Origin of the sequence: Agrobacterium sp. LR_9 (assembly GCF_041954855.1) — a bacterium.
GTDB lineage: Bacteria > Pseudomonadota > Alphaproteobacteria > Rhizobiales > Rhizobiaceae > Agrobacterium > Agrobacterium leguminum.
The window spans coordinates 1-115,343 of the sequence record NZ_JAVAYA010000003.1; the positions used below are offsets into that span (position 1 = coordinate 1).

The window sequence follows — 115,343 nt, forward strand, 5'->3', positions numbered from 1 at the left end:
CAGTGAGCGGACTTATAAGAGATCACCCTCAAACAAGTCAACACACCCATCGTCAAAAAACTGACATTTTTATCAAACTGTTGATTTTATTAGGTAGTTTCGTATTTCTACCGGAAACCGGAGAAAAAGGCAGCCTTCATGTCGCGACTGGCCCTGCTCCAGGAAACATGCAATAGGAACGGACGAGAGTTTCAGAAGACTTGAGGCGTCCAACGCCTCTTTATAAAGCCAAGAATTGGAGAGCCCGTGCGCATTCTCGATGAAGCCGTCATTTCCGAGCTGCCGAATTATTACCGTGGCAAGGTGCGGGAAAACTACGATCTGCCCGACGGCAACCGCATCATCATATCGACCGATCGCCTTAGCGCGTTTGATCGTGTCCTCACCTGCATACCTTATAAGGGACAGGTATTGACCCAGACAGCACGCTACTGGTTCGAACAAACGAAGGATATTTGTCCGAACCACGTCGTGAGCTATCCCGACCCAAATGTCGTCATCGGCAAGCGGCTGGACATATTGCCGGTCGAGGTGGTGGTTCGCGGTTATCTGGCCGGCACCACCGGCACGTCGATCCTGACCCTTTATAAGAAGGGTGAGCGGCAGATGTACGGCATGAGCCTGCCGGACGGGATGAAAGACAACCAGATTCTGCCCGAACCGGTGATCACACCGACGAGCAAGGCCTTCGATGGCGGCCATGACGAACCGCTGACGCCGGCCGAGATCGTGGAGAAGAAACTGCTGACGCAGGAGCAATGGGACACGCTTTCCCGTTACGCGCTGGCGCTGTTCAAGCGCGGGCAGGAAATTGCCGCAAAGCAGGGCCTCATTCTCGTCGACACCAAATATGAATTTGGAACGGATGAAAACGGCACAATCATCCTGGCCGATGAGATCCACACGCCCGATAGCAGCCGCTACTGGATGGCCGACAGCTATGAGGAAAGCTTCCGCAACGGAACACGGCCGGCAAGCTTCGACAAGGATTTCGTGAGGGCCTGGGTCGCCGAACGCTGCGACCCTTATAAGGACGACGTTCCCGAAATTCCGCAGGACCTCGTCTTGCAGACTTCGAAGGTCTATATTGATGCTTACGAGCGCATCACCGGACAGAGCTTCGTTCCCGACGATAGCGGCGAGACACCGCTTGCAAGAATACGCCGGAACCTGGAGCTGTTCTTCCCCGGAGTCTGACCGTGAGCAAAACGATCGAACAGGCGAGAAAGGCCGACAGGAAGAGTGACCGTCCTGTCAGGCGCCGGCCTCGCCGTTCCGCCGAGGAAACGCGGCGGGACATTCTCGCCAAGGCAGAAGAGCTTTTCCGCGAACGTGGTTTCAATGCGGTGGCGATTGCCGATATCGCCGCGGCGCTCGGCATGTCTCCCGCCAACGTCTTCAAGAATTTCAGCTCGAAGAACGCGCTCGTCGATGCGATCGCCTTCGAGCAGATCGGCGCATTCGAACGGGACATCCAGCCGCTGGATAAAAGCCACGCGCCGCTTTCGAGACTGCGCCATCTCGCCCGCACGCTGATGGAACAGCACCACCAGGATCTAAACGACAATCCCTACATATTCGAAATGATCCTGATGACGGCAAAGCAGGACATGAAGTGCGGCGACTATTATAAAGCCGTCATCGCCAACCTGCTCGCCGAGATTATCCGCGATGGTATCGATGCGCGAATCTACGCGCCGGCCGAGATTTCTCCTCTGGCGGAAACCGTGCTCCACGCGCTGACAAGCGTGATTCATCCCGTCCTCATTGCCCGGGAAGATATCGGCAATTTAGCAACACGTTGCGATCAACTCGTCGATTTAATCGACGCGGGATTGCGCAATCCGCTTGCTAAGTGACGATTCCCAATTTACGTCACCTTCTCGCAATTGCTTGCGAAGCGCAAAAGCCTGCGCTTCTATGCGCGTGGCGGTCCGGACAGAATGAGCGAATCGGGTCCTTCCAAGGCCTTCGCCTGTCGTGTCTGTTTCCGGACGCGCATCCGCCGAGCGACATTGCGCTTATAGTTGAATGCGATCGATACGCAGGGAAGAACAATGAGCCGACGTATTTTACCCCTATTTGCTTCTCTGTGTGTGACCGCTCTTCTGGCAGGTTGCAGCGATGGCGGCGAGAGCAGCCAGAACGCCGCCCAGAGCGCCGAGCGTCCGCCGTCCCCGGTCAGCATCATCCTGATGAAGACCAGCGAATATCCCTTGACCACGGTTCTGCCCGGTCGCGCCAGCGCGTTCCAGACAGCGGAAATCCGCCCGCGCGTCACCGGCATCATCCGCGAAATTCCCTTCAAGGAAGGCAGCGAGGTCAAGCAGGGCGATATTCTCTACCAGATCGAGGACAATACCTATCTGGCGGAAGTGGCGCAGGCCAAGGCAAACGTGGCGAAGGCGGAAGCAAGCATTCCGAGCGCCCAGGCGAACCTTGCCCGTTACGAACGCCTGGTCAACAGCGGCGCGACGCAGATCGAATATGAAAACGCCAAGGTGACGCTTCTGCAGGCGCAAGCCGATGTGGCCCAGACCAAGGCGGCGCTGGAAACGGCGGAAATCAACCTCGATCTCACCAAGGTACGCGCTCCCTTCGACGGCATCACCAGCGCAACCGCTTTCAGCATCGGCAATGTGGTGACGGCCAACCAGACGACGGCTTTGACGACGCTGCGCCGCATCGATCCGATCTATATCGATCTGATGGAATCCAGCATCAATCTTCTGCGTCTGAAAAAGGCGATCTCGTCGGGCCAGCTTGGCGGCGACACGAAGGAGACCGGCATTCACCTGACGCTGGAAGACGGCACGGAATACAAGCATGACGGCAAGATCGACATGTCGGACATGGCCGTAAGCGAAACCACGGGCACCTTCTCCATCCGCGCCCTCTTCGAAAACCCGGACGATCTTCTGCTTCCCGGCACCTATGTCCGCGCCACGCTGACCATCGGCAAGGAAAAAGGCTTCCGCATTCCGCAGCGCGCCGCGAGCCGGAACGCCAATGGCGAACTGACAGCGAAATTCGTGACGGCGGAAAACAAGGTGGAAACCCGCACCTTCCCGTCCAGCCAGCAGTCGGGCAATGCCTGGCTGGTGACGGAAAACGTCAAGGATGGCGACAAGCTCATCGTCGACGGCTTCCAGTGGATTGCCGACGGTGCGACGGTCGCACCCGTTGAAGTGACCATCGACGATCGCGGTATCGTCGTTCTGCCGCAGCAAGCTCAGCCTGCCGCCGCCCCCTCGAAATAAGCATGAGCACGAAACCCTCGGTCGAAGCTCGTAAAAGGTAAGGCAGGACTGCCATGGCCCATTTCTTCATCAGGCGCCCCGTGTTTGCATGGGTTATCGCCATCGTCATCATGCTGGGCGGCGCCCTTGCGATCTGGACGCTTTCCATTTCGCAATATCCCGATATCGCACCGACAACGGTACGCGTCAGCGCGACCTATAATGGCGCGAGCGCCGAGACAGTCGAAAAATCGGTGACGACCATCATCGAGGACGGCATGACCGGCCTTGATGACCTCACTTATATGACATCGTCGTCCTCAACCGGCAGCGCCGAAGTGACGCTGACCTTCGGCAATACCATCCTGCCGGACATCGCGCAGGTTCAGGTGCAGAACAAGCTGCAGCTTGTCCAGTCGCAACTGCCTGACACGGTGCAGCAGCAGGGTCTTCAGGTCAGCCGATCCACATCCAGTATTCTGATGGTTGGCGCGCTGATCTCGACCGACGGCAAACGCAACTCGGCCGATCTCGGTGACGTCTTCTCCTCGCGTGTCGAAGACCAGATCAAGCGCCTCGAAGGCGTGGGCAGCATCAACGTCTTCGGTTCCGAATATGCGATGCGCATCTGGCTGGATCCGTTCAAGCTCAACAAGTACCAGCTGACCACGGCCGACGTGACCAGCGCCATCGAGAGCCAGAACACCCAGGTTTCCGTGGGTTCGCTTGGCGCGGTGCCCGCAGTCAAGGGTCAGCAGCTCAACGTGACGGTGACGGCGCAGAGCCAGCTCACCACTGTTGCCGATTTCGAATCGGTCATCCTGAAAGTCGAAAAGGACGGCGCAACCGTTCGCCTGAGCGACGTGGCCCGCATTGAAATCGGCCAGGAAACCTATGGTGGCGATTCCCGTTCGAACGGCCGTCCCTCTGCCGGTTTCGCGGTCAACCTCGCCACGGGTGCCAACGCACTCGATACGGCAGCGCGCGTAAAGTCGGCGCTTTCCGCTGTCGAAGGTTCGCTGCCAGAGGGGGTTTCGATCGAATATCCCTATGACACGACACCCTTCGTGAAGCTGTCGATCGAGAAAGTGGTACACACGCTGATCGAGGCGATCATCCTCGTTTTCGTCGTGCTGCTGGTGTTCCTGCAAAACCTCAGAGCCACCTTCATTCCGATGATCGCGGTTCCCGTCGTGCTTCTCGGCACGTTCGGCGTCCTTGCGCTGACAGGATATTCCATCAACACGCTCACCATGTTCGCCATGGTTCTGGCCATCGGCCTTCTCGTTGACGACGCTATCGTCGTTGTCGAAAACGTCGAACGAATCATGTCGGAAGAGGGCTTGTCGCCGGTCGAGGCGACCGAGAAGTCGATGGGCGAGATCACCGGTGCGATCATCGGTATCGCGCTCGTGCTCACCGCCGTGTTCATTCCGATGGCTTTCTTCGGTGGATCGACGGGCATCATCTACCGCCAGTTCTCGGTCACCATCGTTTCGGCCATGCTGCTTTCGGCGGTGGTCGCCATCGTTCTGACGCCGGCGCTCTGCGCCACGATGCTGAAACCGATCGACCATCACAAGAAGCAGCGCGGACCGGGCGCGTGGTTCAACCGCGGCTTTGGCAAGACGACGGATGGTTACGTTTCCTCTATCGGTTATCTGCTGAAGCGGCCTCTCCGCGTGATGATTATTTTCGCGATCGTGATCGGCGGCTGCGCCTGGTTCTTCAGCAAGCTGCCCAGCTCGTTCCTGCCGCAGGAAGACCAGGGCGTGCTGCTGACGATCATCCAGACGCCGACCGGTTCGAACATCGAACGGACCAATGAGGTGGTAAAGCAGGTCGAAAGCTACTTCCGTGAAAAGGAGGCCGCCAATGTCGAATCGGTTTTCGGCGTTCTCGGCTTCAGCTTCAGCGGTTCTGGCCAGAACAACGCCATCGTCTTCACCAAGCTCAAGGATTTCGCCGAGAGAACGGCCCCCGACCAACACGCCGGCGCCATCGTGCAGCGTGCGATGGGCACCTTCTTCGGTTTCCGCGATGCGCAGGTGTTCCCGCTTCTGCCGCCGGCAATTCAGGGCATGGGCACATCGAGCGGTTTCTCGATGTATCTGGTGGATAGCGGCCGCAACGGCACCGAGGCACTGACCGCCACGTCCAAGGAACTGATCGCGCTGGCGACCAGCAATCCGAAGATCAGCTCGCTCAGAAGCGACAGCCAGGACAACGAAACGCAGATGAAGATCATTCTCGATCAGGAAAAGATGGGCGCCATGGGCGTCGATCTCTCCTCCGTGAACCTCATGCTGTCGACGATCTTTGCCGGCCGGGATGTCAACGACTTCACGCTGAACGGCGAGCTCAAGCCCGTTTATGTTCAAGGTGATGCGCCGTACCGCATGCAGCCGGACGATCTCAAGTTCTGGTATGCCCGCAACACCAGTGGCGAAATGGTGCCTTTCTCTTCCTTCAGCGAAGTGAAATGGATCAATGCTCCACCGTCTCTCGCCCGCTTCAACGGCACGGGCGCCATCTCGCTCGAAGGCACCGCCGGTGCGGGCGTTGCATCCGGTGACGCCATGGACGAGATGGAACGCCTGACGGCGAGCCTGCCGGGCGGTTACACGGTGGCATGGCAGGGCATTTCCTATCAGGAACGCCTTTCCGGCTCGCAGGCGCCGATGCTCTATGCGCTCTCGGTGCTGATCGTGTTCCTTTGCCTTGCCGCCCTTTATGAAAGCTGGTCGATCCCCTTCTCGGTCATCATGGCCGTGCCGGTGGGCGTCCTCGGCGCTTTGACTGCGGCGCATTTCTTCGGCCAGTCGAACGACGTCTACTTCAAGGTGGGCCTGCTGACGACCATCGGCCTTGCGGCGAAAAACGCGATTCTGATCGTCGAATTCGCCAAGGAAAGACAGGAGCACGGACTAAGCCTGATGGAAGCGACACTGGAAGCGGCGAAGCTGCGCCTGCGCCCGATCATCATGACGTCGCTGGCCTTCATCCTGGGTGTCGTGCCTCTCGCAATCGCAACCGGAGCGGGTTCCGCCGCACAAAATGCAATCGGCATCGGGGTGCTGGGTGGTATGCTTTCTGCAACACTGCTCGGAATTTTCTTCGTTCCGTCCTTTTTCGTCATCATTCGTCGCCTTTCAAGGCGTTAACAAAACAAAAATGGGCTGTGCCAACCGTTAATACGCTGCTAGAAATGTTGCCGATTTGGCAAATGCACGTTTCTACGGCATATCGACCGCGCAGCCCATTTGTCAGCAAGCCGCGCTCGGTAAGCCAACCAGAGAATTGGGAAAATTACATGCTGTCTATTCGCGCTACTCTTCCCCTGACAATGCTGCTGCTCTCAGGCTGCGTTGTCGGGCCCGACCACAAGACGCCGGAAATTCAATTGCCGGGAAAGTTTGCGGAAGCCGGAAAAACCAGTAATGGCGACATCAGCACCGTTGCGTGGTGGACAGCCTTTAACGATAGCCGCCTCAATGGTTACGTTTCCACTGGCCTCAGCCAGAACCTGACCGTGATGCAGGCGATCGAGCGCATCAATCAGGCGGAAGCCCAAGTCATCTCGGCCGGCGCGGGCGGTCTGCCGAGCCTGACGGCTAACGGCAGCCACACGACCAGCGAGACCAAGGGCAGCTATCGTGATGTTCCCGTCACCAACGTGTCCTCAGGCAGTCTCAGCGTCTCCTGGCTGCTTGACCTCTTCGGCCGCTATCGCCGCGCCACGGAAAGCGCCAATGCATCGCTCGATGCCGCTTACTCCACCGTCGATGTTCAGCGCCTGACGCTGATTTCTTCGGTCGCAGCAGCCTATATCGATGTGCGTTATTATCAGGAGCGCCTGGCGATTGCCCGTCAGAACCTGGCTTCCCGCCGCGAAACGCTGGACCTGACCAAGCTGCAGCTTGAAGCGGGCGCGGCCTCCCGTCTTGATGTCGTCCAGTCCGAAGGTCTGGTCAACTCGACGCTGTCCGACATTCCCGGCCTCGAAACCAACTTCCGCAAGGCGGCGCATCGCATCGCCACGCTTCTCGGCCTGCCGGCCTCATCTCTGATTTCCGAATTGCAGAAGGGCGCACGCCAGCCGGTTGCCCGCAGCATTCCGCGCACCGGCATCCCGGCCGATCTCATCCGCAACCGTCCGGACATTCGTGTCGCCGAACGCAATCTCGCCGCCGCAGTTGCCTCAATCGGTGTCGCGGAAGCGCAGCTCTATCCAAGCATCGAGCTCGGCGGCTCGATCACGCCAAGTTACAATTTCCTGAGCGGTGGCGGCAGGGGAACGGCCAATAGCTGGTCCTTCGGTCCGAGCCTCGTTCTGCCGATTCTCGATGGCGGCAGCATCCGCGCCAATATCGATCTGGCCAACTCCCAGGCGCGTGAGGAATATCTCGTCTGGAAGCAGACGGTGCTGACCGCTGTGGAAGAAGTCGAAAACGCTCTGGCCGCTGTCACCCGCGATCAGCGCACGGCCGATGCATTGCGCAAGACCGTGGCGTCCTATCAGGAAGCGTTGCAGCTTTCGACGGCCAGCTACCGCGACGGCGCCTCCTCGCTGCTCGACGTTCTCGATGCGCAGCGCCAGGTTTCCACCGCACAGGCAAGCCTTGCACAGGCTGTTCAGCAGACCGCGCAGGACTACGTCTCGCTGAACGTAGCGCTCGGTGGCGGTTACGCCGTTGGCCAGACCACGGCTCCGAAGAAGGCGCCCGGCCCAACCCGGACCGCGGCAAAGGCCATGTAAGATACGCCGCAAGGCAAAGAAAAGCCCGCGTCTCGACGCGGGCTTTTTTATTATTCGTGACACAAAAAAAGCACCGGTCTCCCGGTGCTTCTGTCTAACCGGCCGTCAGGCTCAGTTCTTGGCGCGCTCGACGTAGGAATTGTCTTCGGTCGCGATGACCACGCGGATACCAGCATCGATATGCGGCGGCACCATGGTGCGGATGCCGTTGGAAAGAATGGCCGGCTTGTAGGAAGAAGACGCCGTCTGGCCCTTAACGACCGGTTCGGTTTCCGTGATTTCCAGCGTGACGTGGCGCGGCAGTTCGACGGCCAGCGGATTGCCTTCATGAATGGAAAGAATGCAGGTCATGCCTTCCTGCAGATAGGCCTTCTGATCGCCCATCGTTTCGGCATCGACCACAACCTGATCATAGTTCTCCGGGTTCATGAAGTGGAAGCCTTCGCCATCTTCATAAAGGAACTGGAAGTTCAGGTCTTCAACGAAAGCGCGCTCGACCTGCTCGGTGGTGCGCCAGCGCTCGGAGACCTTCACGCCGTCAACGATGCGGCGCATGTCCACCTGCGTGACCGGCGTGCCCTTGCCGGGGTGAAAGTTCTGCGCGGTAAGAACGACGTAAAGCTTGCCGTCCACGTCGAGAACATTGCCCTTGCGGACGGATGAGGCGATAACCTTGACCATATGACTTCCTTGTAACTCGATGAAATGCGTCGTAAAGGACTGCGCGGCAGCACCGGCCCCGGCAGACGTTTTGTCTTTTTTCTGGGGCGCAACTACCTTAAATCCGCACGAATTGCCAGCCTTCTACAGCAATTCGCGGAAGAGTGCCTAGCGGTTTTCCGCCCGGAAAAGCTTTAAATGACGCGATCAGGCGTTTTGCGGGCCGTTTATCCGCAATTGGGCGCCACAGAGAAGACGGAAAAGAACAGAGAATGCGCGCGAGCAACGAGACAATGTCGCCATGGTGGACGCCGGACGTCCACGCCGACCGCCGCGCGTTTCTCATTGGGCGCAATGCGATCCAGTCGGCTTTTCGCGGCTATTTCGCCAGCGCCGATTTTCTCGAGGTCGACACGGCGACATTGCAGATTTCCCCCGGCAATGAGGCGCATCTGCATGCTTTCGTCACGCAGGGCCTGACGCCGGCCGGCGACGCCGTGCCGCTTTATCTGCACACCTCGCCTGAATTCGCCTGCAAGAAGCTGCTCGCCGCCGGTGAAAAACGCATCACCTGTTTTGCCCATGTTTACAGAAACCGGGAACGAGGCCCCCTGCACCATCCGGAATTCACCATGCTGGAATGGTACCGGGTCGGCGAAACCTATGAGAGCCTGATGAAGGACAGCGCCAATCTTCTGGCGCTGGCAGCCGAAACCACAAAGACAAAGAATTTCACCTATCGCGGCCGCAGCGTTGATCCCTTCCTCGAGCCGGAGCGGGTAAGCGTCGCCGAAGCCTTCGAGCGATATGCGGGCGTCGACCTGCTGGCCACCATCAGCCGAAACGGCGAAACCGACGCTCGCCATCTTGCGGCGAACCTCACCGAGGCCGGCATCCGCGTGGCCGATGACGATACCTGGGCGGATATGTTCAGCCGCGTCATCGTAGAGCGGGTGGAGCCGGAGCTGGGTTTCGGCAGGCCGACCATTCTCGATGAATATCCGACCTGTGAGGCAGCCCTTGCCCGCAAGTCACCCAAGGATGCGCGCGTGGCGGAGCGTTTCGAGCTATATGCCTGCGGCGTTGAACTCGCCAATGCCTTCGGCGAATTGACCGACGCCGCCGAGCAGAGGCGGCGTTTCGAAATGGAAATGGCCGAGAAGCAGCGGGTTTACGGCGAAACCTATCCACTGGACGAGGATTTTCTGGCCGCGCTGGCAATCATGCCGCCGGCAAGCGGCATAGCGCTTGGTTTCGACCGGCTGGTGATGCTGGCAACCGGCGCGCCCCGTATCGATCTCGTCATGTGGGCCCCAGTCGCGGAATATGGACGATGACAGGGCTTGAGACCATCAAGACAGCCGAAGCACTTCTCGAAGCGGGGCTTATCGAAGCCGAAGCGCTCGAGACGCTGCGCACTGTAACGCAACGTTACGCGCTCGCCATCACGCCATCGATTGCCGGGCTGATCGACAGCCGCGACCCGCAGGATCCCATCGCCCGACAATTCGTTCCTGACCCGGCCGAACTCGTTCATCTTCCTGAAGAACGGGACGATCCGATTGGCGACGACGCGCACAGCCCCGTCCACGGCATCGTCCACCGTTATCCCGACCGGGTGCTTTTAAAGGCAGTGCATGTCTGCCCCGTTTATTGCCGCTTCTGTTTCCGCCGGGAGATGGTCGGACCGCAGGGCAACGGCATGATGAGCCCGGCGGAACTTGACGCCGCATTCGGCTATATAAAGGCCAATCCCGCCATCTGGGAGGTCATCCTGACCGGTGGCGATCCGCTGGTGCTTTCCCCACGGCGCTTGTCCGACCTGATGACGCGCCTGAAAGACATACCGCATGTGAAGATCGTCCGCTTCCACACCCGCGTGCCGGTGGTCGATCCCGACCGTATCGACGCGGCGCTGATCGATGCGCTGAAGGCCAGCGGCAAAACCACCTATGTGGCCCTGCACGCGAATCATTCCCGTGAACTCAGCGAAGCCGCAAGGCAGGCCTCGGCACGCCTGATCGACGCCGGTATCGCCATGGTGAGCCAGACGGTCCTTTTGAAAGGCGTCAATGACGACCCGGCGGTTCTTGCCGAGTTGATGCGCGCCTTTGTCGAGACCCGTATCAAGCCTTATTACCTGCATCATCCCGATCTTGCGCCTGGCACCAGCCATTTCCGGCTGACGATAGAAGAGGGGCAGCGAATCGTTTCCGCTTTGCGGGGGCATGTCTCCGGCCTTTGCCAGCCGACCTATGTTCTCGACATTCCCGGCGGCCACGGCAAGGCGGCAATTGGCAGAAATGCGGCCGAAAAAACCCGCGATGGCTGTTATTCCGTTTCCGACTTCAACGGAAACGATCATGTTTATCCACCACCAGCCACCGGCGACGATTAAAAAATACATAAAAAGCCTGCTACAGCGGGCTTTTCGCGGCGGCAGCCGACGAAAACAAAAATTTCACATTTCCGCCCCTCTCCTGTCATCATAAAGAAAAATATTCTACCTATAACAATCAGCATTGATTTTAGTGCTGGTCTGGATTATCAGTGTGGAACTGGAGAACGAGTCTCCTGATTCCGGGCCAACACCAATACAGGGAGTGTGTCATGTCAAAACATATCAACATCAACGCAATCCTTGGTTTTGAGTCCTGGAACGCTGGATTTAAATCCACGTGTTCCCGCTGCTGTCGAATGTGACTTAACGGTCTCAATTTACTGAAAATCAGTTCGACAAAATGCTGTGTGAAGTAGCCACAGCGGGAGTATATCTATGCAGAAGCAAGTTATTGAATTCGCTGGCGAACCCGTCGGCATCGTCATCCCGGATAATGACCGGTTGAAGTTTATCGCGGTGAAGTTCCACGTTCACGACCTGGACGAACAGAAGTTCGACAGCGCCGACGACGTGCGGATTGCGATCCGCGATCTCGTGCGCAATCGGAATCTGGCCGCGGTCGCCTGATGCGGGAAAACTTTCGCCCGCTCACAGAACCGTCAAAACCAGAGCGCGCCAAATATCGGACCCCGAACAGCGGCCCGATGGCGCGCTTTTTTCTCGTTGACAAGCCATCTACCCGCCCAGCACCAGCCATTCAGGGTGTATCAAAAGCTCTGATGCACTAAGCTAAAAAAGCGCCTGAAAGTCAGGATTAGAGCCGAACGCCACGTACGCGGTCTTCCTGACGCACCCCACTCTTCCCTCATTCCTGTGCTCGTCACAGAAATCTAGCCAGACCAAGTCATTGGGCTGAAAGGCCTCTCCCTCCGCGCAGACGCGCGTTGACTGGATTCCTGTGACAAGCACAGGGATGAGGGCCGAGCCCGTATCGAAGGTTCGAATTGCGGGTCAGAATGCAGTAAAGGTCAGCGTCGTCAGCGAACGCACGATTCCCGGAATATTGACGATGTTCTGGTTGATGAACTTGCCGATATCTTCTTCCTGCGGCAGATAGATTTTCAGCAGCAGATCATATTCACCGCTGGTGGAATAAAGCTCGGAAACCAGTTCCGTCTTATAGATGGCGTCGGCGACATCATAGGTCTTGCCGGGCTCACATTGAAGCTGAACGAAAATGGGCTTCACGGACATCTCCCGTATTTGAACTTTCGGTACATGGCTGCTCGCGCCACGCGTCATGGCGCACTATTGGCTGAGCAGCGTCCGTCTTGCAAGACCGCTTACCGGTTTACGCCGAAAACTCCGCGGTACTGCCGTTCGCGCCAGCTGCGGCCTCGGAAACGATCCACCGCCGAAAACTTTCGAGCGGCGCATAACCGGCGCGATCCGGCATGCAGGCGAGGTAATAGGCTTCCTCGCTCTCCACTTCCCCCGCAACAGCCGCGACCAGACGACCGCTTCGCAACTCCTCCTCAATCATGAAAGAAGGAATGAGCGAGGCTCCAACCCCGGCGCTCGCCGCCTCGGCAATCGTCGTAAACTGATCGAAAAGCATGCCATGCACATTGTCGAAACCAACGTCATGGCTGCGAAACCATTGCTCCCAGGCATCCGGCCGTGTCGTCATGTGCAGCAACGGGACATGCAGCAGATCGTCCGGCCTTGAAAGTCCGTGTCGCGCCTTGAAGGCGGGGCTGCATACCGGAATGACCTTTTCATGCATCAGGAAAACCAGCTCGGTACCGGGCCAATGCGGCAATCCGAAATGGATGGCCGCATCGACTGTGTCGGTGCGGAAATCGAACAGCGATGACCGCGTCAGAAGATTGACCGAAACGCCGGGATGTCTGGCGATGAAATCGGGAAGGCGCGGCACAAGCCAGCGCGTGCCGAAGCTCGGCAGAACCCCGAGGTTGAGCGTGCCGCCATCCGGATTGGCACGCAGGTTGAGCGAGGCCGTCGATATGCGCCGCAACGCCTCGCGGATTTCCCGCGCATACCCCTCCCCCGCCCTTGTCAGCCGGATCGTCTGCCGCTCACGCAGGAACAGCGCCACGCCAAGCTGCTCTTCGAGCGCCAGGATTTGGCGGCTGACCGCACCCTGCGTCAGCCCCAGTTCCCTCGCGGCGGCGGTGACGCTGCCCGTCCGGGAAGCGGCTTCGAAAGCCGCCAGCAGCGAAAGCGAAGGCAGAAAACGGCGTGGCGGCAGGACCATATTCCCTCACGGAATGAACTCTTGACGATATGTCGATATTCAACAGGCAAGACCGCTTGTAAAGTCTTATAAACAAGGGCTTGTAACTCATACGAAGAACAAATGAACTGGCCCGGAACACGGTGGAACGATGTATAATGACCCCCGCTCGCACGGCCTCTGGGAAAAGACCGCGCCGCAGCCGCCCGTAACGCCCGCCTTGCAGGGCGCAGCAATTGCCGATGTCATCGTCGTCGGAGGTGGCTTTACCGGTCAGTCCGCCGCCCTTCATCTTGCCGAACGGGGTGTGGATGTCGTTCTTCTCGAAGCAAGGGAAATCGGCTTCGGCGGCGCAGGCCGCAATGTCGGCCTCATCAATGGCGGCATGTGGGTCATGCCGAAAGAGCTACCCGGCGTGCTGGGCGAGGTTTACGGCGAGCGCCTTCTCGATCTTCTGGGCAATGCCCCGCTTCTCGTGCGTGAACTGGTGGAAAAACACGCAATTCCCTGCGAGATCGAAAAAAACGGCACGCTCCATTGCGCCGTCGGAGAAAAAGGGCTCGCCGAAATCCGTGAGCGCTGCGAACAATGGGCGGAGAGAGGCGCACCCGTCCGCATCCTCGATGCCGAAGAGACAGCGAGACGTACCGGCAGTACGGGCTATTCCGGTGCGCTTCTGGATACACGCGCCGGCACGATACAGCCGCTTGCCTATGTTCGAGGCCTTGCCGCAGCCGCCCAGAAAGCGGGCGTGCGCCTGCATACCGAAAGCCCCGTGGTAGCGACCGAACGCAGCAACGGAAAATGGGTGGTGCAGACGCCGCAAGGGTCTGTAACCGCCAACTGGATCGTTGTAGCCACCGAAGCCTATAGCACCGGCCCATGGCAGATCGTTCGCGATGAACAGGTCTACCTGCCCTATTTCAATTTTGCGACGAGACCGCTCGGCGATAATCTGCAAAAGAGCATCCTGCCTGGCCGTGAAGGCTGCTGGGATACGAAGGAGATTCTCTCATCCTTCCGCATGGACAAAGCCGGCCGGCTGGTCTTCGGCAGCGTCGGCGCCCTGCGCGGCACCGGCGCCGCCATTCATCGCGCCTGGGCGAAGCGCTCGCTGAAGCGACTTTTCCCGCAACTCGGGGATACGGAATTCGAATGTGAATGGTACGGCCAAATAGGCATGACGGACAATGCCGTGCCCCGCTTTCACAAATTCGCTGAAAATGTCGTCGGCTTTTCAGGCTATAACGGCCGCGGCATCGCGCCGGGCACGGCCTTCGGCAAGGTCATTGCGCAGCATATTCTCGGTGAAATTGCTGAAGCCGAATTGCCGCTGCCTTTGACGGAGCCGAAAGCGCAGACTTTCCGGACGGTGAAGGAAGCCTATTACGAGGCAGGCGCACAGATCGCCCATTTCGCCGGCGAGCGTTTTTGATCGGACACAGAGTCGCTTCTAATGAACCACATCATCCTTGGGCTTGCCTCAAGGATTTAATCACATTCAATAAAATGAAGACGTTGCTGATGCGCGGGACAAGCCAGAGCATGACGAGGAGGGCTTTTCGAGCTTAGCCACCCCTCTCCGCAGACACACCGGCAGCCTCTTTTCCTCATCCCATCGATATATCCTTGAAAATATAATGATTGCCCTATAGGCCTATCGATATATTCATCGGAATATCTCGAACCGGGGGTAACAGACCATGAGACTTTTGCGTCGCAGCTTCTTCAAAACCATTGCCGCAGCCACATCCTTCTGGATGGCGGCCTCACTCGCGGCCGTTCCGGCCCATGCCGCCGAAAAAGTCACGGTGTTTGCCGCCGCAAGCATGAAAAACGCACTCGATGCTCTCAACGCCGAGTGGGCGAAGGAAAGCGGTAACGAAGCAACCGTCTCGTATGCAGCAAGCTCGGCGCTGGCCAAGCAGATCGAGCAGGGCGCACCGGCGGATATCTTCATTTCGGCCGATCTCGCATGGATGGACTATATCGCCGAAAAGAAGCTGATCAACGCTGACACCCGCTCCAATCTTCTCGGCAACCGCATTGTTCTCGTCGCTCCCGCAGACAAGGCAAAGCCGGTCGAGATCAAGCAAGGCTTCGATCTTGCCGCTCTGGTGGGCGATGGCCGACTGGCCATGGGTGCGGTCGATTCCGTGCCGGCGGGCAAATACGGCAAGGCCGCTCTGGAAAAGCTCGGGGTCTGGTCCTCGGTGGAACAAAAGGTCGCCGGCGCGGAGAGCGTGCGTGCCGCCCTGCTGCTCGTCTCGCGCGGCGAAGCACCCTATGGCATTGTCTACCAGACCGACGCCGCCGCCGATCCGGGCGTGAAGATCGTCGGCACCTTCCCGGAAGACAGCCATCCGCCGATCATCTACCCGGTCGCCATTCTTTCGGAAGCCAAGTCCCCGGCAGCAAAAGCCTATCTGGATTTCCTGAAGTCGGCCAAGGCAACGCCCTTCTTCGAAAAGCAAGGCTTTACCGTTTTGAAATAAACTGCCTTTCGTGACCCCAACCTATGGGCCGCGAGAGATAACGATTGCAGGATATGGCATTGCATTGGTGGACACTCAGCCCTGAAGAATGGACGGCGATCAGGCTCAGCCTGTGGGTGTCGTCCATCGCCATGCTTGCCAGCCTGCCTTTCGGCATTCTGGTCGCCGTGGCGCTGGCGCGCGGTCGCTTCTGGGGCAAGTCTCTCCTCAACGGCATCGTCCACCTGCCGCTCATCCTGCCGCCCGTCGTCACCGGCTTTCTGCTGCTCGTCCTGTTCGGCCGCAGGGGCGCGATCGGACAATTTCTCGATAGCTGGTTCGGCATCGTCTTTTCCTTCCGCTGGACCGGGGCCGCGCTCGCCTGCGCCGTCATGGCCTTTCCGCTGATGGTGCGTTCCATCCGCCTCTCCATAGAAGCGGTGGACCGCAAGCTGGAAGAAGCGGCGGGAACATTGGGGGCAAGCCCGTTCTGGGTGTTCCTCACCGTCACCCTGCCCTTGACCCTGCCCGGTATCATTGCCGGCATGATCCTGGCTTTCGCCAAGGCCATGGGCGAATTCGGCGCGACCATTACCTTCGTGTCCAATATTCCCGGCGAGACCCAGACTTTGTCCGCCGCCATCTATACCTTCACTCAGGTTCCGGGCGGCGATGCCAGCGCGTTGCGGCTAACAATTGTCTCCGTCGTGATTTCCATGCTCGCTTTGCTCGTCTCGGAGTTTCTGGCCCGCATCGTCGGCAAACGGGTGAGCATCGAATGATGCTTTCGGTCGCCACCCGCCATCGCCTCGGTTCTTTCGAACTCGATGCGTCATTCACCTCCGAAGGCGGCGTCACCGCGCTGTTCGGGCGCTCCGGCTCCGGCAAAACCTCGATGATCCGCATCATAGCAGGCCTGTTGCGGCCGGATGAGGGACAGGTTTTGCTTAATGGTGAAGTGCTGGCAGATAGCGGAACACGGCTGTTCCTGCCGGCTCATAAACGCCGCTTCGGTTATGTTTTTCAGGAAGCGCGGCTCTTCCCGCATCTCAGCGTGGCGCAGAACCTGCATTACGGCAGATGGTTCGCCGGGAACAAAACCGGGAGCGCAAATGAAGACCGCATCGTCGACATGCTCGGCATCGGCCATCTCCTGCAACGCCGGCCGGACAAGCTTTCCGGTGGCGAAAAACAGCGTGTCGCGATTGGCCGCGCGCTCCTCTCATCACCCAGGCTGCTGCTGATGGACGAGCCGCTCGCCTCGCTCGACGAGGAGCGAAAAGCCGAAATCATTCCCTATCTCGAACGGCTGCGCGACGAGACGAAAATCCCGATCGTCTATGTCAGCCATTCTATTCAGGAGGTCGCCCGCCTCGCCGACCGCATCGTGGTGATGAAGGACGGCAAGGTGGAGGCGCAGGGAAAAGCGGCCGACGTGCTTTCCAGACCGGCTTTCAGCGCGCATCTCGAACGACGCGAAGCGGGCAGCATTCTTTCCGGGCACATTGAAAGCTTTGATGAGCGACATGGCCTTGCCGCCGTGAGGCTAAAGACCAAGCTGCTGCATGTTCCGGCAAAAAGGGGAACGGCGGGCAGCCCGGCGCGGGTGCTCATACCGGCGCGCGATGTGATGCTGGCAACCGTAAAACCCGAAGGCTTGAGCGCGCTCAACATTCTCGCGGGCCATGTCGCGACTGTTTCTGTCAGCGAAGACGGCATGGTCACAGTTCATGTGGATTGCGGCGGCGACATCATCCAGTCGCGCATCACCGATCTGTCACGCGAAAGGCTACAACTGGAACCCGGAAAACCGGTGCACGCGATCATAAAGTCGGCGGCTCTCGATCCCTATTGAGAGCCGCATCGGGATTGCGGTTGGCCTCCAGCCAGTCGATATCCGCGCGCAAGGCCTCGTTCATCCGCTTTTCCATGCCACGATAACGCTCCAGCACCTCAGTGCCGAAAGCGGTCAACGCCGCACCGCCGCCCTGTTTACCGCCACGTTGCGATTCGATAACCGGTTGCCTGAACATATGGTTCAACGCATCCACCAGCAGCCATGCGCGGCGATAGGACATGTCCATCGCCCGCCCGGCGGCAGAGATGGAGCCCGTCTCGACGATCAGTTCCATCAATTCGATCTTGCCATGGCCGAGACGTTCTCCGGGCGGAAAGTCGATACGAAGAACTGGCTTCAGTGGCGGGTGGGCCTCACTCATTGTTCAAAGGCTCCGTCCATGAAGATCGCGATAGGCCTTTTGCGCTCCATCCACCGGCAAGGCCGTCGCCTCATAGACGCCACGCGCGACCGCGCGCGCCATCACCATGGTCGCCAGATGGCAAAGCTCGGCGAAATGAACGCCGCCCTCAAGCGGCTTTTCACCGGTCGAGGCCGCGAACATGGTGTCGCCGTCGCTTGGCAGATGGGCGGGCAGAACGGCGCGCGCCAGCCCATCATGCGCCATGATGGAAAGGCGATGCGCCTGCGCCTTGGTCAGCACGGCATCCGTCACCACCGCACCGATGGTCGTTGCCGTGAGATTGACGCCCTTGAGGCGCAGCGCGGTATGATCCGGCTCGAAACGATCGGGAAAACCGCAATCGCCGTATTCACCCTGCACTTCAAACGGCGCGGACCAGAAATGGCGGCCCGTTCCAACGGTTGCCGAGCCGAGCGCATTGACGGCAACGATGGCGGCCACCTTATAACCGCCGGAACTGACAGCACTTGCCGACCCGAGCCCGCCCTTGAAGGTGGCTGTCGTCGCACCCGTTCCGGCCCCGACCGTTCCAAGCGCGAAGGGCTCCGGACGCGCCGCCTTGAAGGCCGCATATCCCATCTCGCGATAGGGCGAATGCAGTCCCCAGTCCTTGTCGCCGCCATTCAGCAGATCCATCAGGATCGCCTGCGGCACGATGGGAACGCGGGTGGAACCCACTTGCAGGCCGCGTCCGATTTCGCGCAGCCCGGCCTGAACGCCGCCTGCCGCATCCAGCCCGAAGGCAGAACCGCCTGACAGCACGAAGGCATCCACCGTTTCCACCGTCATCGCGGGATCGAGCAGGCCCGTATCGCGCCCGCCCGGCGCACCACCCAAAACAGAACCGGAGGCGATGGCGGGCTTTTCGAAAACAATCGCCGTAACACCGGAGCCGAGGGCAAGATCGGTGACATTGCCGACCGAAACGCCGCCGATATCCGTCAGAAGATTGGTGAGTGCCGCCATGCCGTTTCCCTTTTTCTCCCGGTATCCCGCCACCATCAGGCACTGTCAACGCAAAACGTGAGGTGCCTGATGTCGACGACAAGCCACGATCAGGAAAAAACAGCCGTTCCGATCACGGGCGTCGAGGGAACGGCCATGTCCCTCGGCTCCAGCGGCCCGGAAAGATATGCCTGATGGCCGGCGTCTATGGCGCGGGCGAAAGCCTCCGCCATGCCGACTGGGTCTCCCGCGCCCGCCACCGCCGTGTTGAGCAGAACGGCATCGTAACCGAGTTCCATAACCGTGACGGCATGCGACGGGCGGCCGATACCGGCATCGACGATCAGCGGCACATCCGGGAAACGCGCCCGCATGGATTTCAGCGCCGTCAGATTGAGCGGTCCCATGGCGCTGCCGATTGGCGCGCACCAGGGCATCAGGACCTTGCAGCCTGCCTCCAGCAGCTTCTCGGCGACGACCAGATCGTCCGTCGTATAGGGAAAGACCTCAAAACCCTCGTCGCAGAGGATTTTCGCCGCTTCGACAAGTGCGAAGACATCGGGCTGCAGCGTGTCGTGATGACCGATAACCTCCAGCTTGATCCAGTCAGTGCGGAACACATCGCGGGCCATCTTTGCCGTCAGCACCGCTTCCTTGACCGTGTGGCAACCGGCGGTGTTGGGCAGGATCTGGCGATCCAGCTCACGGATAAGCTCGAAAAACTGACCGCCCTTCTTGCCAGCCGCCGTTTCCCGGCGCAGTGAAATCGTCAGAATATCCGTATTGCTCGCCCGCACGGCATCGGCAAGCACGGCAGGCGACGGATAGCGCGCCGTGCCGAGCAGGAGACGGGACGAGACCTCGCGGCCATAAAGCGTCAGCATGGTTTCAGCCTCCCTGCATCGGTGAGAGGATTTCGATACGGTCGAAAGCCTTCAGCTTATAATCGGCGCGCTCTTCCGAATGCACCAGATCGCCGTTTACCGCCGTCGCCAGCCACTCACCCTCGTATTCGAGGCTGGCGAGCAGGCCGGCCAGCGTCTCGGCGGCGAGATCAAGCTCGTCGCCATTCACCATAAGTTTCATGATCCCGTTCCTTTTGAGAGAGAGTTTGGCAGACGATTTCAGCCGCCTGCCGCGCCATCGCCGGCGACAGCAGAAAGCCGTGCCGGTGCGCGCCGTTGATGAAAATTGTCCGGCCATCCTGCGTGACCTTCGGCAGATTGTCGGGATAGGCGGGGCGCACGCCGGTGCCTGTCTCGATGATTTCCGCTTCCGCGAAAGCCGGATGCACGGCATAAGCGGCATTCAGGAACTCCATCATCGAGCGGGCGGAAATGGCGCCCGCATCTTCCGTCTCGATCATCGTCGCGCCCACCATGAAACGGCCGGGCTCGCGCGGCACGATGTAAAGCGGAATGCGCGGATGCAGCAGCCGGACGGGACGAGACAGGGAAACCTCCCGCGTGGCGAGATAGAGCATCTCTCCCCGCACACCGCGAAGTCCGGAAATCCCGCCGATTGCCGCAGAACCAGTGCAATCCACCACCCGGTCGAACGGCTCTTCATCCAGCGGGATACCCATATGGAACTGCACACCCATGGCGCAGAGCCTTCGATACAGCGATTTCAGTGCAAGACGCGGATCGAGATGCCCCTCACCCGGAAAATAAAGCCCGGATCGAAACCGCCCGGCAAGATCTGGCTCCAGCGCGGCGATTTCGCCCTCATCCACCCAGCGATAGCCAGCGGTCCGCGATGCGAAACGCGAAAGCTCCGCCTTATCGCGGGCCGGCGCAACAACCAGCGTGCCGTTACGGACGACAAGGCCGGGTGTCGCTTCATCCCACCAGTCGAGCGCCGCCTGACCGAGCGTCAGAACCGCCGCTTCAGCGCTTTCACGCTCGCACCAAGGCGCCAGCATGCCGCCCGCATACCAGGATGCGCCGCGAGAGGGTTCGGCATTGCGCTCGCAAACCTCGACGGTAACACCGGTCCGCTCCAGTTCGAAGGCCGCCGTCAAACCGGCGACCCCCGTTCCCTTGACCAGAACGCGCATGCTATTCGGCATCCGCAGGCGTCGCGAGCGGCATGTAAAGCTCACCGCCTTCCTTGAAGCGTGCGGCCATGGCCTCCAGTCCCTCCTTCTGCGCCTCGGCGCGGATATCGTGGGAAATCCGCATCGAGCAGAATTTCGGCCCGCACATGGAGCAGAAATGCGCGACCTTGTGCGCTTCCTTCGGCAAGGTCTCGTCATGGAAGGAGCGCGCCGTATCCGGGTCCAGCGACAGGTTGAACTGGTCCTCCCAGCGGAACTCGAACCGCGCGCGCGACAGCGCATCGTCCCGCACCTGTGCCGCCGGATGACCCTTGGCGAGATCGGCGGCATGGGCAGCGATCTTGTAGGTGATGACGCCGACCTTCACGTCGTTGCGATCCGGCAGGCCGAGATGTTCCTTCGGCGTGACGTAGCAGAGCATCGCGGTGCCGAACCAGCCGATCATCGCCGCACCGATGCCGGAGGTAATATGGTCGTAACCCGGCGCAATATCGGTGGTGAGCGGCCCGAGCGTATAGAACGGCGCCTCGCCGCAGGTCTTCAGCTGCTTGTCCATATTTTCCTTGATCTTGTGCATCGGCACATGGCCGGGGCCTTCGATCATCACCTGGCAATCCTTCGCCCAGGCGATCTGCGTCAACTCACCGAGCGTCTCCAGTTCCGCGAATTGTGCGGCGTCATTGGCGTCGGCAATCGAGCCGGGACGCAAGCCATCGCCCAGCGAGAAGGAGACGTCGTAAGCACGGCAAATATCGCAAATCTCGTCGAAATGCTCGTAGAGAAAACTCTCCTTATGGTGATGCAGACACCACTTGGCCATGATCGAGCCGCCGCGCGAAACGATGCCGGTGACGCGGTTGACGGTGAGCGGGATGTAATGCAGCCGCACGCCGGCATGGATGGTGAAATAATCCACACCCTGCTCCGCCTGTTCGATCAGCGTATCGCGGAACACTTCCCAGTTCAGGTCTTCGGCAATGCCGTTGACCTTCTCAAGCGCCTGATAAAGCGGCACCGTGCCGATCGGCACCGGCGAATTGCGGATGATCCATTCGCGGATATTGTGGATGTTGCGGCCGGTAGACAGGTCCATGACGGTATCCGCACCCCAGCGGATCGCCCAGACCATCTTCTCCACCTCTTCCGCCATGGAGGAGGTGACGGCGGAATTGCCGATATTGGCGTTGATCTTGACGAGAAAATTGCGGCCGATGATCATCGGCTCAAGTTCCGAATGATTGATATTGGCAGGGATGATGGCGCGGCCGGCCGCCACTTCCTGACGCACGAATTCCGCCGTGACGTAGTCCGGGATATGCGCCCCGAAGCTTTCGCCGTCGCGCACCAACTTTTCCCTGGCCGCCTCGCGCCCGAGATTTTCACGGATGGCGATGAATTCCATTTCCGGGGTGATGGTACCTGCCCGCGCATAGGCAAGCTGGGTTACGGCTTTACCGGCCGTGGCTCTGAGCGGCTGGTGGCGCACGGAAAATTCAGGCGTCAGACGTTCGCCGGTGGCAAAGCCGTTATCCTCCGGCTTGACGTGCCGGCCGTCATAGGCCTCGACGTCGCCGCGCGCCACGATCCAGTCATGACGCAGACGCGGCAGACCCTTTTCAATCAAAACGTTATGCGAAGGATCGGTGTAGGGACCGGAGGAATCGTAAACCGTCACCGGCGGTTCACCCGCCGTTGGATGAACGGCGATCTCGCGCATCGGCACGCGGATATGGGGATGTAAAATGCCGGCTTTGTGGATTTTGGTAGAGGCGGCATGCGGCCCCGTAGTAACCGACAACGGGATATTCTTGGCAGCGATATTCATCTTGAGGCTCCAAAGTTTGACAGTGGAGACCCAGTTCGAGCCGGAATGATGGAAAATACCGCAGCGCCGACAGCGCAATGCACACGCCAGCCGACCTTCGGTCTTTGCACCGTCCCTACGCCAGTATGAACTGGATCAGGTTCAACGGGTCACTGCGCAGGAAAGCAGAATCTCAGCCCCTTGACGGGACACCCCTGGTGAATGGCCACAGCAAAAAACACCGACCGGCATTTGTCAAGGCCGACGATCCATGCTTGGCAAAGGTGCGGGAATGGCGCATGCTGCCGTTAGTTGTAATTAACCTAACGGTTTAGGCGAATATTATCGTTTGCAACGTAACGATAAGCACAAACCATCCTGATGTGAAATTCATGGGAGATACGTCGGAATGAACGCGACTATTCGTGAAATACTGGCCAAATTCGGTCAGCTTCCAACCCCTGTCGATACGATTGCAGATGAAGCCGATCTTTATGCGGCAGGCCTTTCTTCCTTTGCATCCGTGCAATTGATGCTCGGCATCGAAGAAGCATTCGATATCGAATTCCCCGACAATCTGCTGAACCGCAAGTCATTTGCGAGCATCAAGGCCATTGAAGACACCGTTAAGCTCATTCTGGATGGTAAAGAGGCAGCCTGATGAACGTCACCGTAGCGCCGCAGGATGAAACGCTGTCCGCGCGCGCGGGCCGTGTCGCGGCAATTGCCGCCAAACACGCGGATGATGTGGATGTCACCGGCCGTTTCCCACAGGAAGCCGTCGACGCCTTGCGACAGGAACGCCTGCTCGGCATCCAGGTCCCCTCTTCGCTGGGCGGCGAAAGCGCGTCCTTACAGGAGATCGCCGATATCTGCGCCCGGCTCGGCCAGGCCTGTTCGGCAACCGCGATGATTTTCGCCATGCACCATATCAAGGCATCCAGCCTGGTGGAACACGGCGAGACGAGCGCATGGCATGCCGGCTTCATGAGCCGCATCGCCGGCGAACAGCTTCTGCTCGGCTCCGCCACCACCGAAGGCGGCATTGGCGGCAATCTGCGCAACTCCATCTGTGCAATCGAGGTCGAAGGCGATTTCTGCCGGCTGGAAAAGGACGCCACCGTCATTTCCTATGGCAGCAATGCCGATGCGATCCTCATCACCTCGCGCGCCCACAAGGATGCCGCGCCCGCCGATCAGGTGATGACGGTCTTTCTGAAAAACCAGTACACGCTCGAAAAGACCCATGTGTGGGATACGCTCGGCATGCGCGGCACCTGTTCGGACGGCTTCCTGTTTCGTGGCGAAGCGCCGGCGGCGCAGATATTCCCGAAACCCTTTGCGGAAATCGCCGCACAATCCATGCTTGCAAGCTCGCATCTCCTGTGGAGCGCCGTCTGGTATGGCATCGCCTCGGATGCGGTGCTGCGCGCCCAGTCATTCGTCAGAGCCGCGGCGCGCAAATCGCCCGGCACCGCTCCTCCCGGCGCGATCCGCCTTGCCGAGGTCTCCACCAAGCTGCAGGTCGTTAAATCCAACATCATCGCCGGCATAAAGGCTTACGAGGACACCAAGAGCGACCCCGAAAAACTGATGTCCATGGCCTTTGCCGTCGCCATGAACAATGTGAAGATCTGCTCTTCGGAAACCATTCTCGAGATCATCGACCATGCCATGCTGGTCTGCGGCATCATGGGTTACAAGAACGGCACGCCCTATAGCCTCGGTCGCCACCTGCGCGACGCGCATTCCGCCCGCCTGATGATTTCCAACGACCGCATTCTCGGCAATTCCGCCAATCTCCTGCTGGTTCACAAGCAGGACACCAGCCTCTTGGGATAAAACCATGGACATGCAAACATCGTTTCTCGATCGACTGTTCGAAGAAGGCCTGCTGATTGAAACCGGTGTGGACGGTCTTTATGGACGCAGCGGCCAGTTCGAGGATGTCATTGCCGCATTCGAGAGGCTGATCGACCGCACGGGCGGCGCTGACGGCGCCGAAGCGATCCGCTTTCCGCCCGGCATCAACCGCGCCTATTTTGAAAAGAGCGGTTATATGAAGAGCTTCCCACAGCTCGCCGGCACGGTCCATTCCTTCTGCGGCTGTGAGCTTGACCATGTCAGCCTGCTGAAAACCATGGACGAGGGCGGCGACTGGACCAAGGACCAGAAAGCGACAGACATCGTGCTGACGCCGGCGGCCTGCTATCCGCTTTATCCGACGATTGCCAAGCGCGGCGCACTGCCTGCCGGCGGCGGTCTCTATGACATCCAGTCCTATTGTTTCCGCCATGAACCCTCCAAGGACCCGGCCCGCCAGCAGCTTTTCCGCATGCGCGAATATGTTTGCATGGGCACCGAATCCGACGTCACCGAATTCCGCCAGACCTGGATGGATCGCGGCGTGCAGATGATGAAAGCGGTCGGGCTCGACGTCACCATCGATGTCGCCAACGATCCCTTCTTCGGCCGCGCCGGCAAAATGCTGGCCAACAATCAGCGCGACCAGAACCTGAAATTCGAGCTCTTGATCCCGGTCACATCCACGACCAGCCCGACGGCCTGCATGAGCTTCAATTATCATCAGGATGCCTTCGGCCAGAAATGGGGCCTCAACCTCGCCAATGGCGATGTCGCCCACACCGCCTGCGTCGGTTTCGGCCTTGAGCGCATCGCGCTGGCGCTGTTTGCCCATCATGGTCTCGACGTGAAGAAATGGCCTGCGAAGGTCGTGGAAACGCTCTGGGGCTGATCATTCATGCGGCAGATTTTTCCCGGTCTCGATCCCAAAAACTATGTGCAGCATCCGCTCCATTCCTCCGAGAGAATGTGGCCGGAGACCAATTGCTACATCGATTTGTGGATCGAGGTGCTGGCCTCGAAAGGTCTGCCGCCGGAAGCCATGTTCGGTTTCACGCTCACGCAGGATTTCGAAGGCGACCAGTTCACCTTCTTCAAGGTGCCGCTGGAAGACCTCGAGGCGCTTTATGGCGTTCGCGCCACCGAACTTGCGATCTTCGACAGCGTGGAAAACCACATCGAGGCGCAGCTCGCACGCGGCCGCATCTGCCTGATCGAGATGGACAGCTTCTATATGCCGGATACCCATGGAGTGGGCTACCGGAAGGAACATGGCAAGACCACCATCGCCATCAACCGGCTCGACCTCGCGAAGCGCGAACTCGACTATTTCCATAACGCCGGCTTCTTCCACCTTTCAGATGAAGATTTCGACGGCCTGTTCCAGCATCATCTGGCCGAGACCGACCCGCCTTTCCTGCCCTATACCGAATTTGCAAAATTCGCGGATAGCAGCCCCTCGCCCGCACATATTCGCAAGACGGCCGAACGGCTCCTGAAGTTTCATTTTTCCAGACGGCCCTCCGCCAACCCGGTCCGTGCTTTTGCCGGCGTTTTTCCGGCGCAGGTGGAAAAGGTCGCTGACCGACCCTTCGGCTTTTTCCACAAATATGCCTTCAACACGCTGCGCCAGCTCGGCGCCAATTTCGAACTGGCGGCAAGCCACTTCGAATGGCTGGACGCGGAGGGTTTTTCTGAAGCAAGAGACCACGCGCTCAAGATTTCCGAGGTTGCCAAGACCGTGCAGTTCCAGCTCGCCCGCGCCGTCACCCGCCGCAAATTTGATGCGCTGGCCACCGTGCTCGATCCAGCAGCGGATGCGTGGGATGGCGTTATGGAAGCGCTTTCGACTAAACTCACTGATGCCAGCGAGGCCGCGTGAGGACTTATCTTCCCGGCGAGAGCGAGGAATTGCTGAGCGAAGGCTGGACGCTGACGCTGACACCCGCCGATGCCTGCGAGACGCCGTCCGATATTCCCGCATCGCTTGAAAGCCTTCACGTCTCCGTTCCCGGCACGGTGGCGCAGGCTCTGGAAGCGGCTGGAAAATTCGACCGCCTTGCCCCGGCGCCTCTCAATGACAGGGATGCCTGGTATCGGCTGACGATGATTTCCGATACGCGCGAACGCGCCACCCTGCGCTTCGATGGTCTCTCCACCATTGCCGAAATCTTCTTCAACGGCGACCTGATCGCCGCGAGCCAGAGCATGTTCGAAAGGCTGGAAGTGCCGGTCGAACTCACGGGTGCGGACGAGCTTTGCATCTGCTTCCGGGCGCTTGCGCCGAGGCTTGAAAAAACCGGTCCCCGCGCCCGCTGGCGGCCGCAGATGATGAATACGCAGGGGGTGCGGCTGATCCGCACCACCGCACTCGGTTACATGCCCGGCTGGTGCCCGGAAATCCACGCCGCCGGCCCATGGCGACCCATCAGTCTCATCAGACGGGACGCGGTGCTTTGCACGCTCCGATCTTCGCTGGACGAGGCAGGAACGGGAACGGTCGCCATCTCGCTGGAAACCAACCGGCCCATAAAATCGGCACGGCTTGGCTGCGCGGGTTATAGTGCCGATCTTTCCGGGGATGAGAACGGCAAGTTTTCCGGCGAACTCCATATACCCGAAGTCGAAACATGGTGGCCGCACACCCATGGCAGGCCTGCGCTGCACGACACGCTTTTGGAATTGGACGGCGAACAACATAGGCTGGGGCGCACCGGCTTCCGACGGGTCGAGATCGATCATGGCGAAGACGGTGAGGGTTTCGGCCTCAAGGTGAACGGTCAGCCAGTCTTCTGCCGTGGCGCGGTCTGGACAACGGCCGATATTGTGCCCCTGCCGGGAACCGGGGCGGATTATGAGCCATGGCTTCGAAAAGCCGCGGAAGCCGGCATGAACATGATCCGCATCGGCGGCACCATGGCTTATGAGACTCCGGAATTTTTCGCGCTTTGCGACGAACTCGGCATCATGGTCTGGCAGGACGCCATGCTCGCCAATTTCGATTACCCGGCAAAGGACGAGAGCCTGCGCCAGCATATCGTCACGGAAATCTCGCAGTTCCTCGAAGCCACCGCGCTTTCTCCATCGCTCACCGTCTTCTGCGGCGGCAGTGAAATGTACCAGCAGGGCGCGATGCTCGGTCTGCCGGAACAGATATGGAAGGGAACGCTCACCGAGGAGGTTCTGCCGGAACTCCTTGCCGAGAAACGCCCGGACACAGCCTATGTCGCCAATTCCCCCTCCGGCGGCGCGTTGCCCTTTTTTCCCAATGTCGGGGTCGGCCATTATTACGGCGTGGGCGCCTATTGCCGCCCGCTGGAAGACGCCCGCCGGGCCGATCTGCGCTTCGCCGCCGAGTGCCTCGCCTTCGCCAATATTCCCGAACAGGAAACGCTGGATAGATATCTACCCGGCGTGGCCGTGCACGATCCGCGATGGAAGGCACGCGCACCGCGCGATCGCGGGGCATCCTGGGATTTCGAGGATGTTCGCGACCATTATCTAAAGCTGCTCTACGACGTCGAACCGGATGTTCTGCGTCGCGAAGACGGCGGCCTTTATCTCGACATGTCCCGGGCCGCCACGGCCGAGGTCATGGAGGCGACTTTCGCCGAATGGCGGCGCAGCGGCTCCTCCTGTCAGGGCGCTTTGGTCTGGACCCTGCAGGATCTCGTTCCCGGCGCAGGCTGGGGTGTCATCGATGCGACCGGCAGGCCCAAATCCGTCTGGCACGCGTTGAAAAGGGCGTTCCGCCCCATTCAGGTTACTTTTTCCGATGAGGGCACGAACGGGCTGGATATAAACCTCGTCAACGAGACCGGCGGCGGCCTCGAAGCCATGCTGGAACTGACCTGCCTGCGCGAAGGTGTGCAACCCGTCGTCCACGCCAAACGACCGCTCACGCTTTCGCCGCGACAGAGCCGGACCATTGCCGCAACAGATTTGTTCGGCGCCTTTTTCGATACGACCTATGCCTATCGTTTCGGCCCTCCGTCCCATGACGTAACCGTCGCCCGGCTTCGCGACGTTGCGACAGGACACGTCATCGCCGACGCATTCCATTTCCCTCTGGGCCGTAAAAAGGCGCTGCACGCCGCAAACCTTCAGGTCGCGATCAGTGAAACGAGCGGCAACTGGTTTCTTGAAATCGGCACGGACCGGCTGGCGCAGTCCGTCCATGTCGAGGTGCATGGTTATTACGCCTCGGAAAACTGGTTCCATCTCGGCCCCGGCGAAACCAGAAAAATCAGCCTCCTGCCGGAGACCCCGGCGACGGAAACCCCTCCTTCCGGAGAGGTCGTGTCACTGGGTTCCAGCCGGCGATTTTCCTTCTAGGGCATGACAGCCAAGGCATTTTTACCGCAAATGCGCGAGAGCCAGCCGCTTCACCGCGTCGATATAGATTTGTCTGGCTTCCGGCGTTGAGAGATTGTGATCGGCATCGGGAATAATGGTGAGCGACACGTTCTTATAGGCGGCCAGTCCTTTGCCATTCGCGTCGAAGTAATATTGGAAATGTTCCAGACCATCGTCATTGTCGCTGTAGAGCAGATGAACGGCGGTATCATTCGCTTTCAATTTGTCGAACGCACCATAAACGGCACGCCCTTCCTCGCTGCCCCTGCGGAACAGCCTCGCCGTTTTTGTCGAAAGCCTCTTGATCGTCGCCTTGACGATGTTCAGCCCCGCACTTGCCACATCGACATCGCCGCTGATGAGACGCTTGAATGTCGCGCCCTGACGAAAACGCTGGCTGTATTCCCCAAAGGAACGCGGGCGTTTATGCAGGGCCTCATCCACCGAGCGGCCTTTGCGCCAATGGAAGACGACCGGATTGACCGCGACCACGGCGTCGATCCGCTCATCGGCAATTGCGCCGTTGAAGGCGAGATAAGCGCCGCTACACCGGCCCGCCGCAATGAAAGGTCCCTTGCCGCGCTTGCCGAGAAAATCGAGTGCGGCAGCCACGTCGTCATTCTGCGCGGCATCGTAAAGAACCTGCTCGGGCACGTTTTTAACCGGAGGACTGTCGGCAATATTGGCCGCATCGAAGCGCAGCGATGCCACCCCCTCGCGCGCCAATGTACGGGCCATCTGCACGGAAAGCCTGCCCCAACCCGCATGCCGGTCATAGGCGGCGCCAAGCAGAAGAACCGAAGAAACCACCTCCCGGTCGTCAGGCCCGCAAAAAATACCGAAAAGCCGTCCGCCTTCTCCAAATTGCACCGGCTGCTCGACAAAACCGCGCCCACGCTGCGGGGCATTGACTGTGAAATCCTCCTGGAAGATCGCCGGACTCTCGGCACGGGTCTGGGAGAGAACCCAATCGACCAGCCGGTTGACCACATCGTCGGATATTTTCGAAAGCGTAGGGCTGGAAACGAGATCGTCGTAACCTGAAAACTCCGCCTCCTCCACCGCACCGCCCATCGCAACGAGATGCCTGGCGAAATCGGCATCGGTTACGCGGCCCGGCCGGGAAAGCGCCAGAATGCTGCGCGCCGGAGCAGCGGTCAGATTTGAAAGATTGGCCTTCCTGATCGCATCCGCAACACCGGCAGGCATGGCCATACCGGCAATCGATCCCGCCTCCGTCATCCGTTGCGCGGGCCGGAGACCGAGGCCATCGTCGATCATGGAGGACCACATCGCCAGCTCACGCAGATAGGCGCGGCCGGAAACCACAGGCGCCAGAAGCGCCATGGAACCCACTTCAGCCACATCGGCAAACGCCTGTGCAGCAATCAGGCAGCCAAGGCCCTGAGCGACAACGACCACTTCGGCGCAGCCGGAAAGACGCTTCAGACAGTTGAGCGCCGAGCGCGCGTCGGAAATCCAGTCCGCTGCACGGCCCGCATCGTCAGGGTCGAAGGCGTCACCCGCGCCCAGATAGTCGAATCGCAGGCTGGCAACACCGCAAGCGGCCAGCCGCTCGGCCAGTACCCGTTGAAACTTGCGGCTGCACAGCTCCTCCATACCCCATGGGCTGACGAAAAGAACGGCATGGCGCTGTCTGACGTCCTTGCGCGCCGGATGGAAAATTCCGGTGAGCCCATCAAAAGAGACCGGATGCGCAACCGCCCCATTCGAGGCAATGCCGGAAAGCGACAATGCATCAAGAGACGGATCGCTGCCTGTACGCTCTGAAATATCTATCGCCATCCGCCTTGCCATCATTGCGCCAGTGTCTGGCTCAACCATTACGGGATCATTGTATCGAAGCGTCTTACCGCCTGATCTACAATAAAAACAACAACATTAGAGAAGTCTAAAAATATAGTCGCATTTATATCCATTGCCGCCCGCACGTTGCAAAAATGAATGACGAGATGACGGGCAAGTCCAGGCGGGGCCGCTATTTTACTCGAAACCGCTTGAATATACTGATAAATAGCGAGTCCCATACCTATTTGCAGGAGGAGGTTGCGCCACCCGGCCACTGGATCGTCTAGACACCGCGCAAACCAACACGCCGGGCCACGCCCGACAGGTCATAGAAGTTTTATATGGAACAAAGCCTTACGCGTTATATCTGGTCGCACACGAGGCGGCAGCAGCTTTTCATTCTGCTGATCGTGGCCCTGTCAATGATCCCCTATTTCCTCGCCTTCGATCTGCCCAAGCAGATCGTCAACGGCCCAATTCAGGGGGATGGTTTCGAAGGGGCGAATGCGACGCAGCTTTTCATGCATCTCACGGTCGATATCCCCTACTGGGGCACCGTGACATTATTCCCCGGGCTCGAGCTCAACCGTATGTCGATGCTGATGGCGCTCAGCCTGACGTTCCTTGCGCTTGTCATCATCAACGGGCTCTTCAAATATTACATCAATACCTATAAGGGCCGCCTTGGCGAGCGGCTTCTGCGGCGCATCCGTTTCGAGCTCATCGACAAGATCCTGCGGTTCCCACCCTCCCATTTCAAGCGGGTCAAAGGTGCGGAAATCTCCAGCATGGTGAAGGACGAGGTGGAGCCGCTCGGCGGCTTTACCGGCGACGCCTTCGTGCAGCCGGCCCTCCTCGGCGGCCAGGCGCTCTCCGCGCTCTTCTTCATTCTGGTGCAGAATTTCTGGTTGGGCCTGATCGCGGCTTTCATGGCCGCCATTCAGGTGGGTATCATTCCCAAAATGCGCCGCCGCCTCATCGAGCTTGGCCGCCAGCGGCAGCTGAGCGCCCGCCAGCTTGCCGGACGCATCGGCGAAATGGTTGACGGTATCGGCACCATCCATGCCTATGACACGTCGAATTACGAGCGCGCGGATGCCTCGCACCGGCTCGGCGACATCTTCAAGATCCGCTACGATCTCTACCAGTGGAAGTTTCTGGTCAAGTTCATCAATAACTTCCTCGCACAGCTCACTCCCTTCTTCTTTTATGCGCTCGGCGGTTATCTCACACTGAAGGGCAGTCTCGATGTCGGGCAGCTGGTCGCCGTCATCAATGCCTATAAGGAACTGCCCGGACCGCTGAAGGAACTGATCGACTGGGATCAGGCACGTCAGGACGTGCAGGTGAAATACGAGCAGGTCTTCGAGCAGTTCGATGCCCCGAACATGATCGACGAAAAGGTTCAGAAACTGTCTCCCGGCGCAGTCGCGGCGATCAGCGCCCCGATCGTCGTCGCCAATCTGACACTGGAGGACGATAGCGGCAGCCGGCTTCTGGAACAGGCATCGCTGAAGGTCGAGCCGGGCGAGGTGATCGCCATCGTCGGCGGCTCGGGCGCCGAGGCGCTGGCGGATGCAATCGGCCGCACGCTCTGGCCAACCTCGGGCAAGATCAGCATCAACGACGTCGACATATTGGAACTGCCGGAATCGCTGACCGGGCGGCGCATTTCCTATGTGTCCTCGGACAGCTATTTCTTCCACGCCAGCCTGAAGGACAACCTGCTTTACGGCCTCAAACACGCCCCGCTCGCGGACAGGAACTATGAGGGGGCAGCGCTGGAACATCGCAAGTGGGAAATCCGCGAAGCAAAGATGGCGGGCAATCCGCTGATCGATATCAACAGCGAATGGATTGACTACGCTTCGAGCCCGGCCGGCGACGGCAGGCCGGAAAATCTCATCCAGGCCATTCTGGCTGTCCTCGACAGCGTGGAACTGTCGCAGGATATTCTGGAGTTTGCGCTGCGTTCGTCGATCGACCCTTTGACCGACCTGCATCTTGCCGCGCGCATCGTTGAGCTGCGGCATGTGCTGCGTGCGGAGCTCGAAAAGGAAAATCTGAGCGGCCTCATCGCACCCTTTGAACTGGAGAGCTATAACAGCGAGGCGACGGTCGGGGAAAACCTGTTGTTCGGCACCATGCGGGATTCTTCCCAGACGATCCGAACCGTCATCGAAAGCGACTATTTCCGCTCCCTGATGCGCGAAACCGGCCTCGTGAAAACCCTGTTCGAGATGGGTTACACGATTGCTGAAAACATCGTGGAAATCTTCGCCGACCTGCCGGGAGACCACCCCTTCTTCCAGCAGCTTACCTTCATGACGCCTGACGACATTCCGGTGTATCAGCAGATGCTGCAACGCCTTCAGAGCCGGAGTTTCGACGAGGCCAATGAAAGCGAAAAGCGCGCAATGCTGCGGCTCAGCTTCTTCTACATCGAGCCTCGCCAGCGTTTCGGCCTGCTGTCGCCGGAGATCATGAAGCGGATCGTCGAAGTCCGGCACATGTTCCATGAGAACCTGCCCGACAGCCTGAAAAACGTGATCGAAATCTACGATCCGACCAAATATATGAGCGCTACCAGCCTGCTGGACAATATCCTGTTCGGCAAGGTCAGCCATCGCTACACCGACGCCTCGCGGCGCATCACCCGCATCGTCGCCGATGTCATGCGCAAGCAGGGTGTCTATGAGCGCGTGCTGGCGGTGGGCCTGGACTTCAACCTCGGCGCGGGCGGCAAGCGGCTCGGCCCGCTCCAGCGCCAGAAGCTCAATCTGGCACGGGCGCTGATCCGCAAATCCGATTATTACGTCTTCAACCGCCCTCTTCCCGGCCTCGATCCCCGACAACAGGAGGAAATTGTCGAGCGGGTCATCACACTCCTGAAACAGAACAACAATAACCCGTCGATCATATGGGTCCTGTCGAATGCGACGCTCTCCCGCATGTTCGAGCGGGTGATCGTTGTTCATCAGGGCCTGATCACCGCCGACGGAAGTTACGAGACTCTCGCCGAGGAAAACGGTACATTCAAGGACATGGTCGCAACATAAATCCAAGAAGGTGACCGAGGTGGAACAAGAACAGGGTAAGTCAATGCTGTTTAAAGACGAAATTCAGATGCTGAAAAGGGTGCCGTTTTTTTCGGAAATGGAACCGTCAAAGCTCAAACTACTGGCATTCGCATCCGACCGGGTGTCCTATCATGCTGGCGACGTGCTGTTTCATCAGGGAGATGTTGGCGATGCGGCCTATGTCGTCTTGACCGGAAAAGTCGATGTTCTGGTCGATTCCCCTTCGGGCACGCTGAAAGTGGCCGAAATGACCGGCAATGCCATTGTCGGCGAAATCGCTATCCTCTGCGATAGCGTCAGAACCGCGACCGTTCGCGCCTCCACCAATGTGGAAGCCCTGCGCATCGGCAAGGAACAGTTCTTCAAGCTCATGTCCGATTTCCCCGACATCACGATCAAGGTCATGCGCGTTCTGGCCGAACGCCTTACCCAGACGACGGCGGAACTGAGCAAAGCGCGGGCAGGCGCCCGGACATAAACGACAATTCCTTGCTACCTTGAATGGCGATATTGGAAAAATAAATGTCGTACTATTGCAATATAAATGAAATGCTGACTGAATAAGGGGTAAAGGCGTCCGCCAGAAACGAGCGGATATAAGAATCTATAGAGACAACGGGCTTCATGGGAGGAAAGCGTGCAAGATTCCGTTGTTATTGGGGTGTGTCATGGCGTTCGATTCCGACACAGCAAGTCGGGAAAGTAATAGAAATTTTCGGGTAAAGATCTGGGGTGCGCGGGGAACGCTTCCTGTTTCAGGTGAAAACTTCCGAAAATACGGCGGAAATACCATCTGCATCGAGGTAAGATGCGGCGATCACGTTCTTTTGTTCGATGCGGGTTCGGGCTTGCATCCCGCTGGCCTCGCCCTGCGGGCGGAAGGCATTACCGACGTCAACCTGTTCTTCTCGCATTGTCATTACGACCACATTGTCGGCTTCCCCTATTTCAAGCCCTTTTATAACAGCTCCAACGATGTCGCCATCTGGTCGGGCCACCTCGCCGGCACCATGACCACCCGGGAAATGCTCAAGGACTTCATGAGCCCGCCGTGGTTTCCCGTGCCGCTGGAAATCTGCTGCGCAAAAATCGACACGCGGGACTTCATGCCGGGCGATACGCTCGATGTGCATCCCGGCCTTTCGATCAGAACCGGAATGCTCAACCATCCCGGCAACGCCATCGGATATCGGCTGGACTGGGAAGGAAAGTCCCTCGCCATCATCACCGACACCGAACATGAGCCGGGCGATATGGACGAAACCGTGCTCGACCTGATCAGGGATGTCGACCTTTTCCTCTATGACGCCATGTTCACCGATGAGGAAATGAGCCTTTATCGCGGCTATGGCCATTCATCCTGGCAACAGGCGATCCGCCTCGCCAAACACGCCGGCGCAAAAAATGTCGGCTTCATCCACCATGCCCCAAGCCGCAGCGACGAAGAACTGGACACTATCGAAAAACAGGCGAAAGCCCAGTTCAGCGGCGCCTTCGCGGCCATGGACGGCCAGATCATCGAGCTCTGACGCAATCCGGCTTCGGCGAAGTCGACCTGTCCGACCGCGTTTTCGAAACCCTGAATTCGACATCCCTTGCCATGCGGGCGTTCGAACACGCACAATTGACCGTTTCCGATCAATTGCTCCACGATATTGCCACGAGACAGTCTGCAATAAGGTGCCACCGCATACTACATGATGATTCTGCGCTGAATGACCACATGATGGGATTTGCATGATCCGTTTCTTTTCGGAGACCAATTTGAGACGCGCCCGGATTTTATCCGGCCTCATCATATTTGCTTTCGTATTTTCCCATCTTTTCAATCACTCCCTCGCACTCATCTCCATCGATACCGCCGAACGGGCGCGAAAATGGTTCAGCCTGATCTGGCTCAACCCCGTCAGCAGCCTGCTTTTTTACGGTTCGGTTCTGGTACATGTCTGTCTTGTTCTGCGCTCGCTTTATCTGCGCAGAACGCTGCGCATGCCGCTCCGCGAAGCGCTTCAGGTCATCTTCGGCCTGTCGATCCCGTTCCTGATCATCGGCCACGCCGTCAATATCCGCGTGTCGCATATGCTTTATGGCATCGATGTCGGTTATTATTCGGTCATCCGCAGGCTGTGGATCAACAACCCGATACAGGGCGCCTGGCAAAGCCTCGCCTTGATCGTGATCTGGGTCCACGGATGCATTGGCCTCTATTTCTGGCTGCGTTATCGGGACTGGTATCCGCGGATAGCCGGGCTGTTCATGACGGTGGCCGTGATGCTGCCGCTCCTGGCGCTGCTGGGCTTCAGCGATGCCGGCCGCTGGCTGGCGGAAATCGATGAAAAATACGCGCTCCCACCCGGACTTGCCGACAATACGATTCAAAAGGACGAGCTGCCACTGCAGCGGGAAATGGAAACGCAGATCCGTTTCATCACCGGCACAGCGGAGACGTTGTTCGTCGGCGCGGTAATGCTGGTTTTCGCCATGCGTGGCGTACGCAGCTTTCGGCAACGATTGACGGCGATCGAAATCCGCTATGAACATGGCGCGCAGGCACATGTACCGGCCGGGCTCAGCATTCTGGAAGCCAGCCGCCTTGCGGGAATTCCGCATTACTCCGTCTGCGGCGGCAAGGGGCGCTGCTCAACCTGTCGGGTCAAGGTTCTGAACAGCAAAGGCCCGCTACCGCCACCGGGAGACATCGAGCAAACCACATTGCGGCGCATCCATGCCGATTCCGATGTCCGGCTCGGCTGTCAGCTACGCCCCACCAGCGATATTGATATCGCGCTTCTCGTTTCGCCGCCCCAGCAAAGCGACCTGCCGGCCGATGCACAACCGGCCCGCCCCGGCCGGGAAGAAGAAATCGCTATCCTCTTTTGCGATCTGCGCAACTTCACCACGCTTTCCGAAGCGAAGCTGCCCTATGATGTCGTCTTCCTTCTGAACCGCTATTTCACCATCGTCGGCCAGGCCGTCGAACAGGCGGGAGGCCATCTCGACAAATTCATCGGCGATGGCGCCATGGCGCTTTTCGGACTTGGCGAGGACGCGGAACATGCCTGCCACAACGCCATGAAGGCGGCCGCGACCATATTGCGGGATATCGCAATCCTGAACGAGGGGCTGGAGAAACAATTCGCCGTCCGCCTGGAAGTCGTCGTCGGCATTCATTCCGGTCCGAGCATCGTCGGGGTCATGGGATATGGGGCGGCCAAAACCCTGACGGCAATCGGCGATACCGTCAACGTGGCAAGCAGGCTCGAATCCAAGGCCAAGGAATTCGGCGCAGCCATCGTTGTTTCCGAACCGGCCATCATTCAGGCGGGACAGGTGATTGCCGATCTCAGAAGCGAAGAAATCGCCATTCGCGGCCGCAACTCGCAAATGAAGGTCTTCCTGCTCTCGAAAGAAGAGAGCGAGCGCTATTTATGAGATAGCCCCGACACACCTGTGGGGCGCCCGATCTTAAATCTTGCGATAGAGAAAATAGCGGTCCGTCGGCACGCTTGCCGGCACCGGCAGCGGCTTCAACATGGGATGATCCAGAGGCAGACCGCTGACCGCGAGACCGCCTTTCGCCAGCATGCCCGCCGCAAGATCGGGCAACCATGTGAGGGTAACCGCATCCTTTTCCGGATAGCCCGTGCCGATATCGGCATGCACGAACGCCGCTTCCGTGCCGACGAAAGCCGGAGCGGTTTGCGATATTTCACCGATCACCAGATCTTCCTGTGCCGGAACGGAGGAGGCATGCGCACCCATGGCCCTGTCGAAAGCGATGATGCGGCGGTTGGGGAACAATTCCCGCAGGTGATTGAAGGTGCGCCCATTGCCAAGGCCGATTTCCATGAGCGCGCCTTCATCCGGCAGATCGAGATCGGCTGCGACATGGTTGAGGATATCGCGCTGCGCGGTCAGCCGGCGAATGAAACTATCGAGTCTGCTCATGTTATCAGGCCTTGATGATGTGTTTTGCGGCTATATCCCGACGCGCGAAAACATTGCGCGTGTCGATGATAAGCGGCGCCCATTCGCTTAGAGCGGCATAATCCACATTGTCATGATCGGTCGCAACGAGAACGGCGTCGAAAGCGCCGATCGCCTGCCTGTCCCACGGCACGGATTTCATGCCCATCAGGTGGCTATATTCCCGGGTTTTCGGGATTTCGGCCACGTGAGGATCGAAATAGGCCGCTTCGCCGCCACGCTCCTGAATAAGCTCGATGAGCTTCAGAGAGGGGCTTTCGCGAATATCCGGCACATTCTTTTTATAGGCGAGGCCGACGACCAGCACCTTCGAGCGGCTGAGCGCCTTGCCGGAATGAATATCGAGCGCCTCCGCGACCCGTCCGATGACGTGACGCGGCATGCCGGTATTGATCTCGCCGGCCAGTTCGATGAACCGCGTCGGCAATTCATATTCGCGCGATTTCCAGGTGAGGTAAAAAGGATCGATCGGTATACAATGGCCGCCAAGGCCCGGGCCGGGATAAAACGGCATGAAACCGAACGGCTTGGTCTTCGCCGCATCGATCACTTCCCAGATGTCGATACCCATCGCCTCGTAAACGACCTTGAGTTCGTTGACGAGCGCAATATTGACGGCACGGAAGACGTTTTCGGTGATTTTCACCGCCTCGGCGGTGGCATTTGTCGAGACGGGGACGATCTTTTTGACCACCGAACCGTAAAATGCCGCCATCAGCTTTCCGGCCGCCTCGCCATCGCCAGCGACAACCTTCGGAATGGTCGAAGTTTCGAAATCGCGATTGCCGGGATCTTCCCGTTCGGGTGAAAAACCGATGAAGAAATCAACGCCGGAGACAAGCCCCGTGCTTTCCAGAATGGTCTTCACCACCCCGTCAGTCGTGCCGGGATAAGTGGTCGATTCCAGAACCACGAGCTGGCCCTTGCGCAGATAGGCGGCAATATCGCGACAGGTCTTTTCAACATAGGAAAGGTCCGGCTCGCGATATTTCGTCAGGGGCGTGGGCACGCAGATTGCAATGACATCGCATTCGGCCAGCCTGGAGAAATCCGAGGTGGCGACAAAGCCGTCATCCTGTCTCACACTTGCCAGAACCTCGTCGGAAACGGCCTCGATATAGCTGCGCCCGGTCTCGATCGCAGTAATTTTACCGGGGTCGATATCGAAACCGACAACCTTGAAACCGCCCCTGGCGATCGTCATGGCAAGCGGCAGACCGACATAGCCGAGGCCTATCACCCCCGCTTTGGCGCTTTTGTTTTCAATGCTGGAAAGCAGGTTCCGGGAAATGTCTGGGGAAGTCAAAGCGTGTCACGCTCCGCGCATGTGCAAAAGATGCCTTTCAGTTGGGCAAGAATGACGGACCTGTCAAGGCTCGGCCCTTTCAAATTCCGGTTGACGCCCTAGCCACTGCCAACGCACAACCGTCGCCATGAAGATCGCCTTTTATGCGCCGCTCAAATCTCCCAACCATCCCGTTCCCTCCGGTGACCGGCTGATGGCCCGTTTGCTGATGACGGCGATCACGATGGGCGGTCACGATGTTTCCGTCGCTTCGGAACTGCGCAGCTTCCTGAAACAGCCCGATGACCCGGCAAGGGCGTTGGTCGCCGATGAGGCCGAGCGCGAAATCGAGATCGTCACACGGCGCTGGCGACGGGATGGCGTGCCGGATTTCTGGTTTTGTTACCACCCCTATTACAAGGCGCCGGACTTACTCGGACCGGAACTAAGCAAACGTTTCGACATCCCCTATGTCAGCGCTGAAGCGTCCTATTCGCCGAAACGGAATGGTATGGGATGGCAGGCGGTTCAGGATGGGTTGCTGGCCGCATTGAACGCCGCCGCCATCAATATCTGCTTCACCGCGCGGGATCGTGAAGGGCTTGTGCGGGCCTCGCCCACCCTTCGCTGGGCCATGCTGCCGCCTTTCATCGATACTGGGGCTTTTCTCAAGAACACGCCCAAGCCGTTACCCGCAAGGCTCATCACCGTCGCCATGATGCGGGCGGGTGACAAACTCGACAGCTATCGCGCCCTTTCCGAAGCGCTCGCCCTGTTGCCGCAGGATCTCGACTGGACGCTGGATATCGTCGGCGACGGACCGGAACGCACGGTCGTGCAGGCCATGTTCAGCACGTTTCCCAACCACCGTCTCGTCTGGCACGGGGAAAAAACCGCAGCCGAGATCGCAATGCTCCTTTCAAAAGCCTCTCTCTATGTCTGGCCGGGCCATGGCGAGGCCTATGGTCTTGCCTATCTCGAAGCGCAGGCTGCCGGCCTGCCCGTTGTGGCCGAGGAAGCGGCTGGCGTTCCCGAGGTGGTAAAATCCGGCATCACAGGATTACTGACACCAGAAAATGATAGAGCCGCCTATGCCGACGCGATTAAAACCCTGCTCGGTGACGACAGACAGCGCGAAGAACTGGCACGGGCGGCCCGGCAATTCGTGAGGAACGAACGGTCTCTGGAAAATGCCGCAAAAGAACTGAACCATATCCTGCTGCAAGCAAAGGCGCGAAGATCATGAGTCTGGAAAAACTCGTTGCGGCACTGGACGAATGCGGGCGGCGCGGCATATCCGCCGATCTCTGGCTCCGGGACGACGATGCGGTGGAGCCGACGCCCGCGCTCGACACGTTGCTCGATCTTTGCGGCGGCTTCTCCGCTCCGGTCACGCTCGCGGTCATCCCCGAGATGACGACCGATAAGCTCGCACGGCATCTGGATGTGTCGGACATTGCCCAGGTCGCCGTGCATGGCTGGTCCCATACGAATTATGCCGGCGAGAAGGAAAAGAAACAGGAACTCGGATCGCATCGCGACCCCGCTGTCGTTCTCGATGAATTGCAATCCGGACTGGATAAACTCCACGACCTGCATGGCGGGCGTTTGGTGCCGATGCTCGTGCCGCCGTGGAACCGCATAGATGCCGGTATCGTGAAGGCACTGGCGGGCCTCGGATATCGCGCCCTATCCGTTTTCGGCCCGGAGAAAAGCACCCTGCCGCCCTGCCTGAACACCCATGTCGATGTAATCGACTGGCACGGCAGTCGCGGTGGCCGTAACGACGACGTGCTCTTCGCGGAGACCGCCGCCCGCATCCTGACGACCGCCGAAAACGGCGGCACCACCGGCATCCTCACCCACCATCTCGTCCATGACGACAATGTCTGGCGCTTTCTGAGACGGCTTTTCGAGGTGACCGCCGAACATCCCGCCGCCCGCTGGCGTTCTTCGAAAGACCTCGTCGGCGACATCTCACCATGATTTCCAGGCGATCAGCAACCCGCTCGCCTTGGTGGAAAGTTCCCGCCTGACCGCTTCCACGGTCTCAAGAGGGGCGCGGTCGGGAAGGGACGCGGCAACGAACCCCGCCGGCGCAAGGCTGATACTTCCCGCGCGGGCGATGATGGTGAAGATCAAGGGGCCGGTCGACCACCAGGCAGGCGCGCGCGGCATGTCTTCGATAATCCCGGGAAAGGCTTCCAGCATCCTGCTGAAAACCGGATGTCCGGCAGGCGCAGCAATGAAGGAATTGGCAAGCAGCATGCTGCCCTGCCCCGTGTCCCGTGGCGTTTTTTCGTCAAACACCGTCAGCCCCACCAGAGGCAGGAATGTATCGAAACTCATATCGTCCCGCGCCGGATACCAGTCGCAATCGAGATAGATGCCACCAAACCGCTCCAGCAGCATATAACGGGCCACATCCACCGCGCCCGGATAATCGCCCTTGTCCAGCATGGTTTTGAAGACGCCGTTCGAAAACACACCTTCCCGCTCAAGATCGGCCTCCCGCCAGAGCCGATAGTCGTAACCATGGTTCGAAGCGTGGGCGGCCCATGCCTCAACCGATACCGGCGGGGCTTTTTCCCCGATCCATATCTGGTGAATGAGCCTTGGCACATCTTCACGGCTTTTGAGGCTGATCGTGCGACGTTCTTCCGTGGAAAACCGCGCATATTTCTCCAGCACCTGTGGAGGTGGAACAAGCGTATATTGATAACCGATCTTGGCGACCATATCGCCCTCGGCCTTGGCGAGGCGCAGCCGTGCCGCGTGCAGCCGGCGCGGCAGGCCGAGCACCGTTTGCTCACCCATCAGGTGGCCGTCCTTTGCTGCAACCAGCGATAAGAGAAGCGCATTCGCTTCCGCATACTGACCGCCATTTTGCAACTGCCGGGCCTTATCTAGCTGGGCATCGTAATATTTCTTGTCGGACATGGATCCTCATCCAGAAACGCTCGTTAACATATCGCCAAACAAAAGGCGTCAGGCAAGCCGTCGTGTTTCGGAAGCCGGCTTTGAATTCGCTAAACAATTCGATGTTTCAGAGGCATAGACAGACAACACACCCTGCGATAACGTGGATTTAAGCCCTCCTGAGCAAATTGTCACAAGGCAACGATAAAGAGACGGCAAGGAACCCTTTGGCATGAGCGCAGGCGCAGATTTGCTTCGTATTGAAAATCTGCGGGTCTCGTTTTCTCTCATGGGCGGCACCATAGATGCCGTCAGGGGCGCGAGCCTTCGCATTCTTCCGGGAAAAGTCACGGCTCTCGTCGGCGAGTCCGGCTCGGGAAAATCCGTCATCGGCCAGACCATCATGGGCATCCATCCCAAGACGGCACGCGTGAATGGCCGCGTGCTGTTCACCGATCCGGAAAATGCCGCGGCCGGCCCTGTCGATCTGCTGCAATTGCCGAAGGACGGCCGGGAAATCCGTTCGATACGCGGAAATCGCATCGGCCTGATCTTTCAGGAGCCGATGACGTCTTTCTCGCCGCTGCACACCATCGGCAACCAGATCGACGAGGCGCTCAGAATCCACAGCATCCTGTCACCGGCAGAGCGCGCGGAAAAAATGTATGAAACGCTCGATCTCGTAGGGTTTTCCAAACCCAAAAAGGTCGTAAACATGTATCCCTTCGAGCTGTCGGGCGGCATGCGCCAGCGCGCCATGATCGCCATGGCGTTGATCTGTCGCCCCGCACTTCTGATCGCCGACGAGCCGACGACGGCGCTCGATGTGACCATACAGGCGCAAATCCTCAAGCTGCTGCGCGATCTGCAGAGCCGCCTGAACATGAGCATGCTGCTCATCACCCACGATCTCGGCGTGGTGGCCAATATCGCCGACGAGGTCGCCGTGATCTATCAGGGCGAGATCATGGAGGCCGGTACGGTCGACGACATTTTCAAGTCGCCGAGCCACCCCTATCTCAAGGGCCTGATGGCCGCCGTGCCGCATTTCGACATGAAGCCCGGCGAAAGGCTGAAGGCGCTTCGCGAAATCAACATTGACCACGAAAGCCTCGTCGGCAAAAAAAACGCCGCGGTGAACAAGACCCCCGGCCCGCTTCTGACCGTGGACAATATCAGCAAGACGTTCACGACCCGGAAGTCAAGCTGGTTCCGCAAGGGCGACGCCAACGCCACCAAGGCGGTCAATAGCGTCAGTTTTGAAATTCGCCGCGGAGAATGCCTCGGGCTGGTGGGTGAAAGCGGCAGCGGCAAAACCACCGTCAGCAAAATCCTCATGCGCGCCGTTCGCCCGGATGAAGGCTCGGTGACCTTTCACCGGCCTGAGGGCGACATCGACGTCCTCAATGCCAGGGACGGAGACCTGAAAGAGCTGCGGTCAAAGATACAGATGGTCTTCCAGGACCCGATATCGTCGCTGTCTCCACGCATGACCGTGGGCAACATCCTGAGCGAGCCGCTGGAAATCCACGGACGTGGTGACGCCAAATACCGCGCGGAGAAAGTCCGGGGTCTCGTCAGGGCCATCGGCCTGGGCGAAAGCGCGCTGAACCGCTACCCCCATAGTTTCTCCGGCGGCCAGAGGCAACGCATCGGCATTGCCCGCGCCTTGGCACTCGGCCCCGAATTGCTGATCTGCGATGAGCCGGTCTCCGCCCTCGATGTCTCGGTGCAGGCGCAGATCCTCAATCTGCTGAAGGATTTGCAGCAGGATCTCGGGCTGACCTATCTCTTCATTTCGCATAATCTGGCGGTGGTGGACTATATGGCCGACCGCGTGGCGGTGATGTGCGAGGGCCGCATCGTGGAGCTGGCGCCGCGCGAAATCCTGATGCGCTCTCCGGTTCATCCCTATACAAAATCCCTGCTGGCGGCCGTGCCTTTCCCCGATCTCGACCGCCCGCTCGATTTCCGCACCATCGGCAAGATCAGCGCGACGGGCAAATTCGACTGGGGCAAACAGTTCCGCGACGAGGGTGATGGCGAAATGATCTCCGCCGATCTCGGCGAAGGCCATTTCGTGCTTGCAAACGGCAATGCCGATATCCGGGAGCTTCGCCCTTGATCACGCGTCGCACCACCCTTGCCCTCTTGGCCTCCGTCTTCCTGCCGGCCTATGCGCGGGCCGCTTATACCGACCCCGCCTATTTCAAGGAAAAACGGGAAAAGGGCGAATTGCCCGACGTGGCCGAACGCCTGCCGAAAAACCCGCGTGTCATCGACATGAAAGCGCTTGGCCGCGAGCCGGGAAAACATGGTGGCTCGGTGCGTATGCTCATTGGCGGCCAGCGCGACATTCGCCTGATGCCGATCAGCAGCTATGCCCGCCTTGTCGGTTATGACGAGAAATTCGAGCTTCATCCGGATATTCTCGAAAGCTATGACGTTCAGGAAGAACGCATCTTCACCTTCAAGCTGCGCGAGGGCCACAAATGGTCCGATGGCAGCGACTTTACCTCGGAGGATTTCCGTTATTTCTGGGAGGACGTTGCCCTCAACAGGGAAATCCACAAGGGCGGCCCGCCGATAGAGCTTCTGGTCAACAGCAAGCCGCCGCTTATCGAAGTCATCGACCGGCTGACGGTGCGCTACACGTGGGATGGCCCGAACCCGGATTTTCTGGCGAAGCTGGCGGCGGCCTCACCGGCGCGGCTGTTCCTGCCCGCCGCCTATATGAAACAGTTCCACGTCAAATATCAGACGGCGGAAAAACTCGCCAAGCTGATCAAGAAAAACAAGACGGATGACTGGAGCGGGCTGCATATCAAGATGTCGCGGCAGGTGCGGCCCGAAAATCCCGATCTGCCGACGCTGGATGCCTGGCGCAACACCACCGCGCCGCCGGCCGAACAATTCGTCTTCGAGCGTAACCCCTATTATCACCGGGTCGACGAAAACGGCTTGCAACTGCCATATCTCGATCGTTTCCTGCTCAACGTCACTTCGTCCGACATCATCTCGGCCAAGACGGCGTCCGGCGATAGCGATCTGCAATATTTCGGCCTCGATTTCGCCGATTACACCTTTCTCAAAGATGCCGAAAAGCGCTTTCCCCTGAAGGTGAACCTCTACAAGCGCTCTCAGGGCTCGCGCATCGCGCTGCTGCCCAACCTCAATTGTGCCGACGCAGTCTGGCGCAGCGCTTTTCAGGACGTGCGCGTACGCCGGGCGCTGTCGCTCGCGATAAACCGGCACGAAATCAACATGGTCTGCTTTTACGGGCTGGCAAAGGAAAGCGCCGACACCGTTCTGCCGGAAAGCACGCTTTACCGGCAGGAATTTGCGGACGCCTGGAGCGCTTTCGACCGTGCGGCGGCCAACAGGCTGCTCGATGAAGCCGGTCTCGACAAGCGCGACAATGCCGGCCTTCGGCTCCTGCCGGATGGTCGCCCGGCCTATATCATCGTCGAAACGACAGGCGAAAGCACGCTTGAAACCGACGTGATGGAACTGGTGACGGATCACTGGCGACATATCGGCATTGCCGTTTCCGTCCGCCCCACCCAGCGCGATGTCTTCCGCAAGCGCGCCATGGGCGGCGAGGTGCTGATGTCGGTATGGATGGGCATGGACAACGGTGTGCCGACGCCCGACATGCTGCCATCCGGCCTGGCGCCCACCGGTGACGACCAGCTGCAATGGCCGGTCTGGGGTGTGCATTATCTTTCCGGCGGCCGCGAGGGCAAGGAGCCCGATCTGCCGGAGGCGGCGCATCTGCTCGATCTCCTGAAAAAATGGCGCAGAAGCGTCACCGAACAGGAGCGCGAAGCCATCTGGCTGGAAATGCTGGGTATTTATACGCAGCAGGTGTTTTCCATCGGCATCGTCAACGGCGCGCTGCAACCCGTCGTTCATGTCAAACGCATGCGAAACGTGCCGGACAAGGCGCTTTTCGGTTACGAGCCCACATCCTATCTCGGCGTCTATATGCCGGATGCCTTCTGGTACGACGGAGACGCCTGATATGCTGCGGTATATTTTAAAGCGCATCCTCGTCATGATCCCCACGCTGATCCTGATCTCGATGCTGGTCTTCACCATCATCGAACTGCCGCCGGGCGATTATTTCGAAAGCTATGTCGCCGAACTGCGCGCCATGGGCGAGACGGCGAACCTTGCCGAAATCGAAGAGCTGCGTGTCCGCTACGGTTTCGACCAGCCAGCCCCGATCCGCTATTTCCGCTGGGCGACAGGTATGCTGGTCGGCGATTTCGGTTATTCCTTCGAATATCAGCTGCCGGTCAGCGATGTGGTGGGAGACCGCCTGTGGCTGACGGTGCTGGTGTCGTTCCTTACAATCATCGTAACATGGCTCATTGCCTTTCCGATCGGCATTTACTCGGCCACGCACAAATACAGCTGGGGCGATTACGGGCTCACCTTCCTCGGCCTGCTCGGCATCGCCATTCCCAACTTCATGCTGGCGCTGATCCTGATGTATTTCGCCAATATCTGGTTCGGCATCTCCATCGGCCACCTGATGGACCGGGAATATCTGAACCAGGCGATGAGCTGGGCGAAGTTCAAGTCGATCCTCGAACATATCTGGATTCCCGTCCTCATCATCGGAACGGCGGGCACGGCAGGCATGATCCGCCGTCTGCGCGCCAATCTGCTCGATGAATTGCAGAAACAATATGTGGTCACCGCCCGCGCCAAGGGGCTACACCCCTTCAAGGTGCTCACCAAATATCCGCTGCGCATGGCACTGAATTTCTTCATCTCGGACATTGGCTCGATCCTGCCGGCCATCATTTCCGGCGCGGAAATCACCGCCGTCGTGCTGTCGCTCGAAACCACCGGTCCCATGCTCATCAGGGCGTTGCAGAGCCAGGATATGTATCTGGCCGGTTCGTTCCTGATGTTCCTCGCATTCCTGACGGTGATCGGCGTTCTGGTGTCGGATATCGCCCTTGCCATACTCGACCCGCGAATCCGCTTCGGAGGTGGTAACGTCAAATGACTTCATCCATTCCGAAACCCGGCGAAGCGCTGCCCCATTACGTCTCGACCGCGCCCTTCGACCCGTCGCTGATCGAACCCAACACGTCAGGAATGGCGGCCTTCAGCAAGGCCTCACAGCTGCGTCTCATGTGGTGGCAGTTCCGTCAGCACAAGATCGCGGTGTGGTCCGGCGCCTTTCTGGTGGTGCTTTATCTTTCGATCCTGATCAGCGAATTCCTCGCCCCCTATAATCTCCACACCCGCAATATCGAGCATATATACGCCCCGCCGCAGGCCATTCACCTGTTCAATGACGGAAAATTTGTCGGCCCCTTCGTTTATGGCCGGGAAATGACGCTCGACATGGACAATCTGAGACGGGTCTACCGGGATGTGCCGACGGATATCCAGCCGCTGCGTTTCTTCTGCAAGGGCGATACCTATCGCTTCTGGGGCATGTTCGAGGGCAGAACCCATCTCGTCTGCCCGGCCGAGGACGGTGAATTGTTCCTGCTCGGCACGGATCGTCTCGGCCGCGACGTGCTGTCCCGCATCATCTATGGCGCGCGCATTTCGCTGACCATCGGCCTTCTCGGCGTCGCCATGAGCTTCGTTCTCGGCATTGTGATCGGTGGTCTGGCGGGTTATCGCGGCGGCACATTCGATCTGATCGTGCAGCGTATCATCGAGGTCCTGCAATCCATCCCGAGCATTCCGCTCTGGCTGGCGCTTGCGGCGATCATGCCGGTGACCTGGAGCCCCATCCTCGTCTATCTTGGCATCACCATCATTCTCGGCATGCTGGACTGGACGGGCCTTGCACGCGCCGTGCGCTCAAAACTTCTGGCGCTTCGCGAAGAAGACTATGTTTTGTCTGCACAATTAATGGGTGCCGGCACGCCGCGCATCATCGGCAGACACCTTATTCCCGGCTTCATGTCACACTTGATCGCATCCGCCACCCTGACGATCCCCGGCATGATTCTCGGCGAAACCGCACTGAGCTTCCTCGGCCTCGGTCTCAGACCACCGATCACAAGTTGGGGAATTCTGCTCACGGAGGCGCGCAGCGTCAGCGTCATTGCGCTATATCCATGGCTTCTCATCCCGACGATCCCCGTCGTTCTCGTCATTCTGGCCTTTAATTTCTTCGGCGACGGACTACGTGATGCTGCGGATCCCTTCAGATAAAATGGAACACCCTTTGATAAACTGCCCTTCCGCCATCGCCTTTTTTGTGAAAGGCAAAAAGAGGTGTGGCCCATGACCTCCCGTTTGAACGACGCGCGTATCCTCATGTACAGCCACGATTCCTTCGGGCTCGGGCATCTGCGGCGGTGTCGCACCATCGCGCATGCTCTGGTGGAAGATTATCGCGGCCTCAACGTCCTCATCATTTCAGGCGCGACGATTGCCGGCGCTTTCGATTATCGCGCCCGCGTCGATTTCGTAAAAATCCCGAGCGTCATCAAGCTGCGCAACGGCGAATATACGTCCATGGACAGGCATATCGATCTTCAGGAAACGCTGAAGATGCGCCGCTCCATCATCTACCACACCGCCGAAAGCTTCCAGCCGGATATCTTCATCGTCGACAAGGAGCCCATGGGCCTGCGCGGCGAGGTGGAGGAAACGCTCGCCTATCTCAAGGGACAGGGCACCAAGCTCGTCATCGGCCTGCGCGACGTCATGGATGCGCCGCAGCTGCTCGAAGCGGAATGGAAGCGCAACAATGTCATGACCAAGATCGGCCAGTTCTATGACCACGTCTGGATTTATGGCCCACCCGATTTCCACGATCCGCTGACGGGGCTCGACGTTCCGCACACCGTTCGCGACAAGATGGATTTCGTCGGTTTCCTGCAAAGATCGAAGACGCAGGCCGAAACCGTAGCGCATCGGCCGGAAGGCGATTACCTTCTCGTTACCACCGGCGGCGGCGGCGATGGCAGCGAATTGATCGACGACGTCATCAACGCCTATCGCCATGACAGCGAACTGACGCACAAGGCGCTGGTGGTGCTCGGCCCCTATATGCCGGCGGATCAACGCCAGCGCTTCACGAGCAGTGTTGCCGATATTCCGCATATCGAAATCATCGAATTCGACAACCGCATGGAAGACCTCGTCGCCGGCGCGCAGGCCGTCGTCTCCATGGGCGGTTACAACACCGTCTGCGAGATATTGTCCTTCGACAAACCCGCCCTCGTCGTGCCGCGTACGGTGCCGCGCGAAGAGCAGCTTATCCGCGCCAGCCGTGCCTCGGAGCTTGGCCTTTTCGACATGCTTCTGCCGGAAGATGCCGAGAACCCCGCCAAGATGGCGGCCGCTCTGAAAGCGCTGCCGAACCGCGCACCGCCTTCCGTCAATGCGCGCGGACTGAAGCTGGACGGTCTGGAAAACATATCGCGCCGGATAGCCGAATGGCTGCCGCCCGAGGGCGACAAGGCGCCGATCACGCTGACCGCGTGACCGGTTCCCCGATAAACACCGCTTCAAAAGAGACACGCGCAACGTGACCGATACAAAAAAAATCGTGGTGCTCCTCAAGGGCTATCCGCGCCTGTCCGAGACTTTCATCGCCCAGGAACTTCTGGGGCTGGAAAAGGCAGGGCTGAAACTCGAACTCATGTCGATGCGCCGGCCCACGGACAAGAAGCGCCATCCCGTTCACGATGAAATCCGCGCGCCCATCACATATCTTCCGGAATATCTGCACGAGGAACCGCTGCGGGTTTTGAAGGCGCTTTGGGCCTGCCGCAGGAAGCCGGGCTTCTCCAAGGCGCTTCGCCGGTTTTTCACCGACCTGCCGCATGATCTCAGCCGCAATCGCTTCCGCCGTTTCGGGCAGGCTGCGGTGCTCGCGCATGAATGGCCGGCGGATGCCGAATGGCTGCATGTCCATTTCATCCACACGCCCGCCTCTGTCGCCGCCTATACCCACCTCATCACCGGCACGCCCTGGACGATTTCGGCCCACGCCAAGGACATCTGGACCTCCAGCGACCGCGACCTTGCCGCCAAGCTGCAAAGCGCCCGCTGGGCCGTGACCTGCACTGCCGGCGGCTTCCAGCATCTGCAGACCCTTTCCGGGTCAAGGCAGAATGTGCATCTGAGCTATCACGGCCTCGATCTCACCCGTTTCCCGCATTTCGAAACGCCACGACCGGCAAGAGACGGTTCAGATGCCGATGATCCGGTGAGGATTTTGAGCGTCGGCCGGGCGGTCAAGAAAAAGGGCATCGATATTCTCCTGCGCGCGCTCGCCTCGCTGCCGCAGGATATCCATTGGCGCTTCACCCATATCGGCGGCGGCGATGAACTGACCTCCCTGAAGAAACTTGCAGACGAACTCGGCGTCGCCGACAGGATCGTCTGGACCGGCGCCATGGACCAGAAGCAGGTGCTGGAGAACTACCGGGAAGCGGATCTCTTCGCCCTTGCCTGCCGCATCACCAGCGATGGCGACCGCGACGGCCTGCCAAATGTGCTGGTCGAGGCCGCGAGCCAGGCGCTGACCTGCATCTCCACCAATATTTCCGGCATTCCGGAGTTCTTCGTCAGTGGCGAAAACGGCCTGCTGACGGAACCGGAAAATCCGGCCGCCTTCGCAGAGGCCCTGCGCACGGCCATCACCGATCCGCAATTGCGCCAGCGTCTTGGCAGCGCCGCCGAAAACCGTGTGCGCACCGCCTTCGACCATCGCACCAGCATTGTCGAGTTGAAGGCCCTGTTCGAGACCGAGTGGGAAAAAACGCCATGACCGATACGGAAAAACGCCCCTGCGTCTTCTTTTACGTCCAGCACCTTCTTGGCATCGGCCATATCGCCCGCGCCAGCCGCATTGCCAACGCCCTTCAGGCGAACGGTTTCGATGTCGTGCTGGTCACGGGCGGCACGCCGGTCCCGGGCTTTCCGGGCGAGGGCATCCGCCATGTCGAATTGCCGCCCATCGCCGTCAGCGACGGCAGCTTTGCCGGCCTGGTCGACAGTTCCGGCAAACCGGTGGACGACGACTTCAAGAGGCTGAGAACCGATATGCTGATCGGCGCCTATCACGGCGCCAAACCCGATATCGTTATCATCGAGGCCTTCCCCTTCGGCCGCAGGCAGGTGCGTTTCGAATTGTTGCCGCTTCTCGATGAGATAGAAGACAGCGAACCGCGCCCGCTCGTCATGGCGTCACTGCGCGATATCTTGCAGGAAAAGACCAAACCGGGCCGGGACGAAGAGACCGTGTCACTGGTGAAGAAACATTTCGATGCGGTGCTCGTACATGGCGATCCGGATTTCGCCCGGCTCGAAGACACGTTTCCCCTCGCAGGCGAAATCAGCCAGCGCATCGTCTATACCGGCCTCGTCGCCCCCCTTCCGCCGCCGGAACCGGCAGAAAAATTCGATATCGTGGTTTCCGCAGGCGGCGGCGCCGTTGGGGCCGCACTCATACGGGCTGCTCTCGAGGCTGCCCCCCTCTTGGATGGCATCAAGAGCTGGTGCCTCGTGACCGGTCCAAACATGCCGCAGGCGGATTTCGATGCGATATCCGCGCGGGCGGCGGGCAATGTGTCCGTCTTCCGTTTCCGCAAGGATTTCGCAAGTTTGCTCGCCGGCGCACGGCTTTCGATTTCACAGGCCGGTTACAACACCGTCTGCGATATTCTTCAGGCAAAATGCCGCTCGCTTCTGATCCCCTTCGCAGCCGGGGGCGAAACCGAACAGAGCGCCCGCGCCGAACGGCTGGCGCGGCTGGGGCTGGCGCATGTGCTGGAGGAGAAGGATATTTCTGCGCAAGCGATGGCCGATGCCATAAAGGCCGCATTGTCCCTGCCGGCGCCCGGCACGATCACGCTCGATCTCGATGGCGCGGCCGGAACGGCTAGAGCGCTGCGCCATCTTTATGATGAGCGGTGAGGATCGTCTTCAACTCGCGAACCGCCGCCTCATCGGTAACCTTGCGCCCTGCGCCGGTAAAACCGAGCTTCGCCACCCTGCTTTCCGGATCATAGGATGGAACGGCGGAACAGGATGCGTGGATTTCCGTGATCGGAAAGCGATCCAGCAAGGTCTGAACGCTCTGCGGACGCACGCCAGCACCGGGCATGATGACGATCCGGCCTGCCGCTATCTCGGACAGGTGGGCCAAAGCCTCGATCCCTTCAAGCGCCGAACGCGCGCCGCCTGAGGTGAGAATTCTTGGGAACCCCAATGCGATGGCGGCTTCCAGCGCCTCGTCCATATCAGGCACGACATCAAAGGCCCGGTGCAGCGTCACATCCAGCCCGTCGGCATGGCGGCGCAAATCCTCGAGCAGGACAATGTCGAGCGAACCATCGCCGCGCGATGCGCCGAGCACCACGCCGGAAAGACCGGCGGCACGCGCCGCGTCGATATCGCGTTTCATCACATCCGCTTCGTCGCGCGTGAAGACGAAATCACCGGCGCGCGGCCTGATCATGACGCTCACCGGCAACCCGCAGGACGCCGCGCGCTGCATGAAACCCGCCGATGGCGTCACACCGCCGCCCGAAAGCGCCGCACAGAGCTCGATCCGATCGGCCCCGCCGCTGACCGCCGCTTCCAGACCGGCGACATCGTCCACGCAAATTTCGAGAATCATCGTAACCTCTTTCATTTGAGTGGCCGTTACCTGCGGCGGCCCTTTCCATCAAGCGCGTAAAGCATATAAACGCCGCCAAGCCCTACGATCGCCCCCAATATGGAGGTTCCCGAATAGCTGGAAACCAGGGTTCCAACGGCAAAAATCAACGCGCCCAGACCAGCGCCGAGGAAGATGTTGACGGCGATAAGCGAGCTTCCGAGTCCCGGCCGGTCCGCGATCAGTTCCTGCAAGTAGGTAATTGGAATGCTGATGATCGCGGCGGCGCCCAGCGCACTGATGACCGTTTGGGCGTAGATATGCCACGGCGCTGAAGCAAGCCCCTGCAGAATGAGATAGATGGCGTAAAGCCCCGCTCCCGCCGCAAGTGTCAGTGTCTGCGGAACCTTCTTCTCGATCCAGCCCCAAAGGAGAATGAAGACGATTTCCAGCGCAGCGACGATACCCGCAACAATGCCGATATCCGCCACCGTGCCCTTGGCCTGTCCGGTTATGATGAGCGAGCGCACGGAATCGTTGAGATGCAGCATCGAGCAGATGAGCGCGATGGCGATGATCCGGAGCAGCACCCGCCGCGATCCGATTTCCGCAAGCGAGGCGCGCAGGCCAAACCGCGCTTCAGTATTTGCCGAAGCCGGCGTGGCGGCCCGCGGCAGGCAGAAGGCGACGAGCAGAAAGCAGACAAGCGCGCAGATGCCCGAAAACAGGAACGCCATCAGCATATTGCCGGAATTCACCAGAAAAACACCGACAATGCCCGGCACCAGCACCCAGGAAAGCGAGATGGTTGCCCGCATGATCGAATTCACCGCGATCATCTCACCCGTCGAAAGGTTGCGCGCATCGGCGCGCACATGGGCGAAGATCAACGAATTCATCGCTCCGAAAATCGGCAGAAGCACCAGCTTTGCAGCGACGAAGGCGGTGGCGTTGCCGGCCAGATAGACCAGCAGATAACCGCTGACGCCAAAGAGCGCGATATAGAGCATTGGCTTGCGATATTCACCCAGCCTGTCTGCGACAATGCCCATCAACACGCTGGCGCTGACATTGATGACGGCAGCAAACAGCATCAACAGCGAATAGACGCTGTTGCTCAGTCCTATTTCGCGAATGCCGATAACCGCCTGATAGGGGGCGGTCGCCGCATTCGAGAACCCGAAGAACAGGATGGCGAGCGCCCCGATGCGGATCGACGGATTGTTGATGACGATGGAAAGAGCCGACGGCATGGATATTCGCCTGAGATGATCCGGCACCGCCGGATCGCTGGGTAAAAGCTACCGAACCGCAGTCATCGCCAGCGGGCCGAAAGGATGGGCTGAGGGGTATAATCGAAATGCGGCTTCCATGGGTAAAAATCGCCGTCCCGGCGGCGATTGGGAAGGTTTTCGATATCCTGATTGATGACCCCTTCCGTCAGCGCCATGAGGTTGGGATTGGCAATAGGCGCAAGCTCCGGTGAAAGATAACCGGACTTGACGACCAGCAGCCGCACCTCCTTTGGATTAAAGCCGAGACGGGTGAAATCGGAAATCATATGATATGGCCTGCGCCGCGCCGCCAGAATGACCGTGATGCCGCCGATGGCGACTACTGCCTGCCGCTGGTCAGCAACACCTGGATCGTCCAGTTTCACAACGCGGGCCTCGACGGTCACGGACGGGCTCTGCGGATCGAGACTGCCGCCGATTTTCAGGGAAAGCGCAGCACCTTCGCCGGCCGCAAAACAGGCTTCGACCGCCGGCCTGTCGGTGATGCCGCCCAGCAACGCGCCCTGCCAGTTGCGCGCAATCAGCGCAGCCAGAACATCGGCGCGATCGCCAACCCCACCGCCGGTCGGGTTATCGCCGGAGTCGGCCAAGATGATTGGCCGCGTTGCCGTGTTTTCGGCGATATCCAGAATGGCCTCGAGCGGCTCTGTCACGGGGCCGAAACGAAAATCCTGCCGGGCATTCCAGTAGGATTGCGCGATCTCGGTCGCGACCGCCTGTGCGGCCGCTTTGTCCGTTCCCGTCACCACGGCGCAGGCCGTCGCCCGGGGTTCGTCCGCCCAGACGTAGCCGATCATGAAATTCGCATCCCAAATGCCGGGCCGCGCATCGTGATCCGGCAAAACCGCATAAAGGCTTGTAGTGGGTTCGTCTTCCGTGGAGGTCTTCTCCCCCGGCAGCAGAACCGGAATTTTCGCCCAGGCGACGCCGGGCTTTTCGCCCGTCTTCAGGGCCTTCAGCAGCATTGTCCACGCCCGCACCATCGTCTCGCGCACATCGATATGCGGCGCAGTTCGGTAGCCGGCAAATATGTCGAGCTGATCGATGATCGTCTGGCTGACATTGCCGTGCAAGTCATAGCTCGCAGAGACCACGACATCCGGCCCGACGACAGCGCGGGCGCTGGAAATCCAGTCACCTTCCGCATCGTCCATGCCTTCGACATTCATCGCGCCATGCATGGCGAGATAAAGCCCGTCCAGCGGCGGGCAGGCCTTAAGGCGTTCGAGAAACTCCGCCTTGAACGCCTCATAGGCCACGCGCGACACCGGGCCGCCCGGTACCGCCCGCGCATGCAGAAGCGGCAACACGTCCACCCCGCCTTCACCGAGGAAATTGAAATACTCGGCCTCCAGCAGTTCCGCGCCGCGAAAGACGCGAAAATCCTGCTCGCCCATCAGAACCGGGGAATAGGTGCTGCATTCGGTATGAATTCCACCCACGGCAATACGCATGTCGGTTTCCCCTCAATAAACCGGGCTCAAGGGGACGATGGCCGCAAAACGCAGCCAGTCCTTTTGCGCCTTTGGCGTCCACGCCGCCTCGGCAATCGCCGGCAGACGGGGGAAAACCAGATGGTTGAAATAGGCGCGATTGAGGAAATGTTCGGACCAGATGCAGGCCTGAACGCCCTTCATCCGCTCCTTCAACTCCTCGGGAAATTCGCCGACTGCCTCATAGGCATAAGTATGCGAAGGCGGAACCGTGCCGGCCCAGCTTGCGCCCGGCTCCTGCCATGCTTCATCCTGCACCATGTCGAGATAATAGGCCTGACCCGGCGTCATCACCACGTCATAGCCTTGGCGTGCAAGCTCAAGCCCGACTTCCGGCTTCTGCCATGCCATCAGCAACGTTCCGGCAGGATCGACGCCACCACCGTGGGAAACCTCATCCCAGCCCGCAAGCTGGCGACCGCGCTCATGCAGCATCCCCTGAATGCGCTTCATGAAATAGGACTGGATACCGAAGGTGCCGTCGAGCCCTTCCTTTTCCATCAGCGCCTTGGCAAGCGGCGAGGCCAGCCACGACCCATCCGCAACCTCATCGCCGCCAATATGGATCAGCCGCGACGGGAACAGCTCCACCATCTCGTCGAATATCTTGCCGAGGAATTCATAGGTCGGCTCGATGGCCGGGTTAAGCGCATTGTTCGGGTATCCCTGCACAGAGCGGTAGCTGTCCGGCGCTTCCTGCCCGTCCGTCAGCTCCGGATAGGCCACGAGAGCCGCCGTGCTGTGGCCGGGAATATCGACTTCCGGCACGATTTCGACGTTCAATGCCGCCGCATGCGCAACGACCATGCGCACCTCATCCTGTGTGTAATAGCCCGACACCGGCTCAGCCCCGTTACCGAGCTGCGGCAGAAGCGGCGCATCCGGGCCGCGCGTTGCGCCAACGGTGGTCAGCAGCGGATAGGCCTTGATTTCGAGCCGCCATGCCTCGTCATCCGTCAGGTGCCAATGGAAGCGGTTCATGCGCAGCCATGCGAGAATATCGATGAGCCGCAGGACATCGCCTGTCGGATAGAATTGCCGGGAGACATCGAGATGGCAGCCGCGCCAGCTATAACGGGGCGCATCGCTGATGGCGCCGGAGGCCGGGAAGCGGAATTGAGGATCGATGCGCGCGCCATGCAGCAGCTGCGCCAGAACCGTCAGGCCATATTGCAGACCGGCAGCGGCCGAATATTCCACGACCACCGCTTCTTTTGAAAAAGTGAGGCGATAACCTTCCGCTTCCAGCCCGCTGTGGCGCTTGAAACGAAGCGGTTTTCCCTCATGAACCGGCGCAAGGCTGAAGGGCACGTGCCCGACGGCAAAGAGCCGGCGGAACAGCGAAAGCACGGTTTCCACCGCAAGCACTTCTTCTGCACCCGCATCTTCCGCTGGGAAGAGCGCGACGGGAAAACCGTCGCCCGGTTCGGCGTCGATTTCAGCGGGCCAGGGCTGGATGGAAAAGGGCAGATCGAGCTTGCCTTCCGGAAGCAGCACCGGTGCCGGCTCGCTGTGACGCCCATCCAGCATCAGGTCACCGACTTCGACGGCGCGATGCGTTCCATCGGCAAGGCTGACATAGGCGGATTTCGCGCCATCCGTGCGATGCCGGGCCTGCCGCAGCAGGCCATCGACGGTGAAGCGCCAGGATTTCCCCGGCTCGAGCACGAAGCCCGCCGGCGGTGCAAACTCATGGAAATTGGCGTTGCGGCGCAGATAAACGGCATTGTCGCAAGCGGGCTTGTCTACCGTCCGCGTCAACGACGTGTAGACGATGCGAAAATCCTTCAGCGGCTCGCGGGAAAGATTGACCAGGGTAAAGGTAAAACCGCCCGAGGCGGAATCTTTGAGCGGATGCCAGGAATTTTCGAGACGATAATGTGCGAGCGCCATGATGCTCCCCTTTATTGCGCATTGAGCCCTCAGGAGGGCTTCGGTCAGTAATGTTCGGATTGCGAGAAGGTCCGGGCCAGCGGCGCCTGCCCCGCCGTCAGTCCGCAATCGACCGGCAGGCACACGCCGCTGATCGCCTCCGCCTGTGGGCCGGCCAGAAAGGCAACGGCATTGGCCACATCGTTGGGCCTCACGATGCGTTGCAGCGGATACCAGTGCTTCGCCTCTTCGAAGACCTGAGGATTGGCGGCGGCCCGCGCCTCCCATGCCTGGGTGCGCACGGTGCCCGGCGCAACGGCATTGGAACGGATGCCGAATTTGCCGTATTCCACGGCGATCAGCTTGGTCAGATGGATCAAGCCGGCCTTTGCGGCGCTATAGGCCGGATGACCGAAGACCGCCATGCCGTTGACGGACGTGATATTGACCACCGACCCCTGGGTCCGCTTCAGCGCCTCTTCGAAAGCCCTGAAGCAGAGAAACGGCGCTTCCAGATTGAGGGCATTGTCCCTGCGCCATATATCGGCGGTCGTGTCATGCAGGCTGACCGCTCTTGCCGCACCCGCATTGTTGACGAGGGTAGCAACATCGCCCAGCTCCGCAACCTCGGCGGCCAGCCTTGCAAGGTCCTGCGGATCTGTAACATCGCAGGTTTTCGCAACGAAGCGGGGACTGGAAAGCAGGGATAGCGCGCTCGAAAGGGCGCCGGGGTCGATATCGACCAACACGACCTTTGCATGGCTTTCAGCGAGCGCCGTGGCAATTGCCCGGCCAATATCACCTGCCGCGCCGGTAACGACGGCGAGCTGGTCTTTCCTGTCCTTCATCTCCTACAACTCCCTTGAAGCTTTCCGACCCGCCACAAAGCGGGTCTCAGGCAAACCAGCCTGTATTTTCGTCAGCCCGCCTCAGTCACCGAGCAATTGCTTGTCATCCGGGTCACGATGTTCCACGAGCTGCTGCTTGATGTGACGCAACGTCACCATCGATCGTTGCCGTTGATGATAGGCAGCAAGCGTCGCCAGAACATCGACGGCGGCCAGATAGGCGTAGCGCGATGAGGTGGGGCGGAAGATATTGTTTCCCTCGGGCACATTGACCGCCACCACCATGTCGGCGGCTGCGGCAACAGGCGTGTCGCTCTGGGTAAGCGCAATGGTGGTGACCCCCATTTCCCGCGCCAGCCTGAAACATTTCACCAGTTCCATGTTGCGGCCGGAAAAGGACGAACCGATGATGACGTCTTCCTTGCGCGCCGCAGCCGTCATCATCAGCTGCATGCTGTGATCGGCACTGGTCGAAACGCGCAGGCCCAGGCGGAACAGCCGGTTCTGGATTTCCGAAGCGATCATCGAGGAATTGCCGCCTGCGCCGAAGGCATAGATCATGCCGCTATTGGCGATCCTGATCGCCGCTTCATCGGCAAGGGCGGGATCGAGCGTCCTGTGCAACAGGAAAAGCGCTTCCTGTGCCTTGGCGAGCACCTCTTCCGCCACATCCGAGGGACCGGTGCTGGAGGGTTCGGAGGTGAGGTATCGAATACCCACATAGGCCGTCTTGGCGAGGCTGACCTTGAAATCCGAAAAGCTCTGGCACCCCAGCCGACGGCAGAACCGCGTCACGGTCGGCGGCGACACTTCGGCGCGGGCCGCCAGCTCGATGATCGAGGCATTGACGGCGAATTCGAAGTCCGAAACCAGAATATCGGCAATCCGCCGCTCCGACTGCGAGAATTGTCCCCTGTCTTCCTGTATTTTTGCGAAAATATCCATGTTCACCGGGTCTCCGTTCCGCCAAAACTTAAGGCTTGGCCCCGTTTCCGATGCACCCTAAGAAAGCGCGCCCGTCAACCGCATAGATCCATGAATCGAGGATGTTTCGTCTTGCTGACGACACCGCGCGCACCTTTGATTTGAAAATTATTTTCTCTGTTGATTGAGAGATGAGCATATGCCAACAATCAACACCAGAGAAATCTCCAAATCTTGAAAATAATTTCAATAATGGACCGAAACCATGCGTGATCCCTTCAAAAACCCCTTTCCCGAAACAGACATCGCCCGCCATTCCATCTGGGAGATGCTGGTAACGCGGGACATCGACGCTTTCCTTGCCGCCGACTGGTCGAAGGTCGCGGACGATTTCGTCGAGGACGGCTTTCTCGGCATCAACGCCAACCGGGATGCGAACCCGGACAATTGGCGCCTGTCGTTCCCTTCGCTCAGCGCCTATCGCGACGAGTGGCTGCGGCAGGCGCAGGATTTTCAAACCCAGCAATTCGCAGATAACCCGCGCGATGCGATCTTTGCGACCACCACGCTGGAAGAAATCGAAGTGGAAGGTGAGACCGCGCTGGTGCGCAAGAAGTTCGACGGTGGGCTTCGCAAGGCCGATGGCAGCTTCGACGTCATGAAATGGCAGACGCTCTATTATTGCCGGCTGCATCAGGGACGCTGGAAGATCAGCGGTTTCACCGGCTACATGCCCAACCCCATGCCGTGATCCAGCGGACATCTGGAAAAGCTTCGCACGCCGGGCCGAAAGCCCGGCGTTGTTTTTTCGTCTGGAAGGGGCGGAAAAATGCCGGAGACGGATCGCGTCAGGAACAGCCGGGCATGGAAAAACAGATAACATGGCCCGGCTCCTGCGCCTTATTGGATCAGCTTGAGGACTGAAAGATCGACGCGCCGCTCGAGCGCAATGCCGCTTTCGTCAAACAGATGGCAATCCGATGCCTTGATACCGGTGACGATGGGCTCGTCCACGACCACAGGTGCGGAGCCGGAAAGCAGCGCGCAATAATTCTCACCCGTCGGCGCGACGCCATAGGCGATGGTATTGACCCCGAGCCGCTCGATCACGCTGGGCGCGACCGTGACATTGAGGTCGGCCGTTTCGAGGCCGGTATGTTCCGGGCGGATGCCGAGCGTCAGCTGCTTGCCTTCAAGACCGGCGCGGGGCTCCACCGGCACGGTGATCGTCTGGCCCTCATATTCCACCGTCACACCCTCGGCGCTGACGGATTTGCACGTGACCTTCAGGAAATTCATTTTCGGGTTGCCGATGAAACCTGCCACGAAGAGGTTAGCCGGCTTGTGATAAAGCTCGAGCGGCGCACCGACCTGGGCAATTTCGCCGGCATTCAGCACCACGATACGGTCGGCCATGGTCATGGCTTCCACCTGATCGTGGGTGACATAGATCATCGTCGCCTTCAGCGTCCGGTGAAGATTGGTGAGTTCAATGCGCATATCGGCGCGAAGTGCTGCATCGAGGTTGGAAAGCGGCTCGTCGAACAGGAATATTTTCGGCTCGCGAACGATGGCGCGGCCGATCGCCACGCGCTGGCGCTGGCCGCCGGACAACATGCCGGGGCGCTGCTGCAGACGCTGATCGAGCTGGAGAATCTTGGCGACGCCCTCGACCTTCTGCTTGATCTTGTCCTCCTCCATCTTCTCGACGCGCAGCGGAAAAGCGATGTTTTCAAAAACCGTCATGTGCGGGTAGAGCGCATAGGACTGGAAAACCATGGCGATGCCGCGTTTGACCGGCGGCAAGTCATTGACCTTCACGCCGTTAATGACGACGTCGCCAGCGGAAATATCCTCAAGGCCGGCGATCATGCGCAGCAATGTGGATTTGCCGCATCCCGAGGGGCCGACAAAAACGACGAACTCGCCATCCCTGATGTCGAGCTGAACGCCCTTGATGACTTCGAAATGTCCATAGTTCTTGCGGACGTTGTTGAGATAAAGCTGACCCAAGACTTGCCTCTCCCGTCAGCGGCCGACATCTGGCCACGTTCAGAGATGTTCCGAAACAGGGGCAAAGCCACACCGGATCGGAACCGTTGAAAACAGGGGGAAAGAGCATCCCGGAAGACGCAAGGCATTCCCACGGCGAAACTTGCCGGATGCGGACGGCCAGCGCCCGCATCCGTGCTCATGAAAGATTATTTATACTGCTCGAGAGCCGAAGCCGCTTTCTTCGCGGCATCTTCCGGTGTTGCCTTGCCAGTGACGACAGACTGCACCATTTCGATCATCGTGTCCTGGAAGCCCTTGTAGTCCGTGAAGAGCGGCTCAGGACCACCATAGGCGATACCGTCGATCAGCGGCTTCCAGAAGGGATCCTTGGCGATGAATTCATCGACCTTCGGCGACGGACGCAGCGGGGTGAGGCCCGCGCCGCCCTGCAGTTCGTATTCGCCCTGCGGACCGGGAGAGGTGATGAATTTGGCGAATTCGGTCGCCTTTTCTTCCACGCCGGTTCCCTTGAAGATCGCAAGGCTGTCGGTGATGAGCAGCGTGCCGGGACCCTTTGCTTCCGGGCCGAGCGGCAGCGTGGCGATGCCCCAGTTGATCTTAGTTTCCTGCAGGCGCGTGGCGGCGCCCGAACCGGCCTGGATCATGCCGACCTTGCCATCGAGGAAGATGGCGCGGATTTCGTTCTGTTCATAGGCCGTCGGGCCTTCGACGGAATAGGGCGTGATGTCCTTATAGGCCTTCAGCGCTGCAACAACCTGCGGGCTGTCGACGGTGATCTTGTCGCCGTCGATCACCTTGCCGTTGTTGGTGTAAACCCAGTGCATGAACTGGTGCATGGTGTTGTCGAAGGTCTTGGCGGGCAGGCCGTAGCCGGCGATGCCTGTCTTTTCCTTGATCTGCTTGGCAAACGCAATCTCTTCGGCCCAGGTCTTCGGCGGCGTTTCCGGATCGAGACCCGCCTGCTTGAACAGGTCCTTGTTCCAGTAGAGCGCCTTGGTCGAGAAGGCGACCGGCACGCCCCACTGCGTGTCCTCGAAGGTCACGGTGTCGACGATGTTGGGGTAATAGCTCTTCTTTTCGTCTTCGGTCATCGGCACCGGAACGATGAGATCGTTCTGCGCGAACTGCTTCAGCGTGCGCGAACCTACATAGGCCATGGCGACCGGGGTGCCGGCAGCGGCGAGCGTGGTCGCCTTGTCCTGGCACTGGGCCCAGCCGACGACCTCGGGCACGACCTTCCAGCCCTCGTTCTTGCCTTCCCATTCCTTGATGTATTTCTCATGGATGGGGTCCATCTTGTCGCCGCAATAGATCCAGCTGATCTCCTTGTCGGCGGCGTGCGCCGTCACCGTCGTAAGGGCAGTGGAACCGGCAAATGCGAAAGCGCAGAGCGCCAATCCGTAATGTTTCAGTGCCATAGGTAGTCTCCCGTTTTGGTGGTCGTTCCGGTTGTTGATTATTTCACCGCGCCGGCGGTCAGGCCGCTGACGAGATATCGTTGCATGAAGAAGATCACGACCATGGCCGGCGCAATGCCGACGAAGCTGGCCGCCATCAACTCATTCCAGATGACTTCCTGGCGACCGAAATAGGCGAAGAGGCCGATGGGCAGCGGCATATATTCGGTCTTGGAATTGAAGGTGAGCGCGAAGATGAACTGCTGGGCATAGGCGCCGATGAAGGTGGTGATGGAGACGACGGCGATACCCGGCATCGCCAGCGGCAGGATCACCCGGCGGAAAGTGTAGAAATAGCTCGCACCGTCCACATAGGCCGCCTCTTCCAGTTCTCGAGGAATACGCAGCATATAGGTGCGCAGCAGCCAGATGGCGGTGGGGATCAGGAAGGCCGCGCCGGGAATGATCATCGCCAGATAGGTGTTTAGCACACCCATGTTGCGCATAAGCCGGTAAAGCGGGATCAGAAGCACCGCGCCCGAAAACATGTTGATCGCCAGAAATGCGCCAAGCAACTGCCCACGCCCACGAAACTCGAAACGGGCGAAAGCATAAGAAGCCGGCACCACCAGGATGAGGACGATGATGGTCGAAATGGTGGAGATGAAGAAGGAGTTGAAAACGTAGCGGGCAAAACCCGGAACGCTGACCCACATGGTCCGGTAGGCCTCGAAGGAACCGTTTTCCGGCCAGAATTTGTAGGGCGAAGAGAAAAGCAGGCTGAGCGGTTTCAGCGAAACCAGAAATCCTTCCACGAAGGGCGCCAGCACGAAGGTCAGGAACACGGCGATACCGCAATAAATCCCGACGATTTCATACCACCTGTAGCGGTTGATCATCGCATTCTTGTCGCTCATCGGCTGGCCTCCTGCGAGATGCGGCTGGTGATGCGGAAGTAGAAATAGGTGAAGATCGACAGGAAGATGCAGATCAGCACGGCGCGGGCCGCACCTTCACCGTATTTGTAGGAGCCGATCGCCGTCTTGTACGTGTCGATGATCATGGTCGTGGTCTGGCCGGTCGGACCGCCCTGTGTCAGGATCCAGATGATATCGAAGGAATTGAAGGTCGAAATCAGCGAGATCATCGACATGGTAATCATGGCCGGCAGCATCAGCGGCAGCGTGATGCGGCGGAAGCGGTAGAAGCGGCTTGCCCCGTCTGTCCACGCGGCCTCGTAGAGATCCTGCGGAATGGCCTGGATGGCCGCCAGCAGATAGAGCGTCACCATCGGCACGCCGATCCAGACGTCGGTGACGATCGTTGCCCAGAAGGCCGTTCTGCCATAGGCGAGGAACGCGACCGGACCATCCACCAGGCCGAGGTTCTGGAGCACCCCGGAAATCATGCCGAACTGGCCGTTATACATCCAGCCCCACATGAAGATGCCAATAGCCATCGGCACGATCCATGGCGGCATGGTCAGGATACGGAACAGCGCCCGGCCGGGCACGGCCGAATTCAGCAAGACCGCACCGAATGTGCCGATGATCATCTTTATCGAGACGGAAAAGAACGTCCAGATAAAGGTCCGCGTGATGACATCGGCAAAAGTCGCGTTGAAAATCTTCTCGTAGTTGATGAAGCCGACCCAATTCGTCGTTTTTCTAAGCGACGCATCGGTAAAGGACAGGATGAAGGTATCGACGAGCGGATAAGCAACGATAACCGTGATGTATAAAAGCGCCGGCAGAAGAAGAAGCCAGGCAAAGACGACCGCGCTGCGTTTCGCATCCATCGCGCCGCCCCCTCAAGCCGATTTCACAGCGGGGGATTTCGGCTGCCCGTGCAGCGCCAAATCGTATTCCTCCCACACCGGCTTGAGATCGATCACTTTACGGCCATGGCGCGCTTCATCCATGGCAAGCGCCAGAATACCGGCCTCGATCGCATCGAGCGCGGAAACCGGAAGGGCCGCACCCTTGACGATATGGGCGATAACGTCCTCGGCCATCTGCTCGTCCGCGCCATAATGCTGCGAGAGCGCGGTTGCCGCCGAATAGGTCTTGGCCACGGTCTTTTCATTTGTCCGGGCATTGTGCACGTTCAGGAAGCCGCGCACGAAATCGCCCTCGGCCATGCCCTTGGCGCCAATGACGCAGAAACGGCGGAAATCGTCGGGAACGTTGAGATTGGTATGGAAGGCGAGCGACGCGCCGTTCTCATATTCGACGATCGCCGTCTGGTAATCGATGATGTCGCCGTCGCTGTCGAAGACCTTGTCGGAACCCATCCAGCCGCTCGGCTTGCGATGGTAAACCTCCATGTCGTTGATGCCGTCATGCTGCGGCGCGTTTGCCGGCGTGAAGCTCTTGCGCCCGCCGAAGCTCGAGACGAAACGCGGCCGCGCACCGACCACGCCGTTATAGAGATCGAGGTCGTGGCAGCATTTTTCCAGCATGAAGGAGCCGGAATAATTCTCGTAACGCCGCCAGTCGCGCATGAAGAATGCGCCGTGATAGGGCGGGATATGCTCCGAGGCCTCGATGGAAACGACATCGCCCAGCTTGCCTTCGGCCTGCGCGGCGCGCAGATCGCGGTAGAGCGGGGAATAACGCAAAACCAGACCGACGAGCAGCCGCTCATGCCCGTGCTTGTTGAGCAGCCGGGCGAGCTCAAGACTTTCCTCGATGCTGACGACGATGGGTTTTTCCGAGAAGATGGTGCAGCCGGCCTCAAGCCCGATACGGATATGCTCCAGATGCATGTGGTTCGGTGAGCCGATCATCAAGAGATCGAATTTTTCGTTTGCGATCAGCGCCTCGGGACTATCGTAAGCCTTGCCGGCCGAAATGCCCTTTTCCTGCAGGCCCGGCAGGCCCGCCGGCGCGGGATCGACGTAACCGACGATCTCGAAATCCTTGTCGATCTCATGAAAAACGTAGCCCAGATAACCGAGACGGAATCCGAGTCCGATAATTCCCACCTTCATGAACTTTGTTCCCTGTTCATTCGTAATTCATTTTCGCAGAAGCGACCATTTCTGTGCTGGTCATCCAGTTATCTGCGATAATTTCCTGCCACGATGAAATTAATTTTCACAACGGTCAAGCTAAATTCGATTTCGCAAACGCTGCCGCGAGTCGAAAACCGATTTTCCCGGCGCGACGGATGCGAAACGCATCGCCGCCGACCACCGACGTAAAAAACAATACCAAAAAAATGCCAATCGTCCAGAGCAATTCCGTTATCGAGAAAATTTTTTTGGTTAATGCGAAAATATCAAGCATGCAGCCTTATTATTCGGCAAAATATCGAAAAAACCACCGATTAATCGTACAAATCGAGCAATGGTTCTATTTTGGTATTGCCGATTACGCGGCATATGATATAGCCAGAGCCGGCCATATCGCCGACCACATGGATCGTGACAGAGGTTATGGATGAACGGGGCAGCGCTTAATCTGGACGACCTGCAATCAGGTGGCGGCCCGCTTTACCTGAAACTGCGCCAGACGATTGAAGACGCCATCAATGGCGGCCGCCTGAAGCACGGCGACGCCCTGCCGCCGGAGCGGGATATCGCCGAAAGCGCCTGCGTCAGCCGCGTCACGGTGCGCAAGGCGGTGGACGATCTCGTCCGCGACGGCCTTCTCGTTCGCCGGCACGGTTCGGGTACTTTCGTCGTCAAGCCCATCACCCGCATGCAGCAGCCCCTTACCAAGCTCACCTCGTTTACCGAGGACATGCGCCGGCGTGGAATGACGGCAAGCACCCGCTGGCTGGACAGAGGCCTGTTCCACCCGACCGGCGACGAGATGATGGCGCTCGGCCTTTCCCAATCCGCCATGGTGGCGCGGCTCACGCGTCTGCGTCTTGCCAATGACCAGCCAATCGCACTCGAAGTTACCAGCCTGCCGGGCGATATCCTGCCTGACCCGCAACTGGTGGAAAACTCGCTTTATCTGGAGCTTGAGAAAAACGGCATTCGCCCGGTGCGCGCCATTCAGCGCATCTCCGCCCGTAACCTCACCGATGAGGAAACATTGCTGCTCGGGGTTCCGCCGGGCTCGGCAGCGCTTTCCGTTCAGCGAATGGCCTATCTGGAAAGCGGGCGCCTCATGGAAATATCCCGCGCGCTGTACCGCAGCGACGCCTATGACCTCGTCGCCGAACTGACGATGGGGCCCGAGTGACAAATCTCTTGATCAAGGACACGAAACGATGACAACCCTGATGCGCCAGGAAATCGATGAGATTCCCGATGCAGTCGCCCGCCTGCTGGACAATGCCAATGCCGACTTCCACGAAGCCGGAGACAGGCTGAAGGCCCGTGACCCGGCCGTTATCGTCACCATTGCACGAGGCTCCTCCGACCACGCCGCGCATTTTCTGAAATATGCGATCGAATTGCAGACCGGGCTTCCGGTCGCTTCGCTCGGCCCCTCGCTCGCCTCGATCTACCAGACGAATCTGCGGCTGGACCGGGCGGCGGCCTTCGCCGTCTCGCAATCGGGTAAAAGCCCTGACATCGTCGCTCTGGCGGAAAGCGCCCGCAAGGGCGGTGCGCTCACCTTCTCGCTTGTCAACACCCTGCCCTCCCCGCTCGGTGAGGCGGCCAATCACGCCATCAATATCCAGGCGGGCCCTGAAAAGGCGGTGGCCGCAACCAAATCTTTCGTCAACTCCATCGTCGCTGGCCTCGCAATCCTTGCCGAATGGACGGAAGACAGCCTGCTCGCCAAAGCCGTCAGCGCCTTGCCGCAGAATTTCGCCAAGGCCATCGCACTCGACTGGAGCCAGATCGGCGAAGCGGTCAAGGGTGAGGAATCGCTCTATATGCTGGGCCGCGGTCCGGCGCTGGCCATTGCCGCGGAAGCCGCGCTGAAATGCAAGGAAACCTGCGAACTCCACGCGGAGGCCTATTCGTCGGCGGAAGTGATGCACGGCCCCGTTTCGCTGGTCGCACCGAAATTTCCCGTCATCGCTTTTGCCGCGCGTGACCGCGCCGAAACCTCCGTGACGGATATCGCGGCCGGTCTCGCCGGTAAGGGCGCAAGTGTTTTCGTCACCTCCGCAAAAGGCAGCCCTGCCAAGCCCCTGCCGTTTGTGGAAACCAATCACCCGCTGACCGACGCCCTGTTGCTGATCGCGCCGTTTTACGGCTTCATCGAGCAATTGTCGCGCGCCCGCGGCTTCAACCCGGATGCGCCCGTGGCATTGAAGAAGGTGACGGAAACCCAATGAGCAGCAGCAAGGCATTTGTCGGCGCCCGCATTTTCGATGGCGCCGCGTGGCACGATGGCAAAGCGCTCGTGACCGGCGATGGCCACATTGCCGACATCATCGACCGCATGTCCGTGCCCGCAGACGCCGAAATCATCGATGCGGAAGGACTGCTCATTGCGCCAGGCTTCATCGACCTTCAGGTCAATGGCGGCGGCGGCGTGATGTTCAATAACGAGCCGGATGTGGAAGGCATCGCCCGCATCTGCTCGGCCCATGCGCAATTCGGTACTACGGCGCTGATGGTCACGCTCATCACCGACCGGCCGGATATCACAACCAAAGCCGCCGAAGCCGGCATCGCCGCCCACAAGGCAGGGGTGCCCGGCTTTCTCGGCCTGCACTTCGAAGGGCCGCATCTTTCCGTCGGACGCAAGGGCACCCATGATCCGGCGCTGATCCGAAAGATGGAAACGGCCGATCTTGCGGTTCTGACGGACTGCAAGGCGAAGCTTCCCTTCGTGCTGACAACCATCGCCCCGGAAAACGTAACCGAAGCGCAGGTCACAGCGCTGCACAAAGCCGGCATCGTCGTCAGCCTCGGCCATACCGATGTGGGCCTTGGCGTCGCGACGGCCTATGCCGAGGCAGGCGCATCCATGGTGACACATCTCTTCAACGCCATGAGCCCGCTCGGCCATCGCGAGCCGGGACTGGTGGGTGCGGCACTTTCGAACGGCAAGCTGGATTGCGGACTGATCGCTGACGGCTTCCATGTCGATCCTGCAGCGATCGGCATTGCGCTTCGCGCCAAGAATAATCCCGGGCGCATTTTCCTCGTCACCGACGCCATGTCCACCATCGGCACGGATGATGACGGTTTCGAACTGAACGGCAGGCGCGTCTATCGCAACGGCGGCAGGCTGACGCTGGCCGACGGCACGCTGGCGGGGGCGGATATCGATATGCTCTCCTGCATACGCTTCATGCATGAAAAGCTGGACACACCGCTGGAAGAAGCCTTGAGAATGGCGTCTGCTTATCCCGCCGAGGCAATCGGCGCTTCCGGCAAGGGTAAGCTCCTGCCCGGCTTCGATGCGGATTTCGTCATGCTGACGCCCGACCTTCAGATGCATTCGACATGGATCGGTGCAGAAAAAATCCACGATGCCACCCGTTCCGGAGCCTGAATCATGATCGTTTGTTTCGATATAGGCGGAACGACCATCAAGGGCGCTATTGCCTACGCTCCCGACGATATTCGGCCCGTGCCGCGCATCCCGACGCCCAAGACCAGTTTCGAAGACTTCGCCGCCGGCCTGAAATCCGTCATCGACAATAGCGGCGGCACACCCGCCTGCGTGTCGCTGTCGATTGCCGGCGTCATCGATCCCGACACCGGCAAAGCCACTGTCGCCAATATTCAGAGCATCCATGGCAGGGTCTTGAAAGACGAGCTGGAAAAGGCGCTGAACCTTCCCGTCATCGTATCGAACGACGCGGATTGCTTCGTGATCGCCGAATCGGAAATCGGTTCCGGACGGGGTCATCGCGTGGTCTTCGGCGTCATCCTCGGAACGGGTGTCGGCGGCGGGCTGGTGATCGACGGCAAGCTCATCAACAGCGACGGCGGTTTCGCCGGCGAATGGGGACACGGGCCGGTGGCCGCGACATTGGCCGGAAATCCGCCGGTTTCGCTGCCGCGTTTCGAATGCGGTTGCGGGCTTACCGGCTGCGTCGATGCAATCGGCAGCGCCCGTGGCATGGAAAAACTACATTCGCATCTTCACCAGCAGGCAATGACCAGCGAGGATATTATTGCAGCCTGGCAGGCGGGCGATCCGAAGGCCGCAAGAACCATCGATGTCCTTATCGATATTCTCGCCTCGCCTCTGGCAATGGTGATCAACGTCACCGGCGCAACCATCGTGCCGGTCGGCGGCGGACTTTCGAATTCGAAGGCGCTTCTCGCCGCTTTGGACGAGGTGGTAAGGAGCCGCATTCTGAGGCGCTTCGACCGCCCCTTAGTCGTGCCCGCCATCTGCCGCATCGAGCCGGGGTTGATCGGATCCGCCGTTATCGGGCTGAAATATGAGAAAGAAGCCGCCGGCACTGCCTGAGCGGCATCACATCGTCTCGATCTTTTCCCGGCGGAAACCCAGCCCCACCAGCCGGCCGGTCAAATGGGAAAGAAGCGGAAACCGCATGATGGCCAGCACAAAGGCTGGCGGTCCCTTCGGTTTTTCCGCATCTGCCCGTCCCTTTTTGCCGCCGATACGCATCATCCGCTGCAGAAATTGCGTGGCCTTGGTCGGGAAGGATCGCCGCTTTTCAATTGCGGCGAGATCATCATCGGCAATGGCCCGGCCGGAGACGAGCACCGGCACCAATATATTGGCCACCGCAACCGCATCCTGAATGGCCAGATTAATGCCGACACCGCCGACGGGGGACATGGCGTGGGCCGCATCACCGATGCAGATCAGGCCGGGTTTCCACCAGCGCTTCAGCCGGTCGATACGGACGGTCAGGAGATGCACATCGTCCCAACTCTTGAGCTCATCGAGCCTTTCGCGTGGGAAAGGGCAGATTTCCGCAACCCTGTCCCTGAAGGCTTCAATTCCCTGTAGCTTTATGTCAGCGAAAAACCCCTTTCGCACCACATAACCGCATTGCCAGTAATCGCCCCGGTTGATCATGACGAAACCCTGCCGCGAGCCGGCATGCCCCATGGTTTCCGTCGGATCGTCGGGCTGTTTCGAAAGGCGCATCCACAGCACCTCCGTCGGAATGCCGAAGCGCTGCACTTCCAGCCCCGCCGCCTCGCGGACGGTGGAGTTGCGCCCATCCGCCCCCACCACCAGATCGGCCTCTATCTCGATGATGCCTTCCGGCGTGCTGACCGTGAGACCGCCGACATGGCCACCGCGCTCGATCAGCCCGGTCACCGGCGCATTCATCAGCAATCGGAAATTTTCGTATTGTCCCGCCTTGCCGACGATGAAATTGAGAAAATCCCATTGCGGCATAAAGGCGATGAAGCGGTGGCGGACCGGCAGACGGGAAAAATCCGCTATCGTGATACGCTCGCCGCCGATAACCGCATTCAGCCTTGGTGCACGTGTGTGCGGCAGGCTCAGGAACTCATCGATGAAACCGAGTTGCTCCATCAATTCAAGCGTTGAAGGGTGGATGGTGTCGCCGCGAAAATCGCGGAGAAAATCCCCGTGTTTCTCTACGACCACGACATCGATACCGCTGCGCGCAAGCAGCAGGCCAAGCATCATGCCCGCCGGCCCGCCACCGGCCACGGCGACGGACGTGCGGATGCGCTGAACGGCACCGCCGTCATTTCGCGGAGCGATTGTCGCTTCTTCCATCACCTTCCCCCTTACATCCCGCTTGAGGTCCTTATCGTGTATCCGCCGCCGGGAGGTTTACATTCTTCGGCTGCGGCCAGCCCTGCGCATCGAACCGGAACAGCATTTCGGACCGGGCAAAGATAAAGGCGAAGGCCATGGCCGTCCACATGCCGAGCAACAGCCCGGCGGCAACATCGCTTGGATAATGTGCGCCGACGATGACACGCGAAACACCGATGACAAGGGCAAGCAGGAGAAACGCCCAGCGGAAGCGCGGCATCAACATGGCGAAAGCGCCGAAAAACGCCCCGGCGGCGGTCGAATGGCCTGAGGGGAAACTTTCATAGAGATTGTCGCCGGTAAATGGGGTGAGGCTATAGGCGCCCATTTCCAGCACAAGCTCCGGCCGTGCCCGTCCTATCAGGAATTTCAACGTGTGGACGAGAATGCTCGCCGTTCCGATCGTCAGGAAGAAATAGGTAAGAAGCCGCCATGCCGTCCTCAGCCGTCCATTATAGGTCTGCGCCTTTAACACCCGTGCGGCGACATAGGCCAATATCGCCAGAAGGCCAGTGGAATAGAGCATCCAGCGGAAGGTTCCGAAATCGGTAATCGCCCGATTGAAGGAGACCACGCCGCCAGGCAGCGCCTGCGCACTTTCGGAAAGGCGCGGATCAAAAGGAATGAAGACAACGACCAGCACAAGACTTGCCGCAAAAATCCACCCGCTGGAAACCAGAAAACGTCGCATCGATATCCTCTCATTGTTTTTCTTGCATATGGCTTTGCCTTCCGCAAAAACAATAGCCCCGGCTTTGTCCTTGTTATGGCTGGTTTTCGCGGGTAGAGGCTAAGGAATGTTGCTCGAAAGTGCATGGCGTTTTCGGGAAAACGACGTGCACCGAGAGGTGCGAACCGGAAACGACCGACGGACTGAAAATGACGAATGCCAGTGAAATGCCACGCAAGCTGACAATATTGGGTTCGACCGGTTCGATCGGCACCAATACGCTGGATGTCGTCCGCCAACTGGGTGGCCGCGACGCGTTCGAGATCACGGCTTTGACCGGCGCGGGCAACATCGCGCTTCTGGCGGAACAGGCGCGGGAATTCGGCGCGCGGCTGGCGGTTACCGCCGAGGACGACAAATACGAAGCGCTGAAATCGGCCCTTGCCGGCACCGGCATCGCGGTTGCGGCAGGTAAATCCGGCCTCGAAGAGGCCGCGTCGACGGATGCCGGCTGGGTGATGGCGGCGATTGCCGGAACCCCCGGCCTTGCACCTACTCTTACAGCCGCACGGCGTGGCGCAGACATAGCGCTCGCCAACAAGGAATGCCTGGTTTCGGCTGGCGATGTTTTTCTGCGCACGGTCAAGCAGGGCGGCGGCAGGCTGATCCCGGTCGACAGCGAGCACAGCGCAATCTTCCAATGCCTGACGGGCGAACACAAGCAGGCCGTGGAACGCATCGTGTTGACCGCATCCGGCGGCCCGTTCCGCACCTGGTCGCGCGAGGAGATGGCCAATGTCACGGCGGATATCGCCCGCGCCCATCCCAACTGGTCGATGGGGCTGAAGGTTTCCATCGGCAGCGCCTCCATGTTCAACAAGGGGCTGGAAATGATCGAGGCGAAATATCTCTTCGATCTCAGGCCCGATCAGGTGGAGGTGATCGTCCACCCGCAGTCGATCATCCATTCGATGGTGGGTTACACCGACGGCTCCTATATCGCCCAGCTCGGCTCTCCCGACATGCGCACTGCGATTTCTTATGCCCTCACCTATCCGCAACGCGGCAATCTAAGTGTCGAGCGGCTGGATTTTGCAAAACTTGCGCGGCTCGATTTCGAAGCGCCGGATGAGGCCCGTTTCCCGGCGATCCGTCTGGCTCGCACCGCGCTGGAGCGCGGCGGTCTACAGGGCGCCGCCCTGAATGCCGCCGAAGAGACCGCCTTTCACGCTTTCGTTGCGGGCGATATCGGTTTTCTCGATATGGCCGAGATCGTCGAAACGGTCATGGACCGCATGCATGACGGCCGCTCCGCCGCCACGATCGAAGATGTCTTCGCAGCGGATGAGGAGGCCCGTCGTCACGCCCGCGAATTGATCGCCACCAAAGAAAAGGCCGCGTAAACGCGGCCCGGTCTTCTCTTATCTAAACTGCGGCCTCACGCCACCGCCCGCGCCAGCGCACAATGCGACCAGAGCTGGTGCAGCGCGCCGACCAGATGCTCGATATCGGCATCGCTGTGCAGCGGTGTCGGCGTAATGCGCAGGCGCTCGGTCTTGCGCGGCACGGTCGGATAGTTGATCGGCTGCACATAGACACCGTGACTGTCGAGCAGGATATCCGAAATCCATTTGCACTTGGCGGCATCACCCACCATGACAGGCACGATGTGGCTTGGGTTGTCCATGTGCGGAATACCGCGCGCATCGAGAAGGCCGCGAAGCTTGCGCACCCGGTCCTGATGGCGGGCGCGCTCGAAGGGGCTTGCCTTCAGATGCTGGATCGACGCAATCGCGCCGGCAGCAAGCGACGGCGGCAGGGCTGTCGTGAAGATGAAGCCCGAAGCGAAGGAGCGGATGAAGTCGCAGACCGCCGTAGAACCGGTAATATAGCCGCCCATAACGCCGAAGGCCTTGCCGAGCGTTCCCTCGATGATCGTCAGGCGATCCATCAGGCCTTCGCGCTCGGCAATGCCGCCGCCGCGCGGTCCATACATGCCCACGGCATGAACTTCGTCAAGATAGGTCATGGCGCCATAACGGTCGGCCAGATCGCAGATTTCCTTGATCGGCGCGATATCGCCATCCATCGAATAGACGGATTCGAAGGCGATCAGCTTCGGCGCATTCGGATCCGCCGCCTTGAGCTTGGCTTCGAGGTCTTCGAGATCGTTGTGCTTCCAGATCACCCGCTCGCAGCGGCCATAACGGATGCCTTCGATCATCGATGCATGGTTGAGCGCATCCGAGAAAATGATCAGGCCCGGAATTTTCTGACCGAGCGTGCCGAGGGTCGCCCAGTTGGAGACATAACCCGAGGTGAAAATCAGCGCCGATTCCTTGCCGTGGAGATCGGCAAGTTCGCGCTCGAGCAGGACGTGGTAGTGGTTGGTGCCAGAAATATTCCGGGTGCCTCCCGCACCCGCGCCACAGTGATCGATGGCGGCCTTCATGGCTTCGATGACTTTCGGGTTCTGGCCCATGCCGAGATAGTCGTTGGAGCACCAGACGGTCACATCCTTGCGCTCGCCATTGGCGTTATACCGTGTCGCACGTGGGAAATTGCCCTGCTGGCGCTCGATATCCGCAAAAACGCGATAACGTCCCTCAGAATGCAGGCTTTGCAGTTCCGTCGTGAAAAATGCCTCGAAGTCCATGCCATGCTCCAGAATTGACCAGATCGTTTTGTGCCTCGACACCGGGAGCGTCAACCCTTGCGGGCCACATTAACCGCGTCTGCGTCAATTCGCCGTTGTTTTGAACCATTCCAATAAACCGTTTATAGAACCCGATGAAAAGTACAAAATTGATTCACATCAAAAAACCCGGATTTTTGGAACCTTTTTTGCGCCGCGCCGTTGTTTGGGACGCAATCGATTACGCTCGGAGGAATGCCGAAAGTGGAGGCTTCCCTAAACGACATCGAATTGTTAGTTATCTGTGGCGGTCGGAGGTAGCAGTCGCCGCAGATAAATATGGGACGCCTACCGAGCCACAAGAGCTCATTGTAACGTTGGAGAGAGTTTCATGAAAAAGGCAATCATATTTGCGCTGGTCGGCCTGTCGCTCGCAAGCTGCACGCAGACCGAAAAGGGAGCTTCAATCGGCGCCGTTTCCGGTGCTGTCCTTGGCGGCGCTATCACGGGCAACGTTCGTGGCGCGGCAGTGGGTGCGGCAATCGGCGGCGTGGGCGGTGCCCTCATCGGCAATGCTTCCGAACCGGGCTATTGCTATTATCGCGACCAGTACGGTCAGCGTTACACGGCGCGTTGCCGCTAATCGCTTCGCTAAATACCGTTGCACAGAAGCCCCGGTCAACCGGGGCTTTTTGCGTTTTGGGCGGCAAAACACAAGCGCAAGGGTCCTCAAAGCCGTTTATTTATGATTAAATTGCAATGTTAACGGACAGGAAACGGGTTAGGGCGACAATAAAGGCTCAACCATAAAGCAGCTTATGCGAAGAACACGAACTAACCCGAAGACAGGTATTGCGTATCGGAAAGCTGGCACCGCGCTTGCGGTTGCTGTGACGTTCGCCCTGTATCCGGCGTTTACCCGTGATGCCTTTGCCTTCAAACTGTTCGGCATGCGCCTCTGGGGTTCGGAAGAACCGGAGGTCGAGGTTATCAACCCCGTCAAATACGCCGTCACGCTCGATGCCACGGACGCCGATAGTTCCCTGAAAGACAGCCTGGAAAACAGTTCGCTGCTTCTTGCCGACAAGGACAAACCGGCCTCCGGCGATCTTGGCCTTCTGATAAAGGCAAGAGACGACCGGGACAGGCTGATCGCGGCGCTTTATGAAAACGCCCGTTATGGCGGCATCGTCAAGGTCACCGTTGCCGGCAAGGATGTGGATAGCCTGCCGCCCAATCCGGTGTTCGATCATTCCGCTCCGGTGCCCGTGGTCATTACGGTTACGCCCGGCCCGGTCTTCAAACTCGGCAATGTCAGGCTTGAAGGCGATGTCACCGGCCGCAACCTTGAGGAATATGGCCTGACGACCGGCGGCGACGCGGGTTCTCTCGCCATCATCCGCGCCGGCAACAAGCTGATCGATGATCTGAAGGCCGAAGGCCGTCCGCTTGCGAAGCTGACGAAACGCGAGGCCGTCGCCAACCACGCGACAAACACGGTGGACATTACCATGGCGGCCGAAGGCGGTCCCGTGGCGCCCCTCGGCACGGTGACCGTTACGGGGGAAAAAACCGTCGATGGCGATTTTATCCGCCGTTATTCGCGCCTCAATGGCGGCGAGCCCTATTCGCCGGAAAAACTGCGCAAGGCCGCCGACCGGCTGCGGCAGCTGGGCGTCTTTTCCAGCCTGACCATCAAGGAAGCGGGAACGCTGGCGCGCGACGGCACCATTCCGCTTACCATCGAGGTTTCGGAAGGCAAGCACCGCTATTTCGGCGTCGGCGCGCAATATTCCACCACGGAAGGCATCGGCCTCCAGGGTTATTGGGGCCACAGGAACCTGTTCGGGCAGGCGGAATCGCTGCGTATCGAAGGTTCGGTTTCGCGCATCGCAGAGGCATCGAGCGTCGAAGGCATGGATTATTCGGCGGGTATCACTTTCACCAAGCCCGGCATGTTCAATCCACGCACCACATTCAAGACCAGCCTGATTGCCAAGACCGAACACCCGGATACATACGACGCCAAGACCGTGACTGGCACGGCCGGTTTCGCCTACGAGCTGAACGATACCGATACAGCCGCAGCCGGCCTCGAGGTGCAATGGGCCGATACGGAAGACGCATTCGGCAAGAACGAATATCTTACCACTTCCATCCCGCTGGAATTCGTTCGTGATACACGCGACGACAAGCTGAACCCGACAGAAGGCTTTCGCGCCTCTGTGGCCGCCAAGCCAAGCTATGAAGCACTGAACGGCACCTTCTTTTCCTCTTTCGAAGGCTCCATTTCGGGCTATAAGGGACTTGGCGCCGAGGACCGGTTGATCATGGCCGGAAAGCTTTCCGGCGGCGTGCTGGTCGGTGGCAGCGATCTGCAGGACATACCCACCACCAGGCGCTTTTATGCCGGCGGCGGCGGATCGGTACGCGGCTACAGCTATCAGGAAATATCGCCGTATAATGCCGCCGGCGATGCGACGGGCGGCCGCTCCTATGTCGTCGGCTCCATTGAGGCCCGCATCAAGGTCACCGAAACGATCGGCATCGTCCCCTTCATCGATGCGGGTGTGGTTTCGGAAGACGTGGCACCCGATTTTTCCGATATCCGGGCTGGCGCCGGTATCGGTCTGCGTTACGCGACGCCCTTCGGGCCTCTGCGTCTCGATGTCGCCATGCCGCTCGACAAATACGATGGTGGCAACAGTTTCGGCATTTATGCTGGCATCGGTCAGTCTTTTTAAACGCCGCAGTCGAACACCCTTGCAACAGAGTGTAGATTACCCTTTATGAAAACGTTGATTCGATTGCTGAAATGGCTGGGCTACGCTGCCTTGTGCGGCGTGGTGCTGGTGTTGCTTGCGGTTCTGTTCGTCGGTTTTACCCCGATGGGCGCAAGAATTGCCGCAAAGCAGATTTCATCGATCGTTTCCACGCCCGATCAGGTAATCGAAATTTCGCCCCCGAGCGGCCTTTTGACCGGCCGCCTGCGGCTCGACAATGTCACCCTTTCAGACCGGCAGGGACCTTATGCCCGCGTGAGCCAGATCGCCGTCGACTGGTCGCCACTCTCGCTGCTTGCCGGCACCTTCCATGCCGACCGGGTCTCGGCCGGATCGATCGATGTCGAGCGCAAACCGCTTGCCCCGGAGCAGACATCGACCAAGAGCTCCGGCAATTCCTCGCTGCCGATCGAAATCGCCGTCGACAAGTTCAGCTTTCCAGATATCAGCCTCGGCCAATCGCTTCTCGGCCGTCCGTTCGACCTCAACGCGGAAGGCAACCTGACGGCTGCCCAGGACGATATGCGGCTGTCGCTCACCGCCCATCGGCTCAATGCGCCGGATGCGGAGGTCAATGCCGACATCGCCTTCCTTCCGAATGAGAATGTCCTGAAGCTGAAAGCGGAGATGAAGGAGCCCGAAGGCGGTCTTCTCGCCACGCTGCTTTCTCTTCCGGGAACACCTGCGGTGGCGATAGACCTCAACGGCGAAGGCCCGCTTTCCAACTGGACGGGTACGCTGCGCGGCAATGTCGCCGGCAACCCTGTCGTCAACGTCACCGGTCGCCACCTTCTTGCAGATGATGGCACCCGCCGTATCGAAATTGCAGGCGGTGGTCAGCCGGATCTACTTCTGCCCCCGGCCTTCCGTCAGCTTTTTGCTGGCGAGACAAAGCTCGACGCAAATGCAACCCTTTCGCCGCAGGGTCGCATCGAAATCGGCAGCAGCACGCTGGAGACCGGCACCCTGCTGTTGACGGCGTCAGGCACGGTCGATCCGAACGGTCAGAACGATCTCGCCGCCAATCTCATCGGCACCGCTGGCCCCGTGGATTTTCGCTGGCCGCTGGAGAATGGCGAGGTTCAGGCCCTCATCAACGGCCTTGATCTTTCCCTCAAGGGCGGTGCAGACGCCGCGCATCTCAACACGACGGTATCCTTGCGCAGCCTTTCCCTGCCGCAAGGCAGGCTCGATGACGTCAAGCTGACGGCCGAGAGCGCCGATCTCAACATCGCCAACCGCAGCGGCACGATCGCGACGGTCCTGTCCGTGGCGCAATCCTCCTTCGTCAGCCCCGATGTCGACCGGCTGGTGCGGGCGCCCCTCACCATCAAGGCGCCGCTCAGCCTCACTTCGTCAGCTATCGGCTTCGACGGCGCGACGCTGGAAAGCGCCAGTGTCGGTGGGACGTTGAATGGCAGTTTCGATCTCGCCGGCAATCGCCTGACCTCCAGCGTGCAGCTCTTCGCGCTGCCCGCCACCCTTCCACCGGCCCTTGCGGAAAAGTTCGACACCACCATCGCCCTCCAGGGCGATATCGACGTGACCATCGGCGGACGCACCAGCCTTGAAAACCTCGTCGTCAAGTCGGGAACCATCGAAGCAACCGGCAATGTCGGCCTCGAAAACGATGCATTGAGCGCCAGCCTGACGGGTAAATTTCCCGCTCTTGAAAAACTGACGCCACAGGCGAAGGGCGTCGCCGATTTTGCAATCGAGGCCAGCGGCGCGCTGGCAGCACCGGATTTCAACGTCACCCTGAGTTCCGAAAGCGCAATCCTTGCCGGGCGAACACTTGAATCGCTGAAGGTCAATGCAACCGGCAAGGCCGATCCCGCCGCGCCTCAGGCAAAGCTCACCGCCAGCGGCAGCCTCGACCGACAGAAGATCGACGCCCATGCCGATGTGGTGCAGACCGAAAACGGCACGGCCATCCCCGAGCTGCATGTGGCCGTAGGCCGGAACATCCTGAACGGGCAGCTGCAATTCTCGCAGCAATTCCTGCCATCGGGCAATCTCTCCTTCAATTTCCCCGACCTCGCCCTGCTCGCGGCCCTCGCCGCGCAGCAGGCGGATGGCGATATTTCCGGCGATATCGCCCTGAGCAACGCCAATGGCCGAATTGCCGCGACGATCAAGGCCAATGGCAACAGCATCCGCCAGGGCACAACAACGATCTCGAAACTCGCCGCCGATATTTCCATCGACGATCTTCAGGCTCTCGCCATCAATGGCAAGGTCAGCGCCGATAGCGTCAATGCCGGCGCCGCCGCGATATCGGGCCTGAATGCCACCATCGGCCATTCAGGCACGACGACGCAGTTCGACGTCAATGGCCGTTACGACAATGCGCCGCTGGTGGTAAAAGGCAGCGCTGAGACCGGCGGATTGCCGATGACAGTGCGCGTCGACGCCTTTTCCGCCGCCCCCAAGGGCATTGCGGTTCGCCTTGAAAAACCGAGCACCATCGCCATCCAGAACGGCACGGCCCGTATCTCAGATCTGACCATCATCACAGGTGAAGGGCGCGTTGAGGTCAACGGCAGCGCCGGATCGACGCTCGACATCAATGCCGATATCCGTTCGCTGCCCGCCAGTCTCGCAAATGCCTTCGCCACCGGACTGGATGCGGCAGGCAGCATCTCCGGCACGGTGAGCGCCAAGGGTGCGGCATCGAACCCCGCGGTCGATTACAATCTGAACTGGACCAATGCCGAGGTCGCGCAGACACGCGCGGCAGGCCTCGCCGCGCTCGGCATCAAGGCGAACGGCCGCTTTGCGGGCGGCACCTTGCAGATCGACACCAATGTATCCGGCCAGGGCGGCATGTCGCTGTCCGGCGGCGGCTCGCTCGGCATCGCCGGCAATCGTCCGCTTTCCATGGCGTTTTCCGGCAGACTGCCCTTCTCTGCCGTCGCGGCGCAAACCGCATCGCAGGGCCTCGATGTGGACGGCACCGCCGCCATCGATGTGAAGATTTCCGGCAGCGCTTCCGCACCTGTCGTTACCGGCAGCATCACCACCGATGGTACGCGCCTGACCGATGTGCGCCGGAACCTGACCATCAACGACCTGGGCGCCACCATCACCTTCGACCGCGACCGCGCCGTCATTTCGCGACTGACGGGCAAGCTGGCGGGCGGCGGAACGATCTCGGGAACCGGCAGCGTCGGCATAGCCGGTGGTTCTGGTTTCCCCGCCGATATATCGATCACGCTCAATCGCGCCGGTTATAATGACGGCACGCTGGTGACGACGGTGGTAAGCGGCACGCTGACGTTGAAGGGCCCGCTGCTGAATTCTCCCGTGCTGGGCGGTAACCTGACGCTGGACAGAAGCGCCATCACCATTCCGGAAAAGCTTCCGGCCTCGCTGACGGAAATCGATGTCAAGCACAAGAACGCGCCACCGAAGGTGCGCGCGCAGGCCAAGGCGCTCGGGGCTGATCAGGGCGGCAGCGGCAGTTCGTCCACCATCAATCTCGATCTGCAGGTGAACGCACCGAGCGGCATCTTCGTGCGCGGACGCGGCATCGATGCGGAACTCACGGGCAATCTGACGATCCGTGGCACGGCAGCCGTTCCGGTCATTTCCGGCGGCTTCGAAATGCGCCGTGGCCGGCTCGAAATCCTCACTCGCCGCCTCGATTTCACCACCGGCAATATCAGTTTCGGCGGCGGCCTCGTTCCGGTCCTCGATATGAAGGCCGACTCGACAGTCGGTTCGACGACCATCACGGTGGCCGTTTCCGGCAACGCCAACGATCCGACCTTTGCCTTCTCCTCGGCACCGGCCCTGCCGCAGGATGAGGTGATGGCGCAGCTGATCTTCGGCCAGTCCATGTCGAAACTCTCGGCTCTGCAAATCGCAAGGCTGGCCGATGCCGCCGCCCAGTTGGCCGGCGGGCGTTCCACTTCGCTGTTCGACAAGCTCAGAAGCAATCTCGGCGTCGACGATCTCGATATTTCGACCGATTCCGAAGGACAGGCCCGTGTTTCCGCCGGTAAATATCTGAACGAAAGAACCTATCTCGAGCTACAGCAAAGCGGCGAATCCGGCGCAAAAGCCATCATCAACCTCGATGTCGGGCGGGGTGTGAAGCTACGCGGGGAAGCGGGTGGCGATGGCGAAGGCGCAGCCGGCATATTTTACGAGAAGGAATATTAGCATTTCCAGTAAAAGTGCGTGGCGGTTTTTTACATCCGGACAATGCGTAAAATACTCTAGGGCCACTCCGCATTTAGGTTTGCGAAACCATCTGATGATACAAATCATCCATTGAAGACGGAAATATTGTTTCCGGCTGTTCAGGCACCAGGCAGAACGCCAAATCCGCATATGCAAGTGTCGGTGCACTTGCGCCGGCCTCCACAGCGAGCATTGGGAAGAATTCTGATGGCAATGATTAACTCTACCAATTTTGGCGGTGAGACGCTCGAAATCATCGCGTTCCGCCTGCATGATCAGGAATTCTGCGTGAAGACGACGACCATCCGCGAAATTCGCGGCTGGGCGCCTTCTACGCCCATTCCCCACGCACCGAAAGACGTCATCGGCGTCATGAACCTGCGCGGCTCTGTTATTCCGATCATCGATCTGGCTCACAAGCTCGGCATGAAGAGCACTGTCGCCAATGAGAGAAGCGCCATCGTGGTGGCGGAAGTGCACAACATGGTCATCGGCATGCTCGTCGACCGTGTTTCCGACATTCTGACGATCCCGGCAAACCAGGTGCAGCCGGTTCCGGAAATCTCGGCTTCCTTCGACAAGTCCTATTCGGAAGGCATCATCGCCAACGAACACGGCATGATCTGCTTCCTGAACCTTGCGAAAATGTTCAAGGGAACCGAAGCGGAAGATCTCGCGGCCTAATCAGGCCTTTTCGGCTGGCCACGCAACACGAAGACTATCGATCAGTCCAGACCGCCGGCGCTTCCTGCCCGGCGGTTTTGTTTTTACTCTTTACCTCGCCTTACTAAATAAGAACATTTTAATATTATGGATATCTAATATTAAAAGCCCTGGAACAGTATCACGCCGGCAGGAATATCACGCTGGCCCAATACCTGACCGAGGCGGAGAGACGGAAGTGCCTGCATTGCTGCCTTCGGCGGCAAACCTGTTCGTTGTTCAACATGATACGACGTGGACCGCATATCCTGTGCGGCTCACCGCGCCGTGGGCCGTTTTTGGGGGACGTATAATGCTGGGGTTAGGGAAAAGCGCAGATAACAGAAATATACTCGATGCCATATCGAGATCGCAGGCGGTCATAGAATTCGATCTCAAGGGTAATATCCTCACCGCGAATAAAAATTTCTGCACGGCGCTGGGTTATGATCTCACCGAGATCGTCGGCAAGCACCATCGCATCTTCTGCGACAGCGAGCTTGCCGGGTCGCGGGCCTATCAGGAATTCTGGGAGTCTCTCGCCCGTGGCGAGTTCCAGGCCAGGGAATATCGCCGTATCCGCAAGGACGGCTCGGTTATCTGGATCGAGGCCTCTTACAACCCGGTTTTCCGTTCCGGCAAACCCTATAAGGTCGTGAAGATCGCCACCGACATCACCGCCAAGAAAATCAGGGCCGTGGACGATGCGGGCAAGCTGGAGGCGCTCTCCCGTTCGCAGGCCACCATCGAGTTTTTCCCGGATGGCACCATCATTACCGCCAACCCGAATTTCTGCGCCACGGTGAATTACGACCTCAAGGAAATCGAGGGCAGGCATCACCGCATGTTCTGCGATCCGGCCTATGCCGCCTCGCCTGCCTATGGCAATTTCTGGCCGCGACTGGCGGCAGGGGAATTCATCTCGGATGAATTTGTCCGCTATGGAAAGAACGGCAAGGAAATATGGATCCAGGCCGCCTATAATCCGGTGCTGGACGAGGCGGGCAAGGTTGTCAAAGTGGTGAAATTCGCCACGGATGTCACGCCGCGCATGAGCGCCATCAGTGTGCTTGCCGATGCCCTGCGGGCGCTTGCCGAAGGTGATCTTGTGCAGCGCCTCGACAACAGCTTCGTGCCCAGCATGGAAAAGCTGCGCGCGGACTTCAACGAAGTCGTCGCCAAGCTGCAGGCCACCATGCAGACTATCGCCCACAATGCCTCGACAATCGCTTCGGGCTCCGGCGAAATCCGCATCGCTGCCGATCAGCTTTCGCAGCGTACCGAACAGCAGGCCGCCTCGCTGGAAGAGACAGCAGCCGCGCTGGAGGAAATCACCACCACCGTTACCGATGCCAGCCGGCGCGCCGGCGAGGCCGGAAAGCTGGTGCTGCGAACAAGAGAACATGCCGAACACTCCGGCGATATCGTCCAGCAGGCAATTTCCGCCATGGATGCGATCTCGCGTTCCTCGGGTGAAATCACCAATATCATCGGCGTCATTGACGACATCGCCTTCCAGACCAATCTTCTGGCCCTCAATGCGGGTGTCGAAGCCGCCCGGGCCGGCGAAGCGGGCAAGGGTTTCGCCGTTGTGGCGCAGGAAGTCCGCGAACTCGCACAACGGTCCGCCGTTGCGGCCAAGGAAATCAAATCCCTCATCAACACCTCCCGCGAGCAGGTCGCCAACGGTGTGGATCTGGTGGGCAGAACCGGCGGCGCGCTCCGGGATATCCAGTCGCAGATGAGCGAGATCGACACCAATGTCTCGGCGATCGTTGAAGCCTCGCGCGAGCAGGCGAATGGTCTCAGCGAAATCAATCAGGCCGTCAACGTCATGGATCAGGCCACCCAGAAAAACGCCGCCATGGTGGAGGAAACCACCGCCGCCAGCCACGGCCTCGCCACGGAAGCGGAAAATCTGCACGAATTGCTGCGGCAGTTCAGAATATCCCACGAGGCATCGCCCGCCCGCCCGGCCGACAAAAAACCGGCCGTCGTCACCCGGCTCCCGACGCCGCAACCGCGATATGCCGCCGCGCCAAGATCTCACGGAAACGCAGCGGCCGAATGGGCGGAGTTCTAGGCCCGCTCTGAAGCCAAGGGCCGCCGGGAAACGGCGGCCTTAATGTTATAGAAGGATACGATCCGCCCGGGTGAAGATTTCAAAATCCTCACCCCGCACCAGCGCCACAAGTGTGACACCCGAACTCTCGGCCGTTTCGATGGCAAGCGCCGTGGGCGCGGAGATCGCCGCCAGAATGGGGCTGCCAAGAATGGCGGTCTTCTGGACCATTTCCACCGACAGTCGGCTGGTGACCACCACAATGCCCGTATCGGGCGATAGGTCCGCATTGACGACCGCACCTGCGAGCTTATCGAGCGCATTGTGCCGGCCGACATCTTCGCGGACAGCAAGCAGCCCTTTTTGAGGATTGTAGAAACCCGCGCCGTGAACTGCCCTTGTTTCGCGATTGAGGCTTTGCGCTTCATTCAGCGCTTTCACCGCAGCAACGATGTCATCTCCGTCAATGGAGACTTCCACGCCGCTCAACTCCGGTACCACGCGGACCGCCTGTTCTATGGATTCAATGCCACAAAGACCGCAGCCGACGGGGCCTGCCATATGCCGCCGTCTTGCCCTCAGCGCATCCGCATTGGCATCCTGCAAATCCACCTGAACATCGAAGCCCTGCCCGGCCTCGGTCACCTCGATGGAACGGATTTCTGCCCTTGTGGATATGATGCCTTCCGTAAGACTGAAACCGACCGCGAAATCGACAAGATCAGCGGGGCTGGCCATCATCACGGCATGGGTGCTGCCGCCATAGGAAAAGGCAACCGGCACCTCCTCCGGCACCGCCCTCTCGCCCTCCACTATGACCCCTTCGCGCAAAGCGGTTCTTGCGACCCTCCGGTAACTTGCCTTTGCCGACACCCGATCACTCCTCCATGACGAAAATTCGCTTCGTCTCTCTCACGATCTCAAAGCAGCATTTCTTCCCGGTATCACATCTAACCGAAAGCCCTGAAAATCGGAATCGGTTTCCCGGGTGCGCCCGTTGAAGGGGCTCCTTGCCTCACCCATTTTCCGCACGTGCACCACTGATGCCTTCCCGCCAACGCCGTTCGGAAGCTCAGACCGGGCCGGGTGAGGGGCGTCTGTGCGAAAGCAGCCATGCTTCGCCTGATATGGTGAGGCAACAGCCCAAAACAAAAAAGCGACCGAAACGGCCGCTTTCTGCTTTAGGTTTTTTGTGGGCAGTCATTCTTTCGAACCCGCCCGGTGCTTTCAAGCAGCGACAAGAACCTCATGCAGGTTCGTCAGTTCATAAAGATGCTTTTCAAGCTTGGTCAGATGTTCGTGGTGATGATTGCCCTCTTCGATTTCGGCCTTGGCCGCATCGATACGCTTCTGCAGCGTGTCGGGGGACATGTCATCGGCCGAAACGGCGGATTCGGCGAGAAGCGTGCAGCCGGTCGGCAGAATATCGGCAAAACCACCGAAGACGACATATTTATGCGTCTCGCCGGAAGCGAACTTCACCGTTACCAGGCCGGGCTTGATCGTGGTCATCGTCGGCGCATGATTGGCCAGAACGGTCATTTCACCCAGCGTAGCCGGGATGACGACTTCCGTAACCGTTTCGGAAACGAGCAGACGCTCCGGGGAAACGAGATCGAATTTGAAACTGTCAGCCATGGCTATTCACTTCTTTTCAATTACGCGGGCGTCACGGACTTGTCTTTTACAACGCAGGCGAAAGCCGTCCGGTTTCGCCACCATTGTCGGCAGGGCGCGCGGCTAAAGCCACGCGCCCGCCAATTCATGATCAGGCAGCCTCGGCAGCCAGCTTCTTTGCCTTTTCGATGGCTTCTTCCATCGAACCGACCATGTAGAAAGCAGCTTCCGGCAGGTTGTCATACTCGCCGTTGACCAGGCCCTTGAAGCCCTTGATCGTGTCTTCGAGAGCGACCAGCTTGCCCGGCGAACCGGTGAAGACTTCAGCAACGAAGAACGGCTGCGACAGGAAACGCTCGATCTTGCGGGCGCGGGCAACCGTCAGCTTGTCTTCTTCCGACAGTTCGTCCATGCCGAGGATGGCGATGATGTCCTGCAGAGCCTTGTAGCGCTGCAGGGTCGACTGAACCTTACGAGCCACTTCATAGTGCTCTTCGCCGACGATCATCGGGTCAAGCATACGCGAGGTGGAGTCGAGCGGGTCAACAGCCGGGTAGATACCCTTTTCAGCGATCGAACGCGACAGAACCGTCGTTGCGTCAAGGTGGGCGAACGAGGTGGCAGGTGCCGGGTCGGTCAAGTCGTCGGCGGGAACGTAAATGGCCTGAACCGAGGTGATCGAACCCTTGGTCGTGGTGGTGATGCGTTCCTGCATCTGGCCCATGTCGGTTGCGAGCGTCGGCTGGTAGCCCACGGCCGAAGGAATACGACCGAGCAGAGCCGACACTTCCGAACCAGCCTGCGTGAAGCGGAAAATGTTGTCCACGAAGAACAGAACGTCCTGACCTTCGTCACGGAAGTTTTCAGCGATCGTCAGACCGGTCAGAGCGACACGGGCGCGGGCGCCCGGCGGTTCGTTCATCTGGCCGTAAACGAGTGCTGCCTTGGAGCCTTCGCCGCCGCCGAGCTTGTTGACGTTCGACTCGATCATTTCGTGATAGAGGTCGTTACCTTCACGGGTACGCTCACCAACACCGGCGAATACCGAGTAACCGCCGTGCGCCTTGGCGACGTTGTTGATCAGTTCCATGATGAGAACCGTCTTGCCAACGCCGGCGCCGCCGAACAGGCCGATCTTGCCGCCCTTGGCGTAAGGAGCCAGAAGGTCGACGACCTTGATGCCGGTGACGAGGATCTGTGCTTCCGTCGACTGCTCGACATAGGCCGGCGCGTCCTGGTGGATGGCGCGCTTGGAAGCGGTAACGATCGGACCGGCTTCGTCAACCGGCTCACCGATGACATTCATGATACGGCCGAGCGTTTCCGGACCAACCGGAACGGAGATCGGTGCACCCGTGTTGACGACGCCCTGACCCCGAACCAGACCTTCGGTCGAGTCCATGGCGATCGTGCGAACGACGTTTTCGCCGAGATGCTGCGCGACTTCCAGAACGAGGCGGTTGCCATTGTTCTCGGTTTCGAGCGCGTTCAGGATCGGAGGCAGTTCGCCTTCGAACGCCACGTCGACAACAGCGCCGATAACCTGGGTAACCTTGCCCGCGCCGTTCACCGCTGCGGTTTTCTTGGGGGTAGCTGCCTTAGCCATTATCCTTACCCTCTTTCCTTACCTCAGAGCGCTTCCGCGCCCGAAATGATTTCAATGAGTTCCTTGGTGATCTGAGCCTGACGCTGACGGTTGTAGGACAGCGTCAGCTTGTTGATCATCTCACCGGCATTGCGCGTTGCATTGTCCATCGCGCTCATCTTGGCGCCCATTTCACCGGCAACGTTTTCGAGCAGAGCCCGGAAAACCTGAACCGAAATGTTGCGCGGAATAAGGTCTTCCAGAATAGAAGCCGCATCCGGCTCATATTCGTAGACGGCGTTCTGCGTTGCGGCATCCTCTTCCACAACAGGCGTTGCGGCCGGAATGAGCTGCAGGCCGGTCGGGATCTGGCTGATGACGGACTTGAATTCCGAGTAGATCAGCGTGCAGACATCGAACTCACCGGCGTTGAAGAGCGAGATCACCTTCTTGGCGATCTGGTCGGCATTTTCAAAACCGACCTTCTTCACGTCGCGCAGTTCGATGCGCTCGATGATGTTGGCTGCAAATTCGCGGCGAAGGCTGTCGTAACCCTTCTTGCCAACCGTGATGATCTTGACCGTCTTGCCTTCCGAAATCAGCTTGCGGGCGTGATCGCGGGCAAAACGGGAAATCTGCGAGTTGAAACCGCCGCAAAGGCCACGTTCAGCCGTGCAGACGACGAGCAGGTGCACGTCGTCCTTGCCGGTGCCGGTCATCAGCGCCGGAGCAACGTCCGCCTCGACCGCCTTGGCGATGTTGGCGAGAACGGCGCTCATGCGCTGAGAATAAGGCCGGGCGGCCTCCGCAGCTTCCTGGGCGCGCCGAAGCTTCGCCGCGGCGACCATTTTCATCGCCTTGGTAATCTTCTGCGTCGCCTTTACGGAGGCAATGCGGTTTTTCAGATCCTTTAGTGAAGGCATCCGTTATCCGTCCGAGTAAAAGAGCCCTGATTACGAGAAAGACTTGGCGAAGCTATCAAGAGCGCCCTTGAGCTTGCCCTTGGTATCGTCGCTGATAGCCTTTTCCGTGCGGATGGTGTCGAGGATCGCCTTGCCTTCCGAGCGGAGGTAGGAAAGCAGACCCTGCTCGAACTTGCCGACCTGTGCGACCGGAACCTTGTCGAGGTAGCCGTTGACACCGGCGAAGATCACCGCAACCTGCTCTTCCGTCTTGAGCGGAGAGAACTGCGGCTGCTTCAGAAGCTCGGTCAGGCGGGCGCCGCGGTTGAGCAGGCGCTGCGTGGAAGCGTCGAGGTCCGAACCGAACTGGGCGAAGGCAGCCATTTCGCGATACTGGGCGAGTTCACCCTTGATCGAGCCGGCAACCTGCTTCATTGCCTTGATCTGGGCGGCGGAGCCAACGCGCGAAACCGACAGACCGACGTTAACGGCCGGGCGGATACCCTGATAGAACAGGTCGGTTTCAAGGAAGATCTGGCCGTCGGTGATCGAGATCACGTTGGTCGGAATAAAGGCCGAAACGTCGTTACCCTGGGTTTCGATAACCGGCAGAGCCGTCAGCGAACCGGCGCCCATTTCGTCGGAGAGCTTTGCAGCGCGCTCGAGAAGACGGGAATGGAGGTAGAAAACGTCGCCCGGATAAGCTTCGCGGCCCGGAGGACGGCGCAGCAGAAGCGACATCTGACGATAGGCAACGGCCTGCTTGGAAAGGTCGTCGTAGCCGATGAGAGCGTGCTTGCCGTTGTCACGGAAGTACTCACCCATGGCGCAGCCGGCGAACGGAGCGAGGTACTGCATCGGAGCCGGATCGGAAGCGGTGGCCGCAACGATGATCGAGTACTGCAGCGCACCGCGCTCTTCCAGAACCTTCACGAACTGGGCGACGGTCGAACGCTTCTGACCGATAGCGACGTAGACGCAATAAAGCTTGTCGCCATCCGGGCCATTGTCGTGAATGGCCTTCTGGTTCAGGATCGTATCGAGAATGATGGCGGTCTTGCCGGTCTGGCGGTCGCCGATGACCAGCTCGCGCTGGCCGCGGCCAACCGGGATGAGCGCATCAATGGCCTTGAGGCCGGTCGACATCGGCTCATGAACAGACTTGCGCGGAATGATGCCGGGAGCCTTGACGTCAACGCGCGAACGCTTGGCGGCATTAATCGGGCCCTTGCCGTCGATCGGGTTGCCGAGCGCGTCAACGACGCGGCCGAGCAGTTCCGGACCGACAGGAACGTCAACGATAGCGCCAGTCCGCTTTACGGTGTCGCCTTCCTTGATGTCACGGTCCGAACCAAAGATAACCACACCGACGTTGTCGGCTTCGAGGTTGAGCGCCATGCCGCGAATGCCGCCGGGAAACTCGACCATTTCGCCGGCCTGAACATTGTCGAGGCCATAGACGCGGGCGATACCGTCACCGACGGAAAGCACCTGACCGACTTCCGAGACTTCCGCCTCGTTGCCGAAATTTTTGATTTGATCTTTCAGAATTGCGGAAATTTCCGCGGCGCGGATATCCATCAGCCAACCTCTTTCAGTGCAAGCTTAAGGGTGGAAAGTTTGGTGCGAAGAGACGTATCGATCTGGCGAGAGCCGACCTTGACGATCAGGCCGCCGAGGATCGACGGATCGACGGTAACGGAAACCGCCACATCCTTGCCGGTAACGCTCTTCAGCGCCGCCTTCAGTTCAGTTTCCTGCGCCTCGTCGAGCGCATGTGCCGAGGTAACCTCGGCGGTGATTTCGCCGCGGTGGGCAGCGGCAATGGTGCGGTAGGCTCGGATCATGCCGGGAACGGCAAAGAGACGGCGGTTATTCGCAACGACCTTGAGGAAATTGAGCGCGAGACCGGCAATGCCGGCCTTTTCGCAGATCGCGGTGATTGCCTTGAACTGATCCTCGGCGGAAAACACCGGGCTCGCAACCAGACGCTTCAAATCGTCGCTTTCGTCGAGAAGTGCGCCGAACTTATCCAGATCGGCCTGAACCGCTTCGACCGCACCCGCTTCCAAAGCAAGCTCGAAAAGCGACGACGCATACCTTTCCGCTACACCGGATGTTCCATGGGAGGTGTCTGCCACGGGCACTTTTTCCCTGCTAATCGTCCAAGACCATCAGCGATGGGGCTCCACCGCATCAAATTCTTGAAATCGTTTCAATTTCCCCGAAAAAGACCGGAATTCCCCCCTGCCTTTTCCCAATTTCGCGGTCCGTCTAGCATAGGACGCCGGGACTCGCAACACGCGTAATAGCGGAAAGCGCCGTTTGGGCAAGGGGGAATGCGTTTAAATTTTCCGATTTCGCCCAGGATGCGGCATCTGTGCGTCACAAAAGGCAAAAAGCCCGCTTCAGACCAGCCCGAACACGTAGCTCAACGACAGTGCAGCGAGCAGAAAGTGTACAACCAGAAGTAAGAAATTCCGCATGGTTGCGCCACCATCGGAGAGTATGGAGAGAATGCCGCCAAAGACACTGAGGCCGAAAGCCGCCCCAAAGGCGAGATAGACCATGGGCTGCGCGAGAAGCAGGGCGGCGGCGCCGAGACCGAGATAGAACCCGGCAAGCGACGAGCGCACGAGTGCATAACCATCCCTGCGCTCACCCGCCGGCTGGAGACCGAAGGCACGAAGCGTAATACCCGGCGCAAACATGAAAAAAAGGCCCATCACGGCCGAAACCACCGCCGCTCCGAAGGCCAGCTGCTCGCCGAACTCGGCGGGAAAATAAAACTCCATCTCGTTCCCCAAATCATTTTGACTGCCTGCTGCGTTATGACACGGTCATGACAGCGGGAAAACGCCCCGGCGGCAAAGTTCAAAGGAAACTTTGCGGGTCGATATCGAGCTGCACATGCACGCTGCCGCGCTCTTTCGGGCCATTGGCCAGAAGCGTGCGGAGAAAAGACTGCATGTCGGAATTGCGCCGCCCGTGCACCAGCAGGCGGAAACGGTGGCGACCGCGGATGAGCGCGAGCGGCGCTTCCGCCGGGCCGAGCAGCATGATGCCGGCAACTTGCGGGGCTGCGGCCCTTAAACCACGGGCATGGGTTTCCGCTTCCCCGCGCGTATCGGCCGAAACGATGATCGAGGCAAGCCGTCCGAAAGGCGGCAGAACGGCTTTTTCCCGCTCCACGATTTCCCTTTCGTAGAAGGCCGATGCATCGCCCGAAACGATGGCCTGCATGACGGGATGCTGCGGCTGATAGGTCTGCAACAGGCCATGGCTCTTCAACCCCGTTCGCCCGGCGCGCCCCGTCACCTGCGACAGCAGCTGAAACGTTCGCTCCGCAGCACGCGGATCGCCATTGGCAAGGCCGAGATCGGCATCGACGATGCCCACAAGTGTCATCAGCGGAAAATTATGTCCCTTGGCGACGAGCTGCGTGCCGATCACGATATCAGCCTCGCCCTTGACGATCGCCTCCAGCTCCAGCCGCAGGCGCTTGACGCCCATGAGATCTGAAGAGAGCACGATGGTGCGGGCTTCCGGGAAATGTTTCTCCACCTCCTCGGCAATGCGCTCCACACCCGGCCCGCAGGCCACCAGATGATCGAAGGTGCCGCATTCCGGGCAATGATCGGGCGTCGGCTCGTTGTGGCCGCACTGGTGGCACTGCAATTGATTGCGGAACCGGTGCTCCACCAGCCAGCTGGAACATTGCGGGCATTGGAAACGGTGGCCGCAGACCCGGCAGAGCGTCAGCGGCGCATAACCGCGACGATTGAGGAACAGCAGCGCCTGCTCACCCTTTTCGATGGTCTTGCCAATGCCGCGCAGCAGGACGGGTGACAGAAACCCTCCCCTCTCCGGCGGATGACGCCGCATATCGACAAGATGCAGGTCAGGCATTGCCGCATCGCCGAACCGCGTATGCAGGTGAATAGTGTTGTAACGCCCCGAGCTGCCATTAACCTGGCTTTCCACCGAAGGCGTGGCCGAAACCAGCACGACCGGAAATTCGGCGATCCGCGCCCTCACCACCGCCATGTCGCGGGCATTATAGAAGACGCGGTCTTCCTGCTTATAGGCGGGGTCGTGCTCTTCATCGACGATGATGAGACCGAGATTGTCGAAGGGCAGGAAAAGTGCCGAGCGCGCGCCGGCCACCACCTTCACTTCGCCCGTCACCGCCTGCCGCCAGACTTTTTCGCGCATGCGCGGCGACAGGTCCGAATGCCATTCCGCCGGTTTCGCACCGAAACGGTCCTGAAAACGCTCAAGAAAGGCCGCCGTCAGCGCAATTTCGGGCAGCAGGATGAGAACCTGCCTGCCCTGCCGGAGCGTCTCGGCCACCGCCTCAAAATAGACCTCTGTTTTCCCAGAACCTGTGACGCCGTCGATCAGCGAAACATGAAAGCCACCCTTGCGCACATCCTCGAGTATCTCCGAAGCGGCCTGTTTCTGCGGGCCTTCCAGACGCGGCTCGACATAATCAGGATCGGGTTCGGCCACGACAGGCGGCGCCGGCAGAAACACCGTCTCGAACACGCCCTGCTTGACGAGACCATCGATCACGCTGGTCGAAACGCCGGCGGCATGGGCAAGCCCGCTCTTCGTCCAGCCATGCCCTTCAGCCGCCAGTTCCATAACCCGCTCGCGGGCGGGGGTCAGGCGCTCCGGCCGGCCTTCGGTCAGCCGCAGCCCCTCGATCATCGGTTCGGGATCGAAGGCCGCGGGGGCTCTGAGCGCCATGCGGGCCACGAGGCCGGGCGGAGAAAGCGTATAGGCGGCGACCCAGTCCACAAAGCGGCGCATTTCCGCCTTCAGCGGCGGGCACTCGAAACTTTTGGTGATGGGCCGCAGCTTCTTCGGATCGACGCCCTTCTCGCCCGCATCGTCCCACACCACGCCGAAGACTTGTCGGGGGCCGAGCGGTACCTGCACGACGGAACCGGTCTCCACCACCATATCCTCGGGCACCGAATAGCTGTAGGGCCCGGGCGCCGGCATGGGCACGAGAACGGGCACCGTGCGCGTGGGCGACGGCGGGTCGAACAGAGCCCCAAACAGATCGGACGAATCTTTTGCCATGATGTGGCGACCATGCCCCGGCGACAGGAAAAAGGAAACCGCCCGGATGTAGTGGGCGCGCCTTGCAAAGTCTACCTCTTAACCAAATGCTGACCATAAGCGCATAGTTTCGAAGCATGGAATGGAGCGCCGCGTGACCGAAATCCTGACATTTGCCCAAGCCGATCTTCTCGATGAGCGCCAGTCCTGGCTCTCCGCCCTCGCGGGCGAACGCCGGCTTTCGGACAATACCGTCGAGGCCTATGAGCGCGATACCCGGCAATTTCTGACATTCCTGACAGGATATATCGGCAAACCGGCCTCCATCACCGATATTGCCGATCTGCGTCCGGTCGATCTTCGCGCCTTTCTGGCAAACCGGCGCAAGGAAGGCGCCGGCGCACGTTCGCTGGGCAGGCATCTGGCAGGCCTGCGCTCCCTGCTCCATCACCTGCAGAAAAAAGGTCTGGTGAACGCCGCAGGCGCCACCGCCATGCGCGCGCCCAAACAGCCGAAATCGCTACCGAAACCGCTGACCGACCGGCAGGCGCTGAAAATCACCACGAGTGAAGCGCAATTGAACGACGAACCATGGATCGCCGCCCGCAATGCCGCGGTTCTTTCACTGCTTTATGGCTGCGGCCTTCGCATTTCCGAGGCGCTCGGTCTTACCCCGGCCGATTTCCCGCCCGGCGCCCGCAGCCTGCGCATTACCGGCAAAGGCAACAAGACGCGGATTGTGCCCCTGCTGGCGGTGGTGACGGAAGCCGTCGATACCTACAGGAAGCTTTGCCCCTATGCCCTGTCGGCGGATGAGCCCATGTTCCTCGGCGCACGCGGCGGAAAGCTGCAGCCCGCCATCGTCCAGAGGGAAATGCAGAAACTGCGCGGCGCTTTCGGCCTGCCGGAAAACGCCACGCCGCATGCGCTGCGCCACTCCTTCGCCACGCACCTTCTCGCCGGCGGCGGCGACCTGCGCACGATTCAGGAACTGCTCGGCCATGCGAGCCTATCCACTACGCAGGTTTATACCGGGGTCGACACTACGAGACTGCTGGAAATCTACGACAACGCCCATCCGCGCGCATGAAGCAGGAAATGGTTAACCATAATAATTAACCAGACATCCAAGCCGCCGTTCTATAAGCGAACGACAACCGGATTGGACCGATGCACAGCCTGATAAAACCGCAAAACCTCACCGCCACCCTGATGGGCAAGACCGGCGACGCCCTGCTGTGGCTGCTTGCCGCCCTGCATGTCACCGCCGTCGCAATCCTGCTCATGACCTTGCTTTCGCTGGGGCAAGCGGAAGCCGCGCAACAGCAGATCACCTGCACCGGCAGCGACATTCTCGTGGAGATGCGCAAGACCGATCCGCAAGCCTTCGCAAAGATCGAGCAGGAAGCGGCCGCGATCCCGAACGGCAAGGGCAATTTCTGGCGCATCGAAAAGGCGGGAACGCCCACGTCCTATCTTCTCGGCACCATGCATGTCACCGATCCGCGTGTTCTGGAAATGCCTGCCGCCGCCAGCCCCGCCTTTGAAAAAGCCGCGACGGTGATCGTTGAATCGGACGAAATCGTCGATGACAAGAAGGTCGCGGCGTCGCTGCTGAGCAAGCCCGAACTCACCATGTTTCTGGATGGCAAATCGATCACCGACATCCTGTCGCCGGAAAATGTCGCGCGTCTGGAAAAGGGCCTCAAGGAGCGCGGCATTCCGCTGAACGCCGTATCGCGCATGAAGCCATGGATGCTTTCGAGCTTCGTCGCCCTTCCCGCCTGTGAGTTCGCCCGCAAGGCAACAGGCCTCTCCTTTCTGGACAAGAAGCTGGCCGAAGATGCCATTGCTGACGGAAAACACCTTGTCGGGCTGGAGACTATGGTGGAACAGCTGACGGCCATGTCGGAGCTGCCGATGGAATTTCATCTTCAGGCGCTGATCGAAACGCTCGAACTGGGCGACCGCATGGATGACATCATGACAACCATGACCGATCTCTACGTCGCTGGCGATATCGGCATGACCATGCCCATGCTGAAAAGCATGGACCCCAAGAAAGCCGCAGCGGAAAGCGAACAGGGCTACGCCGCCTTCGAGCAGCGTATCATCACCGACCGCAACCACGTCATGGCGGAACGGGCGGCCCCCGAGCTTGCCAGGGGCAATGTCTTCATGGCCGTCGGTGCACTGCATTTGCCGGGCGAGGAAGGCCTTGTCGAATTGCTGCGCGCGGAAGGCTTCACCCTCACGCGGGTCGATTGACCGGCTCACTCCCGATGCTGACAGGCCGGACATTGGCGCAGAACGGCCGCATCGTCGCCGGCACGATGCGGCGGTGAAACGGTCCGACGACAAGAAGATAAAGCCGCCCAAACAGGTTCTTGCGCCTGACAATGGTGGTGACACTCACCAGCTGGCTGTTTTCCCTCTCTTCGAGATCGACAACGATCCGGAAATCAAGATGGCGGTCGTCGAAGCCGAGCACAGTCCGCTGTGGCGTGGAGGACAGGACTGGAAAACCACCCGCCGACGTCCCAGCCACCATTTCGACCGTTCTTAAACCGAAAAGCGCCACCACGCGGTTTCGAAGCGCCATAAGGCTGCGGATCCATGCAGGAGGATGATGGAGAAGGAGCCTGCTCACATCGAGTGAGGACGGCTCCGGCGTCACCATCTCTCCCTGATAGCGATCCTGCCAGTCTGCGCCCGGTAATATGTCTTCGATATCCTGCATTCCTGAACCCCGGCCGCGCCATGCGGCAGGGGCCACCTTCCTCTTTTTCCGAGAAACCGGAAACGCGACAAACCGCCGCTTAGCCGTGCGTCATGCGCTTCAGGACATTGGTGCGCCAGTAGAACTGGTGAACCAGAACGGCGACGACGTGACCGGCGATCAACACCCATATCAGCGCCTTGAAGGGTCCGGAATGCAACTGCCCGGCCGGCTGAGCGCCGAAGTAATAAGCGGCAATACCGGACAGGGGCAGGACGAGGAACAGGGCATAAAAGGTGAAATGCGCCAGCTTCGCCGCAATCTGAAACGGTCGCGGTTCTTCGGCGGGATGCGGCGGCACGCCCTGGAAGAAGCGTAGACAGAGGCGCAGCACTGCAAGCAACAGAATGGTGAAGCCGACATAGGCGTGAATATTGGCCGAAGATACCTGTTCCGGCGTCAGTGTTTCGCCCCGCCGCATCAGCCGGTAGGCATGTTCCATGCCATCGGGAAACAACAGGTTGAAGAAGATCAGAAGCGCCATCGCCCAATGGATGATGCGCTGCGGAACGGTGAAGGAAACTTGACTTGGAAACGCCATTTTATTGCCTTTTATCAAAAGGTTAGACAGGCTGTGGCGCGAGTATGGAAAACCCCGGCCTGCATGGCAAGCCGGGGTTTGGCAGATGACTGAAATTTAATGTTGGAGCAGCGGGCTCCAACACCGATCACATGTGGATCGGCTTGAAGAAGGTCGCGAGCGCAGCTTCCTTCACGGCTTCCGACATGGTCGGATGTGCATGGCAGGTGCGGCCCAGATCTTCCGAAGAACCGCCGAATTCCATCAGCACGGTGATTTCGTGGATCATTTCGCCAGCGCCGAAGCCGACGATGTGGCCGCCGAGAACCCGGTCGGTTTCCTTGTCGGCAAGGATCTTCACGAAACCATCCGTCACCTGCATGGCGCGGGCGCGGCCATTGGCGGTGAAGGGGAACTTGCCGACCTTGTAGGCGACGCCAGCGGCCTTCAGTTCTTCCTCGGTCTTGCCGACGGACGCGATTTCCGGCTGCGTATAGACCACGGCCGGAATGACGTCGTAATTCACATGGCCGCGCTGGCCGGCGAGGATTTCCGCGAGAGCAACGCCCTCGTCTTCCGCCTTGTGCGCCAGCATCGGGCCCTTCACCACGTCGCCGATCGCATAGATGCCGTCGACATTGGTCTTGTAGTGACCGTCGATTTCAACGCGGCCGCGGCTGTCCAGCACAACGCCGGCTTCCGCAAGGCCAAGACCTTCGGTATAGGGCTTGCGGCCGGTGGAGATCAGCACGACATTCGCTTCCAGCGTTTCGGCAGCGCCGCCCTTGACAGGCTCGAACACCACCTTTGCACCGGCAGCGGTCTTTTCAACGGCCGTCACCTTCGCGCCGAGCTTGAAATCGAGACCTTGCTTGGCCAGCAGGCGCTGGGCCTGCTTGGAAACTTCACCATCCATGCCGCCGAGAATATTGTCGAGATATTCGACGACGGTAACCTTGGCGCCGAGACGCGACCAGACCGAACCGAGCTCGAGGCCGATGACGCCGCCGCCGACGACGATGAGCTTTTCCGGAACCTTGGAAAGAGCGATCGCACCGGTAGAGGACACGATGACGCTTTCATCGATATTGACCTGAACGCCCGGAATGCCGGCAACATCCGAACCCGTGGCGATGACGATGTTCTTCGCTTCGATCTCCTGCGTCTCACCCTTGTCGTTGGTGACGGAAACCTTGCCGGCGGAAACCACCTTGCCGGTGCCCTGGAAGGCATCGATCTTGTTCTTCTTGAAGAGGAAGGAAACGCCGTCGACATTGGCCTTCACCACGCCGTCCTTATGGCCCATCATCTTTTCAAGGTTCAGCTTCGGCGCGGCGACTTCGATACCGAGCGAATCGACACCATGGGCGACATGCGCGAAGGTTTCGGACGCGTGCAGCAGCGCCTTGGACGGGATGCAGCCGACATTGAGGCAGGTACCGCCATAGGTCGCGCGCTTTTCGATGACAGCGACCTTCAGGCCGAGCTGTGCCGCCTTGACCGCGCAAACATAACCGCCGGGGCCGGTGCCGATTACAACTACATCATATGCCATATTCTGGTTCCTGCTTTATAGGGGCAAGATATCGGATCAATGCCCAGCTTCCGTTTGACCTGAAACTCAGGCCGCTTTTTCCGTTGCGAGTTTTATACCGAGAGCGATGAAGACCACACCGCTGGTGCGGTCGATCCATTGGCTGGCGCGCTGAAATGCGGCGCGCATGCGCGGCGTCGTCATGAACAGGCTGACACCGACGAACCACAGGATAAGGCAGCTCGCCATCACGAGACCATATCCGAACTTGATGGCGACCGGCGTGTGAGCGTGAACCACCGTCGAAAAGATCGACAGGAAGAAAAACACCGGCTTGGGATTGAGTGCATTGGCGGCAAAACCGAGCGTAAAGGCCTTAAGCGCGGTCTGGCTGCTTTTCACCTGAACGCCCTCAGCTTCAGCGGCGGGCAATTCGGTCTTGCCGGCGCGCAGCGCCTTGACGCCGATATAAATCAGATAGGCGACGCCCAGCCATTTGACGATGTTGAAGATATAGATCGACTGAGAAATGATGAGGCCAAGTCCGAGGATCGTATAGGTGACGTGGAACATCAGAGACGTCCCAACCCCGAAGCTGGTGATGATGGCCTGCTTGCGACCATGCACCATTGCCTGGCGCATCACCATAGCGAGATCGGCGCCGGGCGAGACGATCGCAAAGGAGAAGATCGCCATCAGGGATGCAAGTTCGATGAGATATTGATGCATCACGAGCCGCCTTCAAAACATCAGCACGATAAACATGAGTGCCAGACCAAGCATTGAGCCCAGCCAGACGAACGAGCGGATATAAGGAACGCCCGTAAGATAAAGCGGGATATAGACAACACGGCAGATCAGCCAGAGCCAGGCACCAATAAGCGCTAGCCCGGATGGGTCACCCGCCATGATAACGCCGAAGGCGAGTGCCACAAAAGCCGGATAGGTCTCCCGGAAATTCGCCGATGCGCGCGAAGCGCGACCGGAGAGCTTGCCCTGTGGCTTCTGCTCACCGTCCCTAGGACCGGCATTCCATTCACGACCCAACTCTCTGGTCGCCATTATCCCCTGTAACAGGACATGCACGACGAGAAGAAGAACGCTTAGACCGATAAGCGGTAAAAAAGGCGAAGCGGCAAGAAATGTCGGCTGCACGTCTGCTCTCCCGGGTGGTCTTTCAGCGGGGCCTCACTTGAAACCCCGCTGAAACGAAAAGCAAGACCGATTAAAGATCGAGAACCAGACGTTCCGGATCCTCGAGGCTTTCCTTGACGCGAACGAGGAAGGTCACGGCTTCCTTACCGTCAACGATACGGTGATCGTAGGAGAGCGCAAGATACATCATCGGGCGAATGACGACCTGACCGCCGATGGCGACCGGACGCTCCTGGATCTTGTGCATGCCGAGAATACCCGACTGCGGTGCATTGAGGATCGGCGAGGACATCAGCGAACCGTAGACACCGCCATTGGTGATGGTGAAGGTGCCGCCCTGCATGTCGGCCATGCCGAGCGAACCGTCACGCGCCGCCTTGGCGAGGCGGCCGAGTTCCTTTTCGACACCCGCGATGGAGAGCTGGTCGGCATCACGGATGACCGGAACGACGAGGCCCTTGTCGGTGCCGACAGCCATGCCGACGTGACAATAGTTCTTGTAGATGATGTCCGTGCCGTCGATTTCAGCGTTGACGGCAGGCAGTTCCTTGAGCGCGTGAGTCACGGCCTTGGTGAAGAAGCCCATGAAGCCGAGCTTGACGCCATGCTTCTTCTCGAACACGTCCTTGTAGCGGTTGCGCAGGTCCATGACGGCGCTCATGTCCACCTCGTTATAGGTGGTCAGCATGGCGGCGGTGTTCTGCGCGTCCTTCAGGCGACGGGCGATCGTCTGGCGCAGGCGGGTCATCTTCACGCGCTCTTCGCGAACGGCATCCTGCTCGGCGGAAACCGGACGGGGTGCAGCAGCCGGAGCGGGAGCGGCAGCCGGTGCCGAAACGCCCTTGGCGACAGCGGCAAGAACATCACCCTTCAGAACCTGACCGCGCTTGCCCGAACCGTCGACCTGATCGGCGGACAGGTTGTTTTCAGCAAGCAGCTTGCCGGCGGCAGGTGCAGGCGGCATGGAGCCGGTTGCCGGTGCGGCAACGGCGGCAGGTGCCGGTGCGGCAGCCGCAGCAGGCTTTGCCGGTTCTGCGGCAGGTGCGGAGGTCGCAGCGCCGGCAGCACCTTCGGCGATCTGGCCGAGAAGCGCGTCGAGACCGACGGTTTCGCCGTTCTGCGCAACGATTTCGGTGAGAACGCCGGACGCAGGCGCCGGGACTTCGACGGTAACCTTGTCGGTTTCCAGTTCAACGAGAGGTTCGTCGGCCTTGACGGTGTCGCCGACCTTCTTGAACCAGGTGCCGACGGTCGCTTCGCTGACGGATTCGCCGAGGGTTGGTACGCGGATTTCAGTGGCCATGATCTAGTTCCGTTATTCAGGTGTCTTTTTTGCGGGGCGGTGCGGGAGAGTTTTCACTCTCCCAGCGCGTCTTCCAGGAACGCAGCAAGCTGCGCCAGGTGCTTGGACATCAGGCCGGTCGCCGGAGAGGCGGCAGCCGGACGGCCCGTGTAACGGACCTTCTGGTACTTGGCGTCGATATGCGCCAGAACCCATTCCAGGTAAGGATCGATGAACGACCACGCACCCATGTTCTTCGGCTCTTCCTGGCACCAGACCATTTCCGCATTGCGGAAGCGCGACAGCTCGTTGATGAGCGCCTTGGCCGGGAACGGGTAAAGCTGTTCGATACGCAGCAGGTAGATATCGTCGATACCGCGCTTTTCACGCTCTTCGAGCAGATCGTAATAGACCTTGCCCGTGCACATGACGACGCGGCGGATCTTCGAATCCTTCTGCAGCTTGATCGGGCCGTCCTTGATGACCTCGGCATCGTCCCACAGGAGACGGTGGAAGGAGGACTCGCCTGCAAGCTCGGCCAGCGAAGAGGTGGCGCGCTTGTGACGCAGCAGCGACTTCGGCGTCATCAGGATCAGCGGCTTGCGGAAGTCGCGCTTCACCTGGCGGCGCAGGATGTGGAAGTAGTTGGCCGGGGTCGTGCAGTTGGCAACCTGCATGTTGTCTTCGGCGCACATCTGCAGCCAGCGCTCCAGACGGGCGGACGAGTGTTCCGGACCCTGACCTTCGTAGCCATGTGGCAGAAGGCAGACGAGACCGGACATGCGCAGCCACTTGCGTTCACCCGACGAGATGAACTGGTCGAACACGACCTGAGCACCGTTCGCGAAGTCGCCGAACTGGGCTTCCCAGAGCGTCAGCGCATTCGGACGGGCGAGCGAGTAACCGTATTCGAAACCGAGAACGGCCTCTTCCGAAAGCATCGAGTTGATGACTTCGTAACGAGCCTGCGTCGGCGCAAGGTTTGCCAGCGGGATGTAGCGTTCTTCGGTTTCCTGATCATAGAGAACCGAGTGACGCTGCGAGAAGGTGCCGCGTTCGCAATCCTGACCAGAAAGGCGGATCTTGTGGCCGTCAACGACGAGCGAACCGAACGCAAGCGCTTCCGCCATTGCCCAATCGATGCCTTCGCCCGTCTCGACCATCTGCGAGCGGTTTTCCATGAAGCGCTGGATCGTGCGGTGGGCGCTGAAGCCTTCCGGAATGGTCGACAGCTTCTTGCCGATCTCCTTCAGCTGCTTCATCGGCACGCCGGTCTTGCCGCGACGCTGCTCATCGGCATTGTCGGCAGCACGCAGGCCCGACCACTGGCCGTCCAGCCAGTCGGCCTTGTTCGGCTTGTAGGACTGGCCTGCCTCGAATTCCTGCTCGAGATGAGCGCGCCAGTCGGCCTTCATCTTCTCAAATTCGCCTTCGTTGATCAGGCCTTCGGCGATCAAACGGTCAGCGTAGATGCGCGCCACGGTCTTGTGGCCGCGGATGACCTTGTACATCTTCGGCTGCGTGAACGCCGGCTCGTCGCCTTCGTTGTGGCCGAAGCGGCGGTAGCAGAACATGTCCACGACGACGGGCTTGTGGAACTTCATACGGTATTCTGTCGCAACCTTCGCCGCATAGGTCACAGCTTCCGGATCGTCACCGTTGACATGGAAGATCGGCGCTTCGATCATCTTGGCAACGTCGGACGGATAGGGCGACGAACGCGAGAAGGCCGGGTTCGTCGTGAAGCCGATCTGGTTGTTGATGATGAAGTGCATCGTACCGGCAACGCGGTGACCGCGCAGACCTGAAAGGCCGAGAATTTCAGCAACCACGCCCTGACCGGCAAAAGCGGCATCGCCATGCAGAAGCAGCGGCAGAACCTTGGCGCGCTCGGAAAGCGGAATGATATCGCCGTCCCACTGCTTGGCCAGCTGGTCCTGCTTGGCGCGGGCCTTGCCCATAACGACAGGGTTGACGATTTCAAGGTGCGACGGGTTGGCCGTCAGCGACAGGTGAACCTTGTTGCCGTCGAATTCGCGGTCGGAGGAGGCACCGAGGTGGTACTTCACGTCGCCCGAACCTTCGACATCGTCAGGCTTGAACGAACCGCCCTTGAACTCGTGGAACACGGCGCGATGCGGCTTGCCCATCACGTTGGTCAGAACGTTCAGGCGACCGCGGTGAGCCATGCCGAGAACGACTTCTTCCAGACCTTCCTGGCCGCCACGCTTGATGATCTGCTCCAGCGCCGGGATCAGCGATTCACCGCCATCGAGGCCGAAACGCTTGGTGCCCTTGAAACGCACGTCGAGGAACTGCTCGTAACCTTCGGCTTCGACCAGCTTGGACAGAATGGCCTTCTTGCCTTCAGCCGTGAAGGCAACGCCCTTGTCCGGACCTTCGATGCGCTCCTGAATCCAGCCTTTTTCTTCCGGGCTGGACATGTGCATGAATTCGACGCCGATGGTGGAGCAGTAGGTGCGCTCCAGAATATCGATCATCTCGCGCACGGTCGCATATTCGAGGCCGAGCACGTTATCGATGAAAATCTTGCGGTCGTAGTCGCTTTCCTCGAAGCCGTAGGACTTCGGCGACAGCTCGTTGTAATCCTCAACCGCGACCGCGATGCCGAGCGGATCGAGCTTGGCATGCAGGTGGCCGCGCATGCGGTAGGCGCGGATCATCATGATGGCGCGAACGCTGTCACGGGTCGCCTGCAGAACTTCCGCCTGGCTGACCGGCTTGCCGGTGTCAGCGCTCTTGGCCTCAGCTTTCGCCTGAACCTTCTTCTCGATGGCCTTTTCGACCGTGGCCCAGTTGCCGTCGAGTGCGGATACCAGTTCGCCATTCGCCGGGATCGGCCAGTTGGCGCGCTTCCAGGAGGCGCCCTTGGCCGCCTTCTTCACGTCTTCCGGATTATCGGACAACGCCTTGAAGAAGCTCTGCCACTCCGGCGACACGGAAGAGGGGTCCTCTTCGTACCGGGCATAGAGCTGCTCGATATAGGCTGCATTCGCGCCGTCCAGAAACGACGTGATCTGAAACTGCTCGTTCGCTTCTTGCCTTGCCATTGTGTTCTTGCGGACTTATCCGTCCGCCTCCTCGATGCCGTTAGGGCCGTTCGCTGGCCTGCCGCTTTGATTATTGCTGTCTGCCGCCGGGGCGGTATGCCGTTCTGTCTGTCGTTCCTTGCGGCATCGGGCAGCGTGGCATTGAAGCCGCGCCGCCCGCTACCGATGTCATGTGGTCTCAGCCCTTGAGGACTTCAACCAGCGTCTTGCCGAGGCGCGCCGGGGAAGGCGATACCTTGATGCCCGCTGCTTCCATGGCAGCAATCTTGGATTCCGCGTCACCCTTGCCGCCGGAAACGACAGCGCCGGCGTGGCCCATGGTGCGGCCCTTCGGAGCCGTACGGCCTGCGATGAAGCCGGCCATCGGCTTCTTGCGGCCCTTCTTGGCTTCGTCGATCAGGAACTGTGCCGCATCTTCTTCAGCCGAGCCGCCGATTTCGCCGATCATGATGATCGACTGCGTGGCGTCGTCAGCGAGGAACATTTCAAGCACGTCGATGAACTCGGTGCCCTTGACCGGGTCGCCGCCGATGCCGACAGCAGTGGTCTGGCCGAGGCCTTCGTTGGAGGTCTGGAACACGGCTTCATAGGTGAGCGTGCCCGAACGCGAAACGATACCGACCGAACCCTTGCGGAAGATGGAGCCCGGCATGATGCCGATCTTGCATTCTTCCGGCGTCAGGATACCCGGGCAGTTCGGGCCGAGCAGGCGCGACTTGGAGCGGTCGAGGCGAGCCTTGACGCGAACCATGTCCATGACCGGGATACCTTCGGTGATGCAGGTGATGAACGGAATTTCCGCATCGATGGCTTCGATGATGGCATCTGCTGCACCTGCCGGCGGAACGTAGATTACGGATGCGTCTGCACCGGTCTTTTCCTTGGCTTCGGCAACCGTTGCGAAGATCGGCAGGCTCTCACCCTTGGAACCGGTCCAGGTTTCGCCACCCTTCTTCGGGTGAATACCGCCAACCATCTGCGTGCCGTAATAGGCAAGCGCCTGTTCGGTGTGGAAGGTGCCGGTCTTGCCGGTCAGACCCTGAACGAGGATCTTCGTGTCTTTATTAACAAGAATAGACATTATTTCCGGTCCCTCAATTAGCCGTTGATCGCCGCGACGATCTTCTTGGCTGCGTCGTCCAGATCGTCAGCAGCCGTAATCGCAAGGCCAGATTCGTTGAGAAGCTTCTTGCCAAGTTCGACGTTGGTGCCTTCAAGGCGAACGACGAGCGGAACCTGCAAACCGACTTCCTTCACCGCGGCGATTACGCCCTCGGCTATGACGTCGCACTTCATGATGCCGCCGAAGATGTTGACGAGGATGCCCTCGACCTTCGGGTCGGCAGTGATGATCTTGAAAGCTGCCGCGACCTTCTCCTTGCCAGCGCCACCGCCGACGTCGCAGAAGTTTGCCGGCTCTTTGCCGTAAAGCTTGATGATGTCCATGGTCGCCATGGCAAGACCGGCGCCGTTGACCATGCAGCCAATGTTGCCGTCGAGGGCCACATAAGCGAGGTCCCACTTGGAGGCTTCGATTTCCTTGGCGTCTTCTTCGGTCTCGTCGCGCAGCGCCTTGACGTCGTCATGGCGGAACATGGCGTTGCCGTCGAAGGAAACCTTGGCGTCGAGAACGCGCAGATGGCCATTTTCCATGACGATCAGCGGGTTGATCTCGAGGAGAGCCATGTCTTTCTCGCTGAAGGCCTTGTAGAGGATCGGGAAGAGCGACTTGGCGTCTTCGGCTGCAACGCCGTCAAGCTCAAGCGCCTTGGAGATCGCGGCAACGTCAGCGTCGCTCACACCCTTTTCCGGGTTGATGGCGATGGTATGGATCTTTTCGGGCGTGTCGTGGGCGACAGCTTCGATATCCATGCCGCCTTCAGTGGAAACCACGAAAGCAACCTGACCGACCGAACGGTCCACCAGCAGCGAGCAATAGAGTTCGCGGGCAATGTCCGCGCCGTCTTCGATGTAGAGGCGGTTAACCTGCTTGCCGACATCGCCCGTCTGCGCCGTTACCAGCGTGTTACCGAGCATGTCCTTGGCGTGGGAAACGACTTCATCGATGGACTTCGCCAGACGAACGCCGCCCTTGGCGTCGGGGCCGAGTTCCTTGAACTTGCCCTTGCCGCGGCCGCCAGCATGGATCTGGCTCTTGACGACGTAGAGCGGGCCGGGAAGCTGCTTGGCAGCAGCTTCGGCTTCTTCGACCTTGAGAATGGCGACGCCTTCAGCAACCGGCGCGCCGTAGCCCTTCAGAAGAGCCTTGGCCTGATATTCGTGAATATTCATGGAATAATCCCTGTTTGGAGCCGCTAGGCTATTACTTCAGCGACGGAGCGATGTTGATGCAGGCTTCGCAGAGACCAGCGACAGCGCCGACGGACTTCTGGAAGGCGGCTTCTTCTTCCTTGTTGAGTTCGATCTCGATGATGCGCTCGATACCGCCTGCACCGATGATGGTCGGTACGCCGACATACATGTCGTCAACGCCATACTGGCCCGAGAGGTGGGCAGCGGCGGGCAGAACGCGCTTCTTGTCCTTGAGGTAGGATTCAGCCATTTCGATTGCCGAAGCGGCCGGCGCGTAATAGGCCGAACCGGTCTTCAAGAGGCCGACGATTTCCGCACCGCCGTCACGGGTGCGCTGGATGATCTGCTCGAGGCGCTCGGCGGTCAGCCAGCCCATCTTGACGAGATCGGTCAGCGGAACGCCGGCAACGGTGGAGTAGCGGGCGAGCGGAACCATGGTGTCGCCATGACCGCCGAGAACGAAAGCGGTGACATCTTCAACCGAAACGTTGAACTCTTCGGCGAGGAACAGGCGGAAACGGGCGCTGTCGAGAACGCCGGCCATGCCGACGACCTTGTTCTTCGGCAGGCCGGAGAACTTCTGCAGTGCCCAGACCATCGCGTCGAGCGGGTTGGTGATGCAGATGACGAAAGCGTTCGGGGCATATTTCTTGATGCCGGCGCCGACCTGCTCCATGACCTTGAGGTTGATGCCGAGAAGATCGTCACGGCTCATGCCAGGCTTGCGGGCAACGCCAGCGGTGACGATGCAGACGTCAGCACCTTCGATGGCGGCGTAATCGGAAGCGCCGGTGAGCTTTGCATTGAAGCCTTCAACCGGGCCGGACTGGGCAATATCCAGACCCTTGCCCTGCGGGATGCCGTCGGCAATATCGAAGAGGACGATATCGCCCAGTTCCTTCAGGCTGGCGAGATGCGCCAGCGTGCCGCCGATCATGCCAGAACCAATAAGTGCAATTTTTTTGCGAGCCATCGAATGCTTCCTCTTGAGCTTCAATTCAATTTCACCGCGCCAAACCGGCAGCCAAATTGTCGCACTCCGATTAGCCCCATTGGCTAAAATTGGCAACAGATTCTTTTCCGGTGAATATTTTCAATCGTTTAGATCATTATTTTCTTACGTAAACGTAAGAAAATACGTCACGAAAGTGTCAAACTTTCTGGCGTTTTTCGTGATGCTGCGCCAGATAGTCCGCGCTGCGCATTTCAAACAGGCGCGAGGCGGTGCGATCGAACTCGAAACCTTCGGTCCCCTTGCGCTTGCCGAGCAGGTCTTCCGGCATGGCGGCAGCGGAGGCAAAAAGCCGGACGCTGTGGTCGTAAAGCGCATCGATGAGGATGATGAAACGCTTGGTCTCGTTGCGCTTGTCCGCGTTCAAGAACGGAATATGGTCGATGAAGACCGTATCGAAACGATTGGCGATGGCAAGGAAGTCGGAAGCCCCAAGCGGCTTTTCGCAAAGATCGGAAAAGGAAAAGCGAGCCACCCGGCCGCTGGCACGCGGCACCAGAATGGAACGGCCCTTCATCGGTATCTCGGTCGGTGCAACGAGGTGACCGGCAATCATGTGCCGCCAGGCCATGTCCATCGCCTGATCCGCCGAACCGTCGAGCGGCGTGACGTAGACGGGAAGGCTTTCCAGCTTCTCCATCCGGTAGTCGGTGGGGCTATCCAGCGTCACCACCTCAACATGCTTCTTCAAGAGATCGACGAAAGGCAGGAACAGGCCGCGATTGAGACCGTCCTTGTAGAGATTGTCCGGCACGACGTTGGAGGTCGTCACCAATGTGCAGCCATTGGCGAACAGCTCGCTGAACAGCCGCGCAAGGATCATCGCATCGGCAATATCAGTGACCGTAAATTCGTCGAAGCATAAAAGCTCCGCTTCCGCCAGGAGCTGGGCGGCGACGGGCGGAATCGGATCGGCCTGTTTGGTTTCGCCATTCTTCAGCTTCTGCCGATGCGCATGCACGCGATTGTGCACATCCGCCATGAATTCGTGAAAATGGCAGCGCCGTTTGGAGGAAACGGGCGCCATCTCGTAGAACATGTCCATCAGCATCGTCTTGCCGCGGCCAACGCTGCCATAGACATATAGTCCCTTGACGGCGGCGGCAGGTCCGGACTTGCGCGCAAACATCCAGCCGAGCGCGCTCTTCTTCTTGGCGGGCTTGCGCGCCTTCAGATCGGCAAGGATACGGTCCAGATGCGCCGCCACGCCAAGCTGGGCGGCATCGGCCTGCAAGGTGCCAGCTGCCGTCAATGCGTTGAGCTGTTCAACGACACTATGATTGTAATCGGGCAAGGGCTTCATGGATAAACGCCTCGGACGCGGGCGCACAAAGGCACCCGCGACGAATGGACAGGCTTAGAGCGAAAAGAGCGTTCCGGCTGCACCGGAAAGACTCATCGGCTGAGGCTGAGCGGCTGGCCGCTATTGGTCGTGCCGTCAAAACGCGCATCGGCGCTCTTGTAGACGCGGCCGATCGTGTCACCCGAACGGTTCTTGAAGAGAACCATCTTGCCGGACACTTCCCAGGACCCCATCGCCGTCAGCTCGCCCGCACAACCGCGCGTGCCGCCACGCGAGCCGCTGCCGAGGTTGGTGAGTGTCAGGAACATGTCGCAATTGGCGCCGCCATTGGAAACGCGCCAGTTGCCGACCATGGATTCCTTGGTAACGTCAAGTGCGGCCGCCGGCGGAGCGGCAGAAGCGACGTTGGTTCCGCCAGGGGCGGCCGAGGCAGGTGCCGACGGGAACTGGCTGCCCGTGGCGCCACCGGGCGGCGGCAGGGCGCCGGACTGGACGGAGGGCACCGGCTGCGCCTGCAAAGGCGGCGTATAACCGGGATTGTTGCTGCCGTTGTTGTTGTAATCGTAGGAGGTACGTTGGCAACCGGCGAGAGTCATCACAACCGCAAGGCCCGTCACCACATATCTGAATTGCATATCAAGCTCCCGATTCTCTCGCTTCCGGAAAGATCATGATCAAACAAGAAGGCTGAATTATTACCAAAGCCTTATCTTGCGCAAGCGATGGCCGGGATAATTACCATTTCGGTCGATTTTTACCGAATTTTCCCACGCCGGGTTGTAAAAAGGGCCGCGGTCGAGACCGCGGCCCGCTAGATTTTCTGTCGTCAGCGAATCGCCTTTAAACGCGGCGCTCGACCATCATCTTCTTTATTTCCGCGATGGCCTTGGCCGGGTTCAGACCCTTCGGGCAAGCCTGCGCGCAGTTCATGATGGTGTGGCAGCGGTAAAGGCGGAACGGGTCCTCGAGATTATCGAGACGCTCGCCGGTTGCCTCATCGCGGCTGTCGATCAGCCAGCGATAGGCCTGCAGCAGAACGGCCGGACCGAGATAACGGTCGCCATTCCACCAGTAGCTGGGACAGGAGGTGGAGCAGCAGGCGCAGAGAATGCACTCATAGAGACCGTCCAGCTTCAGGCGGTCCTCATGGCTCTGCTTCCACTCCTTGGCGGGCGTCGGCGAAACCGTCTTCAACCAGGGCTCGATGGAGCGGTGCTGGGCGTAGAAGTTCGACAGATCGGGAACGAGGTCCTTCACGACAGGCATATGCGGCAGCGGATAAACCTTCACCGTGCCGTTGATTTCTTCCATGCCCTTGGTGCAGGCAAGCGTATTGGTGCCGTCGATGTTCATGGCGCAGGAACCGCAGATGCCTTCGCGGCAGGAGCGGCGCAGCGTCAGCGTCGGGTCGATATTGTTCTTGATGTAAAGAAGCGCGTCGAGAACCATCGGCCCGCAATCGTCGACATCGATATAATACGTGTCGATGCGCGGGTTCTGGCCGTCATCCGGGTTCCAGCGATAGATGCGGTATTCGCGCACATTCTTGGCGCCGTCCGGCTTCGGCCAGACCTTGCCTTCGCTGATCTGGGAATTCTTGGGGAGAGCGAGTTCAACCATATCCAGTTCCTCAAATCAGTAGACGCGCGCCTTCGGCTCGATCTTTTTCGGATCAATGCCGTCGGCGATCAGGTCGGTGTGAACAGGGCGGTAGTCGAGCTTGACGTCGCCTTCCGGGCTGACCCAGGCAAGCGTGTGCTTGCGCCAGTTCACGTCGTCGCGACCGGCGAACGGACCGTCGACGAAATCCTCGCGGGCGTGCGAACCGCGGCTTTCCTTGCGTGCTTCCGCGCCATAGACCGTGGTGATCGCATTGGCCATGAGGTTGTGCAGCTCGAGCGTCTCGACCAGATCGGAGTTCCAGACCATCGAACGGTCGGTGACCTTGACGTCAGGCAGTTCCTTCCAGATGGCGGAAAGACGCTGGCAACCGCTTTCCAGCGAGTCCTGTGTGCGGAAAACGGCCGCATCGTCCTGCATGGCGCGCTGCATCTTGTCGCGCAGCACCGCCGTCGGCGTCGAGCCGTTGGCGTAACGCAGGCTGTCGAAACGCTCCATGATCTTGTCGCAGGCAGCCGTATCGAGAGCGGGAACAGCCTCATCACGATTGATGACCTGAGCGGCACGGATCGCCGCTGCACGGCCGAAGACCACCAGGTCGATCAGCGAGTTGGAACCGAGGCGGTTCGCACCATGAACCGAGGCGCAACCGGCTTCGCCAACAGCCATCAGGCCGGGCGCGATGCGTTCCGGGTTGTTGGCATCGGCATTCAGCACTTCACCCCAATAGTTGGTCGGAATGCCGCCCATATTGTAGTGAACCGTCGGCAGGACCGGGATCGGCTCGCGGGTGACGTCAACGCCGGCGAAAATCTTCGCGCTTTCGGAAATGCCCGGAAGACGCTCATGCAGGATTGCCGGATCGAGGTGATCGAGGTGAAGGAAGATGTGGTCCTTGTTCTTGCCGACGCCGCGGCCTTCACGGATTTCCATCGTCATGCAGCGCGAGACAACGTCACGCGAGGCGAGATCCTTCGCAGAAGGCGCATAACGCTCCATGAAGCGTTCGCCTTCGGAGTTGACGAGATAACCGCCTTCGCCGCGTGCACCCTCGGTAATCAGGCAGCCTGCGCCATAAATGCCGGTCGGGTGGAACTGTACGAACTCCATGTCCTGAAGCGGCAGGCCGGCGCGGGCGATCATGCCGCCGCCGTCGCCGGTGCAGGTATGGGCCGAGGTGGCGGAGAAATAGGCGCGGCCGTAACCGCCGGTCGCCAGCACCACCATCTTGGCGGAGAAGCGATGGATCGTGCCGTCATCGAGGTTCCAGGCGACGACGCCGGTGCAGCGGCCGTCCGGAGACATGATGAGGTCGAGCGCGAAATATTCGATGAAGAATTCGGCATTGTTGCGCAGCGACTGGCCATAAAGCGTGTGCAGAATGGCGTGGCCGGTACGGTCGGCGGCGGCGCAGGTGCGCTGCACCGGCGGGCCTTCGCCGTAATTCTGCATGTGACCACCGAACGGGCGCTGGTAGATCTTGCCTTCTTCGTTGCGCGAGAAAGGCACGCCGTAATGTTCCAGCTCATAGACCGCCTTCGGCGCTTCCATGGCGAGATATTGCATCGCGTCGACGTCACCCAACCAGTCGGAACCCTTTACGGTGTCGTAAAGGTGCCACTGCCAACAGTCGGGCGTCATGTTGGTGAGCGATGCGGCAATGCCGCCCTGCGCCGCGACCGTGTGCGAGCGCGTCGGGAAAACCTTGGTGATACAGGCTGTGCGGAAACCCTGTTCCGCCATGCCGAGCGTTGCGCGCAGACCCGCGCCGCCGGCGCCCACCACGATCACGTCGTAGGAGTGATCGACATAGGTGTAGGCCTTGCCATTCTGGGATGGTGAACTGATCGATGCCATGGCGGGATTATCCTGCGAATGCGATTTTCAGAATGGCGAAGATGCAAAGACCGCCAATGAGAATCGCGAAAAACATATTGAGCATCAGAAGAACGAGCTTCAAAACCTCGGCGTGAATGTAGTCTTCAATGATGACCTGCATGCCGAGCTTCATGTGGATGAGGCCGGAAACCAAAACCAGAGCCATGATGACCGCAACGAGCGGGTTCGACAGCGCCGCAACGACTTCCGGATAGGGCGCGCCGGCATATCTGATGAGGAAGACGACAAAGAAGGTGAGCAACGGAACGTTGGCGACCGCAGTCACGCGCTGACGCCAGAAATGGTCGGTGCCTTCCTTGGCGGAGCCGAGGCCGCGAACCTTTCCGAGAGGTGTACGCATATCCATGAAAAATCTCCTCAGCGCACGATCAGGGCAATGACCCAGATCAGCGCGGTCAGACAGATCGACACCACCCACGAGGCCTTCGCCAGCTTGGTGGTAAAGTGCTTTTCGAAGCCGTATCCCAGATCCCACATGAAATGGCGAAGGCCGCCAAGCATGTGATGAACCAGAGCCCAGGTGTATCCGATCAGGATGAGCCTGCCGATGATCGTACCCATCGCCCAGTTGACCCAGTCGTAATAGGCCGGACCCGAGGCGATAGCGATCAGCCACCAGGCAACCAGAAGCGTTCCGAAATAAAGCGCGCCGCCCGTGATGCGGTGCACGATGGATGCAACCATCGTCGGAATCAGCTTGTAAACTTGAAGATGCGGCGACAGAGGCCGGTTATTAGTCGCATTCGCCATCAGAACCTCGCGGCGTTTTCCCGTGCGCCCATCAGACAGGACGCCCCCAAGCAACAGCACATGACGAAAGAATGTGCATTGCACCAACCGCGACGTTTAATCACATGGGAGCATCACGACAAGCACATTTCATGGCCGATTCCAATTTAATCGATTGGTTCGCGAATTTTTTTTGGAATTTTTTTGCGTCAAAATAAAAAATCGAGCGTTTCCAAGATTTACGCCCCTAAAATATTTACCTTTACGTAATTCATGAATCGTGTAATTTACCTTTGGTTAACCAAGAAAATCCGGAGAATGAGGCTCATGTTACAGCGCCGAATCGCCGCTTTGACCATGATGGTCGCAGGCGTAATTTTCACTGTGGTGCCTCCGGCGGCGGCAGAGAATTCTTATGGCCGCCGTGATTATCAGCACAACTATCACCATCGTCAATCGCAGGTGAGCTTCTCAACGGACGGGCTGCCATCCACCCTCTCCGGCGGTACTTACGTGGGTGCGATATCGGCGCTACGCGTTCGCGGCAACGGCAATTATTTCGCAATCGGCGGCGGGCTTTCACGGAAAGGCGCAGCGGTTGCGACGGGCACGCAGCTTGCGCCAAAGGCGAAAATCATCAATGTCCGCGCTGAAACCGCTGGCGACCCCTGCGCCTATGAACATGGCGTCTGCATTATCCGGCCATAGAGTATTTCCGGCAAGAAGCTGGTTTACTGCAAATGTGTGATGGGCTGATCAGATGAAACGCCACACCGTGGTCTTCTTCACTTCGCTGTCTTCCAGCGCCCGCGTCACCGGCACCTGATAGGTCGCCTCCGCACGGAGCCGCTCTTTGGGCAAATAAGCGCGTCCAGGATCGCCGACGAGAACGCTCACGCCTTTTTTCGTCAGTTCCAGAAACCATGGAACGAGAAGTTCGGCAAAGGCGCGGTCGTAAAACACGTCGCCGGCCAGCAGAACATCCGCTTCAACCGCTTTCCCAACCAGATCGAGCCCGGTGAAAGCAATGGTCACGCCATTGAGAGCCGCATTCAGCCGAATGGCCGCCTCTGTCCACGGATCGATATCGGCCGCCAGAACAGTATCCGCGCCCGCCTTTGCCGCAGCGATGGCGACCAGACCGGAGCCGCTGGCGAAATCCAGCACGCGCCTGCCGGAAACGCTGTCGGGATGATCGAGAACATAGCGGGCAAGCCCCTGCCCGCCGGCCCAGGCGAAGGCCCAGAAGGGCGGCGGCAGACCGATCGCTTCCAGCTCCTCCTCCGTCTTCAGCCACAGCTCATGGGCTTCGGTGGCGAGATGAAGACGCAACTCCGGCACATGCGGCGGATGCATGATGGCGGTATTGTCGAGAATGAAGCGTTCGGGATCGGTCCTCACCGAAGCATCAGTCCGGTGACTTCGGTGGGTTGGCCAGACCCCCCATGCGGCAGACCTCGAGATATTCCTCTTCCGTCACCGGCTGCACGGAAAGCCGCATGGAAGTGACAAGCGACATCTTCGCCAGCTTCGGATTGGCTTTCACATCCTTCAGCGAAACCGGCTGCGGCATGTCGCACACGGCGCGGATATCCACGCAATCCCATTTCAGATCGCCTTCGGCGGTCGAGTCCGGATGCGACAATGCGCAGACTTCGACGATGCCGACGACATCCAGCCCCTCATTGGAGTGATAGAAGAAACCCTTGTCGCCGATCTTCATGGCGCGCATGTTGTTGCGCGCCTGATAATTGCGCACGCCGGTCCATTCTTCGCCCGCCTCGCCCTTGGCCTTCTGCATTTCCCAGGACCATTTGAACGGCTCGGACTTGTAAAGCCAGTAATTCGCCATGTCCGGTCATGCTCCCGGATTGTTGAAGACCCAATTATAGGGCTTCACGTCAACGCTTTCGAACAGGCCGGCCTTGGCGTAGGGATCGGCATCGGCAAGAGCCTTCGCGGCATCGATATCGGCGGCGTCAACGATCACGAGGCTGCCGTTCGGCTTGCCTTCGGCATCCAGAAACGGACCGGCGATCTTCAGCGTGCCCTCGGCATTCAGCTTGTTCAGGTGCTCCAGATGCGCCGGGCGCGTTTCCATGCGCACATTCAGATGGCCGGGCTTGTCCTTGCAGATAAAGGCAAACAGCATTTTCGTCTCCTCGTTAAAACATCTCTTCCAAACGCGTCAGCGGTTTGGAGCGAAGACCCGCCCTCATTCGGTGGTGATGGGCCGTGTCATCAATTGTTGCATGGCGCTCGCCACATCCAGATTGCCGTCGATGATAGCGGCCACCGCTTCGGTAACCGGCATGTCGACAGCGTGACTTTCCCCGAGCCGGGCGGCGACGGCTGCCGCAAAAGCGCCCTCCACCAGCCCGCCGGACATGTCCTTGCCCTCACCCCGTCCGAGCGCGATACCGAAACGCAGGTTTCGCGACTGGTGACTGGTGGCGGTCAGCACGAGATCGCCAAGGCCCGAGAGGCCGCGCACCGTGTCCGCCTTCCCGCCCATCGCAACGATGAGACGCGACATTTCGGCAAGGCCGCGCGAAATCAACGCCGCCCGGGCGGAATCGCCAAGGCCCGCGCCTTCGACGATGCCGGCGGCAATGGCGAGGACGTTCTTCAGCGCCCCGCCAAGCTGCACGCCGATGCGGTCGGTAGAGGCATAAAGCCGGAAGGTCTTACCGGAAATCGTGGTCGCAAGCCGCTCGGCTA

The 115,343-nt window shown here is 59.6% G+C and carries 100 protein-coding genes and 1 riboswitch (1 of these 101 running past the window's edge); of the genes, 45 read left to right on the plus strand and 55 right to left on the minus strand.

Annotated elements, in window-relative coordinates; genetic code table 11:
- Positions 1-246 precede the first annotated feature (246 nt).
- The 5 genes from RAC79_RS04635 to RAC79_RS04655 all read left to right on the plus strand — a co-directional run bounded on the left by RAC79_RS04635 (position 247) and on the right by RAC79_RS04655 (position 7,998).
- Positions 247-1,197, plus strand: a complete 951-nt coding sequence (locus RAC79_RS04635; protein WP_374996938.1) for a phosphoribosylaminoimidazolesuccinocarboxamide synthase — start codon at positions 247-249, stop codon at positions 1,195-1,197.
- 2 nt (positions 1,198-1,199) lie between these two features.
- Positions 1,200-1,859 carry a TetR/AcrR family transcriptional regulator gene (locus RAC79_RS04640; protein WP_065657017.1) on the plus strand — a complete coding sequence of 220 codons (660 nt, stop codon included), beginning with the start codon at positions 1,200-1,202 and terminating at the stop codon, positions 1,857-1,859.
- A 198-nt stretch (positions 1,860-2,057) separates the two neighbouring features.
- A complete protein-coding gene (locus RAC79_RS04645) occupies positions 2,058-3,260 on the plus strand; it encodes an efflux RND transporter periplasmic adaptor subunit (protein WP_059760011.1) in 1,203 nt (400 codons plus the stop codon).
- A gap of 53 nt (positions 3,261-3,313) precedes the next feature.
- Positions 3,314-6,403 (plus strand): efflux RND transporter permease subunit, encoded by a 3,090-nt coding sequence (locus RAC79_RS04650; RefSeq protein ID WP_174039673.1) that lies wholly within the window; start codon positions 3,314-3,316, stop codon positions 6,401-6,403.
- A gap of 149 nt (positions 6,404-6,552) precedes the next feature.
- Positions 6,553-7,998, plus strand: a complete 1,446-nt coding sequence (locus RAC79_RS04655) for an efflux transporter outer membrane subunit (protein WP_065657015.1) — start codon at positions 6,553-6,555, stop codon at positions 7,996-7,998.
- Between the two features lie 111 nt (positions 7,999-8,109).
- On the opposite strand, the gene efp is transcribed toward RAC79_RS04655, so the two are convergent.
- Positions 8,110-8,679 (minus strand): elongation factor P, encoded by a 570-nt coding sequence (efp, locus tag RAC79_RS04660; RefSeq protein ID WP_003504809.1) that lies wholly within the window; start codon positions 8,677-8,679, stop codon positions 8,110-8,112.
- A 251-nt stretch (positions 8,680-8,930) separates the two neighbouring features.
- On the opposite strand from efp, the gene epmA reads away from it, so the two are divergent.
- From epmA to RAC79_RS04675, 3 genes are all read left to right on the plus strand, one after another.
- Complete coding sequence (gene epmA / locus RAC79_RS04665) at positions 8,931-9,995, plus strand: EF-P lysine aminoacylase EpmA (RefSeq protein WP_174039674.1); 1,065 nt, start codon at positions 8,931-8,933, stop codon at positions 9,993-9,995.
- Positions 9,992-11,056 (plus strand): lysine-2,3-aminomutase-like protein, encoded by a 1,065-nt coding sequence (locus tag RAC79_RS04670; protein WP_174039675.1) that lies wholly within the window; start codon positions 9,992-9,994, stop codon positions 11,054-11,056. The genes epmA and RAC79_RS04670 overlap by 4 nt, the downstream gene beginning before the upstream one ends.
- 378 nt (positions 11,057-11,434) lie before the next feature.
- A complete protein-coding gene (locus tag RAC79_RS04675; protein WP_003492264.1) occupies positions 11,435-11,626 on the plus strand; it encodes a hypothetical protein in 192 nt (63 codons plus the stop codon).
- 384 nt (positions 11,627-12,010) lie between these two features.
- Here RAC79_RS04675 and RAC79_RS04680 read toward each other — a convergent pair whose 3' ends face one another.
- Together RAC79_RS04680 and RAC79_RS04685 are read right to left on the minus strand one after the other, a co-directional pair.
- The gene (locus RAC79_RS04680) at positions 12,011-12,247 is read right to left on the minus strand and encodes an Lrp/AsnC ligand binding domain-containing protein (protein WP_003521320.1); all 237 of its coding nucleotides are present in this window, start codon (positions 12,245-12,247) and stop codon (positions 12,011-12,013) included.
- 103 nt (positions 12,248-12,350) lie between these two features.
- Complete coding sequence (locus tag RAC79_RS04685) at positions 12,351-13,277, minus strand: LysR family transcriptional regulator (protein ID WP_174039676.1); 927 nt, start codon at positions 13,275-13,277, stop codon at positions 12,351-12,353.
- 130 nt (positions 13,278-13,407) lie between these two features.
- Here RAC79_RS04685 and RAC79_RS04690 point away from each other — a divergent pair, with 130 nt between their 5' ends.
- From RAC79_RS04690 to modC, 4 genes are all read left to right on the plus strand, one after another.
- Complete coding sequence (locus tag RAC79_RS04690; protein ID WP_174039677.1) at positions 13,408-14,691, plus strand: FAD-binding oxidoreductase; 1,284 nt, start codon at positions 13,408-13,410, stop codon at positions 14,689-14,691.
- Positions 14,692-14,959: 268 nt separating this feature from the next.
- Positions 14,960-15,751, plus strand: a complete 792-nt coding sequence (modA, locus tag RAC79_RS04695) for a molybdate ABC transporter substrate-binding protein (protein ID WP_078052426.1) — start codon at positions 14,960-14,962, stop codon at positions 15,749-15,751.
- 53 nt (positions 15,752-15,804) lie between these two features.
- A complete protein-coding gene (gene modB, locus RAC79_RS04700) occupies positions 15,805-16,512 on the plus strand; it encodes a molybdate ABC transporter permease subunit (protein ID WP_174039678.1) in 708 nt (235 codons plus the stop codon).
- Positions 16,509-17,585 carry a molybdenum ABC transporter ATP-binding protein gene (gene modC, locus RAC79_RS04705; RefSeq protein ID WP_374996939.1) on the plus strand — a complete coding sequence of 359 codons (1,077 nt, stop codon included), beginning with the start codon at positions 16,509-16,511 and terminating at the stop codon, positions 17,583-17,585. Before modB ends, modC begins: the two co-directional genes overlap by 4 nt.
- Here the strand turns inward: modC and RAC79_RS04710 are convergent.
- From RAC79_RS04710 to thiC, 6 genes are all read right to left on the minus strand, one after another.
- Positions 17,554-17,949: a winged helix-turn-helix domain-containing protein gene (locus RAC79_RS04710; protein ID WP_174039680.1), complete on the minus strand. Its 396-nt coding sequence runs from the start codon at positions 17,947-17,949 to the stop codon at positions 17,554-17,556. The genes modC and RAC79_RS04710 overlap by 32 nt on opposite strands.
- A gap of 3 nt (positions 17,950-17,952) precedes the next feature.
- A complete protein-coding gene (locus RAC79_RS04715) occupies positions 17,953-18,957 on the minus strand; it encodes a P1 family peptidase (protein ID WP_174039681.1) in 1,005 nt (334 codons plus the stop codon).
- A gap of 89 nt (positions 18,958-19,046) precedes the next feature.
- Positions 19,047-19,820: a thiazole synthase gene (locus RAC79_RS04720; protein WP_174039682.1), complete on the minus strand. Its 774-nt coding sequence runs from the start codon at positions 19,818-19,820 to the stop codon at positions 19,047-19,049.
- Positions 19,821-19,824: 4 nt separating this feature from the next.
- Entirely contained in the window at positions 19,825-20,022 is a 198-nt protein-coding gene (thiS, locus tag RAC79_RS04725; RefSeq protein WP_059759987.1) for a sulfur carrier protein ThiS, read from the minus strand.
- Positions 19,991-20,995 (minus strand): glycine oxidase ThiO, encoded by a 1,005-nt coding sequence (gene thiO / locus RAC79_RS04730; RefSeq protein ID WP_142844335.1) that lies wholly within the window; start codon positions 20,993-20,995, stop codon positions 19,991-19,993. Before thiO ends, thiS begins: the two co-directional genes overlap by 32 nt.
- 1 nt (position 20,996) lies before the next feature.
- Positions 20,997-22,820 carry a phosphomethylpyrimidine synthase ThiC gene (thiC, locus tag RAC79_RS04735; RefSeq protein WP_174039683.1) on the minus strand — a complete coding sequence of 608 codons (1,824 nt, stop codon included), beginning with the start codon at positions 22,818-22,820 and terminating at the stop codon, positions 20,997-20,999.
- A gap of 94 nt (positions 22,821-22,914) precedes the next feature.
- Positions 22,915-23,026, minus strand: a riboswitch (TPP riboswitch).
- A gap of 182 nt (positions 23,027-23,208) precedes the next feature.
- Between thiC and RAC79_RS04740 the strand changes: the two genes are divergently transcribed.
- From RAC79_RS04740 to RAC79_RS04760, 5 genes are read left to right on the plus strand one after another with little or no spacing between them, the layout of a single operon-like run.
- Entirely contained in the window at positions 23,209-23,460 is a 252-nt protein-coding gene (locus tag RAC79_RS04740; protein WP_003504852.1) for an acyl carrier protein, read from the plus strand.
- Positions 23,460-24,641, plus strand: a complete 1,182-nt coding sequence (locus tag RAC79_RS04745) for an acyl-CoA dehydrogenase family protein (RefSeq protein ID WP_065657002.1) — start codon at positions 23,460-23,462, stop codon at positions 24,639-24,641. Before RAC79_RS04740 ends, RAC79_RS04745 begins: the two co-directional genes overlap by 1 nt.
- A 4-nt stretch (positions 24,642-24,645) precedes the next feature.
- Complete coding sequence (locus RAC79_RS04750; protein ID WP_065657001.1) at positions 24,646-25,554, plus strand: amino acid--[acyl-carrier-protein] ligase; 909 nt, start codon at positions 24,646-24,648, stop codon at positions 25,552-25,554.
- 6 nt (positions 25,555-25,560) lie between these two features.
- Positions 25,561-26,544, plus strand: a complete 984-nt coding sequence (locus RAC79_RS04755) for a DUF1839 family protein (protein ID WP_174039684.1) — start codon at positions 25,561-25,563, stop codon at positions 26,542-26,544.
- Complete coding sequence (locus tag RAC79_RS04760; RefSeq protein ID WP_174039685.1) at positions 26,541-28,997, plus strand: glycoside hydrolase family 2 protein; 2,457 nt, start codon at positions 26,541-26,543, stop codon at positions 28,995-28,997. The genes RAC79_RS04755 and RAC79_RS04760 overlap by 4 nt, the downstream gene beginning before the upstream one ends.
- A 21-nt stretch (positions 28,998-29,018) precedes the next feature.
- Here the strand turns inward: RAC79_RS04760 and RAC79_RS04765 are convergent, their stop codons facing one another.
- On the minus strand, positions 29,019-30,824 hold the full coding sequence (locus RAC79_RS04765) for a serine aminopeptidase domain-containing protein (protein ID WP_174039686.1): 1,806 nt from the start codon (positions 30,822-30,824) through the stop codon (positions 29,019-29,021).
- 344 nt (positions 30,825-31,168) lie between these two features.
- Between RAC79_RS04765 and RAC79_RS04770 the strand changes: the two genes are divergently transcribed.
- The 4 genes from RAC79_RS04770 (at position 31,169) to RAC79_RS04785 (ending at position 37,339) form a co-directional block, all read left to right on the plus strand.
- Positions 31,169-33,886 carry an ABC transporter ATP-binding protein gene (locus RAC79_RS04770; RefSeq protein ID WP_065656996.1) on the plus strand — a complete coding sequence of 906 codons (2,718 nt, stop codon included), beginning with the start codon at positions 31,169-31,171 and terminating at the stop codon, positions 33,884-33,886.
- 43 nt (positions 33,887-33,929) lie between these two features.
- Positions 33,930-34,385 (plus strand): cyclic nucleotide-binding domain-containing protein, encoded by a 456-nt coding sequence (locus RAC79_RS04775; RefSeq protein WP_003521299.1) that lies wholly within the window; start codon positions 33,930-33,932, stop codon positions 34,383-34,385.
- A 349-nt stretch (positions 34,386-34,734) separates the two neighbouring features.
- Entirely contained in the window at positions 34,735-35,436 is a 702-nt protein-coding gene (locus RAC79_RS04780; protein WP_233282671.1) for an MBL fold metallo-hydrolase, read from the plus strand.
- Between the two features lie 208 nt (positions 35,437-35,644).
- Positions 35,645-37,339, plus strand: a complete 1,695-nt coding sequence (locus RAC79_RS04785; RefSeq protein ID WP_142844348.1) for an adenylate/guanylate cyclase domain-containing protein — start codon at positions 35,645-35,647, stop codon at positions 37,337-37,339.
- 33 nt (positions 37,340-37,372) lie between these two features.
- Here RAC79_RS04785 and RAC79_RS04790 read toward each other — a convergent pair whose 3' ends face one another.
- Together RAC79_RS04790 and RAC79_RS04795 are read right to left on the minus strand one after the other, a co-directional pair.
- Positions 37,373-37,855, minus strand: coding sequence for a class I SAM-dependent methyltransferase (locus tag RAC79_RS04790; RefSeq protein ID WP_078052412.1), 483 nt, complete (start codon positions 37,853-37,855; stop codon positions 37,373-37,375).
- A gap of 4 nt (positions 37,856-37,859) precedes the next feature.
- The gene (locus RAC79_RS04795) at positions 37,860-39,200 is read right to left on the minus strand and encodes a nucleotide sugar dehydrogenase (protein ID WP_161987758.1); all 1,341 of its coding nucleotides are present in this window, start codon (positions 39,198-39,200) and stop codon (positions 37,860-37,862) included.
- Between the two features lie 127 nt (positions 39,201-39,327).
- Between RAC79_RS04795 and RAC79_RS04800 the strand changes: the two genes are divergently transcribed.
- Together RAC79_RS04800 and RAC79_RS04805 are read left to right on the plus strand one after the other, a co-directional pair.
- Positions 39,328-40,425 carry a glycosyltransferase family 4 protein gene (locus RAC79_RS04800; protein WP_142844349.1) on the plus strand — a complete coding sequence of 366 codons (1,098 nt, stop codon included), beginning with the start codon at positions 39,328-39,330 and terminating at the stop codon, positions 40,423-40,425.
- Positions 40,422-41,165 carry a polysaccharide deacetylase family protein gene (locus RAC79_RS04805; RefSeq protein WP_142844350.1) on the plus strand — a complete coding sequence of 248 codons (744 nt, stop codon included), beginning with the start codon at positions 40,422-40,424 and terminating at the stop codon, positions 41,163-41,165. The genes RAC79_RS04800 and RAC79_RS04805 overlap by 4 nt, the downstream gene beginning before the upstream one ends.
- Here RAC79_RS04805 and RAC79_RS04810 read toward each other — a convergent pair.
- On the minus strand, positions 41,157-42,119 hold the full coding sequence (locus tag RAC79_RS04810; RefSeq protein WP_161987760.1) for a glycosyltransferase family 32 protein: 963 nt from the start codon (positions 42,117-42,119) through the stop codon (positions 41,157-41,159). The genes RAC79_RS04805 and RAC79_RS04810 overlap by 9 nt on opposite strands.
- A 211-nt stretch (positions 42,120-42,330) precedes the next feature.
- Here RAC79_RS04810 and RAC79_RS04815 point away from each other — a divergent pair, with 211 nt between their 5' ends.
- The 7 genes from RAC79_RS04815 (at position 42,331) to RAC79_RS04845 (ending at position 52,013) form a co-directional block, all read left to right on the plus strand.
- Complete coding sequence (locus RAC79_RS04815) at positions 42,331-44,223, plus strand: ABC transporter ATP-binding protein (RefSeq protein WP_174039687.1); 1,893 nt, start codon at positions 42,331-42,333, stop codon at positions 44,221-44,223.
- Complete coding sequence (locus RAC79_RS04820) at positions 44,220-46,121, plus strand: ABC transporter substrate-binding protein (protein WP_174039688.1); 1,902 nt, start codon at positions 44,220-44,222, stop codon at positions 46,119-46,121. The genes RAC79_RS04815 and RAC79_RS04820 overlap by 4 nt, the downstream gene beginning before the upstream one ends.
- Before the next feature lies 1 nt (position 46,122).
- Positions 46,123-47,121 carry an ABC transporter permease gene (locus RAC79_RS04825; protein ID WP_174039689.1) on the plus strand — a complete coding sequence of 333 codons (999 nt, stop codon included), beginning with the start codon at positions 46,123-46,125 and terminating at the stop codon, positions 47,119-47,121.
- Positions 47,118-48,293, plus strand: coding sequence for an ABC transporter permease (locus RAC79_RS04830; RefSeq protein ID WP_174039690.1), 1,176 nt, complete (start codon positions 47,118-47,120; stop codon positions 48,291-48,293). The genes RAC79_RS04825 and RAC79_RS04830 overlap by 4 nt, the downstream gene beginning before the upstream one ends.
- A gap of 72 nt (positions 48,294-48,365) precedes the next feature.
- The gene (locus tag RAC79_RS04835; protein WP_174039691.1) at positions 48,366-49,574 is read left to right on the plus strand and encodes a glycosyltransferase family protein; all 1,209 of its coding nucleotides are present in this window, start codon (positions 48,366-48,368) and stop codon (positions 49,572-49,574) included.
- A gap of 43 nt (positions 49,575-49,617) precedes the next feature.
- Positions 49,618-50,865 (plus strand): glycosyltransferase family 4 protein, encoded by a 1,248-nt coding sequence (locus RAC79_RS04840; RefSeq protein WP_174039692.1) that lies wholly within the window; start codon positions 49,618-49,620, stop codon positions 50,863-50,865.
- On the plus strand, positions 50,862-52,013 hold the full coding sequence (locus RAC79_RS04845) for a glycosyltransferase family protein (protein WP_174039693.1): 1,152 nt from the start codon (positions 50,862-50,864) through the stop codon (positions 52,011-52,013). Before RAC79_RS04840 ends, RAC79_RS04845 begins: the two co-directional genes overlap by 4 nt.
- Here the strand turns inward: RAC79_RS04845 and RAC79_RS04850 are convergent.
- The 6 genes from RAC79_RS04850 to RAC79_RS04875 form a co-directional block, all read right to left on the minus strand.
- Entirely contained in the window at positions 51,979-52,719 is a 741-nt protein-coding gene (locus tag RAC79_RS04850; RefSeq protein ID WP_174039694.1) for a copper homeostasis protein CutC, read from the minus strand. The genes RAC79_RS04845 and RAC79_RS04850 overlap by 35 nt on opposite strands.
- A gap of 26 nt (positions 52,720-52,745) precedes the next feature.
- On the minus strand, positions 52,746-53,951 hold the full coding sequence (locus RAC79_RS04855) for an MFS transporter (protein ID WP_020808536.1): 1,206 nt from the start codon (positions 53,949-53,951) through the stop codon (positions 52,746-52,748).
- Between the two features lie 62 nt (positions 53,952-54,013).
- Positions 54,014-55,447 carry a M81 family metallopeptidase gene (locus RAC79_RS04860; RefSeq protein ID WP_174039695.1) on the minus strand — a complete coding sequence of 478 codons (1,434 nt, stop codon included), beginning with the start codon at positions 55,445-55,447 and terminating at the stop codon, positions 54,014-54,016.
- Between the two features lie 12 nt (positions 55,448-55,459).
- On the minus strand, positions 55,460-57,379 hold the full coding sequence (locus RAC79_RS04865; protein WP_174039696.1) for a beta-N-acetylhexosaminidase: 1,920 nt from the start codon (positions 57,377-57,379) through the stop codon (positions 55,460-55,462).
- 44 nt (positions 57,380-57,423) lie between these two features.
- Positions 57,424-58,206 carry an SDR family oxidoreductase gene (locus RAC79_RS04870; RefSeq protein ID WP_174039697.1) on the minus strand — a complete coding sequence of 261 codons (783 nt, stop codon included), beginning with the start codon at positions 58,204-58,206 and terminating at the stop codon, positions 57,424-57,426.
- 81 nt (positions 58,207-58,287) lie between these two features.
- Positions 58,288-59,151 carry a MurR/RpiR family transcriptional regulator gene (locus RAC79_RS04875; protein WP_065656977.1) on the minus strand — a complete coding sequence of 288 codons (864 nt, stop codon included), beginning with the start codon at positions 59,149-59,151 and terminating at the stop codon, positions 58,288-58,290.
- 244 nt (positions 59,152-59,395) lie between these two features.
- Between RAC79_RS04875 and RAC79_RS04880 the strand changes: the two genes are divergently transcribed.
- Positions 59,396-59,881 (plus strand): hypothetical protein, encoded by a 486-nt coding sequence (locus tag RAC79_RS04880; RefSeq protein ID WP_003521277.1) that lies wholly within the window; start codon positions 59,396-59,398, stop codon positions 59,879-59,881.
- A gap of 149 nt (positions 59,882-60,030) precedes the next feature.
- Here the strand turns inward: RAC79_RS04880 and RAC79_RS04885 are convergent, their stop codons facing one another.
- The 5 genes from RAC79_RS04885 to RAC79_RS04905 form a co-directional block, all read right to left on the minus strand.
- Positions 60,031-61,143 (minus strand): ABC transporter ATP-binding protein, encoded by a 1,113-nt coding sequence (locus RAC79_RS04885; protein WP_174039698.1) that lies wholly within the window; start codon positions 61,141-61,143, stop codon positions 60,031-60,033.
- A gap of 188 nt (positions 61,144-61,331) precedes the next feature.
- The gene (locus RAC79_RS04890; RefSeq protein ID WP_003521275.1) at positions 61,332-62,564 is read right to left on the minus strand and encodes an ABC transporter substrate-binding protein; all 1,233 of its coding nucleotides are present in this window, start codon (positions 62,562-62,564) and stop codon (positions 61,332-61,334) included.
- Positions 62,565-62,602: 38 nt separating this feature from the next.
- Positions 62,603-63,460: a carbohydrate ABC transporter permease gene (locus RAC79_RS04895; protein ID WP_020809501.1), complete on the minus strand. Its 858-nt coding sequence runs from the start codon at positions 63,458-63,460 to the stop codon at positions 62,603-62,605.
- The gene (locus RAC79_RS04900) at positions 63,457-64,341 is read right to left on the minus strand and encodes a carbohydrate ABC transporter permease (protein ID WP_003521273.1); all 885 of its coding nucleotides are present in this window, start codon (positions 64,339-64,341) and stop codon (positions 63,457-63,459) included. The genes RAC79_RS04895 and RAC79_RS04900 overlap by 4 nt, the downstream gene beginning before the upstream one ends.
- Before the next feature lie 12 nt (positions 64,342-64,353).
- A complete protein-coding gene (locus tag RAC79_RS04905) occupies positions 64,354-65,535 on the minus strand; it encodes a Gfo/Idh/MocA family protein (RefSeq protein ID WP_059759936.1) in 1,182 nt (393 codons plus the stop codon).
- Between the two features lie 53 nt (positions 65,536-65,588).
- On the opposite strand from RAC79_RS04905, the gene RAC79_RS04910 reads away from it, so the two are divergent.
- The 5 genes from RAC79_RS04910 to RAC79_RS04930 are packed head-to-tail and all read left to right on the plus strand — an operon-like array spanning position 65,589 to position 69,889.
- Entirely contained in the window at positions 65,589-65,990 is a 402-nt protein-coding gene (locus tag RAC79_RS04910; protein ID WP_174039699.1) for a hypothetical protein, read from the plus strand.
- Positions 65,987-66,739: a GntR family transcriptional regulator gene (locus tag RAC79_RS04915; protein ID WP_003521268.1), complete on the plus strand. Its 753-nt coding sequence runs from the start codon at positions 65,987-65,989 to the stop codon at positions 66,737-66,739. The genes RAC79_RS04910 and RAC79_RS04915 overlap by 4 nt, the downstream gene beginning before the upstream one ends.
- 28 nt (positions 66,740-66,767) lie before the next feature.
- Positions 66,768-67,790 carry an SIS domain-containing protein gene (locus tag RAC79_RS04920; RefSeq protein ID WP_174039700.1) on the plus strand — a complete coding sequence of 341 codons (1,023 nt, stop codon included), beginning with the start codon at positions 66,768-66,770 and terminating at the stop codon, positions 67,788-67,790.
- Complete coding sequence (gene nagA / locus RAC79_RS04925) at positions 67,787-68,959, plus strand: N-acetylglucosamine-6-phosphate deacetylase (protein ID WP_174039701.1); 1,173 nt, start codon at positions 67,787-67,789, stop codon at positions 68,957-68,959. The genes RAC79_RS04920 and nagA overlap by 4 nt, the downstream gene beginning before the upstream one ends.
- A gap of 3 nt (positions 68,960-68,962) precedes the next feature.
- Entirely contained in the window at positions 68,963-69,889 is a 927-nt protein-coding gene (locus tag RAC79_RS04930) for an ROK family protein (protein WP_080856815.1), read from the plus strand.
- Between the two features lie 6 nt (positions 69,890-69,895).
- Here the strand turns inward: RAC79_RS04930 and RAC79_RS04935 are convergent, their stop codons facing one another.
- The gene (locus RAC79_RS04935) at positions 69,896-71,149 is read right to left on the minus strand and encodes an FAD-dependent oxidoreductase (RefSeq protein ID WP_174039702.1); all 1,254 of its coding nucleotides are present in this window, start codon (positions 71,147-71,149) and stop codon (positions 69,896-69,898) included.
- 31 nt (positions 71,150-71,180) lie between these two features.
- Positions 71,181-71,882 carry a phosphatase PAP2 family protein gene (locus RAC79_RS04940; protein ID WP_174039703.1) on the minus strand — a complete coding sequence of 234 codons (702 nt, stop codon included), beginning with the start codon at positions 71,880-71,882 and terminating at the stop codon, positions 71,181-71,183.
- 188 nt (positions 71,883-72,070) lie between these two features.
- Here RAC79_RS04940 and dxr point away from each other — a divergent pair, with 188 nt between their 5' ends.
- A complete protein-coding gene (dxr, locus tag RAC79_RS04945) occupies positions 72,071-73,264 on the plus strand; it encodes a 1-deoxy-D-xylulose-5-phosphate reductoisomerase (RefSeq protein ID WP_174039704.1) in 1,194 nt (397 codons plus the stop codon).
- A 35-nt stretch (positions 73,265-73,299) separates the two neighbouring features.
- On the opposite strand, the gene hemA is transcribed toward dxr, so the two are convergent.
- On the minus strand, positions 73,300-74,517 hold the full coding sequence (gene hemA / locus RAC79_RS04950) for a 5-aminolevulinate synthase (RefSeq protein ID WP_078052391.1): 1,218 nt from the start codon (positions 74,515-74,517) through the stop codon (positions 73,300-73,302).
- A 370-nt stretch (positions 74,518-74,887) separates the two neighbouring features.
- Here hemA and RAC79_RS04955 point away from each other — a divergent pair, with 370 nt between their 5' ends.
- From RAC79_RS04955 to RAC79_RS04975, 5 genes are all read left to right on the plus strand, one after another.
- Positions 74,888-75,139, plus strand: coding sequence for a YMGG-like glycine zipper-containing protein (locus tag RAC79_RS04955; RefSeq protein ID WP_003492347.1), 252 nt, complete (start codon positions 74,888-74,890; stop codon positions 75,137-75,139).
- A 175-nt stretch (positions 75,140-75,314) separates the two neighbouring features.
- Positions 75,315-77,240 carry an autotransporter assembly complex family protein gene (locus RAC79_RS04960; RefSeq protein ID WP_142844362.1) on the plus strand — a complete coding sequence of 642 codons (1,926 nt, stop codon included), beginning with the start codon at positions 75,315-75,317 and terminating at the stop codon, positions 77,238-77,240.
- A 45-nt stretch (positions 77,241-77,285) separates the two neighbouring features.
- Positions 77,286-81,446 carry a translocation/assembly module TamB domain-containing protein gene (locus RAC79_RS04965; RefSeq protein ID WP_142844363.1) on the plus strand — a complete coding sequence of 1,387 codons (4,161 nt, stop codon included), beginning with the start codon at positions 77,286-77,288 and terminating at the stop codon, positions 81,444-81,446.
- A gap of 228 nt (positions 81,447-81,674) precedes the next feature.
- Positions 81,675-82,151 (plus strand): chemotaxis protein CheW, encoded by a 477-nt coding sequence (locus RAC79_RS04970; RefSeq protein WP_003504949.1) that lies wholly within the window; start codon positions 81,675-81,677, stop codon positions 82,149-82,151.
- Positions 82,152-82,482: 331 nt separating this feature from the next.
- Positions 82,483-84,252 (plus strand): methyl-accepting chemotaxis protein, encoded by a 1,770-nt coding sequence (locus RAC79_RS04975; protein ID WP_078052388.1) that lies wholly within the window; start codon positions 82,483-82,485, stop codon positions 84,250-84,252.
- A gap of 45 nt (positions 84,253-84,297) precedes the next feature.
- On the opposite strand, the gene fdhD is transcribed toward RAC79_RS04975, so the two are convergent.
- The 8 genes from fdhD to RAC79_RS05015 form a co-directional block, all read right to left on the minus strand.
- The gene (gene fdhD / locus RAC79_RS04980; protein ID WP_374996940.1) at positions 84,298-85,104 is read right to left on the minus strand and encodes a formate dehydrogenase accessory sulfurtransferase FdhD; all 807 of its coding nucleotides are present in this window, start codon (positions 85,102-85,104) and stop codon (positions 84,298-84,300) included.
- A gap of 354 nt (positions 85,105-85,458) precedes the next feature.
- Complete coding sequence (locus RAC79_RS04985) at positions 85,459-85,869, minus strand: F0F1 ATP synthase subunit epsilon (protein ID WP_003492358.1); 411 nt, start codon at positions 85,867-85,869, stop codon at positions 85,459-85,461.
- Between the two features lie 130 nt (positions 85,870-85,999).
- Positions 86,000-87,454: a F0F1 ATP synthase subunit beta gene (gene atpD, locus RAC79_RS04990; protein WP_065656966.1), complete on the minus strand. Its 1,455-nt coding sequence runs from the start codon at positions 87,452-87,454 to the stop codon at positions 86,000-86,002.
- Positions 87,455-87,477: 23 nt separating this feature from the next.
- Positions 87,478-88,356, minus strand: coding sequence for a F0F1 ATP synthase subunit gamma (locus RAC79_RS04995; protein WP_035263533.1), 879 nt, complete (start codon positions 88,354-88,356; stop codon positions 87,478-87,480).
- A gap of 30 nt (positions 88,357-88,386) precedes the next feature.
- Entirely contained in the window at positions 88,387-89,916 is a 1,530-nt protein-coding gene (gene atpA / locus RAC79_RS05000) for a F0F1 ATP synthase subunit alpha (protein WP_004443771.1), read from the minus strand.
- On the minus strand, positions 89,916-90,482 hold the full coding sequence (locus RAC79_RS05005) for a F0F1 ATP synthase subunit delta (RefSeq protein WP_170988551.1): 567 nt from the start codon (positions 90,480-90,482) through the stop codon (positions 89,916-89,918). The genes atpA and RAC79_RS05005 overlap by 1 nt, the downstream gene beginning before the upstream one ends.
- 261 nt (positions 90,483-90,743) lie before the next feature.
- Positions 90,744-91,130 (minus strand): phage infection protein, encoded by a 387-nt coding sequence (locus RAC79_RS05010; protein WP_003523527.1) that lies wholly within the window; start codon positions 91,128-91,130, stop codon positions 90,744-90,746.
- A gap of 79 nt (positions 91,131-91,209) precedes the next feature.
- Entirely contained in the window at positions 91,210-93,426 is a 2,217-nt protein-coding gene (locus tag RAC79_RS05015) for a primosomal protein N' (RefSeq protein WP_174039705.1), read from the minus strand.
- Positions 93,427-93,547: 121 nt separating this feature from the next.
- Here RAC79_RS05015 and RAC79_RS05020 point away from each other — a divergent pair, with 121 nt between their 5' ends.
- Together RAC79_RS05020 and RAC79_RS05025 are read left to right on the plus strand one after the other, a co-directional pair.
- On the plus strand, positions 93,548-94,495 hold the full coding sequence (locus RAC79_RS05020) for a tyrosine recombinase XerC (protein WP_142844366.1): 948 nt from the start codon (positions 93,548-93,550) through the stop codon (positions 94,493-94,495).
- 80 nt (positions 94,496-94,575) lie between these two features.
- Positions 94,576-95,673, plus strand: coding sequence for a TraB/GumN family protein (locus RAC79_RS05025; protein ID WP_142779819.1), 1,098 nt, complete (start codon positions 94,576-94,578; stop codon positions 95,671-95,673).
- On the opposite strand, the gene RAC79_RS05030 is transcribed toward RAC79_RS05025, so the two are convergent.
- From RAC79_RS05030 to sdhC, 16 genes are all read right to left on the minus strand, one after another.
- On the minus strand, positions 95,657-96,145 hold the full coding sequence (locus tag RAC79_RS05030; protein ID WP_174039706.1) for a DUF2867 domain-containing protein: 489 nt from the start codon (positions 96,143-96,145) through the stop codon (positions 95,657-95,659). The two genes, RAC79_RS05025 and RAC79_RS05030, sit on opposite strands and share 17 nt — an antisense overlap.
- Positions 96,146-96,224: 79 nt before the next feature.
- The gene (locus RAC79_RS05035; RefSeq protein WP_174039707.1) at positions 96,225-96,725 is read right to left on the minus strand and encodes a cytochrome b; all 501 of its coding nucleotides are present in this window, start codon (positions 96,723-96,725) and stop codon (positions 96,225-96,227) included.
- 127 nt (positions 96,726-96,852) lie between these two features.
- Positions 96,853-98,259, minus strand: a complete 1,407-nt coding sequence (gene lpdA, locus RAC79_RS05040; RefSeq protein WP_174039708.1) for a dihydrolipoyl dehydrogenase — start codon at positions 98,257-98,259, stop codon at positions 96,853-96,855.
- Between the two features lie 66 nt (positions 98,260-98,325).
- Positions 98,326-98,967, minus strand: a complete 642-nt coding sequence (locus tag RAC79_RS05045; protein ID WP_125145311.1) for a LysE family translocator — start codon at positions 98,965-98,967, stop codon at positions 98,326-98,328.
- Positions 98,968-98,979: 12 nt separating this feature from the next.
- On the minus strand, positions 98,980-99,393 hold the full coding sequence (locus RAC79_RS05050) for an MAPEG family protein (RefSeq protein ID WP_125145312.1): 414 nt from the start codon (positions 99,391-99,393) through the stop codon (positions 98,980-98,982).
- A gap of 70 nt (positions 99,394-99,463) precedes the next feature.
- On the minus strand, positions 99,464-100,696 hold the full coding sequence (gene odhB, locus RAC79_RS05055; protein WP_035263525.1) for a 2-oxoglutarate dehydrogenase complex dihydrolipoyllysine-residue succinyltransferase: 1,233 nt from the start codon (positions 100,694-100,696) through the stop codon (positions 99,464-99,466).
- A 53-nt stretch (positions 100,697-100,749) separates the two neighbouring features.
- On the minus strand, positions 100,750-103,746 hold the full coding sequence (locus RAC79_RS05060; RefSeq protein ID WP_065656956.1) for a 2-oxoglutarate dehydrogenase E1 component: 2,997 nt from the start codon (positions 103,744-103,746) through the stop codon (positions 100,750-100,752).
- Between the two features lie 178 nt (positions 103,747-103,924).
- Positions 103,925-104,827 carry a succinate--CoA ligase subunit alpha gene (sucD, locus tag RAC79_RS05065; protein WP_003492390.1) on the minus strand — a complete coding sequence of 301 codons (903 nt, stop codon included), beginning with the start codon at positions 104,825-104,827 and terminating at the stop codon, positions 103,925-103,927.
- Between the two features lie 17 nt (positions 104,828-104,844).
- The gene (gene sucC, locus RAC79_RS05070) at positions 104,845-106,038 is read right to left on the minus strand and encodes an ADP-forming succinate--CoA ligase subunit beta (protein ID WP_174039709.1); all 1,194 of its coding nucleotides are present in this window, start codon (positions 106,036-106,038) and stop codon (positions 104,845-104,847) included.
- A 31-nt stretch (positions 106,039-106,069) separates the two neighbouring features.
- Complete coding sequence (gene mdh, locus RAC79_RS05075) at positions 106,070-107,032, minus strand: malate dehydrogenase (protein ID WP_065657038.1); 963 nt, start codon at positions 107,030-107,032, stop codon at positions 106,070-106,072.
- A gap of 178 nt (positions 107,033-107,210) precedes the next feature.
- The gene (gene zapE / locus RAC79_RS05080) at positions 107,211-108,374 is read right to left on the minus strand and encodes a cell division protein ZapE (protein WP_078052376.1); all 1,164 of its coding nucleotides are present in this window, start codon (positions 108,372-108,374) and stop codon (positions 107,211-107,213) included.
- A gap of 92 nt (positions 108,375-108,466) precedes the next feature.
- A complete protein-coding gene (locus tag RAC79_RS05085) occupies positions 108,467-109,009 on the minus strand; it encodes a protease inhibitor Inh/omp19 family protein (protein WP_065656953.1) in 543 nt (180 codons plus the stop codon).
- Positions 109,010-109,214: 205 nt separating this feature from the next.
- Complete coding sequence (locus RAC79_RS05090) at positions 109,215-109,994, minus strand: succinate dehydrogenase iron-sulfur subunit (RefSeq protein ID WP_003523509.1); 780 nt, start codon at positions 109,992-109,994, stop codon at positions 109,215-109,217.
- A 15-nt stretch (positions 109,995-110,009) separates the two neighbouring features.
- Positions 110,010-111,851 (minus strand): succinate dehydrogenase flavoprotein subunit, encoded by a 1,842-nt coding sequence (gene sdhA, locus RAC79_RS05095; RefSeq protein WP_174039710.1) that lies wholly within the window; start codon positions 111,849-111,851, stop codon positions 110,010-110,012.
- A gap of 7 nt (positions 111,852-111,858) precedes the next feature.
- Positions 111,859-112,239, minus strand: coding sequence for a succinate dehydrogenase, hydrophobic membrane anchor protein (sdhD, locus tag RAC79_RS05100; RefSeq protein WP_065656951.1), 381 nt, complete (start codon positions 112,237-112,239; stop codon positions 111,859-111,861).
- Between the two features lie 11 nt (positions 112,240-112,250).
- Complete coding sequence (gene sdhC / locus RAC79_RS05105; RefSeq protein WP_003523506.1) at positions 112,251-112,643, minus strand: succinate dehydrogenase, cytochrome b556 subunit; 393 nt, start codon at positions 112,641-112,643, stop codon at positions 112,251-112,253.
- 306 nt (positions 112,644-112,949) lie between these two features.
- Between sdhC and RAC79_RS05110 the strand changes: the two genes are divergently transcribed.
- Positions 112,950-113,330, plus strand: coding sequence for a hypothetical protein (locus tag RAC79_RS05110; protein WP_174039711.1), 381 nt, complete (start codon positions 112,950-112,952; stop codon positions 113,328-113,330).
- A gap of 48 nt (positions 113,331-113,378) precedes the next feature.
- Here RAC79_RS05110 and RAC79_RS05115 read toward each other — a convergent pair whose 3' ends face one another.
- The 4 genes from RAC79_RS05115 to RAC79_RS05130 all read right to left on the minus strand — a co-directional run.
- A complete protein-coding gene (locus RAC79_RS05115) occupies positions 113,379-114,023 on the minus strand; it encodes a methyltransferase (RefSeq protein WP_174039712.1) in 645 nt (214 codons plus the stop codon).
- A 7-nt stretch (positions 114,024-114,030) separates the two neighbouring features.
- Positions 114,031-114,474, minus strand: a complete 444-nt coding sequence (locus RAC79_RS05120; RefSeq protein ID WP_003523502.1) for an EVE domain-containing protein — start codon at positions 114,472-114,474, stop codon at positions 114,031-114,033.
- Between the two features lie 6 nt (positions 114,475-114,480).
- The gene (locus RAC79_RS05125) at positions 114,481-114,774 is read right to left on the minus strand and encodes a YciI-like protein (protein WP_003523501.1); all 294 of its coding nucleotides are present in this window, start codon (positions 114,772-114,774) and stop codon (positions 114,481-114,483) included.
- 63 nt (positions 114,775-114,837) lie between these two features.
- On the minus strand, positions 114,838-115,343 hold the 3' portion of the coding sequence (locus RAC79_RS05130; protein ID WP_078052371.1) for an NAD(P)H-dependent glycerol-3-phosphate dehydrogenase. Its footprint extends 478 nt past the window's final position; 506 of the gene's 984 nt are visible here — the last part of the coding sequence; the start codon falls outside the window, past its right edge — the gene reads right to left on this strand; its stop codon occupies positions 114,838-114,840.

Coding starts and splice junctions, on each gene's coding strand:
- RAC79_RS04975 (WP_078052388.1), top strand. CDS start 82,483: ATGCTGGGGTTAGGGAAAAGCGCAGATAACAGAAATATACTCGATGCC.
- RAC79_RS05120 (WP_003523502.1), bottom strand. CDS start 114,474: ATGGCGAATTACTGGCTTTACAAGTCCGAGCCGTTCAAATGGTCCTGG.
- RAC79_RS04655 (WP_065657015.1), top strand. CDS start 6,553: ATGCTGTCTATTCGCGCTACTCTTCCCCTGACAATGCTGCTGCTCTCA.
- RAC79_RS04865 (WP_174039696.1), bottom strand. CDS start 57,379: ATGGCGCTCGCACATTATCGTCTCGAAAATTCCTGGCATCCGCTCAAA.
- RAC79_RS04770 (WP_065656996.1), top strand. CDS start 31,169: ATGGAACAAAGCCTTACGCGTTATATCTGGTCGCACACGAGGCGGCAG.
- RAC79_RS04970 (WP_003504949.1), top strand. CDS start 81,675: ATGGCAATGATTAACTCTACCAATTTTGGCGGTGAGACGCTCGAAATC.
- RAC79_RS04690 (WP_174039677.1), top strand. CDS start 13,408: ATGTATAATGACCCCCGCTCGCACGGCCTCTGGGAAAAGACCGCGCCG.
- efp (WP_003504809.1), bottom strand. CDS start 8,679: ATGGTCAAGGTTATCGCCTCATCCGTCCGCAAGGGCAATGTTCTCGAC.
- RAC79_RS05030 (WP_174039706.1), bottom strand. CDS start 96,145: ATGCAGGATATCGAAGACATATTACCGGGCGCAGACTGGCAGGATCGC.
- RAC79_RS05090 (WP_003523509.1), bottom strand. CDS start 109,994: ATGGTTGAACTCGCTCTCCCCAAGAATTCCCAGATCAGCGAAGGCAAG.
- RAC79_RS04940 (WP_174039703.1), bottom strand. CDS start 71,882: ATGCGACGTTTTCTGGTTTCCAGCGGGTGGATTTTTGCGGCAAGTCTT.
- RAC79_RS04755 (WP_174039684.1), top strand. CDS start 25,561: ATGCGGCAGATTTTTCCCGGTCTCGATCCCAAAAACTATGTGCAGCAT.
- RAC79_RS04675 (WP_003492264.1), top strand. CDS start 11,435: ATGCAGAAGCAAGTTATTGAATTCGCTGGCGAACCCGTCGGCATCGTC.
- mdh (WP_065657038.1), bottom strand. CDS start 107,032: ATGGCTCGCAAAAAAATTGCACTTATTGGTTCTGGCATGATCGGCGGC.
- RAC79_RS04880 (WP_003521277.1), top strand. CDS start 59,396: ATGCGTGATCCCTTCAAAAACCCCTTTCCCGAAACAGACATCGCCCGC.
- RAC79_RS04810 (WP_161987760.1), bottom strand. CDS start 42,119: ATGTCCGACAAGAAATATTACGATGCCCAGCTAGATAAGGCCCGGCAG.
- RAC79_RS04905 (WP_059759936.1), bottom strand. CDS start 65,535: ATGAAGGTGGGAATTATCGGACTCGGATTCCGTCTCGGTTATCTGGGC.
- RAC79_RS04845 (WP_174039693.1), top strand. CDS start 50,862: ATGACCGATACGGAAAAACGCCCCTGCGTCTTCTTTTACGTCCAGCAC.
- RAC79_RS04960 (WP_142844362.1), top strand. CDS start 75,315: ATGCGAAGAACACGAACTAACCCGAAGACAGGTATTGCGTATCGGAAA.
- RAC79_RS04915 (WP_003521268.1), top strand. CDS start 65,987: ATGAACGGGGCAGCGCTTAATCTGGACGACCTGCAATCAGGTGGCGGC.
- zapE (WP_078052376.1), bottom strand. CDS start 108,374: ATGAAGCCCTTGCCCGATTACAATCATAGTGTCGTTGAACAGCTCAAC.
- RAC79_RS04900 (WP_003521273.1), bottom strand. CDS start 64,341: ATGGATGCGAAACGCAGCGCGGTCGTCTTTGCCTGGCTTCTTCTTCTG.
- sdhD (WP_065656951.1), bottom strand. CDS start 112,239: ATGGATATGCGTACACCTCTCGGAAAGGTTCGCGGCCTCGGCTCCGCC.
- RAC79_RS05085 (WP_065656953.1), bottom strand. CDS start 109,009: ATGCAATTCAGATATGTGGTGACGGGCCTTGCGGTTGTGATGACTCTC.
- RAC79_RS05125 (WP_003523501.1), bottom strand. CDS start 114,774: ATGCTGTTTGCCTTTATCTGCAAGGACAAGCCCGGCCATCTGAATGTG.
- atpD (WP_065656966.1), bottom strand. CDS start 87,454: ATGGCTAAGGCAGCTACCCCCAAGAAAACCGCAGCGGTGAACGGCGCG.
- thiC (WP_174039683.1), bottom strand. CDS start 22,820: ATGAATATCGCTGCCAAGAATATCCCGTTGTCGGTTACTACGGGGCCG.
- RAC79_RS04800 (WP_142844349.1), top strand. CDS start 39,328: ATGAAGATCGCCTTTTATGCGCCGCTCAAATCTCCCAACCATCCCGTT.
- sdhC (WP_003523506.1), bottom strand. CDS start 112,643: ATGGCGAATGCGACTAATAACCGGCCTCTGTCGCCGCATCTTCAAGTT.
- RAC79_RS05110 (WP_174039711.1), top strand. CDS start 112,950: ATGTTACAGCGCCGAATCGCCGCTTTGACCATGATGGTCGCAGGCGTA.
- RAC79_RS04720 (WP_174039682.1), bottom strand. CDS start 19,820: ATGCTGACGCTTTATGGCCGCGAGGTCTCGTCCCGTCTCCTGCTCGGC.
- RAC79_RS04965 (WP_142844363.1), top strand. CDS start 77,286: ATGAAAACGTTGATTCGATTGCTGAAATGGCTGGGCTACGCTGCCTTG.
- RAC79_RS04765 (WP_174039686.1), bottom strand. CDS start 30,824: ATGGCGATAGATATTTCAGAGCGTACAGGCAGCGATCCGTCTCTTGAT.
- RAC79_RS04715 (WP_174039681.1), bottom strand. CDS start 18,957: ATGGCGGCACTCACCAATCTTCTGACGGATATCGGCGGCGTTTCGGTC.
- RAC79_RS04825 (WP_174039689.1), top strand. CDS start 46,123: ATGCTGCGGTATATTTTAAAGCGCATCCTCGTCATGATCCCCACGCTG.
- RAC79_RS04955 (WP_003492347.1), top strand. CDS start 74,888: ATGAAAAAGGCAATCATATTTGCGCTGGTCGGCCTGTCGCTCGCAAGC.
- RAC79_RS04785 (WP_142844348.1), top strand. CDS start 35,645: ATGATCCGTTTCTTTTCGGAGACCAATTTGAGACGCGCCCGGATTTTA.
- RAC79_RS04830 (WP_174039690.1), top strand. CDS start 47,118: ATGACTTCATCCATTCCGAAACCCGGCGAAGCGCTGCCCCATTACGTC.
- RAC79_RS04835 (WP_174039691.1), top strand. CDS start 48,366: ATGACCTCCCGTTTGAACGACGCGCGTATCCTCATGTACAGCCACGAT.
- atpA (WP_004443771.1), bottom strand. CDS start 89,916: ATGGATATCCGCGCCGCGGAAATTTCCGCAATTCTGAAAGATCAAATC.
- modC (WP_374996939.1), top strand. CDS start 16,509: ATGATGCTTTCGGTCGCCACCCGCCATCGCCTCGGTTCTTTCGAACTC.
- RAC79_RS04745 (WP_065657002.1), top strand. CDS start 23,460: ATGAACGTCACCGTAGCGCCGCAGGATGAAACGCTGTCCGCGCGCGCG.
- RAC79_RS04750 (WP_065657001.1), top strand. CDS start 24,646: ATGGACATGCAAACATCGTTTCTCGATCGACTGTTCGAAGAAGGCCTG.
- RAC79_RS04855 (WP_020808536.1), bottom strand. CDS start 53,951: ATGCCGTCGGCTCTTTCCATCGTCATCAACAATCCGTCGATCCGCATC.
- epmA (WP_174039674.1), top strand. CDS start 8,931: ATGCGCGCGAGCAACGAGACAATGTCGCCATGGTGGACGCCGGACGTC.
- lpdA (WP_174039708.1), bottom strand. CDS start 98,259: ATGGCATATGATGTAGTTGTAATCGGCACCGGCCCCGGCGGTTATGTT.
- RAC79_RS04930 (WP_080856815.1), top strand. CDS start 68,963: ATGATCGTTTGTTTCGATATAGGCGGAACGACCATCAAGGGCGCTATT.
- dxr (WP_174039704.1), top strand. CDS start 72,071: ATGACGAATGCCAGTGAAATGCCACGCAAGCTGACAATATTGGGTTCG.
- RAC79_RS04805 (WP_142844350.1), top strand. CDS start 40,422: ATGAGTCTGGAAAAACTCGTTGCGGCACTGGACGAATGCGGGCGGCGC.
- RAC79_RS04860 (WP_174039695.1), bottom strand. CDS start 55,447: ATGCGTATTGCCGTGGGTGGAATTCATACCGAATGCAGCACCTATTCC.
- RAC79_RS04710 (WP_174039680.1), bottom strand. CDS start 17,949: ATGAGTGAGGCCCACCCGCCACTGAAGCCAGTTCTTCGTATCGACTTT.
- sucC (WP_174039709.1), bottom strand. CDS start 106,038: ATGAATATTCACGAATATCAGGCCAAGGCTCTTCTGAAGGGCTACGGC.
- RAC79_RS05060 (WP_065656956.1), bottom strand. CDS start 103,746: ATGGCAAGGCAAGAAGCGAACGAGCAGTTTCAGATCACGTCGTTTCTG.
- RAC79_RS05045 (WP_125145311.1), bottom strand. CDS start 98,967: ATGCATCAATATCTCATCGAACTTGCATCCCTGATGGCGATCTTCTCC.
- RAC79_RS04790 (WP_078052412.1), bottom strand. CDS start 37,855: ATGAGCAGACTCGATAGTTTCATTCGCCGGCTGACCGCGCAGCGCGAT.
- RAC79_RS04890 (WP_003521275.1), bottom strand. CDS start 62,564: ATGGCACTGAAACATTACGGATTGGCGCTCTGCGCTTTCGCATTTGCC.
- odhB (WP_035263525.1), bottom strand. CDS start 100,696: ATGGCCACTGAAATCCGCGTACCAACCCTCGGCGAATCCGTCAGCGAA.
- RAC79_RS04850 (WP_174039694.1), bottom strand. CDS start 52,719: ATGATTCTCGAAATTTGCGTGGACGATGTCGCCGGTCTGGAAGCGGCG.
- RAC79_RS05010 (WP_003523527.1), bottom strand. CDS start 91,130: ATGGAGTTTTATTTTCCCGCCGAGTTCGGCGAGCAGCTGGCCTTCGGA.
- RAC79_RS04995 (WP_035263533.1), bottom strand. CDS start 88,356: ATGCCTTCACTAAAGGATCTGAAAAACCGCATTGCCTCCGTAAAGGCG.
- RAC79_RS05020 (WP_142844366.1), top strand. CDS start 93,548: ATGGAGCGCCGCGTGACCGAAATCCTGACATTTGCCCAAGCCGATCTT.
- hemA (WP_078052391.1), bottom strand. CDS start 74,517: ATGGACTTCGAGGCATTTTTCACGACGGAACTGCAAAGCCTGCATTCT.
- thiS (WP_059759987.1), bottom strand. CDS start 20,022: ATGAAACTTATGGTGAATGGCGACGAGCTTGATCTCGCCGCCGAGACG.
- RAC79_RS04815 (WP_174039687.1), top strand. CDS start 42,331: ATGAGCGCAGGCGCAGATTTGCTTCGTATTGAAAATCTGCGGGTCTCG.
- modA (WP_078052426.1), top strand. CDS start 14,960: ATGAGACTTTTGCGTCGCAGCTTCTTCAAAACCATTGCCGCAGCCACA.
- RAC79_RS05015 (WP_174039705.1), bottom strand. CDS start 93,426: ATGGCAAAAGATTCGTCCGATCTGTTTGGGGCTCTGTTCGACCCGCCG.
- RAC79_RS04935 (WP_174039702.1), bottom strand. CDS start 71,149: ATGGAAGAAGCGACAATCGCTCCGCGAAATGACGGCGGTGCCGTTCAG.
- RAC79_RS04645 (WP_059760011.1), top strand. CDS start 2,058: ATGAGCCGACGTATTTTACCCCTATTTGCTTCTCTGTGTGTGACCGCT.
- sdhA (WP_174039710.1), bottom strand. CDS start 111,851: ATGGCATCGATCAGTTCACCATCCCAGAATGGCAAGGCCTACACCTAT.
- RAC79_RS04870 (WP_174039697.1), bottom strand. CDS start 58,206: ATGAAGGACAGGAAAGACCAGCTCGCCGTCGTTACCGGCGCGGCAGGT.
- RAC79_RS04685 (WP_174039676.1), bottom strand. CDS start 13,277: ATGGTCCTGCCGCCACGCCGTTTTCTGCCTTCGCTTTCGCTGCTGGCG.
- RAC79_RS04920 (WP_174039700.1), top strand. CDS start 66,768: ATGACAACCCTGATGCGCCAGGAAATCGATGAGATTCCCGATGCAGTC.
- RAC79_RS04740 (WP_003504852.1), top strand. CDS start 23,209: ATGAACGCGACTATTCGTGAAATACTGGCCAAATTCGGTCAGCTTCCA.
- nagA (WP_174039701.1), top strand. CDS start 67,787: ATGAGCAGCAGCAAGGCATTTGTCGGCGCCCGCATTTTCGATGGCGCC.
- RAC79_RS04985 (WP_003492358.1), bottom strand. CDS start 85,869: ATGGCTGACAGTTTCAAATTCGATCTCGTTTCCCCGGAGCGTCTGCTC.
- RAC79_RS04875 (WP_065656977.1), bottom strand. CDS start 59,151: ATGGATATTTTCGCAAAAATACAGGAAGACAGGGGACAATTCTCGCAG.
- RAC79_RS04895 (WP_020809501.1), bottom strand. CDS start 63,460: ATGAGCGACAAGAATGCGATGATCAACCGCTACAGGTGGTATGAAATC.
- RAC79_RS04670 (WP_174039675.1), top strand. CDS start 9,992: ATGACAGGGCTTGAGACCATCAAGACAGCCGAAGCACTTCTCGAAGCG.
- RAC79_RS05035 (WP_174039707.1), bottom strand. CDS start 96,725: ATGGCGTTTCCAAGTCAAGTTTCCTTCACCGTTCCGCAGCGCATCATC.
- sucD (WP_003492390.1), bottom strand. CDS start 104,827: ATGTCTATTCTTGTTAATAAAGACACGAAGATCCTCGTTCAGGGTCTG.
- thiO (WP_142844335.1), bottom strand. CDS start 20,995: ATGCGCGTTCTGGTCAAGGGAACGGGGGTCGCCGGTTTGACGGCGGCC.
- RAC79_RS05025 (WP_142779819.1), top strand. CDS start 94,576: ATGCACAGCCTGATAAAACCGCAAAACCTCACCGCCACCCTGATGGGC.
- RAC79_RS04775 (WP_003521299.1), top strand. CDS start 33,930: ATGCTGTTTAAAGACGAAATTCAGATGCTGAAAAGGGTGCCGTTTTTT.
- RAC79_RS04650 (WP_174039673.1), top strand. CDS start 3,314: ATGGCCCATTTCTTCATCAGGCGCCCCGTGTTTGCATGGGTTATCGCC.
- modB (WP_174039678.1), top strand. CDS start 15,805: ATGGCATTGCATTGGTGGACACTCAGCCCTGAAGAATGGACGGCGATC.